Here is a 109,944-nt window from a genome sequence, read left to right as displayed (position 1 = left end):
GGGCCTGAAGGCTTTGGGCAATGTGCGCGACGACGTCGTCAAGCGCCAGACCAATGTGATCGAGAGCCTGCTCGGCATGGGCAAGGCGCCCAGTCTCGACACTTTCGGCATCCGCAAGTTCGAGGACGTGTTCGACCAGCGCGTCGCGACCGCACTGGAACGGCTGGGCATGCCGAGTGCACAGGAAATCCAGGAACTGCGCGAGCAGATGCGGCAGGTGCTCGAACACCTCGAGCGGGCCGAATCCGCCCGACGCAAGCGCTGAGGCCCATCGGACCGAGCCCTCACCAGCCCGTGGCCAGCTCCAACACGCGAGAACGCATCCTGCAGGCCAGCCTGGCGCTCTTCAATGCGCAGGGACTCGCGGCGGTGTCGACGCACCGCATCGCGGCGGAGCTGGAGATCAGCCCGGGCAATCTGCACTACCACTTCAAGGCCAAGCAGCTCATCGTCGACCGCCTTTTCAGGCGTTTCGAGGATCGGCTTGAATCGCTCAATGCCTCGTCGGACACTGTCCGGGCGATCGACGACCTCTGGTTGGCGCTGCACCTGCGCTTCGAGGCCATCGACGCCTACCGCTTCGTGTACCGCGACATGGCCTATCTTTCCAGTGAATATCCCGCGCTCGGCGAGCGTGCGCAGGCGCTGACCGCGCAGAACCTTCTGGCGGCGCAGGCGCTGTGCGAGACGCTGGTCGCCGCCGGCGTGATCGAGGCCACTGCAGAGGAGGCGCAGATGCTGGCGCTGCAGATGGTCTTCACGACCACCTGCTGGCTCTCCTTCGAACGTCTGGTGCCGGGGCGCGACGCGCTGCAGCAGGCCGATCCGGGGTTTGCGGCTTTCTACACGCTCACATTGATTGCACCGTATGTATCGCGCGAATCGAGGGCTTACCTCGATTACCTGCGGGGCAAATACCTCGGATAAATGGCTTGCCGTCCGACGGGTTTTTCGACATCGCGACCGCAAATTGCCAAAGAACGACAAGGAGAATTCGATGATGACTGCCGCACACGAACCGATCGCCCCGCCATCGCGGCTCCTGCTGCTGGCCGAGACGCGTGCCATCTGGGAGGCCGGCGCCGCCGTGGCCTTGTGGCCGCTGTTGCAGCTTGCGCCGCGTGGCGATGGCCATTCGGTGCTGGTGTTGCCGGGACTGGTGGCGAGCGATCTTTCGACCAAGCTGCTGCGCCGCTATCTGCAAAGCCGCGGCTACGACGCGCACGGCTGGGGCTTGGGACGCAACCTCGGGCCCCGCAAGGGCGTGGAGGATGGCATGTTGCAAAAGCTCGAGGCGTTGCATGCGAAGAGCGGTCGCAAGGTGAGCATCGTGGGATGGAGCCTCGGCGGCGTCTACGCGCGCCTTCTGGCATCGACCCGGCCGGAGCTGGTGCGCAGCGTGGTCACGCTGGGCAGTCCGTTCACCGGCAACGCGCGCTCCACGAACGCATGGCGCGTCTATGAAGGCGTGAGCGGCCAGAGCGCCGAAGACCCACGTCGCATGAAGCATGTGCGGCCGACGCCTTCCGTGCCGACAACGTCGATCTTCAGCCGCAGCGATGGCGTCGTGGCGTGGCGCTGCAGTGTGGAAGAGGCCGGGCCGCAGTCGGAAAACATCGAAGTGGTGGCGAGTCACCTGGGGCTTGGGGCGCATCCGGCAGTGCTGTATGCGCTGGCGGATCGGCTGGCTCAGGCTGAGGGGCAGTGGAAGCCCTTTGATCGAGGTACTTTTGGGCCGTTGGTTTATCCGGATCCTGCTCGGTCGCACTGAAAACGGCTTTTCGAGCGTGAGGGTGGCGTCGTCGGGCGGTGTGCCCTGGGCCGGCCGACGTCACCGGCCGCTTCGCGGCTGCCCTGCGCTGCTCGGCGGTGCCTCAACGGCCGGCCCAGGGCACACCGCCCGACGACGCTGAGACGTTGGGGTTGAACTGTCCTCTTCACCGGTTGTGATGGCGCGCAGGCGGAGCACGTTGGAGGCGCGCATATCCGTTGCACACCCCCAGAGCCCGGCCCGCACCGCCTACCGGGCGCCCCCTCCAAAGGGCACTCCGCTAGGCCCCCGCCCAGACATCAAGCACATACCGCTTCTCCGAAATCATCTTGTCGAGCCAGGCGCTGCCATCCTGCCCATGCTCCCGCGCAATGTCCGACAGCGCACGCCGCACATCAGGCTCCATGCGCGACCCATCCCCGCACACGTAGACGATGGCGCCGTCATCGAGAAGGCGCCAGACATGCGCTGCCTGCTCGCGAATCAGGTCCTGCACATAGACCTTGCGCTCGCCCGCGCGTGAGAACGCCGTGTGGAGTCGCGTCACGCCGCTCCCCGCCCAGCCCTTGAGTTCGTCGGCGTAGATGAAATCCTGGTCCGGATGCCGGCATCCGAAGAAGAGCATGGCCTCGCCCGGCGGCGTGCCGTTGGCGATCATCGCGGCGCGTTCCTGGAGAAAGCCGCGGAAGGGCGCGAGGCCCGTGCCCGGTCCCACCATGATGACGGGCCGCGCCGGGTCGTCCGGCAGGCGGAAGCCCTCTGCCGTGGTCTCCCGCACCACGCCGTGCACCGTCTCGCCGGCCTGAGCGCGCGAGAGGAAGTTGGAGCAGACCCCCTCGAACCGGCCGAGGCCCGAACGCGCTGGACCCGCGACAACGCCCACCGTCACGCTGCAACGTCCCCCGTCGACGATCGGTGACGAAGAGATCGAGTAGTAGCGCGGCGTGAGCGGCGACAGCATTTCGAGGAACTGCGCGAACGGCACCTGGCAGGCCGGGCACTCCTCCAGCAGATCGAGCACCGACTTGCGCTTCTGCAGCACCTCGCTCTTGTAGAGCTGTGCCGAACTCTCGTCCGCGCCCGAGAGCGCCACGAGCTTCGGCTTGGTGAAGGGGCACTCCGTGTGCGCTGCAAGCTGGGCGATCTGCTTGCGGGTCGCAACGTCCTGCAGCTCCACATAGTCACCCAGCAGCCGATCGACCGCGATCACCTCATCCACCGGCAACGCCGCCTTGCGTCCCGACGCCGCATGCAGCCGCACATGCGCATTGCGATCGAAGCCGAATCGCGCCATCGCACGTTCCACCTGTGCCGGCCCGTTGCGCGGCACCACGCTCAGATGGTCTCCGGCGCGGTAGTTCACGCCTTCGGGCAACTGCAACTCGACGTGGCGCGTCGATCGCGCTTCGCCGGCGTCGCTGGCGGCGCTCTGCAACTCGCGGTTCTCTATCACTCGCATCGGCACGGCGCCGAGCGCGTCGACGATGGCATTCTTCTGTGGCGGCGGGAGCTCTTCCAGCGTGTAGAGCGGCTCGCTTTGCGCAGGCGTGTCCGCACCCACCTTGAGGTCGAAGGTGGAAACCAGTGTCGGCCACAGCGCGTCGCTCCAGTCCTGGAAGGCACCGTCCATGTCCTCGCGCGCATCGCCCTCGCCGCGCGGATGCACGCGTGCCGCCCCGAGTGCGGCCAGACGCTCGTCGATGCGGCGCGGCACCGCTTGATACGTCGACGCCCAATCGGTATTGCCGCAGCCGAAGACCGTGAAGCGCACGCCGTTGAGCGAATCGTCGGCCTTGTCGAGCCAGCGATGGAACTCGGCTGCGTTGTCCGGCGCCGCGCCGTTGTACGACGCGCAGACGATCGCGACCGCGCCGTTGGCAGGCAGGCGCTCGGCGTAGTCGTCGAGCGAGGCGAGCTGGGTCGAGAAGCCACGCATCTCGCCGGCCTCGGCCAATTGGCGTGCCAGGTCCTCGGCGGTGCCGAGATTGGAGCCCTGGAGCACGAGCAGCGAAGTGCCATGGCGCGTCGCATGCGGCCGGGCCGCCGTCGGCTTCTCCGTGGTGGCTTGCGCAGGCTGCGCCGTGGTGTCGCTGCGCGCCCGCGTCGCCGGGTCGCGCAGCACCGCCTTGATCCTGAATCCCTCCGGCTTGATCGTGAGCGCTTCCTTGATCTTGAGCTGGTAGTCCGTGTGATCGACCAGTGTGAAGCGCTGCAGGATCATCCCCAGCGTGAGCACCGCCTCCTGCAGCGCGAACTGGCGTCCGATGCAGGCCCGCTGGCCGTTGCCGAAGGGCTTGAAGGCGTTGACCGGCCGCTCGCGCTCGGCGTCGCGGCTGAAGTGGTCGGGGTTGAACCGGTCGGCATCCTCGCCCCACACCGCCTTGTCGCGGTGCAATGCGAGCGCATGCAGGATCACCATGTTGCGCCGCTTGATCGTGTACTGCCCGCCGATCGTCGTGTCTTCCTTCGCGGCCATCGCGATCGCCGGCGCGGTCGGGAACATGCGCAGCGATTCCTTCAGCACCTGCAGCACATAGGTCAGGCGGTTGACCTGCGCATAGGTCGGCTTCACCGACGGGTCCGGCCCGAACACGTTGTCGACCTCGGCCTGCGCCTTGGCCATGGCGTCCGGATTGTTCAGCAGGAAGTAGATGGCGAACGAGAGCAGGCCGCTGGTCGTCTCATGCCCCGCGATCAGGAATTCGATGCACTCGTCGCGGATCTGCCGGTCGTCCAGCTGCTCGCCGGTCTTCTTGTCGACGCCGGCGATCATGTAGCTCAGCAGGTCGGGCTTGGTCGCGATGTCGGCGCCGCTCTCGCGCCGCTCGCGCACGATGTCCTCCACCATCTTGTGCATGTAGCGCACGTCCTTTCGTTGCTGGGCCAGCTCCTTCTTGAGCATCAGTTCTTCCAGCGGAATGCCGCGCCGGTTCTGCACCGTTTCCAATGTGCGCACCATCGCATCGACGAAGGGATGGAAGCCCTCGCGGTAGAAGGAGTTGAAGCGGTAGCCGAAGCCGCACAGGCCGATGGTGTCGAGCGTGAGCGCGGTCATGTCGCGAACCACGTCGATCTCCTCGTCGAAGTTGAGGCGTTCCCACTTCGTCACCAGCTGCTCGGCGATGTCCAGCATCATCGGGTGGTAGGCCTGCATCGCGCGCTGGCTGAAATTGGCCAGCAGGATGTTGTGCGGCTTCGACCAGGTCGACTCGTGCGTGTCCGAGGTGAAGAGCCCATGCGACAGCGCGCGCAGGCGGCGCAGCGTGCCCTTGGTGCTCTTGTCGAAGCGCTTCTCGTCGCAGAGCTCGTCGGCCAGCGCGGCGGACGACACCACGATCACCGGCATGCCCGGCATGTCGAGCCAGTAGATGGCGCCGAGCTCCTGCGCGATCCGCCACATGTCCAGCACGGGCGATTCAGACCCGATCGACAGGATGTTGCCGACGAAGGGCTTCTTCGCCGGATGCGGAATCGGGTACAGCGCGTTCTTGCCTGCCATGGTCATGCCCCTTGCTCGTGCCGATTGCGGACCGCGGGTGCGGGTCCCGCAGTATCTCGACGGCGAAGGGGGGCGGCAGGCCGGGGTATTCCCTTATCAGGGACGAGGCATCTTGCAGTCCGTGCCTTGGGCGAGTTCGTTGCCGCTGTAGATCGCGTCGGTGCGGAAGCCGTAGTTCGTGCCCTCCCAGCCGACCTTCACCGTCTTGCCGTCGACCGGCGCGATCGTGTTGACCACCTGCGGCAGCAGCAGTTGATGATCATCGGCGCGCATGCGTACCGGGCCGACCACGGAGTCGAAGTTCAGGTCCTCGAGGGCGAGGGCCACCTTGGGCGTGTCGGTGCCGCCGGCCTTGTTGATGGCGGCGGCCAGCAGGCGCGGCGTCATCTCGATGCGCGGCGCGAGGAAGTCCTTGCCCGTCTTGGCCTTGTAGCTCTTCGCGAGGGCGTCGACCTTCGGCGAATCAGCCTGGCCGGGGTGCCATTCGGCGACCCAGGTCAACTGGCCGAGCTTGGCCTGCGACACGGCGAGCACCGTGCCGGGCACCGAGCCCGCGCTGTGGTTGAAGTAGCGCAGGTTGTAGCCCGCATCGCCGGCGGCTTTCAGCAGCAAGCTCATGTCCTGGCCCCAGTTGCCGGTGATCACCGAGTCGGCGCCCGATTGCCTGACGTTCGCGAGATAGGGGGCGAAGTCCTTCACCTTGCCGATGGGATGCAGGGTCTCGCCGACGAACTGGATGTCGGGCCGCGCGAGGCCGACCAGTTGCCGGCCGTAGCTGGCCCACTGCTTGCCGTGGGCGTAGTCCTGGTTCAGCAGGTACATCTTCTTCACGTCCGGCGTCTTCTTGATGTAGTTGGCGATCGCCTTCATCTTCATCGCCGTGTTGGCATCGGTCTGGAAGTGCCAGAAGCTGCACGACTTGCCTGTGAGCTCGGGGTCGATGGACGAGTGGTTCAGCACCAGCAGTTCCTTGCCGGGGTTGCGCTGGTTCCAACGGTTCACTGCCTGCACCAGCGCACTCACCACCGACGAGCCCGAGCCGCCCGTGACGATGGCGCGCGCGCCCTGGTCGATGGCCGCCTGCAGCGCGCTCTGGCTCTCCTGTGCGGAGAGCTTGCTGTCGAACTGCAGCAACTGGAGCTTGGTTCCGCCGAGCACGCCGCCCTTGGCGTTGATGTCCTCGATGGCGTACTGCGTGTGCGTGAGCATCAGTTCGCCCACGTTCGCGAAGGGGCCGGAGAGCGGGTCGATGTAGGCGATCTTGTAGGTCTGCTGGGCGTGGGCGGCACCGGCCGTCAGGAGGGCGACGGCCGCGAAGGGCGCGAGCAGGCAGGGGAACTTCATGGACTGTCTCCGTAGGAGTAGAGGAAGGGTGACGACGGAAGGGCCGTGCTCAGCCGTTGCGTTCGCGCAGGCCCAGCACGCGCCACGCCAGGCGCGAAAGCTCGGCCACCACTTCGTCAGGCGAGAGGCGGCCATCGGGCCGGTACCAGCTGTAGAGGAAGCCGGGCAGGCTCAGCGCCGCGAACGCGGTGATCTTGGTTTCGCCGAAGTCCAGATCGCCATCGCGCCGGGCCTCTTCGAGCAGAGGAAAGAGCTGGTCGTAGAAGTGATGCGCGAGCTTCTTCTGCGCGGCGATGTACTCCGGCCGGTAGACCTGCGGCTCCTTGTAGGCGAAAAAGGCGCAGGGGTGGTGCGCGACCGTCGCGCGGATCAGCCGCTCGATGCCCTCCTTGACCTTCCCCACCGCAGGGCGCGTGTCGCCGGCGGCGAAGTCCATCGCGGTGAAGCAGTCGACCGCCGGCCGCCACGACAGGGTCTCGAAGATCTCCTGCTTGTCGCGGAAGTAGTAGTAGACGAAAGGCTTGGTCGCATCGAGCGCGCGCACGATCTGCGCCATCGTCGTGTTGGCATAGCCCTGCACCGCGAAGAGCTGGGCTGCCGCCTGGAGGATGCGTTCGCGCTGTACGTCGGTGCCCGCCGTGGCTGCGCGCTGGCGGCCCGTGCCTTGCGGCAGATCGGTTCTCGTGGAGTGCGCATCGCCGCGCCCAGAGGGTTTGTGCGGTGTCGCCGAAGTTATACCCATGGGTAGGATTGTTGGTGCACCATGAAGCGATGACAAGCGGCCAAGCCCTATCGATAACCCTGTGAGAGTGACACCATGGAGACAACCCAGCTTCCCGACCGCCCGCAGCAACCACTGCACGAGTACCTGCGCACGCATGCGCGCGAGCGTGGCGACCATCCGTCCTGCATCTGGTACGGACGATCCTTGAGCTACGCCGAACTGGATGCGGCGAGCGATGCCTTCGCGGCGAGGCTGCAGGCCATCGGCGTGCGCAAGGGCGATCCGGTGGTGCTCTTCCTCAACAACTGCCCGCAATACCTGGCGGCCCACTTCGGCATCCAGAAGATCGGTGCCATCGTGTGTCCGAGCGGACCGCTCAACAAGGAGCATGAACTGGCCTATCAGGTCAACGACCTGAAGGCACGCGTGATCGTCGCGGCCTCGTCGCAGATGCCGGTGGTCGACAAGGTCCGCGCCGCGAGTGCGCTCGAACACGTGTTCGTCGTTCACTACGCCGACCTGCTGCCGGCGACGACACCGATCGATGTGCCCGCCGACCTCGCTGCAGCAAGGCAAGAACCGCGGAGCGTGCCGCCGGGCTGCGAAGACTTCCTTGCCGTGATGAAGAGCGGCCAGTGTCCTGCGCCCGTGGAGATCTCCCTCGACGATGTGGCGCTGATGACCTACACCTCCGGCACCACGGGTCTGCCGAAGGGCGCCATGCTGAGCTACGGCAATGCGCTCTTCAAGACGCGCGCCGCCGCCGATTGCAATGGTGTGAACGGCAGTGACGTGCTGTTGTCGATCGCGCCGCTCTATCACATCGCCGGCATGCTGATGGGCGTCAATGTGCCTGTGCTCACGGGAGCGACCTCGGTGCTGCTGCACCGCTTCGAGCCGCGCGCCGCGCTGCAGGCGATCGACCGCTACCGGGTGAACTGGTGGTACAGCATCGCGCCGATGAACGTCGCCTGCATGCAGGTGGAAGGCGCCACAGGCTTCGATCTGTCGAGCCTGCGCATGAACCCCGTCACGAGCTTCGGCATCACCTTCACCGAGCCGCTCGCGCAGCAATGGCGCGGCTTTGCGAGCAACTGCAGTTCCTTCGAGGCGGCCTACGGCCTGAGCGAAACCCACACCTGCGACACCTACACGCCGCACCACGCGCCGCGCTGGGGCACGCAGGGCATCGCGGTGCCGGGCGTGACCATCCGCATCATCGACACCGACACGGGCGAGGACAAGCCGGTGGGCGAAATCGGCGAGATCGTGCTCACCAGCGCGGGATCCTTCAAGGGCTACTGGAACAAGCCCGAGGCCACTGCCGCGACGCTGCGCAACGGCTGGGTGCATACCGGCGACATGGGCAAGCTCGACGCCGACGGCTATCTCACCTTCATCGGCCGCTTCAAGCAAATGATCAAGGTGTCGGGCTACAGCGTGTTCCCCGAAGAGGTGGAGACCATCCTCATCAAGCATCCCTCGGTGGCGCAGGCCGCGGTCATCGCGCAGCCCGATGCGGACAAGGGCGAAGTGGTCAAGGCCTTCATCGTGAAGAAGCCGGGGGCCGAACTCGATGCCGATGCCTTGATCGCCTGGTCGCGCGAGAACATGGCGAGCTACAAGGCGCCGCGCTCGGTGCGCTTCATCGATGCACTGCCGACGACCGGCGCGGGCAAGGTGCTGCGCAGACTACTGAAAGACTGACCGGATGATGAAGAAAGTCCTGATTGCCAACCGCGGCGAGATCGCCGTGCGGCTGGTGCGCGCGTTGCGCGATCTCGGCATTGCGAGCGTTGCCGTCCATGCGGGCGACGATGCCGCCGCGCTGCACGTGCAGCTGGCCGACACGGCTGTGGCTTTGGGCGCTACCGGCCCTTCCGCCTACCTCGACACCGCCGCGCTGATCGCCATCGCGCGCGTACACGGGTGCGACGCGGTGCACCCCGGCTATGGATTCCTGAGCGAGCGTGCCGACTTCGCGCAGTCCTGCGCGCAGGCAGGCTTGCGCTTCATCGGTCCCACTCCCGAGCAACTCGCTCTGTTCGGCGACAAGGCCCGCGCGCGTGCGCTGGCCGAGCAATGCGGCGTGCCAGTGACGCCGGGCAGCGCCGGCGCCGTGACCTTGGCTGAGGCGCAGGCGTTCTTCGCCGCGCAGCAGGCTGAAGGCGCCGGCGTGATGGTCAAGGCCATCGGCGGCGGCGGCGGACGCGGCATGCGGGCCGTGTTGAACGCCTCCGACCTGACCGAAGCGCACGCGCGCTGCATGTCGGAAGCCAAGGCGGCCTTCGGTGTCGAAGGCGTCTATGTCGAGCGCCTGATGCGCAATGCGCGACACATCGAAGTGCAGGTGCTGGGTGACGGTCGCGCGGTGGCGAGCCTGGGCGAGCGCGAGTGCACGCTGCAGCGTCGTTTTCAGAAACTGGTCGAGATCGCACCGAGCCCTTCACTGCCCGAGCCGCTGCGCGATCAGGTCACGCAGGCTGCGTTGCGCATGGCGAAGGCCGTCGGCTACCAGAGCCTGGGCACCTTCGAATTCCTGGTCGACGAGCATTCGGCGACGCTGCCCTTCGTGTTCATCGAGGCCAATCCGCGCCTGCAGGTCGAGCACACGGTGACCGAGGCGGTCACGGGGCTCGACCTGGTCCAGTTGCAGATCGGCGTCGCGAACGGCCAGACGCTGGCGGACCTGGGCATCGATACCCAACGCACCGCACCACAGCGCGGCTTCGCGGTGCAATGGCGGATCAATGCCGAGACACTCGATGCGCAAGGCAATGCGCGGCCCTCCGGTGGCACGCTGGCACGTTTCGACTTGCCGGCCGGTCCGGGTGTGCGTGTCGACTCGCACGGCTACGCGGGCCTCGCGCCCTCGCCGCACTACGACACGCTGCTGGCCAAGCTGATCGTTCATTCTTCGTCGCCGCGCTTTGCGGACGTGGTGCGGCGTTCGCTGCGCGCGCTCGAGGAATGTCACATCGACGGGATCGCGACCAACCTGGCATTGCTGCGCGCGATCGCGACGCGGCCTGAGTTCGAGACGCAGGCGGTGCATACGCGCTTCGTTGAGGCCCATCTGGCCGATCTGCTGGCGGCTGCCGCGCACATCGACGATGCGGCTTCGAGAGTCGCCCGACCGGCCGCATCCCGAAGCGAGGCAGCGGCAGCTCCGCAGGAGGATGACGACGGCCTCATCGTCAAGGCGCCGATGCCTGCCAAGCTGGTTCAGCTCGAAGTGGATGTCGGCGACATCGTGCCGGCCGGGGCGCAACTCGGCGTGCTCGAAGCGATGAAGATGGAGCACCTGCTGCACGCGCCGTCCGCGGGCCGCGTGGTCGCCTTGCTGGCGCAGCCCGGCGACTACCTGGTCGAAGGACAGTCGCTGGTCAAGCTGGAGGCGGTGGACGCGCATGCGGTCGAAGCCGAAGCACATGCCGAGCGCGATCTCGATGAGATCCGCCCCGACCTCCAGAAGGTGATCGATCGCCACGCGCCGACGCTCGATGCCAACCGGGCCGCTGCAGTCGCAAAGCGTCACGCCCAAGGCGGCCGCACCGCGCGCGCCAACATCGCCGACCTGTGCGAGCTGGCCGACGATCCCGGCAACTTCACCGAATACGGCGCGCTCGCGATTGCGGCGCAGACGCGCCGCCGCACGCTGGAGGACCTGATCGCCAACACGCCGGCGGATGGCATGGTGACCGGCATCGGCAGCATCAACGCGAAGCAGTTCGGGCCCGAGAAGGCGCGCTGCGTGGTCATGTCCTACGACTACACCGTGCTCGCGGGCACGCAGGGCATGCGCAACCATCACAAGACCGACCGCATGCTGGGGATCGCGCACCAGCTGCAGTTGCCGGTGGTGCTCTTTGCCGAAGGCGGCGGCGGCCGGCCCGGCGACACCGACATGCCGATCGTCGCCGGCCTGAACAACCACACCTTCAGCCAGTTCGCGGCGCTCTCGGGCAAGGTGCCGGTGGTGGGCATCGTGCACGGGCGCTGCTTCGCGGGCAACGCGGCGCTGCTGGGTTGCGCGGACGTGATCATCGCCACCGAGGCCAGCAACATCGGCATGAGCGGCCCCGCGATGATCGAAGGCGGTGGCCTCGGCACCTTCGCGCCGGAGCAGATCGGGCCCAGCAGCGTGCAGTCGCGCAATGGCGTGATCGACATTCTCGTGAAGGACGAAGCGCACGCTGTCGCTGCCGCCAAGCAGTACATCTCGTATTTCCAGGGGCCGACGAGCGACTGGGAATGCGCCGACCAGCGTGCATTGCGCCATGCCGTGCCCGAGAACCGGCTGCGCGTCTATGACGTGCGCGCTGCGATGCAGGGTGTCGTCGACACGGGATCGATGCTCGAACTGCGCGCAGGCTTCGGCGCCGGCATCGTGACGGCGCTGGCGCGCATCGAGGGCAAGCCTGTCGGCCTGCTGGCGAACAACCCGCACCACCTCGGCGGTGCGATCGACGTGGAGGCCGCCGACAAGGCCGCGCGCTTCATGCAGCTTTGCAACGCGCACGGACTGCCGCTGGTGTCGCTGTGCGACACGCCGGGCTTCATGGTCGGCCCCGAGATCGAGGCGCAGGCGCAAGTGCGCCATGTGTGCCGCATGTTCATGGTGGCTTCGCACTTGCGCGTGCCCTTCTTCGCCGTGGTGCTGCGCAAGGGCTACGGGCTCGGCGCGCAGGCAATGACGGCGGGCGGCTTCGATGCACCGGTGTTCACCGTTGCGTGGCCCACCGGTGAGTTCGGTGCCATGGGGCTCGAAGGCGCGGTGCGTCTCGGCTTCCGCAAGGAACTCGAAGCCGCTGCAGAAGGTGCTGAACGCGATGCGCTGTTCAAAAAGCTGGTCGCGCAGCAGTACGCGAACGGCGAGGCGATCCACATGGCGCAGACGCTGGAGATCGATGCCGTGATCGATCCGGCCGACACGCGGGCATGGCTGGTGCGAGGGCTCGCTTCGTCCGCAGCCGCTCGGCGGCCGGCCACCGCGTACGTCGACACCTGGTAAAGCGCCGCAAGAAGGGCCGACACAGCTCTACACAACACTTCGCTCGCGGCTTACAAGCAGTTCACATGGGGCAGGGAGGATGAAGCTTCCAACAACTCAAAGGAGTACCCATGAAAAAACTCGCAGTCACTCTCGCGATGGGCGCCGCTTCCCTGCTGTCGCTCGGCGCCGTGATGGTGCCTACCGCGGCACAGGCGCAGGCCGTGGTCTCGGTCCGCGTGGCGCCGCCGCCTGCGCGCCATGAGCACGTTCCGCCGCCGCGTCCGGGCTATGTGTGGGCTCCCGGCCACTACGAGTGGAATCACGGTCGCTATGTCTGGAACCGTGGCAACTGGATGCGTGCAAGGGAAGGCTATGCCTACCGAGCGCCGCAATGGCGTGAGAAGGGCGGCCACTGGGAATACCAGGCGGGCCGCTGGGACAATGATGGCGATGGCGTGCCGAATCGGTACGACCGCAAGCCGAACAATCCGTCCCGAAGCTGAGGCTTCAGGCTGAGTGGAAAAGCCGGCCATGCGCAACGCATGGGCCGGCTTCTTTGTGTCTCAGAAGAGCTTGAACACCAGCGGCATCAGCAGCGCCGCAAGCACCACTTGCATCCCCAGCGCCAGACCTGCATAGGCGCCGGCATCCGCATCGACGTGGAGCGCCCGGGCCGCGCCGATGCCGTGAGCGGCCGTGCCCAGACCGAAGCCGCGCGCTGCATACCCTTGGGCGCTGGTGCTGATGCGGAGCGCGTCGAAAAGGTACTTGCCCGACAGCGCGCCGATCATGCCGGTGAGCACCGCGAACACGGCCGAGAGCGCGGGAATTCCGCCGATCTTCTCCGCAATGCCCATGGCCACCGGCGCCGTCACCGACTTGGGCGCGAGCGACAGCACGACGTCGTGCGGCAAGCCCATCGCCCAGCCGAGCGCCACTGCGGATCCGCCTGCGGCCGCGCCGCCGAGCAGCGATGCGAGCACCAGCCGGCCGAAGCGCGCGCGCAGCTCCGCGCGTCGCTGCCACAGCGGCCATGCCAATGCGACCACGGCCGGCCCGAGCAGGAAGTGAATGAACTGCGCGCCCGCGAAGTAAGTCTGATAGTCCACTCGCGTGAGCAGCAGCCCGCTCGCCAGCACGACCACCGACCACAGCACCGGATTGGCCCAGGGCGCCCCGCCAGCCCTCGTGTACGCCGCGTTGGCGAGCAAGTAAACGACCAAGGTCGCGGTCAACCCGAACAGCGGCGTGGCGGAAAGATAGATCCAGAGTTCGACGAAGCGTGGCATGCCGTCAGGCCTCCAGCTTGCGGTCGGGCCAGTAGAGCACCAGCGCGGTCACGGCCAGCCCGATCCACGTCGACAGCGCAATGATGACCAGCATGCGCCCGCCGTACTGGCCGAGCAGCGCGAGGTGCGTCATCACGCCCACGCCGACCGGCACGAAGAGCAGCGAGAGATGCGTGAGCAGAAAGCCAGCGCATTCGGCCACTGGTTTGCGCACCACCTCGAAGCGAAGGCCCGCCAGCATCAGCATCATGCCGAGCACCGGTCCGGGGAGAGGAAGTGAAAGGCCTCTCGAAAGGAGTTCGCCAATCGACTGGAACACCAGCAGCCAGGCCATGCCGCGCAAGCCATTCATCGAGTGAGACCTTTCAGAAGCGGGGGAGGTCGGCGAAAGGCTGCACCTGTCCGCCACGGAACACCTGCTTGCCGTACTCCGCGCAGCGTTGCAGCGTCGGGATGACCTTGCCGGGATTCAACAGGCCCGTTGCATCGAAGGCGCGCTTGACGCCGAACATCTGCTCGTTCTCGGCCGCGGTGAATTGCACGCACATGCTGTTGAGCTTCTCGACGCCCACGCCGTGCTCGCCCGACACCGTGCCGCCCATCGCGACGCTGGTCTCCAGGATGTCCGCTCCGAAGAGTTCGCAGCGGTGCAGTTCGTCCGGGTCGTTGGCATCGAAGAGCACCAGCGGATGGAGGTTGCCGTCGCCCGCATGAAAGACGTTGCAGCAGCGCAGGTTGTATTTCTTCTCCATCTGCTGGATGGCGAGCAGGATGTCGGCCAGGCGCTTGCGCGGAATGGTCGAGTCCAGGCACATGTAGTCGGGGCTGATCCGGCCGGAGGCAGGGAAGGCGTTCTTCCGGCCACTCCAGAATTTGAGGCGCTCGTCCTCGTTCTCGCTTACCGCGATGGCGGTCGCGCCGCAGCCGCGCAGCACGTCGGTCATGCGGCCGATCTCTTCCTCGACTTCCTCGGGCGTGCCGTCGGATTCGCACAGCAGGATCGCTGCGGCCTCGAGGTCGTAGCCCGCGCGCACGAAGTCCTCGACCGCGGCGGTCATCGGCTTGTCCATCATCTCCAGGCCGGCGGGGATGATGCCGGCGGCGATCACCGCGGCCACGGCGTCACCGGCTTTGCGCACGTCGTCGAAGCTGGCCATGATGCAGCGCGCCAGTTGCGGCTTGGGCACGAGCTTGACCGTGACTTCGGTCGTCACGGCCAGCATGCCTTCGCTGCCGATCACCAGCGCCAGCAGGTCGAGTCCGGCGCAGTCGAGCGCCTCGCTGCCGAACTCGATCGGGTCGCCCTCGGCCGTGAAGCCGCGCACGCGCAGCACGTTGTGCAGGGTCAAGCCGTACTTGAGGCAGTGCACGCCGCCGGAGTTCTCCGCCACATTGCCGCCGATGGTGCAGGCGATCTGGCTCGAAGGATCGGGCGCGTAGTAGAGGCCGAAGGGCGCGGCCGCCTCGCTGATCGCGAGATTGCGCACGCCGCATTGAACGACCGCCGTGCGGCTGACCGGGTCGACCTTGAGGATGCGGTTGAACTTGGCAAGCGACAGTGTCACGCCCACCGCATTCGGCATCGCGCCGCCGGAGAGGCCGGTGCCGGCACCGCGCGCCACGACCGGCACGCCGAGCGCATGGCAGGCCTTGAGCACGGCCTGTACCTGGGCCTCGTCTTCGGGCAGTGCGACCACCAGGGGCCTTTGCCGGTAGGCGGTGAGGCCGTCGCATTCGTAGGGCGTGGTGTCTTCGTCGTTGGACAGGACTGCGTGCGACGGCAGCTTCGCGCGCAAGGCACTCACGACCTTGGCCTGAAGCTCCCTGCGGGAGGACGAAGCGACCGGGGGTTCGACTGTCTCGGTGTTCATGCCGCCATTGTGTACGTCCTGGTCGATGCAGGCGCCGATCCGAAGCTGAAAACACCGGCCGCAGCGAGCTTGCCCGCTTCGGCCCGCACCACGTCGGCCACAACAGCGATGGCGGAGTTCTGCGCCCGCTCGATGCGTGTGGCCAACATCAGCATGCGGTGCAATTGCACGCCGGAGACTTCCGACAGGCGCACGGTGTCCATGCGCTGTTCCTTGAAGACCGACACCGGCATGACGGTCGCCCACCGCCCCTGCAGCACCAATTCGCGGATGGCATCGACCGAGTCGATCTCGGCCTGGATGTTCAGGCGCGTCCCGAGCGGCGCAAGGGTGCGTTCGACGATGCCGCGATGCAGCCGCGTCATCAGCAGCGGGACCTTGGCCAGCGCGGCCAGCGGCACCACCGGCGGCATGTTGCGGTCCGAGGGCGTGATGAGCGCGAATGGCTCGGCCAGCAGCGGTTGGTGGGCGAGGGCGCGGTTGGGCTCGGGGTTGGTGACCACGGCCATGTCGATCAGCCCTCGCTCGAGGCTTTCGAGCAGTTGCGGCGTGAAAGCTTCACGCACGACCAGCCGGATGCCGGCCAGGCCGTGGTGGCAGCGCTCGAACACGCCGGGCAGCAGGACGCGCGTGAGCGTGGGCGATACACCGAGCACGACAGTGGACTCGGCGGTCGCATCGCCGTTTGTCAGCAGTTGCCGCACGCGCGCCGATTCGGCCAGCATGCGCTGGGCCGACTCATAGAGCGTGGCGCCTTCCTGCGTCAGCCGCACGCCTCGCGGGCCGCGCTGCAGCAACTGCACGCCCAGTTCCGACTCCAGGTCCCGCAGCTGGCGCGTCAGCGCGGACTGGGCGATCGACAGTGCAGCGGCAGCCGCCGTGAAGCCGCCGGCATCCGCGATGGCGACGAAATAGCGCAGAGTGCGAAGGTTCATGGGATCTCGCCGGTGGTTCGAGCAATCGCAGAATGATATGGCTGCGAACCGATTCGGCATTGGACGCTGGTGCGCCTCTTACCTAGACTGCGTCCGAAATCAGCAGCACGGAGACAAGACCGGGGCGCGGCGCGCGCAGCAGCTCCGTCGCGACGAATGACGACCGATAGCAAAAGCATATGGATTCCCAGTGAGCGCCTCGAGCGTTTCACCGCCGCCGCGCTGGTGCGTGTCGGCCTGCCAGCCGCCGACGCCGACTGCGTCGCCGGGCTCATGGCCGAGGCCGACCTGCAGGGCTCGGACGGCCACGGCATCATTCGCCTCCCGCAGTACGTGCAGCGCATCGAGGCGGGCGGCATCAATGTCCGACCGGATATTCGCGTGGTCGAGGAGCGTGCCGCCATGGCGGTGGTGGACGGCGACAACGGCATGGGGCATCTGGTGGTGTCGCGGGCGGTCCGCATCGCGATCGAGAAGGCGCGCAACGCGGGCGTCGCCTGGGTAGGCACGCGCCACAGCAATCATGCAGGGCCGGCCTCGCTCTACGCGCGCATGCCGGTGGCGCACGACATGATCGGGCTGTACTTCGCCGTCGGCAACGCCAACCACCTGCCGCCGTGGGGCGGCATGGAGATGCTGCTGTCGACCAATCCGATAGCCGCCGGCATCCCCGCCGGCGAAGAGCCGGCCGTGGTGCTGGACATGGCGACCACTGTCGCCGCCTACGGCAAGGTCAAGGCCAAGGCCAAGCGCGGCGAGCCGATGCCCGAGGGCTGGATGATCGACCGCGAAGGGCGCCCGCTGACCGACCCTCGCCGCGCGCACGAGGGCTTCCTGATGCCCATCGGCGGCCACAAGGGGTATGGCCTGGCGCTCATCGTCGGGCTGCTGGCGGGCACGCTGCAAGGCGCTGCGATGGGGCGCGACCTCGTCGACTTCAACGCCGACCACGTCACACCTACCAACACCGGCCAGGCGATCCTGGTGATCGATCTCGCGGCTTTCGGCGGCGCGGGTCCGTTCAAGGCGGCCGTCGACGCGCTGGTGCGCGACATACGCAACAGCGAACGCCTGCCCGGTGTCGAGCGCATCTGGCTGCCCGGCGAGCAAAGCCATGGCCGGCGTGCGGCATACGAGAAGAGCGGCGTGCCGGTCGCGGCCGCGCTGGTCGACGACCTCGACCAACTGGCCGCGAGCCTCGGCATCCCCGGGTTACGCTGAACCGCGTCAGGTATTCAAAGAAGAAAGAACGGAGACACCCATGACATTCCTGCAACGCCTCCTGGCCGCCGTGTGGATCTGCACCGCGGCGGTGGCTGCTTCGGCGCAGCCGGCCTATCCGACCAAGCCGATCCGCATGGTGATCCCGCTCGCGGCGGGCAGCGCGGTGGACAATGGCGCGCGCGTGCTGACCCAGAAGATGGGTGTCGAACTGGGGCAGCCCTTCGTCCTGGAGAACATCCCCGGCTCCTCGGGCCTGATCGGCGCCGACCGCGTCGCGCACGCCGCGCCGGATGGGTACACCATCGGCGGCTTCAACGACAGCGTGCTGACAATGATCCCGCACATCTACCCCAAGGCGGGCTGGGATGCGCTGACCGATTTCGCGCCGATCTCGCTGGTCGGCACGATCGAGTGGGGCCTGGTGGTTCCGCCGGATTCGCCGCTGCGCACGGTGGAGGACTTCATCAAGGCCGCGAAGGCATCGCCTGGCAAGCTCAACTACGGCTCGGGCGGTAGCGGCAGCCCGCAGCACATCGCGATGGCGATGTTCGCCTCGCGTGCCGGCATCAACGTGACGCACGTTCCGTACAAGGGCGCGACGCCGGCGGCAGTCGCGGTGGCGGGCGGCGAAGTCGATGCGGCATTCCAGGGGTTGGGAACCGTGACCTCGCTGATCCAGGGCGGCAAGCTGCGCCTGCTGGCGGTGTCGACGCCGAAGCGCCTGCCCCAGTACCCGAACGTGCCGACGGTGGCCGAATCCGGATTGCCGGACTTTTACTTCAACTCGTGGTTCGCGATGGTCGCGCCCAAGGGCACGCCCAACGAGATCATCGATCGGCTGCATGCTGCCATGCGCAGTGCGTTGGACGATCCGGACACCAACGCCAAGCTCGTCGGCCTGGGCATCACCGTGCGCGGCACCTCGCCGGAGGATTTCGGCCGCGCGATCGGCGAGCAGTACGCGCTCTACCGCAAGGTGATCCAGGCGAACAACATCAAGGCCGACTGAGCGGGCAGGCTCAGCGGAAAACCACCGTCCGGTGGCCGTTCAGCAGCACGCGATGCTCGCTGTGCCACTTGACGGCGCGCGCCAGCACCTGGCTCTCGGTGTCGCGGCCGCGTGCGGTCAGGTCTTCGACCGTGTCGGTGTGGTCGGCGCGCTCCACGTCCTGCTCGATGATCGGGCCCTCGTCGAGGTCGGCCGTCACGTAGTGGGCGGTGGCGCCGATCAACTTCACTCCGCGGTCATGCGCCTGGTAATAGGGCTTGGCGCCCTTGAAGCTGGGCAGGAAGGAGTGGTGGATGTTGATGGCCCGGCCCGCCAGCTGGGTGCAGAGATCGTTGCTCAGGATCTGCATGTAGCGCGCCAGCACCACCAGTTCGGCGCCTTCGGCCTCGATGATTTCCAACTGCTTCGCTTCACCCTGCGCCTTGGTCGCGGCCGTCACCGGGATGTGGTGGAAGGGCACGTTGTAGCTGGCCGCGAGTTGATAGAAGTCGCGGTGGTTCGAGATGATGGCGCGCACGTCGATGGCCAGCAGGCCGCTCTTCCATCGGAACAGCAGGTCGTTGAGGCAGTGGCCTTCCTTGCTGACCAGGATGACGGTCTTCATCGGTTCGGCGGCCGCATGCAGCTTCCAGCGCATGCCGAATTTCGAGGCGAGGTCGGCGATCTGCTCGCGCAGCGCGGCTTCGCTCTGGTCGCATGCAAAGCGCACGCGCATGAAGAACAGGCCCGTGCCGTGGTCGTTGTACTGCGCCGCTTCTTCGATATTGCCGCCGCGCTCGAGCAGGAAGCCGGAAACGGCATGGACGATGCCGGTGCGGTCGGGGCAGGAAAGGGTGAGGATGTACGCGGGATTCATAAGGGCGGCCATTGTCGCAGGCCCATCGTCGGGCGTCGCCGGTGCCAAAATGCCCTTTCCCAGCAAGAACGAACCCGCAGGAGCGATTCATGGCCTTCAACGACTTCAGCATGGACAACCAGTGGTTGCCCTTCACCCCCAATCGCCACTTCAAGAAGGACCCGCGGGTCTTCGTGGCCGCCGACGGGATGGAGTTCACCACGCACGACGGTCGCAAGGTGATCGATGGAATCTCTTCGCTGTGGTGCGTGGGTGCGGGCCATAACCGCAAGCCGATCAACGAGGCGATCAAGAAGCAGCTCGACACGCTCGACTACGCAACGGCCTTCCAGGTCAGCAACGACCGCGCCTTCCAGGCCGCCGAAATGATCGCCGCGATGGCGCCGGGCGACCTCAACAAGGTGCTGTTCTGCAATTCGGGCAGCGAGGCGGCGGATACCTCGCTGAAGGTCGCGCTGGCCTACCACCGCGCGCGCGGCGAAGGCCATCGCAATCTCTTCATCGGCCGCGAGAAGGGCTACCACGGCGTTGGGTTCGGCGGCATGTCGGTGGGCGGCATTCCGGGCAACCGCAAGGTGTTCGGCTCGGCCTTCCTGCCGCGCGTGGACCACATGCGTTTCATCCACGACCCGGCGAACCACGCCTACATCCACAACCAGGAGCCGGTGTGGGCCGAGGACCCGCTGGCCGACCTGGAGCAGCGCATCCTGCCGCTGCACGACCCGAGCAACGTCGCGGCGATCATCGTCGAGCCCATCGCGGGCTCGGCCGGCTGGTACGTGCCGCCCAAGGGCTACCTGCAGAAGCTGCGCGAGATCTGCGACAAGCACGGCATCCTGCTGATCTTCGACGAGGTCATCACCGGCTTCGGGCGCATGGGCACCAACTTCGCGTCGGACTACTACGGCGTGGTGCCGGACATGCTGAACTTCGCCAAGTGCGTCACCAACGGCGTGATTCCGCTGGGCGGCGTGATCTGCCGCGACAAGCTCTACGACGAAATGATGAACACCTCGGCGCCGGAGCACGTCGTCGAGTTCTTCCACGGGTACACCTACTCGGGCCATCCGGTCGCGTGCGCGGCCGCCATCGCGACGCTGGAGCTGTTCCAGAAGGAGCAGCTCTTCTCGCGCGCCGGCGAGATGGGCAAGGTGCTGGGCGATGCCTTCCACAGCACCTTCAAGGGGCTTCCGAACGTCATCGGCATTCGCAGCCTGGGGCTGGCGGCGGCGGTCGAACTCGCGCCGATCGCGGGCTCACCGGGCAAGCGCGCCTACGACGTCTTCCTGGATTGCTACCACAAGGGCGCGCTGGTGCGGCCGGCCGGCGACGTGCTGGTGATCGCGCCGCCGTACATCGTCGAGAAGTCGCACATCGACACGCTGGTCAATACGCTGGCCGATTCGATCAAGAAGTTCGCTTGACGCCGGCGCAGTAGTCCTTTTCAGGGAGCGCCGGGGTCGCCCAGACGGCGTCGAAGGCGCCGTCGGTGGCGTCGCCCAGCCCGGCCCGCATCCAAACCACCTTCACCGACACATCGGTCGGCACGTGCTGCGGCACGCCCAGCCGCTTGTTGCTGTGGCCGGCGCCACTTATCAGCAGCACCGTCTTGCCGGGCTGCTTCGCCTTGACAACGGCCTGAGCCATCGCTCGGTCGCGCGCGATCTGGATACGGGTCATCGGGACGATTTGCGATTCGGGCAGGAGGTTGCAGTGGCCACTGCGCACGGCCTCGCGCTGGGCAGCGCGGGCGTCGTCGTTCAACTGCGCGTCGAGCGACACGTCGGCCATCGCGTCCTTCATGTGGGCGCGCTGCAGGTTGGCGCCGACCACGGGCACGCCCGCGCGCACCGCGGCCATCACCGCAGGGCCATAGGCGGCCCAGGACCAGCCCTTGTCGTTCCAGCTGAGCGCGGCCTGGACCTGCGCTTCGCTTGCATCTCTCGGCAGATGCGCGGTGCTGTTTCCTTCCTCCGCCATCTCGATCGCCAGCGCCGCCAGGCGTCCGCGTTCGGCCAGCGCCTCGACCGCTTCGCGTTCGATCACCTGGTGTTCGGAGGCGTCGTGCTGTTCGCCCAGCAGCAGTGCGTCGACCGGCAGCAGTACGGCGACGCGGCGGTCGGTCGGGGCATTTGCGGCGGGCGCGAAACCCGTGCAGCCGGAAAGCATTGCGATGCCGAGCAGCGGCGCCATGCAGGACAGCGTGAAAGAGCGTCGAAAAAGCATGCGGCCATACTAATGCCCCGGCCTGAGCGCTCCGCCGCCGTTCCCTTCCGATTCTTCCTGTCCGTGTCCCTCCGATTCCCGATTCGTGTTCTTGCCACGCTCCTGCTCGCATTGGTGGCGGCCGGCGCGTGCGTGGCGCTGCATACGCCGCTGCCATGGATGATCGGTCCGCTGCTGGCGGTGTCCATCGCCTCGATCCTCGGGGTGCCGACTGCGAGCCATACCCCCTTGCGCAATGCGGGGCAGTGGGTCATCGGCGTCGCGCTGGGGCTCTATTTCACGCCGCAGGTGGTCTCGTTGGTCGCGGGCGTCTGGTGGGCGATTGCGCTGGCCATCGTGTGGGCGTTGGCGATGGGCTGGGTGTTCGGGCTCTGGTTGCATCGCCTGCATGTGAAGCGAATGCCGCACGTACCGGTGCACTCCATGAGAGCCACGACTTACTTCTCAGGCGCGATCGGCGGCGCATCGGAAATGACCTTGCTGGCGGAACGCGCAGGGGCCCGGACGGATCTGGTGGCCGCCGCGCACAGCCTGCGGGTGGTGTTGGTAACGATCCTGGTCCCGTTCGGGATGCAGTGGAGCGGGATGCACGGGCTCGAGATCAATGCGTCGAGCACCCGCGTGGTGCATGCGGGCGGGTTGGCCTTGCTTGCCATGGCGACCGGGCTGGGCGGTCTCGCCATGGGGGCGGCCGGTCGCACCAACCCCTGGTTCATGGGGCCCTTGCTGGTGGCGATGGGTCTGACCGTCGCCGGGCAGCAGCTGTCGGGAATACCGACCTGGCTGTCGAACGCGGCGCAGCTGGTGATCGCCGTGAGCCTCGGGGCTCGATTCAGCCGGGAGTTTCTGCACACGGCGCCACGCTGGTTGGCAACGGTGGCGATCGGGACGCTGGGGTTGATCGCGCTGTGCGGCGCGTTCGCGTGGGGCTTGTCGCGGGTGACCGGACTGCATCCGGCCACGATGATCCTGGGGACTTCACCGGGCGGGATCGCCGAGATGTCGATCACCGCGAAGGTGCTTCAACTCGGCGTGCCGGTCGTGACGGCGTTCCAGGTGTGCCGCCTGGTGGCGGTGCTGCTGATCGTCGGCCCGATGTACGGGTGGCTGGTCCGCAGGGAGCGTCGGCGCGCTCAGTGAACCAGCACGGGGGTGTGCGCCAGTTCGGCGTAGCCCTCGAGGGTGTCTTCCACTTCTTCCTGTGTAGGCGTATTGAGTTGCCAGGCCGCAATCTGCTGCTGGAAGAGCTCGGCCCACGAGCCGTCGAGGTAAACCTCTTTGCCCGAGCGCTTGTCGACGATCTCGAAGCCATGACGCGCCAGGACGGGCAGGTGCGGCGCCACCGGCGCTTCGCCTTCGGTCGGCTGCACGTGCACGACGACGAACGAGTCGGAGTCGTAGAGCATTTGCATTTCGGGTCCTGTGAGGATGTCGATGGCATTCATGGTGGTTAGATAGCAATCAACGCGCCAGTTTCAATATCGATCGTTGCGTTGTAGGCACTCGCCTGTATCTTTTTGTTTCTCCGATGCTAATGGCTAGTTCGAGGGCCGCATCGGTACTTGTTCACGCAGTTGCATTTCGACAAAGTCGCCTCCGGCCTGGGTCAGCCTGAGGCGCACCGGGAGGTAGGCCAGCTCGGGCGACAGCCACACTTCCACCTTGTCGTCGAAGGGCAGGCGAGGGTTGCGGGTGAGCTTTCGCACCGTGAAATTGCCGGCGGGCACGCTCAGTTGCTCCTCTTCGCCGACGTTGAAGGTCCAGATCTCGGCATCGCGCGGGCCGACAGTCTGGACGGCGATCACCGACCCGGGCGGATAGCGGAGCGGATCCCCGGCGAGCAGGGCGCCGAGTTGCAGCAGCACGCTCAGCCGGTCCTGCGCGCCCGCCAGGAGCATCACGCTCGGCGTGTTGTTGCTGAAGATCACCAGGCCCTGGTCGCGGGCGAAGTGCGAGGCGACTTCGGTCTTGCGCGTGTCCGAAAAGCGCAGCGGCTCGATGCCCGTCTTGCCGATCGCGCCGGTGCTGGTCCAGCGGCGGAGGGTCTTGAATAGAAAAGTGAGGGACAGGCGGGCGTCGTAGTGCTCGGCGTCCTGCATCCAGACCAGTTCGCCGAAGACGCCGGACATGGGAGTCGTTCCCACCTGGGCGGTCGCTGCGAAAGCCAGCCGCACGGAACCCGGAATGTGCAGGGGCACCGCGCCCGGCATGTTGGCCGCGGACGCTTCGTTGGCCGCAGCGGCTTCTGCTGCGGCGCTGTCGCCGGTACCCTTACCCGTGGCCGATGTCCCGGCATCGGAAGCGTCGGGCGACGCAGGTGCTTCGGCTTCGCCTGCGTCGATGGCGTTCTGCGCCAGCAAATTCTGGGGTGCGTGTTCGTGCGTGGGTTCCGGCGCCGTTGCCGCCGGGCGGGGAGGACGGGGCGCCGGCCTTGGAGGCGCCGGCAGGGGCTGCGGCTTGGCCTCCCCCATCGGCGCCGGCGGGGCTGCTGCGGGCGGCGGTGCGATGACGATGGTCCGCGTGGTGAACTTGGTGTCGAGGGGCGTCTGCCGGGTCCCCACCGAGACTGGCGTGACACCCAGCAAGGCCAGGTGCGCGGCGATCACGGCCAAGGTCAGCAACGCCAGCGCCCGCCACGGCGGGCGCGGAACGTCGGATGCAGCAGGGGAAGCAAGCGTGGGCATGAGGTGTGGATCAGGCGCCGCCCGCGAGGTTCATCTCGGTACACTGCCGCCCGTCCAACCAGTTTAGTAGCGATGCCGCGCCGGCATCCGCAGCCACCATGAAACTCGCCACCCTCAAAGACGGTTCGCGCGACGGCCAGCTCGTCGTCGTCTCGCGCGATCTCGCCAGCGCGCACTACGCCACCGGCATCGCCAGCCGCATGCAGCAGGTGCTCGACGACTGGGGCTTCATGAGCCCGCAGCTGCAGGATCTGTACGACTCGCTCAACGGGGGACGTGCCCGGCACGCCTTTCCGTTCGACCCCGTGCAATGCATGGCACCGCTGCCGCGCGCCTACCAGTGGGCCGATGGTTCGGCATACATCAACCACGTCGAACTGGTGCGCAAGGCACGCAACGCCGAAGTGCCCGACAGCTTCTATATCGACCCGCTGATGTACCAGGGCGGGAGCGACGACTTCGTCGGCCCCTGCGACCCGGTCGTGGTCGCCAGCGAAGCCTTCGGCATCGATTTCGAGGCCGAGATCGCCGTCATCACCGGCGACGTGAAGATGGGCGCCACCCCCGCACAGGGGCTGGACGGTATCCGCCTCGTGATGCTCGCCAACGACGTGAGCCTGCGCAACCTGATCCCGGCCGAACTCGCCAAGGGCTTCGGCTTCTTCCAGAGCAAGCCCGCCACCGCGTTCAGCCCGGTCGCCGTCACGCTCGATGAACTGGGCGATGCCTGGCAGGGCGGCCGCGTGCACCTCACGCTGCAAAGCACCTGGAACGGCCGGAAGGTCGGCATGTGCGATGCGGGCGACGAGATGACCTTCCACTTCGGCCAACTCGTGGCGCACATCGCCAAGACGCGCAACGTGCGCGCCGGCAGCATCGTCGGCAGCGGCACGGTGAGCAACAAGGGCTTCGAACAGAAGGGCGGACGCATGGAATGGCCCAAGGGCTACAGCTGCATCGCCGAGAAGCGCTGCATCGAGACCATCCAGGACGGCCAGCCCAGCACCGAATTCATGAAGTACGGCGACACCATCCGGATCGAGATGAAGGGGAAGGACGGGCAGACGATCTTCGGGGCGATCGATCAGGAAGTGGTGGCGCCTGAGGCAGGCAAGTAGCGCGCTACACGCGGACGCCGCGCAGCAGATCCTTCAGGCTGCCGATCCCCAGCCTCCGAAACGCCCGGTACTGATGCGTCCGCACTGTGGTGACTTCGACGCCGATCGCCCGCGCCGCTTCCTTGGCGGTCTTGCCTGCTAGCAGGTGGCCGATCAACTCACGTTCGCGCAGGCTCAGGCCGAGCAGGCGTGACGCCAAGGAGGGCTCCACCGCTTCGCGCGCCGCGACGGCGATGCGGCCGTGTGCCGCGGTAGCGTCCGCCAGCAGCGCAGCATGCGTTTCCAGCAACCTGAAATCCGTCGAGTCGAAGTCGGGCTGCGCCAAGCTGCGATAGAAGCTCACCGCCGCGCGCTGCCCGGTCGGCAGCAGAACCAGCACGGAAGCGCGCTCACGGATGCCGACGTCGCCGTAGCAGGCTGCGCGGTAGGCGGGGTCGGCCACCTCCTCGGCGTGCTGGTGGCCGAGCCACAACTGTGCGCGCTTCGGCAGCTTGCGGGCGGCGAGCCAGGCCATGTTGGGGTCGAGCAGGTCGAAGCGCTGCGCGACGTAGCGTTCGGCCGTGCGCTCCGCGGTATTTCCGTAGGCGCTGGCGGCTGACACGGTTTCGATGCGGCCCGTCGCGCTCACTGCGAACACGGTGCAGAAGGTCACCGGCAGCACGCAGTGCATGGCGGCGAGATAGCTGGCCGCCAGGTGCGATGTGCCGATGCCGGCGAGCACGCCGCTGACGACGGGCGTAGCCACGGCGTGTTCTGCGCCACGTATTGGCCATCGCTTCATCGCAAATTCCGGTTCCTAGGGTTAGTACTTCGTATGAAGTTACGACATCGGCCACCAGCCCGCATCGGGACAATCCTGCCCATGACTACCGCTGTGACCCCACCCGCCGCACGCTCCGGCGACGCCGCGACAGGCCCGCTGCCGCCGGTTGCCGGCGACCTGCCGCCTTCTGTCGGTGAATTCCACTACACGCAGTTCAAGCCCTGGCTCCCGCCGCTGGAAGAGGGCGTCGAGCCCGGCCGCCATCCGGTCGTGATCGCGGGCGGCGGCCCTGTCGGCATGTCGCTGGCGCTCGGACTCGCGAACCACGGTGTTCGCTGCGTGATCCTCGAAGCCGACGACACGGTCTGTGTCGGCAGCCGCGCTGCATGCATTTCGCGCCGGAGCCTGGAGATCGTCGAGCGCCTCGGCGCGCTGCCGGCCTTCCTGGCGAAGGGCCTGCCCTGGACGGGCGGGCGCAGCTTCTACAAGACCAACGAGGTGTTTCGCTTCGAGATGCCGCACGACGCGCAGCAGAAGTTGCCGCCGATGATCAACCTCGAGCAGTACTACATCGAGCAATACCTGCTGGACGAAATCTTCCGCCGCAACGAAGCGACGCCAGGCTTGATCGACATTCGCTGGGGCACCGAACTCACCGGCTTCGCCGAAGACGCCGACGGCCTCACGCTGGAGGCCCGCAATCCGCTGGGTGCCTACGCGTTGCGCACGCAATGGCTCGTCGGCTGCGATGGCGGACAGAGCTTCGTGCGCAAGTCGCTCGGCCTCAATCTCGAAGGCACCGGCTACGAAGGCCGCTACGTGATCATCGACATCGAGTTGCACAGCAAGCATCCGACCGAGCGGCGCGCCTGGTTCGATCCACCGTGGAACCCGGGCTCGACGGTGCTGATGCACCGCCAGCCCGACGACATCTGGCGCATCGACTACCAGTTGCGCGCCGGGCAGAGCACCGAGGAAGCGCTCCAGCCCGCCGCGGTGCAGGAGTTCGTGCAGCGGCACCTGGAGGCGATCGGCGAAGGCCACCTGCCGTGGAAGACGGTGTGGACCTCGGTCTACCGGGCCGGCGCGATGACGCTGGAGAGCTATCGCCACGGCCGTGTGCTGTTTGCCGGCAACGCGGCGCACGCGATGCCGATCTTCGGTGTGCGCGGCCTGAACTCCGGCTTCGACGATGCGGACAACCTGGCATGGAAGCTGGCGCTCGTGGTGCGCGGCGTGTCCGCCGACACGCTGCTCGACAGCTATTCGCAGGAGCGCATCGCGGCCTTTCACATCAACGCCGAGAACGCGATGCGCAGCACCGAGTTCATGTCGCCGCCCTCGCGAGGGTTCGACCTGCTGCGCGAAGCGGCGCTGTCGCTGTCGGGCGCGCACCGCGAGATCGCGAACCTGATCAATCCGCGCCAGACGCAGGCCGTGTGCTACGACGCCTCGCCGCTGTCCAGCGAAGGCGACGATCTTGCGTCGGGCCCCCGGCCCGGCGAGGTGATGCCCGACCAGCCCCTGGCGCTCGACCTGCATCTCACCGACTGGCTGCGGCCGAACTTCACCGTGCTCGTGCTGAACATGGCAGGCAGCGACGCTACGCTGGCCGCCGACATCGCCACGGCGCAGGCCGGGCCGGTGCCGGTCGTCGTGTGCGAACTGCCGCCGGGCAGCGCCGGCGAGTCCGTCTTCGAAACCCTGGGCGCCGGGCAGGGCGCTGTCTATCTGCTGCGCCCCGACGGGCATGTTGCCGCGCGCTGGCGCCGCTTGCCGCAAGGCGCGCTGTTGCGCGCGCTGGCACGTGCCGCCGCGCTCGCCAGAAAGGAGTTGGCATGACCGCCTTGACCCATGACGCACGCGACCGCATCTACGCCGAATGCGCTCGCGCCATCAGCGAGGCTGGCGCGGAGCGAGAATCGCTCTTCCTCGCGCGGCTTGCCCTGCTGCTGTTTGAGCAGGTCGGCGACGAGACCCGTTGCCGCGCCGCGCTGGCGCATGCGCTCGATGGCTTGCCCCTGCCGTCCTTGTCCGCGGCGCCGGCCGATGCATCGCCGGCCTGAACTTTCATTTCGACTCGCAAAAAACCAGGAGACTTTCAGATGGATCGCAGAACCCTGCTCACCACCCTCGCTGCGACCGCGGCCGCCAGTGCCGCGCCCTGGGCGCGCGCCCAGGGATTCCCGGAGCAACTCATCAAGTGGGTGGTGCCGTACCCGGCAGGAGGCGGGACGGACGTGATCGCGCGCACGCTGGCCGAAGCGATGCGACAGCCGCTGGGTCAGCAGATCATCATCGACAACCGCCCTGGCGCGTCGACCAACATCGGAGCGGAACTGGTCGCCAAGGCGAAGCCGGACGGCTACACCATCCTGTCGGCCGACAACGCGGTGCTGGCTTTCAACGAGCACCTGTTCAGCAAGCTGCCATTCAATCCCGAAAAGGACTTCACCTACATCGGCGCCATCGGCAAGTTCCCGCTTGCACTGGTGGTGCATCCGGACTTTCCGGCTCAGGACTTCAAGGCCTTCCTCGCCTACGTGAAGGCCAATCCCGGCAAGGTCAACTACGCATCGCCCGGCAACGGTTCGCCGCACCATCTCGCGATGGAAATGTTCAAGAACCGCACCGGCACCTTCATCACGCACATCCCGTACCGCGGCGCGGCGCCGGCGATGGCCGACGTGATGGGCGGGCAGGTGCCGTGCATGTTCCTCGACCTGGCCTCGGGCCTGTCGATCATCCAGGGCAAGAAGGTGCGCGTGCTCGCCATCGGGACTGGCGCACGCTCGAAGCTCCTGCCCGACGTGCCGACGCTGGCCGAAGTGGGCGTGCCCAACTCGGAGGTCTTCGCGTTCCAGGGCATCCTCGGCCCGGCGGGCATGCCGCCTGCCGTGGTCACCCGGCTGAACACCGAACTCAACCGCGCGTTCAGCACGCCCGCGGTGATGAAGCGCTTCAGCGACTTCGGCATGGAAGCGATGCCCGGCACGCCGCAGCAATTTGCCGCGCTGTCGCGTGCGGAGTCCAAGCGCTGGGGCCCCATCATCAAGGCCGCCGGCATCAAACTCGACTGAAGAAGCAAGCCCCCACGCTCCGTCACTGCGTGTACTCGCTGCCCCCCCGAGGGGGCCGCGGGCCGCCTTGGGGCGGCCCGGCGTCGGCCTGGTCGTTCCGGTTCGCCTCTACCTACTTCGCGTAGGCCTTGCGCGAACCGTCCTCGAACACCTCGTCGTCGCGCTCCAGCTTGCCACTGGCATCCCAGGCGCGCTCGCGGGTGATGCGGCCCTTGTCGTCGTAGATCGATTCGACGATCAGCATTCCGGTGTCGCTGAAGCGCTGGTGCGTGCCGATGGCGGTCTGGCGGAAGCGGTCGGTCGCCACGTAGCGTCCGACGGCGGCGCGCTGGCCGTTGTCGTGGAACTCGGTGATCTCGATCTGGCGCGGATCGCCGCCCACGCCATGGACCGCCTTGCTGAGCGGCTGGCCGTTCAGGTAGAAGCTTTCGTCGCTGACGGGTTCGCCGGCCGGGTTCCAGCGCTGGTCGCGCACGAGCGTGCCTTTCTCGGAGAACTCCTGCTCCCGCTGCTTGGTCGCGCCGCGCTCGCCGAGCAGCGAGACCACTTCGCGTCGCTTGATGCCTTCGGACGAATAGCGCCGCTCGGTGCGCTGGTTGCCCACGATCTCGTCGAGCGCAGCGGGCTTGCCGTTGTCGTACAGCTCCTCGCTGCGCACGCGCTTGCCGGCCACATAGGAGAGCCGCGAGCGCAGCGTTCCCTTGCTGTCGAACAACTCGACTTGCGATGGCCCGATACCGAAGCCGCACAGCTTGACGTCATCGGCCGCCGGCGCGAGCACCGGCTTGTCGCCGCAGCGCAATGCCGACAACTGGCCGCGCTCGGTGAACTCGACCGAGGCGCGCTCGACCACCGCATCGGCGAAATAGGTGACCCGGCGCAACTGGCCGGACGGATAGAAGCTCCGCACGAGGCCCATCTCGTGCCCGTCGTCGTAGGTCGCGTCTCGCAGCACCTGGCCGCCCGGCGAGAACTCGCGGGCGCGGCCTTCCATGTTGCCGCGCGCGTTGACGCTGTATTCCTTCACGAGCTTGCCGTTCTCATAGACGCGCACCGGGCCCTGGAAGGTGCCGCTCTGGATCTGCTGCTCGCGCAGCAGCGCGCGGGTCTCGCGATCCCTGCAGCGCATCAGGCCTGTCTTGCCGGCGGTCGTGTTGCCGTTGGCCGGGTTCACGGCGATGCCGTTGATCTCGCAGTCCTGCACGGCATGCGCGGCGGAGTGGAAGAAGGCCGGAAACAGCACGGCCAGCCCGGCCATGCGCCAGGACATTGACTTCACGCCAGGGACCGAAGGGAAGTTCATGCGTTGTAGACGGTGTCCAGGGACCGGAACCCCTTGGCCTCGATCGGATTGCCGAAAGGGTCGCAGAAGAACATGGTCCATTGCTCCCCGGGCTGTCCTTCGAAGCGGACCTGGGGCTTGAGCACGAAGTCGATGTCGGCGGCTTCCAGGCGCTCGGCCATCGTGCGCCAGGCTGGCAGTTCGAGAACGATGCCGAAGTGCGGCATCGGCACCATGACGTCCCCCACGCGGCCGGTGCGCGAGGTGGCGAAGGGCTCGCCGAGGTGCAGGGAAATCTGGTGGCCGAAGAAATCGAAATCGACCCATGTGTCGGTGCTGCGCCCTTCGGCGCAGCCGAGTACGCCGCCGTAGAAGCGCCGGGCTACGTCGAGATCGCGGACGTGGAAAGCGAGGTGAAAGATGGACATGTGACTTTTGTGTCGAATTGCACATTTTCCACAAGCGGGGGCCGGATGGCGAGTCGGTTGATCGCGCGGGTTGATAATCGCGGCCATGTCCGCCCTGCGTCACGCCCACCGACTCACCAGCTTCGTGCTGATGTGGTTCGTGCTGTCGCTGGGCGTGGCGGTGGCTTCGCCGGTGGTCCATCCGCAGGCCGTGGAACTGGTCTGTTCCGCCAGCGGAGCGGTCAAGGCGGTCGTGCAGACCGACGACGGCGCCCAGGAGATGGGCGCTTCCCATCTCGACTGCCCGCTGTGCGTGCTGACCGGCGCGCCGCCACCGACGCCTGTCGTGGCCTTGCCCGCGGTCCAGCCCCTGGCGCTTGCCGTCCAATCCATCCCCGCCGCGCGCATCGCCGCGGCCACCGCTGCGCCGCTGCCGGCGCGCGGGCCTCCGCGCTTCCTCTGAGCTGCATCCGCTGATCTCGCTGTGCGCCCGCCGTGCGCACGCGCGTTGATCGCCCCCAGCCATGCACCGGTGCCCCGAAAGGGCCGAGGAGCGCTTTTCCAGTGAACAAGAAGACCCTGCTGTCGCTCGCCATGGGCGCAACTTTTCCGTGGCTGGCCGGCCCTGCGGCCGCCCAAGCCCCATCGCCAGAGGCCTCGACGGTGGCGGACGACGGCCCCGAGCGCGTCAAGTCGCTCGGCGTCGTGACCGTCACCGGCGGGCAGCCGACCTCGCTGCCCACCCAGATCCCGACGACCATCGAGAGCGTGACGCGCGAGGAGATCGAGACGCGCATCAACGCCACCGACAGCGAGGATGCGCTGAAGTACCTGCCCAGCCTGCTGGTGCGCAAGCGCTACATCGGCGACTACAACCACGCCATCCTGTCCACCCGGGCCTCCGGCACCGGCAACAGCGCGCGCTCGGCGGTGTATGCCGACGGCATTCTGCTGTCGAACTACTTGGGCAACGGTATCGCCAACGGCACCAACTATGCGCCGCGCTGGGGCCTGGTGACACCGGAGGAAATCGAGCGCGTGGACGTGATGTACGGCCCCTTCTCGGCGGCGTACCCCGGCAATTCGGCCGGGGCGGTGGTGGACTACGTCACCCGGATGCCGACGAAGCTCGAGGCGCACGTCAAGGCGGGCTATTCGTCGCAACCTTTCGACCTGTATCACACGCACCAGACGTTCAACAGCTGGCAGACCAGTGCTTCGCTCGGGAGCAGGAGCGGCGACTGGTCCTGGTGGATCGACGTCTCGCGCACCGACAGCCAAGGGCAGCCGCTCACGTTCACGACCGCCACCTTGGCATCGGGCACTGCCAGCCGCAACGGCACGCCGGTGTCAGGCTTCGTGCCGGGCCTGAACACCACCAACATGCCCTGGTACATCCTCGGCACCGGCACCCAGTACCACACGGTGCAGGACCATGCCAAGCTCAAGCTGGCCTACGATTTCTCGCCCACGGTGCGTGCGACCTACACGCTGGGCTGGTGGCAGAACGCGGCCGAAGGCCGCCCCGAAACCTACCTGAGCAACGCCGCCGGGCAACCCGTCTACACAGGGGCCATCAACATCCTGGGCCGCAGCTTCACGCTGGCGCCCACCGCCTTTCCACTGACCAACGACAACCAGACGCACGCCATGCACGGCCTGTCGGTCAAGAGCAATACCAAGGGCGAATGGGACTGGGAAGTGGCGGCGAGCCTGTACGACTACGCGACCGACCAGCAGCGTCAGCCGACCATCGCCTTGCCCCTGGCGAGCATCGGCGGCGCCGGGACGCTGCAGGACCAGGGCGGCACGACTGGCTGGAATACGCTGGCGGCCAAGGGTACCTGGCGGCCGCAGGGCCTCGGCGGCGCGCACGTCGTCGACTTCGGCATCGGCCGCGATGCCTACAAGCTGGGGATCCTGAAGACGAACGTTCTCGGCAACTGGATGGACGGTCCGCCGACCGCGCTCGTGAGCAACGTCGGGGGCGACAGCGAGACCTTCAGCGCCTGGGCGCAGGACGCGTGGTCCTTCGCCCCCCGGTGGAAGGCAGTGCTCGGCCTTCGCTACGAGGACTGGATGGCCGACAACGGCTTCACCCAGATCGCGGCCAGCGCCATCGCCTACGCCCCGCGCAGTCAGTCCGACGTGTCGCCCAAGGCGGCGCTGGCCTACCAGTGGTCCGACGACACGGTGCTGAAGGGCTCGGTGGGGCGCGCCGTGCGCTTTCCGACCGTGGGCGAGCTGTACGGCGCCACGACGGGTGGGGCGCTGTCGTTCATCAACGATCCCTTCCTGAGGCCGGAGAAGTCCTGGACCAGCGAACTCTCGGCCGAGAAGGACCTGGGCACCGGCCTGGCCCGCGCCACGGTGTTTCACGAGACCACGGACGACGCGATCTTCAACCAGCTCATTCCCGGCTCGACGACCGTGTCGCGCGTGCAGAACATCGCCAAGGTCCGGACGACCGGCTTCGAGCTGGCGTACACCGGGCAGAACGTGTTCATGCGCGGACTCGACCTGGGCGGCAGCCTGACTTTCGCGGACTCCAAGACCGTGGAGAACCCGGGCAATCCGGCCAGCGTCGGCAAGTGGCAGCCGCGCGTGCCGCGCTGGCGCTCCACCGTGTTCGCCACGTACAAGCCCGACGATCGCTGGGCTTTCACAGTGGCCGCGCGCTACAGCGGCAAGCAGTATTCGACCCTCGACAACAGCGACGTCAACGGCTACGCCTACACGGGGGTGAGCCCTTATTTCACCGTCGACCTGCGCGTGCGCTACCAGATCGCGAGGCAGTGGTCGGCGGCCTTCGGCATCGACAACGCCAACAACTACCAGTACTGGAACTTCCATCCGTATCCGCAGCGCACCTACACCGCTGAACTCCGTTTCGACCTCTGACTCCACCTCTCACAAAGGAATCGCCATGAACGCCCCATCCCCTCTCCGGCACCTCGCGGCCTGCATCCTCCTGGCCGGCGCCGGCAGCGCCTTCGCCCACGTGACCCTGCCGCCCGGCGGGGCCAGCGCCGGTAGCGAGTACGAAGCCGCATTCCGCGTCGGCCATGCCTGCAAGGACGCCAAGAGCACCACCGGCATCACCGTGCGCCTGCCCAAGGGCTTTGCCTTCAGCGACGCGCAGGCGCGCAAAGGCTGGAAGCTCGATGTGCAGAAGGCGGCGGGGGACAGCGCCGGCGAAGTGCGCTGGACGGCCGAGTCCGCCCAGACGGCGCTCCCCGGCAATGAGCGCGCCGAGTTCGTGGTGCGCGGCAAGCTGCCGACGACGCCGGGCGCGTTGTGGTTCAAGGTGCTGCAGACCTGCGACACCGGCAGCGCCGACTGGGCACAGATCCCCGCCAGTGGCAGTTCGACCGAAGGCCTCGAAAGCCCCGCGGCGCGTCTCGACGTGCTGGCGCCCGGCGTGGCGGCGGTCGACGTGCGCGACGCGTGGATCCGCGCTTCGGTGCCGGGCCAGAGCGGCACCGGCGCTTTCATGAAGCTCAACGCGCCATCGGGCACGCGGCTGGTCGGCGCAACGACGCCGGCCGCCGGCGTGGCCGAAGTGCACGAGATGAAGATGGAAGGCGACACCATGCGCATGCGTGCTGCCGGTGCCATCGAGCTGCCGGCGCGGCAAACCGTCGAACTCAAGCCGGGCGGTTACCACTTGATGCTGATGGACCTGAAGAAGGCGCTCGCCAACGGCAGCACCGTGCCGCTCACGCTTCAGTTCGAGGACGCGAAAGGGCAGAAGAGCACGAAGGAGCTCGACGTTCCGGTCCTCGCCGGAGCGGCCGCGACGGCCGGCGGCGAACACAAGCACTGACGAGCCCAAACCGAGCCCAAACCCAGCCGCTTGGAGTAAGCTGCCCGGACAAGAACCACACTACCGGAGACCGCCCATGAGCGACGCGAGCAAGCCTTTCGCCTTCAGCCAGTTCGTCCCGGGCTTCGACTTTCTCCGGAACCTGGCGAGCGGCAGCGCGTCGGCCGGCGCGAGCGCGGTGCCCGGCATGCCCAGCCTCTCGAGTTGGGTGGCGCCGACGCTCAGCGTCGAGGAAGTCGACAAGCGCATCCAGGAACTCAAGACCGTGCAGTACTGGCTCGAGCAGAACGGCCACGCGCTCAAGGCGACCATCCAGGCGCTCGAAGTGCAGAAGATGACGCTCTCGACGCTGCGCGGCATGAACGTACGGATGGAAGACCTGGCCAGTGTCTTCACGCGGCCGCCGAGCGCTCCGGCACCGGCGCCCGCGCCTTCGTTCCGTGCCGCGCCGCCGGCCCCCGAGCCGGAAGTCGAAGAGGAAGAGGAAGAAGAAGAGCAAGAAGAGGAAGAAGTCGAGGAGGAGCCCACTGCAAAGGCGAAGCCTACGAAGGCGTCCGCGGATGCGGCGGCGGATGCCGCTGGCGTCATCGACCCGATGCAATGGTGGGGCGCACTCACGCAGCAGTTCCAGCAGATCGCCAGTTCGGCGATGCAGGACGCCTCGCAGCTGAAGGTACCTGCCATGGCCCAGCCGCTGGCGGATGCGGTCGGCAAGGCAATGAGCCCGACGCCGGCCAGGTCGGCACGCAAGTCTGCTACCGCTGCCGCCAAAAAGACGGCACAGAAGGCACCTGCCACCGGTCGCAGCGTTGCTGCCGCCGGCAAATCATCGGCTCCTGCACGCAAGCGCGCGCGCGGACGCTGACCATCCGAAACGAACCCAGACAGAAAGCCGCGCGCATGAAGCTGTTTCCCTCCGGTCACGCCACCCATCCGCAATGGCGCATGGCGGCCGGGCTCGTGCTCGCCCAACTTCGGGCGCAGATGGCGCTGCCCGACTACGCCCGTTCGCCCTCCCTGGGCCTGCTCTACATCACCGACCACTACGGCGCCGACGCGCAGGAAATCCTCGACCACCTCGGCGCCGAGCTGCCCGAGATCACCGACTGGTCTGGCACGGTGGGGGTGGGCGTGGCAGCCAACAATGCCGAGTATTTCGACGAGCCGGCGCTCAGCGTGATGCTGTGCGAACTGCCGAGCGACCAGTACCGCGTGTTCTCGGGCGTGGCGCCGCTGGCCAGCTCGGAGATGAGCGGTTTTGCCGCCCACACGGCACTCGTGCACGCCGATCCGCGGACGCCCGAGCTGGGCGAACTGATCGCCGAGATGGCCGACCGGACCGACACCGGCTACCTGTTCGGCGGGCTCTCTTCCGGGCGAGCCGGTTCGCTGCAGTTCGCCATCGGCGGCAACGGCAACATCCGGGGCCATGGCGCCGTCGGCGGCGTTTTCTCGGGTGGCTTGTCGGGCGTGGTGTTCGGCGAAGGCGTGCGCCTGGTGTCGCGCGTCACCCAAGGTTGCCAGCCGGTATCGCGCGAACGCGAGATCACCGAGGCCGATGGCAACCTACTCCTCAAGCTCGATGGCGAGCCCGCGCTCGACGTGCTGCTGGACGACCTGCAGGTATCGCTCGATGCGCCGGAGCAGGCGGTCGAAGCCGTGCGCGCCACGCTCGTCGGTTTGTCCGAAGCCGGCAGCGATGGGCTCCGGCGCACCCGCGATCTCGGCGCCGACGTGCGGGTGCGGCACATCATCGGACTCGACCCGACGCGTCGCGGCGTGGCGATTGCGGACGTTGCCGAAGCTGGCATGCGCATGAGTTTCTGCCGGCGCAACGCGCAGGCCGCACGCTCGGACCTCATGCGCGTGTGCGCCGAAATCCGTGAGGAGCTGGAGCCGGAAGAGCAGACGCTGGCCACCGCTCGCGCGGTGGCCGCTGGTGAGGCCGAAGCGGCGCCGCATCCGGCCCGGCGCATCGCTGGAGCCGTGTATGTGAGCTGCTCCGGTCGAGGCGGGCCGCATTTCGGTTCGCCGGGCGCCGAATTGCAGATCGTGCGCCACGCGCTGGGTGACGTGCCGCTGGTCGGCTTCTTCGCCGCCGGCGAGATCGCACGGAACCACCTGTACGGCTACACCGGCGTCCTGACGGTCTTCACCAGCAACGACTAGCCGCGGCAGTCTCAGGCCGGCTGAAGGGTCGGCGAAGCGTTCGCGCGCAAGCCGGTGAAGGCGAAGTCCACCTCCGGCGCGAGCCCGCTCACGATGCGGGCAATCGACTTGCCCGATCCGCATGCGTGCGTCCAGCCGAGCGTGCCGTGCCCGGTGTTGAGGAACAGGTTTTGCAGCTTCGTCGCTCCGATCAGCGGCACGTTGCTCGGCGTCGCCGGGCGAAGGCCGGTCCAGAACTGGGCCTGTTCGGTGTCGCCGGCGCCGGGGAACAGCTCCTCGACGCGACGCACGATCGCCTCGCAGCGCACGCGGTTCAGGTCGCGGTCATAGCCGTTCAGTTCGGCCGTGCCGGCAATGCGGAGACGGTCGCCGGAAGCCGATGTGTAGCGCGAGAACACGAGCTTGAACTCGTCATCCGTCAGCGAGACCTGGTGCGCCTTGGAGGCGTCCTTGACAGGCAGGGTGACCGAGTAGCCCTTGGCCGGATAGATGGGCAGGCGGATGCCCAGTGGCGCAGCATAGAGCGGGCTCAGCGAGCCCATCGCGAGCACGAAGGCATCGCCGCGAATGCGCTGGAAGCGGCCTTCGTTGTCGGTGGCCTCGACGTGGTCGATGCTGCCACCGGCATCGCGCAACGCGGTCACCGTGTGGCTCATCAGGAACTTGACGCCGGCCGCCGTTGCCAGGTTCACGAGTTCGCGCGCGAAGCGGTTGGCGTCACCGGACTCGTCCTCGGCCGTATAGGTGGCGCCGGCCAGTTGGGGACGGATGTGCGCCAGTGCGGGCTCGATCTTCACGGCTTCGTCGGCCGAAATCACCTGGCGGTCGCAGCCCAGTGCGCGCATCTGCTCGGCGGGCTCGAGCGCGGCGTCGAACTCCTTCTGCGTCGTATAGAAGTGCAGGATGCCCTGCGTGCGCTGGTCGTAGCCGATGCCGGTGTCGCGGCGCAGTTGCTGCAGCGTGTCGCGGCTGTACGTGCCGAGCCGCACGATCTGCTCGATGTTGTGGCGGGTGCGCGCCGGCGTGCATTCGCGCAGGAACTGCAGGCCCCAGAGCCATTGGCGCATGTCGGCGCGAATGCGAAAGAGCAGGGGGGCATCTTCCTTGCCGAGCCATTGCAGCACCTTCAGCGGTGCGCCCGGATTGGCCCAGGGTTCGGCATGGCTCACCGAGATCTGGCCGCCGTTGGCAAAGCTGGTTTCGGCGGCCGGCGTGGCCTGCCGGTCGATGACGGTCACTTCGTGGCCGAGTTGCTGGAGGTAGTAAGCCGAGGTCACGCCGAGCAGGCCGGCGCCAAGAACGATCACGCGCATATCAAGACCCTTGAAGGTTGCAGCGCTTGAACGAAACGGAAACGGAAGCTGAAAAAAGAAAAAGCAACCGGACCGTGCGTCCAAGTTGCCGCTCCCCCTGTCCTCGGTACCTGAGAGATTCACCCGTTGCGCCCGCAACGGGTTTGCTCCTTCGGTGCATCACGCTCACATGCAAGTGGCGTGATGGCTCTCCAGACGGCTATGACAGTTGGTGCAGTACAGGCTCGTCTTGCGAGCCGACCTGAGCGTTTATGGGAGTTTGCGCCTTCGGTGGAGCCGCTTGCGCGGCCCGCTCTCCTGCAGTGGGGCGATTGTAGGGGCCCGGCGCCCTTTGCGCTACAGGCTTCGGAAGGCGAACTGGAGTTCGGGCCGCAGGCCGCTGACGATGCGGGCGATCGACTTGCCTGCGCCGAGTGCCGTGATCCAACTGGGGGTGCCGGGGGCAGTATTGAGGAAGAGGTTGGGCAGGCGCGTCTTCCCGATCATCGGCAGGCGATTCGTGCTCACTGCGTGCATCTCGGTGGCGAGAGAAGCTCGTGCCGTGTCCGCCGCACCGGGGAGCAGCTTTTCCACGCGTCTCAGGATGGCATCGAAGCGATCCGAATCCGGTTCGCGATCTTCCTCGAGGCCGGCGCGTACGGTGGCGGTGACGCGCAATTGGTCGCCTTCGGGGGTTTCGATGCGGGTGATGCGCAGCTTGCCTTGCACGTCGCGCAACGCGACGCGCGGGGCACGGGACGCATCCTTGACCGGTATCGTGACGATGTACTCGCGCACGAAGCGCAGCGGCATGTCGACGCCGAGGTATTCCGCATGCGGCACGCTGGATGCGCCCAGCGCCAGCACGTAGGCTTGCGCGCGCAGCGTCATGGGCTGGCCCGCGGGGTCGAGCAACTCGACGCGGTCGATGCGGCCGTCGCGGTCCTTCAGCGAAACCACGGTGTGCTTCGTCAGGAAGCGCACACCCGCAGCGCGGCACATGAAGACGAGACTTGCGGCGAACTGCGCAGGATCACGGGCCGGGTCTTCGACCGAATAGGTGGCTCCGGCGAGCTTCGCACGCATGGCCAGCAGCGCGGGTTCCATGCGGATCGCGTCGTCGGCCGAGAACAGTTGTTCCTCGCAGCCCAGTTCGGACCAGTGCGGCGCGCGCGCCAGGCGGGCGCCGAAGGCTTCCGCGCAGGTGAAGACATTCAGCAGACCGCCTACACGCGAGCCCTGGGGCAAGCCGCCCTCCTCCCGAAGCACGCGAGCGCTCTTGCGGCTGTAGGCGGCAAGACGCACGAGGTGTTCGCGGGGATCGCGCTGGGGGCGCGCGCCGATGGCCCTGTCGACCAGCCTGGAGACGTGCCGGCGCATGCCTGCGCGCAGCTTGGCCCATCTGCCCAGTGTGCTTCCCGTGCCCGTGGAATCGGCCCCGGAACACTGCGGCGTCGGTGCGCCGCCCTGCGGCGCCACACGGCCACGGGCCTTGGCCGCGGGCGTCGCATGCCGGTCGACCACGGTCACTTCGTGACCGAGCTGTTGAAGGTAATAGGCCGATGTGACGCCGAGCAAGCCGGCGCCGAGCACAACCACGCGCATGTCCAGATCCTTGTGGGATGACATGAACGGCGGGTGTTGGTGCTCACTGTGCGGAGCGGCCGTGACCCGAGGTTCAAACTGCCGCTCCCCCTGTCTCTGTTACCTGAGAGATTCATCCGGTGCGACCTGCAGCGGACTTGCTCCTTCGGTGCGCCACATGGCGTGGCGTCTCTCCAGTCGGCGATGTTTCAATCGGAAGCAGTGACCGAACCGCGAATGCGGTTCACCTGAGCGTTCATGGGAGTTTGCGCCATCGGTGGGACGGCAGTGCGTCCACTTTTCTGCAGCCCAAGATTTTATAGAGGAAACCGGTTTCTGTGTGTTTCAGGCTCGGCGCAGGCGCGTGAAGAGCTCGAACTCCCAGTTGCGCATGCCCAGCAGCAGGGTGTAGCCCTCGCGCTCCTTGGGCGAAAGCTTCTGGTCGGTCTGGTGCTGCTGTGCGAAGTCCTGCGCGACGCGCTGAAGACGGTCCAGGAAGGCGGGCGCGAGCGACTTGCTGATCGATCCGTGCACCAGCAGAAGCCCCTCGGCGGGGCCGTCGAAGCCGCCGCGGTAGTAGTCGAGCACGACGTTCTCGCGAAAGAAATCCATGACCGGGCCGTGGGGCCGCCAGCGGAAGGTCTTCGCCAGCTTCAGCCGGTAGCGGTTCAGCGGGCGCAGTTCGATGATGCCGATGCGGTCGAGCTGCGCCAGGTAGCCGATGCATTCGGCTTCGGTGATCCGGTAGGCGCCGACGATCTGCTCCAGCGTCCATTGGCTCAGCACGCAGATGGCCAGCAGCAGGAGCTTCTTGTCCTTGACCACCGCCTTTTCCTGCTCCAGCGTCAGTTCCTTGAGCAGCGGCTGCGCGTCGGCCACGCGCCGTGCGAGTTCGGCGAAATCGATCTTGAGGGCCCGGCAGATGGCATCGACCCGGGTGAGCGGCATGTCGCCCTTGGCAAGCATTCGCTTGACGCTGGATTCGGCCATGTCCAGCGACTTGGCGAGATCCGCGTAGGTCATATGGGCGTTCTTGAGTTCGTTCTTGAGGGCCTGGACCAGGTCGACGGTGGTGCTCATGAGGGGGGGCGGGTATTGCCGGCTGATACCGGGAGTGGTGGAAAAGTACGCCGTATCGATTTTCGATGCCGAACGGTGGGTTGACAACCTAGATTCCACCCCAAGCCAACCACCGGAGCCCGCCATGTCCCTGTCGTCCCTCTCCCACCGCGAACGCTGCCTGCTGTCGTTGTTCGCCCTGCTCGTGCTGGCAGCGGTCGTGGGGCCGGCGGTTCCCTCGTCCGGGCTCGGTGCGGCGCCCTTTGCCGATGGCCACGCCTGGCGCGGCCTGCCGAACGCCATGGACGTGCTGAGTAATCTGCCTTTTGCCGCGATCGGCATCTGGGGCCTGCGCTGGCTGCATTGGCTCGATCGCGCGCACGAACAAGCCCAGGATGCGGCGCCGCTGCCCCAGGCCGCATTCCAGCCGCCCGTCAATTCGCTGGATTGCGCGTGGATGTTCTTCGCGGGCCTGATCCTCACGGCCGTGGGATCGGCCTTCTATCACCTGGAGCCCGACAGCATGCGCCTGGCGGCCGACCGCGCCGGCATGGCCGTGGCCTTCGCCGGGCTGGTGGGCTTCGCAGTGTGCGAGCGGGTGAGTGCGCGCGCCGGCTGGCCCGCCGCCTGGTTCACGCTGGCAGGCGGGCTGCTGGCGGCGGCCATCTGCCACACCACCGGGAACGCGCTGCCCTGGGCGCTGGTTCAGTTCGGCGGCATGGCGCTGGTTGCGGCGCTGGCGCTGACCAAGCCGTTGAACGGCGCGATCGGCCTCAAGCTCGGCTGGGTGATCTTCTTCTACCTGCTCGCCAAGATGTTCGAGCTGGCGGACCATGCGATCTTCGAAGCGACGCATCAGTTCGTGTCGGGGCACAGCCTCAAGCACCTGACCGCGGCGCTGGCGGCGCTGCCGGTTCTGCATGCCTTGCAGGCCATCGAACGGCAAGCCCTGCGGCACAATCCGGGCGCCGCCACCGTGACGGCGTGAGGGATCCTGCCAGCAAGGCTTTACGAATGACAACATCCGCCGACGCGTCTCCCCCCAGCCTGCCCGATTCGCACGGGCACGCCAACCAGTTTGCCCTCCTGGGCCAGCGGCGCTTTGCACCCTTCTTCTGGACGCAGTTCGCAGGCGCGGCCAACGACAACCTCTTCAAGTTCGCCTTTACGGTGATGGTCACGTACCAGCTGCAGATCAGCTGGATGCCACCCGCCATGGCGGGGCTGGCGATCGGCGCGTTGTTCATCCTGCCCTTCCTGCTGTTTTCCGCCACGGCGGGGCAGCTCACGGACAAGTACGACAAGACGAAGATGATCCGCTTCGTCAAGAACCTCGAGATCGCCATCATGCTGGTGGCCGCGTGGGGATTCTTCCGGGGGGATGCCGCGGTGCTGCTGGGCTGCGTCTTCCTGATGGGGCTGCACTCGACCTTGTTCGGCCCGGTCAAGTTCGCATACCTCCCGCAGGTGCTGGATTCCCGCGAACTCACGGGCGGCAACGGCATGGTCGAGATGGGGACCTTCGTCGCCATCCTGCTCGGGCAGGTCGCCGGCGGCCTGCTGGTGGCGCTGCCGGAGGTCGGTCATGCGACGGTGGCTTTCGCCTGCGTGCTGCTGGCCCTGGTCGGGCGAGGCGTGGCACAGGCGATTCCGTCTGCACCGGCCACCGATCCGGGCCTCACGATCAACTGGAACCCGATCAGCGAGACCTGGCGCAACCTCAGGCTGGCCCACGGCAACCTCGTCGTGTTCCGATCGCTGCTGGGCATCTCCTGGATGTGGTTCTTCGGCGCGGTATTCCTGAGCCAGTTCCCGAGCTTCGCAAAGGAAGTGCTGCACGGCAACGAACAAGTCGCCTCGCTCCTGCTCGTGGTCTTCTCGGTCGGTATCGGCATCGGCTCGCTGCTGTGCGAGACGCTCAGCCGCCGTCAGGTCGAAATCGGCCTGGTGCCGCTCGGCGCCATCGGCATGAGCGTGTTCGCCATCGACCTGTACTTTGCATCGCGTGCGCTTCCAGCGCCGGGCGACATGGGTCTGGGCAGCTTTGTGCGCGAGCCGGCCCATTGGCGCGTGATGGCCGACCTGGGCTTGCTGTCGCTTTTCGCGGGCCTCTACAGCGTGCCGATGTACGCACTGATCCAACTGCGCAGCCAGCCCACGCACCGGGCGCGGATCATTGCGGCCAACAACATCCTCAATGCGCTGTTCATGATCGGCAGCTCGATCATCGCGGGCGCCTTGCTCAAGGCCGGCTTCACGATCCCGCAGATATTCCTGTTCACGGGTATCGCCAACGCGGTCGTGGCCTTCTATATCTTCATGCTGGTGCCGGAGTACCTGCTGCGCTTCGTGGCCTGGATGCTCTCCCGCTTCGTCTATCGCTTCGACGTGAAGGGTGACGAGCACATTCCAACCGAAGGTGCCGCGGTACTGGTCTGCAACCACGTGAGCTTCATCGATGCGGTGCTGCTGATGGCCGCGAGCCCGCGTCCGATCCGCTTCATCATGGACCACCGCATCTTCCGCGTGCCGGTGCTCGGATGGCTGTTCAGGCTGGCCAAGGCGATCCCCATCGCACCGCAGAAAGAGGATCCGGCGGCCTACGAAGAAGCATTCGCGCAGGCTGTGCAGGTGCTGCGCGAGGGCGACCTGCTCGCGATCTTCCCGGAGGGCGCGATCACGCGCGACGGCAGCCTGCAACCGTTCAAGGGCGGCGTGATGAAGATCCTGGAGTCCGCGCGTGCCGAAGGAATCGACGCGCCGGTCATCCCCATGGCGCTGACCAATCTCTGGGGCTCGTATTTCAGCCGGGTCGAGGTGCGCGACGGACAGAACGTCGCAATGGTGCGTCCTTTCCGGCGCGGGTTCTTCAGCCGGGTCGGGCTCAACGTCGGCGATGCGATGGCCCAGGCGGACGTGCAGCCCGAGGCCTTGCAGCGGCGCGTGAGCGGCTTGCTGAGCGCGTGACGGCTGTCTGATGGTCCTGCCCCTTTCGGAGGTGTTCTGGCACTCGCTCACCTGGTTCGGTGACAGCGGGTTTCTGTTGCCCGCCGCGCTGTGGATCGCGGTCTGGCTCGGCATCCGCAGCGCCACGCGGCCGTCCGCGTTGCTGTGGGTGGTGCTCTTCGGTGTCGGCGGCAGCCTGATCGCTGCGTCGAAGATTGCCTTCCTGGGCTGGGGCATCGGGAGTGCCACCCTCAACTTCACCGGCTTCAGCGGCCACACGGCGATTTCGGCCAGCGTTTGGCCGGTCGCGTGCTGGTTGACGGTCTCGCGCTATGAACATCGCGTGCGGGTTGCCGCTGCCTCGTTCGGCCTGGTGTTCGCCGCGCTCATCGGCGCATCGCGGCTGGCGATCTACGCACATTCCAAGTCGGAGGTCGCGGCCGGCTTCGCCCTCGGCGTGGCGGTCAGCGGCATCTTTCTCTGGCAGCAGCATCGCTTGCCGCATCCCCGTGTGAACTGGACGCTGGTGCTGCTCAGCCTTGCCACACCCATCTTCTTTCTTCGGCCGGGCAACCCGGCGCCGACGCAGGGCGCGCTCGAGGTGATCGCGATGCGCCTGGCGGGTACCGACCGGCCCTACACGCGCGCCGACCTGCTCGCGCGTCGCCAGAAGGCGTCCGGTATCGAATAAAGATACCGGTGGCGCAGGAAGTCGCCACCGGTGCATTAGTTCACGCTTTGCGGCGGAAGTGCGAAACATGATTCGCGCACTTTCACTTCGCCGCGAGGCTTCCATGCATCCCTTCTCTTCCAACGTCTCCATCCAGCGCGACACGCGCGCCTGGCAAGTGCAGGTCTGGGTCTCGTTCGGGTTGGCCGTGTTCCTGTGCGCCACCGGCTTGACCTGGCTGCCGGGACAGGCGCTGGACCGCGCTTTCATGGTGATGGGCTACGTGTTCTGCCTCTCGGCGGCATTCGTGCTCGCGAAGTTCGTGCGCGACAACCAGAGCGGCGCGGTCCTGAGCGCCGGCGACACGCCGATGTGGAAGCTGGTCGTCTGGGGCGGCTTCTTCACCGCGATGGGGCTGACGGGCTGGGGCCTGCTGCGGATGGACATCAGCGAGACCTACAAGGCCTTCCTCGGCGTGAGCTGGCTGTTCCTGATCAGTTCGGCCTTCACGCTGGCCAAGACGCTGCGCGACCGCCATGAAGCCGATCTCGCCGAAGCGCGCCTGCAAGGACGCCGTGAAGCCCGTGCCGAAGCAGGCGCCGCCCAATGACCAAGCAACCCGTTCACGACCTCTCTCAAGGAGTGCCCATCATGAAGCAGTACCTCACCACTGTTCTCGTCGCCGTCTGCGCGGCCCTGGCCAACGTGCTCGTTCCCGCGGAGGCTCACGCCCAGAGCGAAGCCTCCGCCGCCCTGTCGGTGTTGCCGGTGGCCTCCGTCGTCGGGGCGGCCTCGGCCACCGGTGCAGCGGCGAGCGCGGTGGTGGCCGTGCCGGCGGCCCTGTCGGTGGGCGGTGCCGTGCTGACCGTGGTCGCCATCGAGGCATCGGTCGACGGCACGGTCTTCCTGCTCGAAAGGGCGTCCGACGGTGCCCGGGCCAGCGTGAAGGTCCTGGGCAGGGTCGCCCATGGCGCTTCGATCGTCGTCGGCTCGACCGTCACCGTCAGCGTGATCGCCAGCGGCGTCATCCTGTCGGCGGCGGGTGAAGTGCTGGCCTTCGTACCCAATGCCCTTGGCCGCGCGCTGCTCTACAACGAGAGGCTGTCATGAAGCGCTCGTCCACCAACTTCGGGCCTTACGAACGCGAGTACCAGGCCCGCCTGTCGCGATCGCGGCGCCTGCTGAGGACCGCGTTGCACATGGTCCTGACGGCTGCTGCCGTCGCACTGGCGAGCGTGTTCCTGTTCCCGCTGGAGGCGCATGCGGGCCGGTCGTGCGAGCAGTCGAAGCCGAACGCCGCGGCAGTCATCAAGGGCATGCAACTCGCGGAACGCACGGCCAGGGAACTCGACGCGAGCGGCGAGCGCGTCGTGCTGCTCGCCCGTGCAGGGCAGGATCTGGGCAAGTACGGCCTGCGCTACTCGCACCTCGGGCTGGCCTACAAGACCGAAGCAGGCAACTGGCGTGTCGTGCACAAGCTCAACCAGTGCGGCACGGCGGTCGCCACTGTGTACCGGCAGGGTCTGGGCGAATTCTTCCTGGACGATCTGTGGCGCTACGAAGCGGCCTGGGTCGTGCCGACCCCGGCCGTCCAGGCGCAGTTGCTGGCGGCGCTCAACGAGTCGCCCGCGCGCGTCATCCGACTGCACACGGCGCCCTACAGCATCGTGAGCTATGCGTGGGGCCACAAGTACCAGCAATCGAACCAGTGGGCCGTCGAGACGCTGGCCGGCGCGATGGAACCGACGGCCATCCGGACCCGCGACCAGGCCCAGGCCTGGCTGCACTTCAAGGGCTATGAGCCGACGACGCTCAGGCTCGGCGCGCTCACCCGGCTCGGCGGCCGCGTGGGTTCGGCCAACGTGGCTTTCGACGACCATCCCAACGAGAAGCGCTTCAGCGACCGCATCGAGACGGTGACCGTGGACTCGGTCTTCGCCTGGCTGCCTCGCGCGGGGCTCGGCGCCGCGCCGGTGGTGCTCAAGCTCTAGACCAGAATCGTGCGATTCACGACCAGAACCTCCAACACGAAAAAGGAATGCGATGAGCAAATCCCTGCGCCTGTCCGAAAAGTGGTTTCGCCGCGGCCTCTGGCTGGTGGCGGTGGTTTTTGCGAGCTTCCTGATCGGACTGGGCAGCACGATCGTCGGCGACCTGCCGCGGGTCGAACACAAGCTCGAACTGGACGACTTCATCGACCGGGCCGCCGCGGAGCCGCTGCGCAACACGATCCGCGAAGGCAACCTCACGGAGCAGCAGGCGACGCGTGAACGCGAGCAAGCGGATCTCAAGCTCCTCACCGCCCAGCAGGCAAGCCGCGCGGCCCGCGAGACCTTCGCGAACTGGATCGCAACCCGACGCGCCACGGCGCAACCGGATCAGGACATCGAACTCGTCGCCCGCACCAAGGCGCTGGATGCGTTGAAGGTGAAGGAGGACGAAGCGCAGCGCGCGGTCGGTGTGCAGCGCCAGGTTGCGCTGGACGCCCGGCAGTCACGCCAGCGCGCGCAGCAGCAACTCGCGGCTCTGGAGAACGATGCGCGCACCAAGCTGGACGCGGAGTACCGACGGGTGGAGTTGCGCGTGTTCGGCTACCGGCTCGCCCTCACGCTGCCGCTACTGGCGATCGCGGGCTGGCTGTTCGTCAAGAAGCGCAAGAGCACGTGGTGGCCTTTCGTCTGGGGCTTCATCTACTTTGCGCTGTTCGCATTCTTCGTCGAACTCGTGCCCTACCTGCCGAGCTACGGCGGCTACGTGCGCTACGCGGTAGGCATTGTGGTGACCGTGCTGGTCGGGCGCTACGCGATCATTGCGCTCAATCGCTATCTGGCGCGCCAGAAGCTCGCCGAGGCGCAGCCGGACACGGTGCGCCGCAACGAATTGAGCTACGACACGGCGCTGGCGCGGCTCGCGAAGAGCGTGTGCCCGGGATGCGAACGGCCGGTGGACCTGAAGAACGCCGAGATCGATTTCTGCCCGCACTGCGGCATCGGCCTGTTCGACCATTGCCACGTGTGCGAGGCGCGCAAGAGCGCGTTCGCCAAGTTCTGCCACGCCTGCGGTGCGGGAGCCGCAGCGGCAAGCTCGCCGGGTCCGGCAGGCTTGCCGGGTCAGGTCCAGCCGGCGTCGACCACGTAGTTCTGTGCGGTGCACATCTTCGAGTCGTCCGCGGCGAGGAAGAGCGCCATGCTGGCGATGTCCTCGGCCATCACGCGGCCGGGGAGGCACTGGGCGGCGTCGATCTCGGCGCCCGACTCGGGCTTGACCCAGAGTCGCAACTGGCGCTCGGTCATCACCCAGCCCGGCACGATCGTATTGACGCGAATGTTCTGCTTGCCGAGGTCGCGCGCCAGCGAGCGCGTGAGTCCTTGGATGGCCGACTTGCAAGCCTGGTAGACCGGATATCCGGCACCCTTGATCATCCAACTGACCGAACCGAAATTGATGATCGAACCGCTGCCGAGTGCGCGCATGTCGTCCGCCACCGCCTGCGCGGCAAAGAACTGGTGCTTGAAGTTGATCGCCATCAACCGGTCGAAGTCCTCGCTGGTGACATCGGCCATGTCATGGCGGCGGTCGTTGGCTGCATTGTTGACGAGCACCTGGATGGGCCCGAAGCGCGCACGCACGGCGGCAATCGTCGCACGCAGCGCATCCACGTCGGTGACGTCGCATCCGGTGAATAGCACCTCGTTGTCGTTGCCCAGTTGAGCCGCCAGCGCCTGGCCGGCCTTGACGTCGAGATCGCAGAAGCCGACGTGGGCGCCCTGTGCATGGAAGGCGCGAACCAGCGCCTCGCCGATGCCGGTGGCGCCACCGGAAATGAAGACGGTGCGGCCGGCGAGCGATGGGTAGCGGGCCGATGGGGCAGGGGAGGTCGATTCGGTCATGAATGGATCCGTACGGGAGGAGGGTGACCGGGCGATTGCGCGGCCGGCGCGATTTTGATCCTCAACCGTGTCGCGTGCCACCCGTGTGAACGAGAATGCCGCGACCGCAATGATCCGTGGCGCATCGAATGAACGAGACCCAACCTTTCTCAGCGTCCGAAGCCCTCGTGCAGCTTTCCGCTAGCCCTCTGCGCCTGTTGCTCGCGCCGGAGGTCGGGGGCGCCGTGGCAGCGTTCTACGACGAACGGGCCGATGGGCGCTTCGACTGGCTGCGCCCTGCGACCGACGATGCCTTGCGCCGGCGTGATCTGTTCGCGATGGCAAGCTTTCCTCTCTTGCCCTGGTGCAACCGCATCCGCGATGGTCGGGCGCAATTCGGCGGCCGGGACATCGCGATCGCGCCCGGTCACCCGGCGGGACCTTCCGGCAAGCACCCGCTTCACGGAACCGGATGGCTGCGGCCGTGGCAGGTGGCGCAAGCCTCGCCCGCGCAGGCCACGCTGGTGCTGACATTCGAGGCCGATGCACAGTGGCCCTGGCGCTTCGAGGCTTCGCAACGGTTCGAACTCGACCCGACGGGGCTCCGCTGCACCGTCGCGTTGACCAATCGCGACACGGCGCCGATGCCGGCAGGCATCGGCCATCACCCTTACTTCCCGCATCACGAGGGCACCCGCCTGCAGACGTCCACGGCGGCCATGTGGCGCGGCGATGCGCAGGTGATGCCGGTCGCGCTGGAACCGACGGCGGAAGTGGCGCAATTGCACAAAGGCGAGCTTCTGGCCGAACTGGATCTGGACAACAACTTCACCGGCTGGCAACGCCAGGCCCGCATCGAGTGGCCGGCGTCATCCCGCACGCTGGTGATGGCGGCCGAGTCTCCGCTCGATTTCTTCGTGCTGTACTGCCCGCGCGGCGCCGATCATTTCTGCGCGGAGCCGGTGAGCCAGTGCACGGATGCGATCAACCTGTCGGGTCGCCACGGCCCCGAAGAAGTGGGCGGCGCGGTGCTCGCGCCGGGCGAAACGCTGACGGGGTGCTGGACACTCCGGTCGACGTAAGCGCGTCAGACGCCGCGCGCGCGATCGGCCTTGAAGCTGGTGCGGAACTCCGTGAAGCGCCCGGCTTCGAGCGCCTCGCGGATCTCGCGCATCAGGTTCAGGTAGTAGTGGAGGTTGTGAATGGTCGTGAGCATCGGCCCCAGCATTTCGCCGCACCGGTCGAGATGGTGCAGGTAGGCGCGGCTGAAGCCGTCGCGGCCGCCGTCGTTCCATGCCACGCCCGAAGCGCCCGCGCAGGCGTGGCAGGTGCAGCTCGGGTCGATCGGCTGCGGGTCGCTCTTGTGGCGCGCGTTGCGCATCTTGAGGTCGCCGTAGCGCGAGAAGAGCGTGCCGTTGCGCGCATTGCGGGTCGGCATCACGCAGTCGAACATGTCGACGCCCTGCGCCACGCCTTCGACCAGGTCTTCGGGCGTGCCGACACCCATCAGGTAGCGCGGCTTGTGCGCCGGCAGCTTGTGCGGTGTGTGCGCCATGATGCGCAGCATCTCGTCCTTGGGCTCGCCCACGCTCACGCCGCCGATCGCGTAGCCTGGGAAGTCCATCTCGACCAACTGAGCCAGGGATTCCTCGCGCAGGTTCTCGAACATGCCGCCCTGCACGATGCCGAAGAGAGCGTTCGGGTTCTCGAGCCGAGCGAACTCGCTCTGGCAGCGGCGCGCCCAGCGCAGGCTGAGTTCCATCGACTTGCGCGCTTCGGTCTCGGTCGTCACGTGGCCCTGCGTGTCGTAGGGCGTGCACTCGTCGAACTGCATGACGATGTCGCTGTTGAGGATGGTCTGGATCTGCATCGAGACCTCCGGCGTGAGGAAGAGCTTGTCGCCATTGACCGGCGAGGCGAACTTCACGCCTTCCTCGCTGATCTTGCGCATCGCGCCCAGCGACCAGACCTGGAAGCCGCCCGAGTCGGTCAGGATGGGCTTGTCCCACTTCTCGAACTGGTGCAGGCCGCCGAAGCTCGCCATGACGTCGAGGCCCGGACGCATCCACAGGTGGAATGTGTTGCCCAGGATGATCTGCGCGCCCATCTCTTCGAGGCTGCGCGGCATCACGCCCTTGACCGTGCCGTAGGTGCCCACCGGCATGAAGATCGGGGTCTGCACCACGCCGTGGTTCAGCATGAGCGTGCCGCGCCGTGCGTGGCTTGCCGGGTCGGTGGCGAGGAGTTCGAAATTCAGCATGGTGTTCAGTTCTTTCGGGCCAAGAGCATCGCGTCGCCGTAGCTGAAGAAGCGGTAGCGCTCGCGGATCGCGTGGGCGTACAGCGCCATCACTCTTTCGTGGCCCGCGAACGCGCTGACCAGCATCATGAGCGTGCTCTTGGGCAGATGGAAGTTGGTGACGAGCAGGTCGACGTGCTCGAAGGCGAAGCCTGGCGTGATGAAGATGCGCGTATCGCCCGTTGCCTCGCCACTCTTGGCCCAGGATTCGAGCGTGCGGACGGTGGTGGTGCCGACGGCGACGATGCGGCCGCCACGCGCTTTCGTTTCGGCGATGGCGCGTTGCGTTGACTGCGGAACCTCGTAGCGTTCGGCATGCATCGTGTGCTCGGCGATGTTCTCGGTCTTGACAGGCTGGAAGGTGCCGGCTCCGACATGCAGCGTGACATTGGCGCGCTGCACGCCGCGCGCTTCGAGTTCGCCCAGCAACGCGTCATCGAAGTGCAGTGCCGCCGTCGGTGCGGCGACCGCGCCCGGCACGCGGGCGAACACGGTCTGATAGCGGCTCTCGTCGTCCGTCGAATCGGTGTGCGTGATGTACGGCGGCAACGGAACGTGGCCGCAGCGCGCCATCAGCGCGTAGGGGTCTTCACCGAACGGGCTTTCGAAGCGGAAGCGGAAGAGGGCGCCGTCTTCCTCGGGCCATCGGCCGAGCAGCGTCGCGCTGAAGCCGCCGACCATCGCGAGCGTGGTGCCGACCGGCGGCTTCTTGCTGACCTTCATGTGCGCGACGACTTCGTCGCCTTGCAGCACACGCTCGACCAGCAATTCGAGCTTTCCGCCGGTGGGCTTTTCGCCGAATAGGCGCGCCTTGACGACGCGCGTGTCGTTGAAGACGAGCAGGTCGCCGGCGCGCAGCAGAGAGGGCAGCTCCCTGAATATCCGATCGACGGTCGGTTCGGCGGAGCCATCGAGCAATCGGGAAGCGCTGCGTTCGGTGGCGGGATGTTGGGCCACCAGTTCGGGTGGCAGGTCGAAATCGAAATCGGAAAGCGTGAAGGCGCGCATGGTGCTTGAGGGCCGGACGGGCCCGTGCCAAGGAGGCGTGAGTGATGAGGGTCGAAGAGGCGGGCAGAATTGTCCCATGCCCGCCGCCGCCAAGTCCCCGCCACTGCAAAAGCCCGTACCCGAGGCCGAACCCGCACGGGCGCCCGGCACGGGCCTGAGCGTGGTGCAGCGTGCGCTGCGCAAGCTCGGCCTGCTTCGGGATATCGACTTCGCGCTCTACCTGCCGATGCGCTACGAGGACGAAACGCGCGTCGTGCGACTGGCGGATGTGCGCGACGGCGAGATGGCGCAGATCGAAGCCGTCGTAACCGACAACGAGGTGGTCTTTCGCCCCCGACGCCAGCTGATCGTGACGGTGGACGACGGCAGCGACACCTGCCAGTTGCGCTTCTTCAATTTCTATCCGTCGCAGCAGAAGCAGCTGGCGGTCGGTGCGCGCGTGCGCGTGCGTGGCGAGGTGCGGGGCGGATTCCTGGGCCGGCAGATGATGCACCCCGCCGTCAAGGCCGCGGGCACAGCGTTGCCGGAAGCGTTGACGCCGGTCTATTCGACGATCGCGGGCCTGGCCCAGCCGGTGTTGCGGCGCGAAGTGCGTTCCGGCCTCGCGCGGGCCGCGCTCGACGAGACCTTGCCCGCGGGCGCTGCGCCGCACGGCGCATGGGACTTGCGGCGTGCGCTCTCGTTTCTTCACTACCCCGCGCCCGACGTTGCGATAGCCACGCTGGAAGACCACAGTCATCCCGCCTGGCAACGCCTCAAGGCGGACGAACTTCTGGCGCAGCAGCTGTCGCAATTGCAGGCGCGCCGTGCGCGCGCCGCGCAACGCGCACCCGTGCTCGACACGGCCGCGTCAGGCGGCCCCTTGCACGCGGAACTGCTGACCGCGCTGCCGTTCGCTCTGACCGGCGCGCAGCAACGGGTGGGCGTCGAGATCACCCGCGACCTGGCGCGCGACATTCCGATGCATCGCCTGCTGCAGGGCGACGTGGGATCGGGCAAGACCGTGGTGGCAGCGCTCGCGGCCGCGCGCTGCATCGATGCGGGCTTTCAGTGCGCGCTGATGGCGCCTACCGAAATCCTCGCGGCGCAGCACTTCGGCAAGCTGGTCGGCTGGCTCGATCCCTTGCTGGCCGAGCGCGGCTTGCGGGTCGCCTGGCTCACCGGCAGCCAGAAGAAGAAGGAGCGCGATGCAATGTCTGCGGCGGCCGAGAGCGGCGAGGCCGCGCTCGTGATCGGGACGCATGCCGTCATCTCGGAGAAGGTGCGGTTCAAGAACCTGGCGCTGGCGATCATCGATGAGCAGCACCGCTTCGGCGTGGCGCAGCGGCTCGCCTTGCGCGGCAAGGCCGGCGGGGAACTGGAGCCGCATCTTCTGATGATGAGCGCCACGCCGATCCCGCGCACGCTGGCGATGAGCTATTACGCCGACCTCGATGTGTCGACGCTCGACGAGTTGCCGCCGGGACGCACGCCCATCGTCACCAAGCTCGTGGCGGAGCATCGGCGCGACGAAGTCATCGACCGTATCCGCTTCCAGGTCGAGCAGGGGCGGCAGGTCTATTGGGTGTGTCCGCTGATCGAGGAAAGCGAGGCGGTCGATTTGCGCAACGCCACCGCGACGCGCGACGAATTGGCCGATGCGCTGGGCGAGAAGGTCAGCGTCGGGCTGCTGCATTCGCGCATGCCGACGGCCGAGAAGCAGGCGGTGATGGAAAGCTTCACCGCCAACCAGCTTCAGGTGCTGGTGAGCACGACCGTGATCGAGGTCGGCGTCGACGTGCCCAACGCTTCGTTGATGGTCATCGAGCATGCGGAGCGATTCGGGCTCTCGCAGTTGCACCAGTTGCGCGGCCGTGTCGGACGCGGCGCCGCGGCATCGGCCTGCGTTCTGCTGTACGCGCCCAATGAAGGCGGACGGGTCGGTGAGGCCGCCCGCGCCCGCCTCAAGGCCATGGCGGAAACCAGCGACGGCTTCGAGATCGCGCGCCGCGACCTGGAGATTCGCGGCCCCGGCGAATTCCTCGGCGCGCGCCAGTCCGGCGCGCCCTTGCTGCGCTTCGCGGACCTGAGCACCGACGTCATGCTGCTCGACTGGGCGAGAGAACTGGCCCCCCGCATGCTCGACCGGCACCCGGCGCTGGCCGAAAAGCATGTCGATCGCTGGCTTGGCAGCAAGGCCGAATACCTCAAGGCCTGACCTCGGCCGGCGAAGCCAGGCCTCCTCGCGAAACACCGCGGACCGGCTCTGCCGGCCCGCCGGAGTTGCCCCCGGCAGGGGGTAGGCGGCTACACGAAGTGAGCAAGCCTGGGGGCGAGCAATAATTGACGAAAACTATGACGCTCACGGAACTCAAATACATCGTCGCCGTTGCTCGCGAGCGGCATTTCGGCAAGGCTGCGGAAGCTTGTTACGTCTCGCAGCCGACCTTGTCTGTCGCGATCAAGAAACTCGAGGACGAACTCGAGGTCAAGCTCTTCGAACGCAGTGCCGGCGAAGTGACGGTCACGCCGCTGGGCGAGCAGATCGTGCAGCAGGCGCAAAGCGTGCTGGACCAGGCTGCCAGCATCAAGGAAATCGCCAAGCGCGGGAAGGACCCCTTGTCCGGGCCGCTCAACCTGGGCGTGATCTACACCATCGGTCCCTACCTCCTGCCTGACCTGGTGCGCCAGAACATCGCGCGGACGCCGCAGATGCCGCTGGTGCTGCAGGAAAATTTCACCGCCAAGCTGCTCGAGATGCTGCGCGCCGGCGAGATCGATTGCGCGATCATGGCCGAGCCCTTTCCCGACACGGGACTGGCCTTGGCCTCGCTCTACGATGAACCTTTCGTGGCGGCCTTGCCGGCCCATCACCCGCTGGCCGACCGCGAGTCCGTGACCTCTGACGAGCTCAAGAAAGAGACGATGCTCCTGTTGGGCACCGGTCACTGCTTTCGCGATCACGTGCTGGAGGTGTGTCCGGAGTTCGCCCGTTTTTCGAGCAACGCTGAAGGCATCCGCAAGAGCTTCGAAGGCTCGTCGCTGGAAACCATCAAGCACATGGTTGCATCAGGCATGGGCGTGACGCTGGTGCCACGCCTCTCGGTGCCAGCCGATGCGCTCAAGCCCAAGAGCAAGAGCCGCAAGGATCCCGAGCAGATCGTCCGCTACCTGCCTGTGCGCGACACGCAGGGCGGCGAGCCGCCGACGCGGCGCGTGGTCCTGGCATGGCGACGCAGCTTCACGCGCTACGAAGCCATCGCAGCGCTGCGCAACGCGGTCTACGCGTGTGAACTCCCGGGCGTCAAGCGTCTCTCGTAGCAAATTGCGCAATCGGCCTACGAGCCCTACGCGTCCCTGCCGCGGCAGCTGCGATAGAGTGCGGCTGTTGCGGAGCCCGCCTCCGGCTTTCCTGCGTTTTTTGCCGTCAATCAACTGAAGAAAGAGTTCATCACCATGGCCAAAGTCGTGAAGAAACCCAAGTCCGCCGCCACCGCTGCGCCGTCCGCATCCGCTGGCAAGGTGCCCAAGAAGGGCGGCTTGGTGGTCGCGGAGGAGTCCGGCAGCCGAAATGCCCCGATCATCAACATCGGCATCGATCGCCAGGATCGCGCAGCCATCGCCGAAGGCTTGAGCCGTGTGCTGGCGGACACCTACACGCTGTACCTGACCACGCACAACTTCCACTGGAACGTGACGGGTCCGCACTTCAACTCGCTGCATGCGATGTTCATGAACCAGTACACCGAGCTGTGGGGCTCCACGGACGTCCTCGCGGAACGCATTCGCGCTCTGGGCCACTACGCACCGGGTTCGTATGCCGAGTTCAGCAAGATCGCGACCGTGCCCGATGTGCCGCAGAACCCGCCCAAGGCGATGGAGATGGTGCGCATCCTCGTCAAGGGACACGAAACCGTCTCGCGCATCGCGCGCGAATTCATTCCCGTGGCCGAAGAAGCGGGTGACGACCCGACCGCCGACATGCTGACCGCGCGCTGCACCGTGCACGACCAGACGGCCTGGATGCTGCGTTCGCTGCTTGAAGACTGATCCCGCCACCGACCCCGCCACGAGCGCGGCACAGCCTGCGCCCGCGCCTCATCGCGGGCGTTTTGCGTTGTACCTCGACCTGATCCGCTGGAATCGCCCGGCGGGCTGGCTGCTGCTGCTCTGGCCGACGCTGGGCGCGCTCTGGTTCGCGGCCGACGGATGGCCGGGCTGGCACCTGCTCATCGTATTCGTGCTCGGCACCATCCTCATGCGCAGCGCGGGCTGCTGCGTCAATGATGTGGCCGACCGCGATTTCGACCGACACGTCAAGCGCACGGCACAACGGCCCGTGACCAGCGGTGCGATCTCGGTGACTGAGGCGCTGGTCGTCGGCGCCGTGCTTGCGCTCGCTGCGTTCGGGCTGGTGCTCACGACCAATCGCGTCACGGTGCTGTGGTCCTTTGCGGCGTTGGCCGTGACGTTGGTTTACCCGTTTGCGAAGCGCTTCGTGTCGATTCCGCAGGCGGTGCTGGGCATTGCCTTCAGCTTCGGCATTCCGATGGCCTTTGCGGCGGTGCAAGGCAACGTGCCCCCGCTGGCCTGGTGGCTGCTCGCGGGCAATCTGTTCTGGGTGCTGGCCTACGACACCGAGTACGCGATGGTGGACCGCGACGATGACCTCAAGATCGGCATGAAGACTTCGGCCATCACCTTCGGGCGGCTCGACGTCGCGATCGTCATGGCGAGCTACGCAATCTTCCTGGTCACCTGGACTGGGGCGGGTGCGGGCAAGTCGCTGGCCGCGCTCTTCTTCGTCGCCATCGGGATTGCGGCAGCGCAGGCGCTATGGCACTGGCGACTGATTCACGACCGGACACGCGACGGCTGCTTCAAGGCCTTCCGGCTCAACCATTGGCTCGGCTTCACCGTGTTTGCCGGCGTCGTGGCCGGCTACGCGTTGCGTTGAGCGCGGCAATTTTCCTTCAACCGCGCCCGAATTCCTGACCCAGCTCGGCGGCGCGCTGGTGCGCGGCGCGGATGGCGGCCTTGAATTTCGCCTTGATGTCGGCACTCTCCATGGCCGTGATGGCGGCATAGGTGGTGCCGCCCTTCGATGTCACGCGTTCGCGCAGGAACGCCGGCGGTTCAGTCGCACTGCTGGCCAGGGCGGAGGCGCCGGTGAATGTACCCACGGCGAGCTGGTGCGCCTGTTCCGGCGTCAGGCCGAGGTCGACGCCGGCTTCTGTCATCGCCTCGATGAAATAGAACACGTAGGCCGGACCGGAGCCTGAAATCGCCGTGACGGCGTCGAGTGCCGCTTCGGCGTCGACCCAGATCAGGTCTCCGGTGGGGGCGAGCACCTGTTCGACCAGCTTTCGACCACCGCTGTCCACGGTCTCTCGCGCAAAGAGGCCGGTCATGCCCTGCCCGACGAGCGCCGGCGTATTGGGCATGGCGCGAACCACACGCTCCGTGCCGAGCCAGCGGACGATGCTGTCGGATGGGATTCCGGCGGCGACCGAGAGATGGAGGGCGTTGGGGGCCAACCCACGCACTGGCTTTGCCGCTTCGGCGAAGCTCTGCGGCTTGACGGCCCAGACCACGACCTCGCAGCGCTCCAGGGCGCTGCCGGCTTCGGCCTGCGCCGTGATGCCGAAATCGTGGGCCAGCTTGGCGCGGGCTTCGGCGAAAGGCTCGACGGCCTCGATGGATTCCGCGGGAACGTCCTGCTTGATGAGCCCGCCGATGATGGCACTGGCCATGTTGCCGCCCCCGATGAACGCGATGGGTGGCAAGGGTGTCGGCTCCCGGCGGGGCAGGAAAGTGACTGCGATGTTCATGACTTATCCGGTGAATTCGAATGCTGCGAACTGAGTGATCTGCAGCGGATTGAAATTGTCGTCGCTCACCGCGACCAGCAGGCGGCTGCCGTTCGGCAGATCGGGGCCCCAGCAAAGGCCCTCGCTGTTGTCCAGGCGGGACAGGCCAAGCGCGGCGAAGTCGGCGACCAGCTTCTTGGGCGCCGGAGTGTGATTGTCCGGGCTCAGCGCTTCCAGGGCCAGGGTATCGGTGGCGGCGCGGGTATCGATCTCGTAGAGCCTCAGCGAATTCCCGACCCCGGTGGCGTAGGCGCGCTCCAGGACCAGCATGCGGTGGGCGTCGATCATCAGCACCTCGCTGACGCCGTTGTCGGCGGGCATGCCCGGCACCAAAGGGCGCAGCGGGATCGCATCCGGGACGTAGGCGATCTGGCGGCTGGCCTTGCCGGTTTCCAGATCGATCCGGGTGAATCGGCAAGGTCCGCCTGGCGCCGCCAGGGTGGGGATTGGGCCGTCCTGGACCAGCGCGTTTTCCATGGCCAGCCAGGCGTGGCGCGCATCCGGCGTCAGCGCCAGTCCCTCCAGGCCGAGGTTGTCCCTCGTGCCGCGGCGGCCTGCGGCGTCGGGTTGAAACACGTGGGGAAGCGGCATTTCGCGGATCAGCGTGCCGTCGCGTCTTGATTCGCAGAGCGTCGGGCCGAAGCCGCGTGGCACATCCCCCTCGCTGGCCCAGAGCAGCGTGTCGGTGTCCGGGCGCAACCGCAGCGCTTCAGGATCGGGGACCGGCATGTCCTTCGGCGCGCGCCGGCGCGATGGCCATGGCGTACCGTCGCGTCGCCGGAATACAACGATGTCGACGAGACGAGGCGCCTCGGCTCCGGGGGCGGCTGTCCACTGCGCACTGTAGAAGCGTGCCGGTGCCAGATCTGATCGGTCATCACTCAGGAGCAGGTACTCACGTCTTTGCGGGTCGTAGTCGATGCCGGACAATCCTCCGACGGTTGTCCCTTGAAAATCCGCGCGATGCGGCCAACGTGCTTCGGCAACAAGCCGCAGCCGTTGTGGCCCCGGTGCCACAACGGCCCCGCTCTTGCATCCCGCGATCCCGCTTGCGATGGGAATCGCCGCTGCAACCAGCATTTGTCGACGGGAAACCAGTGTTGAAAGTGTGGGTGGACGCTCTTGCACGGCCCGAAGTCTACGATTTCACAAAATTGCGCAAGGCAGGTTGTTGACGAAGCCGGCGGACTATGTGACAATCGCAGGCTTCGCTTGAAAAGGCGAATGCTTCTGCCCAGCGGAAGCGCACTGAAGTGGTTTCGGTGCGTGGACGACGGGCCCAAGACTGACCGCAGATCTGTTCCGGAGTGTCCGGGGCGGCAAAACGGTACAAGTTGGGAATATCACAAAATGATCCAAACTGAATCCCGGCTCGATGTGGCCGACAACACGGGCGCGAAATCCGTCCTGTGTATCAAGGTGCTCGGTGGCTCCAAGCGGCGCTATGCCAGCGTCGGTGACGTCATCAAAGTCTCCATCAAGGAGGCTGCTCCGCGTGGTCGCGTCAAGAAGGGCGAGATCTACAGCGCAGTGGTGGTCCGCACCGCCAAGGGCATCCGTCGCGCCGACGGTTCGCTCGTCAAGTTCGACGGCAACGCAGCTGTGTTGCTCAACGCCAAGCTGGAGCCCATCGGCACCCGCATCTTCGGACCGGTCACGCGCGAACTGCGCACCGAGAAGTTCATGAAGATCGTGTCGCTGGCTCCCGAAGTTCTGTAAGGACAACAACGCCATGAACAAGATTCGCAAAGGCGACCAGGTCATCGTGTTGGCCGGGCGCGACAAGGGTAAGCGCGGCACTGTGTCGCTGCGCAAGGACGATTCCTACCTGATCGTCGACGGCATCAACATGGTCAAGAAGCACACCAAGCCGAACCCGCTCAAGGGCACGACTGGTGGCATCGTCGAAAAGACCATGCCCATTCATCAATCCAACGTGGCGATCTTCAATGCCGCGACCGGCAAGGCTGATCGCGTGGGCATCAAGGTCTCGGACGGCAAGCGCGTGCGCGTCTTCAAGTCCAGCGGCGACGAAATCAAGCTCGCCTAAGGGGTACTCACATGGCACGTCTCCAACAACACTATCGCGAAAAGGTCGCGAAAGATCTGACCGAAAAGTTCGGCTACACCTCGCCGATGCAGGTTCCGCGCCTGACCAAGATCACGCTCAACATGGGCGTGGGTGAAGCGGTTGCCGACAAGAAGGTTCTCGACAACGCCGTCGCCGATCTGACCAAGATCGCCGGCCAGAAGCCTGTCGTGACCAAGTCGAAGAAGGCTATCGCCGGCTTCAAGATTCGCGAGAACCAGCCGATCGGCTGCATGGTCACGCTGCGCGGTGTGCAGATGTATGAATTCCTGGATCGCTTCGTGACCGTGGCGCTGCCGCGCGTTCGCGACTTCCGCGGGATCTCCGGCCGCGCCTTCGACGGCCGCGGCAACTACAACATCGGCGTCAAAGAGCAGATCATTTTCCCCGAGATCGAATACGACAAGGTCGATGCCCTGCGCGGTCTCAATATCAGCATCACGACGACGGCCAAGACCGACGAAGAAGCCAAGGCGCTTCTCGCTGGCTTCCGTTTTCCGTTCAAGAACTGAGGCGACCTGTGGCTAAAGCATCTTTGATCCAGCGCGAACTCAAGCGCGACAACCTGGTTGCCAAGTACGCGGCGAAGCACGCGGAACTCAAGGCGATCGCCAACGACGCCAAGAAGAGCGACGAAGAGCGCGCAGCTGCCCGCCTGGGCCTGCAGAAGCTCCCGCGTAACGCCAACCCGACGCGCCAACGCAACCGTTGCGAAATCACCGGTCGTCCGCGTGGCACCTTCCGTCAATTCGGTCTGGCCCGCGCCAAGATCCGCGAACTGGCTTTCAACGGCGACATCCCCGGTGTCACCAAGGCCAGCTGGTAAGCCAGGCAGGAGCAAACAACATGAGCATGAGTGATCCCATTGCCGACCTGCTGACGCGTATCCGTAACGCGCAGATGGTGGCGAAGCCCACCGTGTCGGTCCCGTCTTCCAAGGTGAAGATCGCGATCGCACAGGTGTTGAAGGACGAGGGCTACATCGACGGCTTCAAGGTCAAGACCGAAGCTGGCAAGAGCGAACTCGAAATCTCGCTGAAGTACTACGCTGGCCGTCCGGTCATCGAGCGCATCGAGCGCGTGAGCCGTCCTGGCCTGCGTGTCTACAAGGGCAGCACTGCCATTCCGCAAGTCCAGAACGGACTCGGCGTTGCCATCGTCACGACCCCCAAGGGCGTGATGACCGACCGCAAGGCGCGCGCTACCGGTGTCGGTGGTGAAGTGCTGTGCTACGTCGCCTAACCGAGACATCGAGGAGTAACTGAAATGTCCCGAGTAGGAAAAATGCCGGTCGCCATCCCCGCAGGCGTGGATGTGTCGATCAAGGAAGACCAGATCAGCGTCAAGGGCACGGGCGGCACGCTCAGCCTGCAGCGCAATGCGCTGGTCAAGGTCGTCAGCAATGACGGCAAGCTGAACTTCGAACCCGCCAACGAGTCGCGTGAAGCGAATGCCATGAGCGGCACGATCCGTCAGCTGGTGAACAACATGGTTGTCGGCGTGACCAAGGGCTTCGAGAAAAAGCTCAACCTCGTCGGCGTGGGCTACAAGGCCGCCGCTCAAGGCGCCAAGCTCAACCTGCAAGTCGGTTATTCGCATCCGGTCAACATCGACATGCCGCAGGGCATCACGGTGTCAACCCCGACGCCGACCGAAATCCTGATCAAGGGTGCCGATCGCCAACGCGTCGGCCAGATCGCCGCCGAGATCCGCGCTGTTCGTCCGCCTGAGCCTTACAAGGGCAAGGGCATCAAGTACTCGGACGAGAAGATCGTGATCAAAGAGACCAAGAAGAAATAAGGGGCAGCAAAATGATGTTGACCAAAAAAGCACAGCGTCTTCGCCGCTCGCGCCAGACCCGTATCCGCATTGCGACGCAAGGCGTGGCGCGTCTGACGGTGAATCGCACCAATCTGCACATCTACGCCACCGTCATTTCCGACGACGGCTCCAAGGTGATTGCCACCGCATCGACGGCCGAAGCCGAAGTGCGCTCCGCGCTGGGTGGTTCCGGCAAGGGCGGCAACACCGCTGCGGCAACCGCCATCGGCAAGCGCATCGCTGAAAAGGCGAAGGCTGCCGGCGTCGAGAAGGTCGCTTTCGATCGCGCAGGTTTCGCATACCACGGTCGCGTCAAGGCGCTGGCCGATGCCGCTCGCGAAGCTGGCCTGCAGTTCTAACCGGACACGAGATTCAAAATGGCAAAGATTCAGGCAAGAACGCAGAACGAAGGCCCCGAAGACGGTTTGCGCGAGAAGATGATCGCGATCAACCGCGTCACCAAGGTGGTGAAGGGTGGTCGTATCCTCGGTTTCGCAGCACTCACCGTGGTGGGTGACGGCGACGGTCGCGTCGGCATGGGCAAGGGCAAGTCGAAGGAAGTGCCCGCCGCAGTGCAGAAGGCGATGGAAGAAGCACGTCGCAACCTGGCGAAGATTTCGATCAAGAACGGTACGCTGCATCACCGCGTGACGGGCCATCACGGCGCCGCCTCGGTGGTCATGATCCCGGCCCCGAAGGGGACCGGCATCATCGCCGGCGGCCCGATGCGCGCCGTGTTCGAAGTGATGGGCATCACCGACATCGTGGCCAAGAGCCATGGTTCGTCGAACCCGTACAACATGGTTCGCGCCACGCTCGACGGGTTGAAGAACTCGACGACGGCATCCGAAGTGGCTGCCAAGCGTGGTCTGACCGTCGAAGAACTCTTCGCCTAAACCGGGAGTATCGAGATGACGACGCAACAACAAACCCTCAAGGTGCAACTGGTCAAGAGCCCGATCGGCACCAAGGAATCGCATCGCGCCACCGTGCGTGGCCTGGGTCTGCGCAAGCTCAATAGCGTGAGCGAGCTGCAGGATACGCCCGCGGTGCGCGGCATGATCAACAAGATCAGTTATCTGGTCAAAGTGCTCTAAACAGAGTCGCTGAGAGAGACGTATATGGAACTCAATGGCATCAAGCCGGCAGCCGGCGCCAAGCACGCCAAGCGCCGCGTCGGCCGTGGTATCGGCTCCGGCCTCGGCAAGACCGCGGGTCGCGGTCACAAGGGTCAGAAGTCGCGTGCAGGCGGTTTCCACAAGGTCGGCTTCGAAGGTGGTCAAATGCCGCTGCAGCGTCGCCTGCCGAAGCGTGGCTTCAAGTCGCACCTGCTCAAGTACAACGCCGAAGTGACGCTCGCTTCGCTCGAACAGCTCGGCCTGGCCGAAGTCGATGTGCTGGCGCTCAAGCAAGCTGGCCTGGTAGGCCAGATCGCCAAGGTGGTGAAGGTCATCAAGTCGGGTGAGCTCACCAAGGCCGTCAAGCTGACGGGCATCGGCGCGACCGCCGGTGCCAAGGCTGCGATCGAGGCCGCTGGCGGCAGCGTCGCCTGAACAAGCACACGGACTGAAAGAAGTACTTCGTGGCAACCAACGCGGCAACGCTCGCAAAAACAGGCAAGTTCGGTGACCTGCGTCGCCGGCTCGTCTTTTTGCTGCTCGCGCTCGTGGTCTATCGCATCGGGGCTCACATTCCGGTGCCGGGCATCAATCCGGACCAACTCGCGCAGCTGTTTCAAGGCCAGCAAGGCGGCATCCTGAGCCTGTTCAACATGTTCTCGGGCGGCGCCCTGTCGCGCTTCACCGTGTTCGCGTTGGGCATCATGCCGTACATCTCCGCGTCGATCATCATGCAACTGATGACCTACGTGGTTCCGACCTTCGAGCAATTGAAGAAGGAAGGCGAGGCGGGTCGTCGCAAGATCACGCAGTACACCCGCTACGGCACGCTGGCGCTGGCCCTGTTCCAGTCGTTCAGCATCGCAGTGGCGCTCGAGTCGTCGGCTGGCTTGGTGATTTCGCCCGGTTTCGGCTTCCGCATCACGGCCATGGTCAGCCTCACCGCTGGCTCGATGTTCCTGATGTGGCTCGGCGAGCAGATCACCGAGCGTGGTCTTGGCAACGGCATCTCGATCCTGATCTTCGCGGGTATCGCTGCCGGCTTGCCGGGTGCGATCGGTGGCTTGCTGGAACTGGTGCGCACCGGTGCCATGAATGTGCTCGTCGCTCTGTTCATCGTTGCCGTGGTGGTGCTGGTGACCTACTTCGTGGTGTTCGTCGAACGCGGACAGCGCAAGATTCTCGTGAACTATGCGCGGCGTCAGGTAGGCAACAAGGTCTATGGTGGCCAGTCCTCGCACCTGCCGCTGAAGCTGAACATGGCTGGGGTGATCCCGCCGATCTTTGCGTCGTCGATCATCCTGCTGCCGACCACCGTCGTGGGCTGGTTCAGCACCGGCGAGAGCATGCGCTGGATCAGGGACGTCGCGAGCGCGCTACGCCCAGGTCAGCCGATCTACGTGCTGCTGTACGCCGCTGCGATCGTGTTCTTCTGCTTCTTCTACACGGCGCTCGTGTTCAACAGTCGCGAAACGGCCGACAACCTGAAGAAGAGCGGTGCGTTCATTCCGGGCATTCGCCCAGGTGACCAGACCGCGCGCTATATCGACAAGATCCTGGTTCGCCTGACGTTGGCCGGCGCGGTGTACATCACCTTCGTTTGCCTGCTGCCGGAGTTCCTGATCCTCAAATACAACGTGCCGTTCTATTTCGGCGGCACCTCCCTGTTGATCATCGTGGTTGTCACGATGGACTTCATGGCCCAGGTACAGAACTACATGATGTCTCAGCAGTACGAGTCGCTGCTAAAGAAAGCCAATTTCAAGACTTCGTAGGTGTAGATGTCGAAAGACGATGTCATCCAGATGCTGGGTGAGGTTCTCGAAAACCTTCCCAACGCAACGTTCCGGGTGAAGCTGGAAAATGGCCACATCGTCCTTGGACATATTTCTGGAAAGATGCGGATGCACTACATCCGGATCCTTCCTGGTGACAAAGTCACCGTTGAGTTGACGCCCTACGACTTGAGCCGGGCGCGCATTGTGTTTCGGGCGAAATGAGTCGCCGGGTTGAAAGAGTTTTAGGAGAATGAAATGAGAGTTTCGGCTTCGGTCAAAACCATTTGCCGTAATTGCAAGATCATCCGCCGCAAGGGTGTGGTGCGTGTGATCTGTACCGACCCGCGCCACAAGCAGCGCCAGGGTTGATTGAACGAGTATTAGAGGACGCACATGGCACGTATTGCTGGCATCAACATTCCGCCGCACAAGCACGCTGAAATCGGCCTGACCGCCATTTTCGGCATCGGTCGCACCCGCGCCCGCAAGATCTGCGAAGCGAGCGGCATCGAGTATTCGAAGAAGATCAAAGATCTGACCGACGCCGATCTGGAGAAGATCCGCGACCAGATCGCGCTCTTCACCATCGAAGGTGACCTGCGTCGCGAAACGACGATGAACATCAAGCGCTTGATGGACATCGGTTGCTATCGCGGCTTCCGTCACCGTCGCGGCCTGCCGATGCGCGGCCAGCGTACGCGCACCAATGCTCGCACTCGCAAGGGTCCGCGCAAGGCAGCGCAGTCCCTGAAGAAATAAGGATAGACCAGCATGGCTAAAGCTCCTGCCAACAACGCGGCACAACGCGTTCGCAAGAAGGTTCGCAAGAACGTTGCGGACGGCATTGCACACGTGCACGCTTCGTTCAACAACACGATCATCACGATCACCGACCGCCAGGGCAATGCCTTGTCGTGGGCGTCTTCGGGTGGTCAGGGCTTCAAGGGCTCGCGCAAGTCGACGCCGTTCGCTGCGCAGGTCGCCTCTGAAGTCGCCGGTCGCGCTGCGGTCGAGCAAGGCATCAAGAACCTCGACGTCGAGATCAAGGGCCCCGGTCCTGGTCGCGAATCGTCGGTGCGCGCTCTGGCCGCGCTCGGCATCCGGATCAACTCCATTGCCGACGTGACCCCGGTGCCGCACAACGGCTGCCGTCCGCAAAAGCGTCGTCGCATCTAAGTCGAAGACGCTCGGCGCAGCCCGCTTCACAGCGGCTGCGCATTTTGTTTTCTCAACAAGCCCACCGCTGTCGGCACGCCGCTGACGGCTCCCGCACCCAAGTGCGGTAGATGACACAAAGGAAGATCAAGTGGCACGCTATCTCGGCCCTAAGGCCAAACTCTCCCGCCGCGAAGGCACCGACTTGTTCCTGAAGAGCGCCCGTCGTTCGATCCAGGACAAGGCCAAGTTCGACTCCAAGCCCGGCCAGCACGGCCGCACCTCGGGTCAGCGCACGTCTGACTTCGGCCTGCAGTTGCGTGAAAAGCAGAAGGTCAAGCGCATGTACGGCGTGCTCGAGAAGCAGTTCCGCCGTTACTTCGAGGAAGCTGATCGCCGCCGTGGCAATACCGGCGCGAACCTGCTGTTCATCCTCGAATCGCGCCTGGACAACGTCGTCTATCGCATGGGATTCGGTTCGACTCGCGCTGAAGCACGCCAGCTGGTGTCTCACAAGGCCATCACGGTGAACGGTCAGTCGGTCAACATCCCGTCGTACCTGGTGAAGACCGGCGACGTGATCGCCGTGCGCGACAAGTCGAAAAAGCAGACCCGCATCGCCGAGGCGCTTCAACTGGCCCAGCAAGTCGGCATCCCGGCTTGGGTCGAAGTGAATGCCGACAAGGCCGAAGGCACCTTCAAGAAGGTTCCTGATCGCGACGAATTCGCAGCCGACATCAACGAATCGCTGATCGTCGAACTCTATTCGCGTTGATTTTTCAGCTCGCGCTTCCGGGCGCGGGCCGATATTTTTGTTCACGTTCCTGCTCCGCACCTTGCTGCGGGTCAGGTGCTTCACCAGCCTTACCGGTGTAACGAGCCGGGGGTATTGAGAGGAAGTCTGCATGCAAACCACCCTGCTGAAACCCAAGACCATCCAGGTCGAGCAACTCGCGGCCAACAAGGCCAAGGTGACGCTCGAGCCGTTCGAGCGCGGCTACGGCCACACGCTCGGCAATGCACTGCGTCGCGTCCTGCTGTCGTCGATGGTCGGCTATTCGGCCACCGAAGTCACGATCGCCGGCGTGCTGCACGAGTACTCGTCGATCGATGGTGTGCAGGAAGATGTCGTCAACATTCTGCTGAATCTCAAGGGCGTGGTGTTCAAGCTCCACAACCGCGATGAAGTCACGCTGAGCCTGCGCAAGGACGGCGAAGGCGCCGTCACGGCATCGGACATCCAGACGCCGCACGACGTCGAGATCATCAATCCCGACCACGTGATTGCCCACCTGTCGCAAGGCGGCAAGCTGGACATGCAGATCAAGGTCGAAAAAGGTCGCGGCTACGTCCCCGGCACGATGCGGCGCTATGCGGACGAGCCGACGAAGTCGATCGGCCGTATCGTGCTGGATGCTTCGTTCTCGCCCGTCAAGCGCGTGAGCTACACGGTCGAAAGCGCTCGCGTCGAGCAGCGCACCGACCTGGACAAGCTGCTGGTGGAAATCGAAACCAACGGCGCGATCACGGCTGAAGACGCGGTGCGCGCATCGGCTAAAATCCTGGTCGAGCAACTGGCTGTGTTCGCGCAGCTCGAAGGTGGCGAACTTGCAGCGTTCGACGCACCGGCACCGCGCAGCGCCCAACAGTTCGATCCGATCCTGCTGCGCCCGGTCGACGAACTCGAACTCACGGTCCGTTCGGCGAACTGCCTGAAGGCCGAGAACATCTACTACATCGGTGACCTGATCCAGCGCACCGAAAATGAGCTGCTCAAGACTCCGAACCTGGGTCGCAAGTCGCTCAACGAAATCAAGGAAGTGCTTGCTTCGCGCGGCCTGACCTTGGGCATGAAGCTTGAAAGCTGGCCACCGGCCGGCCTCGACAAGCGTTGATTTTTTAGCGGCTCACGAGGGCCGCAGTGCAACGGGCAGTACCTGACACGGCTGCCTGTTTTTATAAAGTAAAGGAAAGCACCATGCGTCACGGACACGGACTCCGCAAACTCAACCGCACCAGCTCGCACCGCCTCGCGATGCTGCAGAACATGATGAACTCGCTCATCGAGCACGAAGTCATCAAGACCACGGTCCCCAAGGCCAAGGAACTGCGCCGCGTCATCGAACCGATGATCACGCTGGCCAAGAAGCCCACGGTCGCCAACAAGCGCCTCGCATTCGACCGCCTGCGCGACCGCGACAGCGTCGTGAAGCTCTTCGGCGAACTCGGCCCGCGCTACCAGGCACGTCCTGGCGGCTACACGCGCATCCTGAAAATGGGTTTCCGCGTGGGCGACAACGCGCCGATGGCTCTGGTCGAACTGGTCGATCGTCCTGAAGTGACTGAAATTTCTGCCGACGAGCAGAACGCCGCAGAATAAGCTATAATTCCATCTTGCCGCGCGATGGAGCAGCCTGGTAGCTCGTTGGGCTCATAACCCAAAGGTCGCAAGTTCAAATCTTGCTCGCGCAACCAAATTGAAAGGCCCTGTTTTCGAACAGGGCCTTTTTCTTTGTGAGTTTCAAATCGTCAGTGTGACGAGGTTTGTGACGAGGCTTGTGTCGTCACAGTTGCTTGACGACCGGACGCGCCAAGTGGCGCGACCATTGGGCCCGTGTCACGGTGTCAGCGCCTTTGACCAGGGAGTCGGGGCCACTTGCTCGGACACTTGCCCCGCGACATCACAGTTGACGTCACCCACGCGCAGGGCGTGCCTTAGGATTCATTCACCGCCGTAGTCCTCAAGATCCTCGCAAGTTTGCTCGAAGGGCTCGCAGTGCCGGATCCTGATGTCGGTTGATCCCGGCATGTTGGCGGCCTCTTGAATGGCGCGACCTCTGCGCAATTTCTCAAGATGCTCGTTGTCAGCTCAATCGGGCACATGCTCAACGAGTTCCTCGACTCGGCAGCCGAAGTAGATGCACAGCCTGTCAAGGATGTCCGTGCCAGTGCTGTAGCCCTTGTGATTGAGGATCTTCGACAGCGTCATGCGGTTCACGCCGGTGGCCTCCGCCACCTCTTGCACGGTGATGCGGCGCGACTCCTGGAACTGCTTTTTCTCGATCTGCTCAGCGAGCTTGAATCGAATCACAAGATGCCTTAGGACGACGTTTGATAAGTAAAAACGTCAAACGCTCTTGTAATTCATCGAGCGATGACTATGATCTACATCAAGCGAAACAAAGCAGTGGCGTTTGATGAGTTTAGTAATCAACTGCGGCGGAGAATAGCATGGAGCAGACCTATCTGACGACCGACGAGCTGGCGGCAAGGATCAAGTATGACGTTCGCACCATTCGCGAGCGGTTGAAGGACAGTGTGTTGCTCGAAGGCACGCACTATGTCCGACCATTCGGCGGCAGGAAGATTCTGTACCTGTGGGAAAACATTGAGCGCGACATGCACCGCGCGGCTGGCATCGACCGACTGGCGATCCCGATGGCCAACGGCGCGGTGGCACATGGCTAAGGTCACCGCGCGAAAGGAGACGGGCAAGCTCGTCATTGATTTCACCTATCGCGGCGTCCGGTGCCGGGAGCAGACGGCATTCGCGGATACGCCGCAGAACCGAAAGAGAGCGGAGGCTGTTGTTGCGCGGATCAAAGCGGCGCTGTCCGCCGGCACGTTTGCGTACGCGGAGTTCTTCCCGGGTAGTTCGTTGGCAGGCAGGTTTGCGCCCCTAGCTTCGCCTCCTTCGAGTGCAGCGAACGCGCACAAGGCGACGGCCAGTACCGAGACTATCGCGCCCGGGAGCGTCGGCTTGACCACCCCGACCTTCCGCGACCTCGCTGCTCAGTGGCTCGCCGATCACCAGGTCGAATGGCGTCGGTCGCACATCAAGGTCTTGCGCTCCACCCTCGATGGCCATCTGCTGCCTCACTTCGGCCACAAGCCCGTAGGGAGCATCGTCAAGGCCGATGTTCTCGCCTTCCGAGCCAAGGTCGCTGAACTGCCTGGCCGCAGCCGCGAAAAAATGAGCAGCAAGCGGATCAACGGCATCCTCGCGCCTCTGCGCCAGATCCTCAACGACGCCGCTGACCGATTCGGCTTTGTCTCCCCCACGATGAACCTCAAGCCGCTCAAGGTCCGCAAGGCCGATGTCGAGCCCTTCACTCTCGACGAGGTTCGACGATTGCTCGCCACCGTGCGTGCAGATTACAGCGACTACTTCACGGTGCGCTTCTTCACTGGCATGCGCACTGGCGAGGTTCACGGCCTGAAGTGGAAGTACATCGACTTCACAAGCCGCGTGATCCTCATCCGCGAGACCTTTGTGCTCGGCGAGGATGAATACACCAAGACCGATTCAAGTCAGCGCGACATCCAGATGACCCAGGTCGTGTTCCACGCGCTCCAGCGCCAGCGTGGGGCCACTGGCAAGTTGTCTGAGTACGTCTTTTGCAACCGCGAAGGCAAGCCCCTCGACAACAAGAACTTCACCGACCGGGTTTGGAGCCCCCTGCTGAGACACCTGGGGCTCAAGTTGCGGCGGCCATACCAGATGCGTCACACCGCAGCGACGCTCTGGCTGGCCTCCGGGGAGGCCCCTGAATGGATTGCTCGGCAACTCGGCCATAGCAGCACCGAGATGCTCTTCCGCGTCTACAGCCGCTACGTGCCGAATCTGACCCGACGCGACGGCTCCGCGATCGATCGACTACTCACCAGCCGCCTGATCGGCGATGGGGCGGAGTCCGACGAGGCCCTTCCCGACCGCTGCGCGGCCACCTCCTCCTGAACGTCGACGGCGCCGTCACGCAGACCGCTCCGCGCCATTCGGACCGGCGACGGCGATGAAGCCGGCGCGGACGACGATTTCGGATTCAGGCCCCAGCGCATCGTCGAGACGCAGGAAGGCGCCGCCCGCAGCGCCGAGGCCGCCATTCGGCGCAACGACGGCTTGCCCAGCGCCGACGGTCGTTGAGCGCGCAGCGGTGGATCGTCGCTTGGGTCTGCGCCTGCAGATGGTGAACCAGCTGCCGGCAACGCCGATTCGCCGCCGGCCGCCGGGACGATGCCGTCGGGCCGATACCCGGCGTCGCCGAAGGCCACCTTCTCCGCGCCGCGAAGCAGGGCACCCGCCTGGGTCTCGTCGTGGGCATTGGCCGACCACCGTGTGCACGATAGCCGATCCGGCAGGCTGTTGTACGTCAGCAATGGGACAGGGGAGGTAGTCACCATCGGAAATCGGCTCCCGACACCTGGTAGGTGTCATTCGGTGACATGCAACGAGAACTCTTGTTTCACTTCCCCGCCATCCACCATCTTCTCGCTGACGTCGAGCACGAACTGCTGACGCATGCGTCGGCGGGCGAGCCCAAACAACTCTCCGATTCGCTTGTCGCTCTCGACAGCAAAGATGAAGACGCGCTGTGCGCCTGCGAGCGAGCTCGGAGCAGCATCCGCCTCGTCGGAAGCATGCACGACGCACTCGCGCGTAGACCAGCAAACACTGTCGATCACTCCGGTCACGGTGATGGTGCGCTTCACTTTCGCGGGCGTGTCGGGCACGTTCGCCATCTCCAGCGCGCGCGCCGCGCGCCCCGCTAGCTGCAGGTAGATCTCGTGCCGGCGACCGAGCCGGACCAAAGGAACAATCGCTGAGTTCACGACGTCGCCGTCCGTCAGCCACTCGGGTCGCCTGGAGACCAGCCCTGGCTCATCGATGAAAAGGTCGCCGTCCGGGCACAACTCATACGAGAGGCGGCGCAGCGTCAACTTCGCGCACTCGATCTCCTCGCCGATCTCCTTCAACATCCCCTTTGTAATGCGCGCCCCTGCCGGTGGGACCACGTACAGGGCAACACCAAGCCTGTCGACCTTGTCGCCGGGCTCGATTTCTCCCAGGACGTAGGCGATGCCCTGGGCCGACAGATTCGCCGCCTCCCAATAGCTCTGGACGAGACTGCGTAGTGCCTTTAGCAGGTGCTCAAGCGCGCTCGCGGAGCGTTTTAGGTTTCCGACGACGTCACCCTCGACTCGAAGTGCTTGTCGGGCGACTAGCAACATCAGCGCGAGTTTCGTGCCAGGCGCGCCCAGCGCCAGAAATTCCTTCTCGGTCATGAACAGGTCCTCCCTGCTGTGTGAACGGAAAAGCAACGTTGCCGAGTTCTCTGCCTGGTGGCATTCGGAAATGACCTCCGAAACGGACTGTTTCGGGCCCGAGTCGACCCCAGCATGCGATCAAGGGCGCAATCACAGAGACGAGTTTGGTTCGTGCAGATTTCGTCCGCAAGGGGGTGCTTGCCAAATGGCCGCAATCCGCTTGTGGAGCGAGTGCAGGCTGAAGCTACAGGGACGACCACGCGGACAGTACATGCATTACGCGGTGAAACTGGTTCATCTGCGTGAGCGCTGCCCGGGTGTTCTCACGCAGAATGAAACCGATACGCTGCCGACCCTGGCCACGGTACTGCGCGCGAGCCAGAGGCACCCTCCCGGCAACGATGACGACCGAACCCAGGCCCTGCTTGTCGCGCAGATGTCGGCGGACGGCGGCCGTGTCCATCGCCAATTCGAATTCGTCCTTCGGAACGCGTAGTTCAAGGCAGTCCGCCGGCATGGCGACGGCCAGGCACCATTCCAGCAGCACCGACACTTCCTCCAACCTGCCGAGGACGAGTGGCGTGCGATCTGCGCGGTACCGCACCTGCCACACCCGGCAAACGTTCCGCGTAAGCTGCATGAATCGTTCCTCATCGAACCGAGACGTGAGTCCGCGTAGGAAGCGCTGGACGCGTTCAGTTTCCGCCGGGCTGCGCGAGCCCGCACGTTTGTGCAGCAAGGCGAGTGACGCGTCGGTCGGTTGCCAGCCCGAATTCTTGATGTCGTACCCAGCGCTTTGCCGAACCCCGAACTCGCTGACAAAGAGCGCTTGGATTTGGGCGGCCGGCATCAGCAGCGTTTGCTCGACGCCGTCGAGCCGGCGCCTCCGGTGTGCGAGATCGAGCGCGCGGTCGGCCAGCGCCGGGTCCAGACGTGGCTCTGGCGGCACGGGGCGCGGTGGCAATGCCGGCGTCCAAGTCCCCGCCCATGCTCGCTTGCCAATGTCGTCGAGCCGGTCGCGATGGAGACAACGAACGATCGCCTCATCGATGCCGATGCGCCGCCCAAGACCAAACGCCGGACGTTCTGGCAGCGGCAAGCCTGCTGCATAGGTCAGCGTTGCGCGGTCCAGCGAGACCGGAGACCGCGAAAACACCCGACCGAGCGGCTCGGCGCTCAGCACGTCGTCCAGGTGGTAATAGTAGCGCTGGCCGGTAGCGGGCGACGCATGACCGAGCAACTGTGCAGCCGCCCAAAACCCGCGCTTGCTTCGTTGGGGGCGGTCGAGCAGCAGGCTGCGAGCCTCTCGCGGATCGCACGGCCCGAGGATTCGCTGGAAAATCTTCCGCGCATGCTTCTCACGGGGCAACGACTCCAAGCTCATCAGGCACTCGAGGCGACTGGCGAAACTGTGGCGCCCGTGGTGGATTCGCATCCGCGCCTCGCCGGTCACCGCGCGCAGCGTCTGCGCGATGCGCGAGCAGATACCAGTGCGGTCCATCAGCGTGCGCGGCCGATCGCGATCGCCGAAGAGGGCGGCCAGCCGGTCGCAACTTGCCATCTCATCAATGTGCTTGGTCCACCCGTCGACGATAAGTCGCTCCCTCTTCGACAGAGGCCCGATCAAGGGCACCTGCCGGATGCCGGAGTCGGTCTTGATCTCCCGGTAGTCGTTAGGCCGCAGGAGGACGATCAACTGGTCGCCGCGCCAGACAATGTCCTTGCGGCGCAGCCCCATCCCCTCGGACACTCGCACGCCGAATCGAAAGACGAGCATCCAGACAAACGCTTGCTGCAGCCGCGTGCGCTGGTCTGCGCCTTCGTCGTCCATCAACAGCGCGAGCGCCGTCTCGTACTCACCCCACGTCAGGAAGCCGGCGTCGATGCTGGTCGCGCGCGGCAAACCCAGCGGCACCACCTCTGCCCCTTCCACGGGTGGCAATCCCTGCTGAATCATCAGATGGGAGTGGAACTCCTGCAGCCGCGCAAGTGCGTAGTGCTGCCCGATCTCCGGCACGGTGTCGAGGAACTCGCCGTAGGCACAGGCGAGCGCGTCGTCGTTGAGCTCGGTGACCTGGAGAGCCGCCAGCGCGTCGATCATGCGTGGCGCTAGCGCGTAGTAGTAGCGCACGCAACTGACGGCACGCAGCTCCTGGCCGGCCGCGCCATGCTGCATCAGGTGGAGCAGCCACTGCACCAGCGTCCGCGCGATGTCGGGGGCCTGGGTATCTCGCTCGAGTAGGGCAAGCAGGTCGGGGATCAAAAGTTCCTTCTGGTTGCGCGAGCGGTTGGCGGACTCGGTGTCGGTGGCTGTGCCGAGCCGGCGGACTCGCGCATGGATCAACTTGTTGACGTTGCGGTGCAGCGCCAGGCCGCGGGCACGCGCCTGCGCAAGGGTGGCGTCATCCGGACTGCGGGGCAGGGAGGGCAAGGGCCGCTCCGGCGCCGACTCGCTGGACGCTTTGCTAGCAGCAGAAGACTCGCTGCGCAATAGCTGCACTGCCTCGCGAGCCGGCTTGCCCGTCAAGAGGCGGATCCAGTCCTGCGGAGGTAGGCAGACGCCGCCTGTGCTGCCCTCAAGATGTCCGGCCAGGTGACCAGGTAGCGCCAGACGAGCCCGCGCACTGACGCACTGGCCGAGCCAGCGAAGGGCAGTTCGTTCGTCCGTGAATGGGTCAACATGGTCCCCTTCGAGGCGCGCGCGAAGCGTCTGGATCAGGTCCCGAGTTTCGCCGAGCCGGTTTGGGGCTGAGCGATACTCGTCGACACGGGCAGACAGGCGGGACAGCAAGGCGCAGACAGCGGATGCAGCCGGTAGCGGCGGTACATCGGCGTCTCACCGTTGCCCGGTTCGGCAAGCTGCGCGAGTAAACCTAGGCTGCCCGCGTCGAGCAGAGTGAACTCGGACTTGCGACACATCGCCAGCAGCGTCGACACATCACTGACGAGGCTGTGGACGGCCAGGCTCACGACCGCCTCGGCGACTGTCCGGCCCGCAGATGCCGCCAGGTGCCGAAGGCTCCGGGCCCGATCGAACAGGATGTCGGCGAACGCGGCCTGGAGTTCCTGGCCGCGCCGTGCGTTGTTGAGTGCCTCGATGCCGAAGGCCGGGGCGGGCATTGGCAGCCGTACAAAGCTCGCCGGCAACTTGAGCGTGAGCGAGTAGCGGCGGCGCGCCCAGGCCAACACCCGGTGCGCGCGCCGGCATGCATCGAGCTCGACCAGCGTCGTAGGGCGGTTCTTGCCAGCGAGGATCGTGGCAAAGACTGCGTCGACATCCTTCTGTTCGAGCTTCGCCAGCGGCTTGCGTCGCAGCTGCTTCTTCAGCGCCTCGTAAATGCGCTGGCGAATCGCCGTGGTCGATTGCTCGATGCTCCTACTGCGCCGCTGCGTCCCGAGTTCGATCGCCTGTGGCACCGAGGGCATGCCGTTTGTGGGACCCCTTCGGACGGCGGCCAGGGCGCTTGGAAGGGCTTGCCAGCCGTGATCGCGCAGGTGGGCCTCAAGCACTACACGCAGCGGCTCGAAGTCGACTGGGCTGAGCGGCGACTGCGGGCCAAGTGCCGGCTGCGAATGCTCGATGTGGCCCAGCATTTCGCGCAGCAGTTCGGCCGGAGCGCCGGACGCCGCTTCAAGGGATGACAGCACATGCCGGTTGAAGTTGGCTTGCAGCCCGTCGAGCGGCCCGAGTGACTTGGTCAAAGCTTCACCCGAGATCCGCTTCTCCTGCAGGTTGTCGTCGAGCAGGAAGAACAGCGGAAGTGCTCGTTGCCTCCGTTCGGCGACGGCGGTGCGGATACGCGCAGCGAGTGATGGCGCAGTGCCATCAACAGCAAGGGCCAGTGAGCGAAGGTGTTCCAGGTAGAGTTCCAGCACCTCGACAGCCAAACTCGGCAGCGGGATAAGCCGCGCTTCGTCGTGGCCACGCACCCGCTTGTCCGCGGCGATGAACCAGCCGTCCCGCAGATCGAACAGGTCACACGATTCGAACGGATCGAGCACCGGCCGATGACCGGTCGCCGACATCAGCAGCCACAGGCAGTACATGGCGTATGCATTGTGGGCGGCAGTGATGTGATGCGGCTGCGTATCCGTCACGCCCTGTGCAAGATGTTCGGCAAACGCTCGAAGCCGCTCGGATTGGACCGACATTTGCGAACCGACGAACCGAGTTTGCCTGTCGAGCGGCGATGGTGCCCGCTCGCCGCCGTCCAGTCTGAACAACTTTGCGACAGCTGCGGCGTAGACATCCTCGAGACGGGCCGTACTGGCGGCGGTGTAGTAGCTCGCCATCGGCGCAATGTCCTCGTGTGTGGCGACGAGGAAATGCACGGCCGCATCGTTGCTTGCCAAGGCAGCGACCTCAACCCGAAGTGCGCGGGCTAGACGACCGTGCGTCAAGCGCGCTGCCGGATGGACCTCGCGCAAGCTGTTTAACCAGCTCGACAAAGTGTCAATGGCGCGATCCGGCGCGATATCGAGGATGGCGCCGATCGTTTCGGCACCTGGCCGGCCCTGGGCGAGTGAAGCCAATGCAAGCTGGAGCGACGGTGGAAGCGTCAAGGCGAGCGAGCTGGCGTGATCCTGCACCAGTCGCCGGCCCGCGTCGGGGACGCTCCAGGACTTTGCTGGACGGTAGACCGGCCGCACCCAGCGTCCATGGGAATCGATTCCGTGCATGCCCGCGCGGTTCGCGAGTGGCAGTCGGGGCACCTCGGGCGCGGGCAGGCCCAGCGCCAGCACTAGTGCCGCCAGTGTCGCACCCGCCAGGCGCGAGCCTTTCAGATCCAGGTCCTGACGAATCGCCTCGGCAAGCAGGTCGAGCTCGAATGAATTGAGATGGTCCCAGGACCAGCGCAGCGTCTGCTCGATTTCCAGCAATCTAAAGCTCGCGAGCCTTGCGGATTGCGAAGCGACCGCCTCTGGCGCGGGCATTTCCGCTTCCCCAGTCGCAGCCTCATGGTGAACTTCGACGACAGCCGGCTCCTGCCCACTCGGGAACGGCCCCTCGTCGAGGCGCAACTGGGCACGGTCGTGACGGCCACGTTCATCCAAGTCCTCACGATGTTCACGAGCTGCCCGCGGCGTGCGCGCCCGGGCCGACGGGATCACCTGCAACTCGCCGCTCAATCCCTCATCGGGCACCAGCGATTGTTGAGGAGTGCGTCGGAGCCGAGACTGAGTGATCAGCTCGATCAGCGATCCAACGGCCGCGTAGAAGTCGCGAATTGCCGGCGCGATCTTGTATGTCGATTCGCCGCCATGCACGAAGGTGGCCATTGCCACAAGCCATTGCTCCCCGCTGGAGTGCGGGTCGGGCAGCTTGATGACGATCGTGCGCCATGTCTCGTTGTTCCGGGCTTTGCGTGCCGCGTCGGCCACCACGATCGCTGCGAGGCCGACCTCCCTACGCAACGTGAGCGCGGCGAGGACCATGAAGTGAAGCCCGGCGACGCGCGACTCAACCTCCTCGAAAGGTGGGGTCGTGAAGCTCGCAAGCAGCGGAAAGTCGCTTACCAAGCCGGCGTGGAAGCCGACCCCGTTGCGTTGGTTCCCGAGTTCGCGCCGCAGCCCCGATGTACGGAGGAAGCGCTCATGATTGGCGACCAGGGCGGCCGCCGTGCTCACGGCAAGTGGAAGCTCGGGACAACCGCCTTTGCCGATGGTGCATGCCCGGTTTAGGGCAGCCATGAGTTCGAAGACGGCGCCCGGGTCGTCGGGGAGGCGAAGCAGCGTCGCAAAGCGCTGCCAGAGGGCTGCCGCGCCCACGGCTGCAGCTTGCTCCGACAACTGCTGGAGCAGCTCGACTCGACGCTGCGCAATGCTGCCCAAGGGTCAGGTTCCTATCGACAATCCGGCCCGCGACGCGTTGTGAAGCTGAGTGGCGAATGGCAGGCCCTCCGCTCGAGATCGGCACTGGTAGGCGTCCGGCGCGGTTCTTATGGTGATTGGAAACTGAAGTAAAAACAACAGCTTGCCGTAACAGGGAACCGGTTAACGCCGATCATGATGATTCAATGTAGGCTAGCAACATTGAATCGTCTTGTTCTCATAACCGTCGCAAGTTCAAATCTTGCTCGCGCAACCAAATTCACGGCGATAAAAAGTCGTCGATAAGAAAAAGCCCACTTCGGTGGGCTTTTTCTTTTTCCGGACCAGATTGCGGCGATCGGGCTTTTAGACCAGAAATGCCACGGATCCGGCTCTGCCGGTCCGCAGGAGTTGCCCCCTGCAAGGGGGGCGCAGCGACACGAAGTGCGCGAAGCCTGGGGGTTAGGGGATGACCGCCGTGACCTCGATCTCGACCTTGGCGCGCGATTCCACCAGCGCCGCCACCTGCACACAGGTCATGGCTGGGAAGTTCTTTCCCATGGCCTCACGGTAGACCGGGCCGAGTTCGCGGAGGCGGCGGTTGTATTCGTCGCGATCCACGACGTACCACGTCATGCGGACCATGTGCTCGGGCCCGGCGCCGGCTTCATGCAGCACTTCGACGATGTTGCGCAGGGCCTGGCCCGTCTGTTCGATGAAATCATCGGATTCGAACTGCTGCTGCCCATTCCAACCGATCTGTCCTCCGACGAACACCATCGTGCCGCGAGCTGCAACGCCGTTTGCATAGCCCTTCGGGGGCATCCAGCCAGGGGGCTGCAAGAATTTCATCATGTCAATTGCCTCAGTTTGAATCGTTGGAGTTTCCCGGTCTCGGTGCGCGGCAGGGTCGCCACGAATGCAACTTCCCGAGGGTATTTGAACGGGGCGATGGTCGCCTTGACGTGGTCCTGCAGGGCCTTGACCATCGCGGCGTCGCCTGTATGGCCGGGCTTGAGCACGCAGAACGCCTTGACGATCATTCCGCGGTCTTCATCTGGCTTGCCGATCACGCCGCATTCGGCGACAGCCGGGTGCTTCAGGAGCGCATCCTCGACCTCCGGGCCGCCGACGTTGTAGCCCGCCGTGACGATCATGTCGTCGGCTCGCGACTGGTAGAAGAAATAGCCGTCCTCGTCCTCGACGAACGCATCGCCGGGGTAGTTCCACCCGTTCCGAACGTAGTCGGCCTGCCTGGGATCGTCGAGGTAGCGGCAACCGACGGGCCCGATGATGGCCAGCCTGCCGACCGTGCCACGGGGCACCTCGTTGCCCTCGTCGTCCACGATCTTCGCGGTAAAGCCTGGCACGGCCTTGCCGACCGCGCCGCGCCGGACGTCTTCGCCGGCCGCCGAAATGTAGATATGGAACACCTCGGTCCCGCCAATGCCATCCAGCATTTCGATCCCGGTGGCCTGCTTCCAGAGCTGCCGTGTCGCATCAGGCAAGGCTTCGCCGGCGCTCACGCTGATGCGCAGGCCCGGCACGCCAGCCGCCTTGGCGAACGCGGCCATCTGCCGGTAGAACGTGGGCGCGGTGTAGCAGATGGTGGCGCCGATATCGCGAATCACGTCCACCATGGTCTCCGGCGTGTACGGGGCGTTGTGAAAGTACACCGAGGCACCGGCCCACATCGGAAAGATCAGCAGGCCGCCGAGCCCGAAGGTGAACGCCAGCGGTGGCGAACCGATCACGATGTCGTCGCTGCGTGCCTGCAGGACATGGCGCGGCCAGGTCTGGCACATCGCGAGCACGTCGCGGTGCGTCGTCACCGGCGCCTTGGGCTTGCCAGTGGTGCCGGAGGTAAAGGCCAGCAGTGCGATGTCGTCGGCCGCCGTCAGGCAGGCCTTGAAGGCGCCGCTCTTGGTGGCCGCGCGTGCCTCCAGTGTGTCGGACGCATCGGGGCGGTTGAACGCCAGGATCGTCGCGAGCACTGGATGCGCCTGTTGCGCCGTCTGCAACTCGTCGAGCAGCTTGCCCTCGCACAGTGCAACGACCGGCTGCGACTTCTCGATGATGTCGCCCAACTCCTTGGCGCGCAGCAGCGGCATCGTGGCGACCGCGATCAGGCCGGCTTTGACCACCGCGAGCCACGCCAGCGCCATCGCGACCGAGTTGCCGCCGCGCAGCAGCACCCGGTTGCCGGGAACGAGACCCAGGTCTTCGGTCAGCACCTGGGCGATGCGGTCGACTTCCACCGCGGCCTCGGCGTAGGTGAGCGTTCGACTCGGCGAGCGCAGCATCGGCTTGTCGGCGAAGCCCTTCGACAGGGCCTTGTCGAGCAATTCCTCCACCAGGTTCAACTGGTCCGGTAGCTGGAGCTCAGGCAGGTCGTACCGGAAGATCGGTAGCTGATCCGCCGGCGGCAGCCGGTCATGCACGAAGCGATCGATCTGCGCACTTGGGGTCATTTGTTCCTCAGGACGGCCTTGCCAATGATCAGTTGCTGGACCTCCGTTGCGCCTTCGTAGATGCGCAACGAACGGATGTCGCGGTAGAGGCTCTCGACCTTCGTGCCCACTTTCACGCCGAGGCCGCCGTGCATCTGCAGCGCCATGTCGATCACGCGGCTTGCGTTCTCTGTGGCGCACATCTTGGCCATGGCGGCGGCTGCCGTGAGGTCGCCGACGGCAGGCTCGCCGCGTCGTTCGCTGTCGTCGCGCATCCAGGCCGCGCGGTAGGTGAGCAGCGCGGCGCTATCGATCAGTGCGGCCATCTCGCCGAGCTTGGCTTGCGTGAGCTGGAAGTCCGCCAGCGTCTGGCCGAACATCTTGCGCTTCTGGGCGTGCTGGATGGCTTCGGACAACGCCCGCCGGGCCATGCCGAGCGCAGCGCCGGCGACGGAGGCTCGGAAGATGTCGAGCGTACGCATCGCCAGCTTGAAGCCGCCGTTCAACTCGCCCAGCTGTGCGCTGCGCGGCACGGTGCAGCCGTCGAAGCGCAAGGTGGCCAGGGGGTGCGGCGCCATCACCTCGATGTGGCCCGAGGTGTCGAGTCCCGGTGTCTTCGCGTCGACGATGAACGCGGTGATCCCGCGCGACCCGGCCGTCGGATCGGTCTTGGCGAAGACGCAGTAGAAGTCGGCGATGCCGCCATTGCTGATCCAGGTCTTCTCGCCCGTCAGGCGCCAACCGTCGGCAGTGGCTTCGGCGCGCATCGCCATCGCACCGACGTCCGAGCCCGCATCGGGTTCGCTGAGCGCGAAAGCGGCGATCTTCTCGCCGCGGCCCACCGGCGCGAGGTAGTCGGCATGCTGTGCGGAGGTGCCGGCCAGCGTGATGGCTCCGCTGCCCAGGCCCTGCATCGCAAACGCGAAGTCCGCCAGCGGCGAGTGAAACGCGAGCGTCTCGCGCAGGAGCACCAGGGCGCGCGAATCAAGCCGGTCCAGCGCACCGCCGGATGCGGCCGGCACGCAATAACGCAGCCAGCCGCCCTGGCCGAGCCGCCGGACCCAGTCGCGGCAAGCGGCACGATCGTCGCGCTCGTCCACGGACTGCGCGGCGGCCCAGGGCAGCAGGTCGCGTGCGAGCGCGCGATGCTCGTCGTCGAAGAAGGGCAGCGCAAGATGCGCCGTGGAGGGGTCGACAGCAGATGCGGCCATGGATCAGTCCCCCTCGAACACGGGCTTGCGCTTGGCAGCGAAGGCTTCGTAGGCGCGCTTGAAGTCCTCGGTCTGCATGCAAATGGCCTGCGCTTGCGCTTCGGCCTCGATGGCCTGGTCGATGGTCATCGACCATTCCTGCGACAGCATGGTCTTGGTCATGCCGTGCGCAAAGCTCGGGCCTTCCGCGAGATCGCGCGCGGTCGCGGTGGCGGCGGCCAGCAGCGCATCGCTCTCGTGCAGCGCGTTGAAGAAGCCCCAGGCGTGGCCTTCCTGGGCCGTCATGGCGCGGCCGGTGAAGAGCAGCTCGGACGCGCGGCCCTGGCCGATCATGCGGGGCAGGAGCGCACAGGCGCCCATGTCGGCCCCCGCGAGCCCGACACGCGTGAACAGGAATGCGGTGCGCGTCGCAGGCGTTCCGTAGCGAATGTCGCAGGCCAGCGCGATCATCGCGCCGGCACCGGCGCAGACGCCGTCGATCGCGCCCACGATGGGCTGCGGGCAATGACGGATCGCCTTCACCAGGTCGCCCGTCATGCGCGTGAATTCCAGCAACTCGGGCATGCGCATGCGGGTGAGGGGGCCGATGATTTCATGCACGTCGCCGCCCGAGCAGAAGTTGCCGCCCGCGCCCGTGACGACGATCGCCTTCACGTCGGTGGCGAAGCTCAGCGCGCGAAACAGGTCGCGCAGCTCGGCGTACGAATCGAAGGTCAGCGGGTTCTTGCGCTCGGGCCGATTCAGCGTGATGGTGCCGACGCCATCGTCGAAGGACCACGAGAAATGTTCGGCCACATATGCGGCCTTGGGTTCGAACTGCGCGCGCATGGGGCTGTCCGCGCCGATGTAGTGCTTCATAGAGTCTCCGCCGTTTGATGTGAGTGTTGTTTGACCTTGCCGAGCAGCTTGTGCAACTGGGCGATTTCCTTCGGGTTCAGCGCCGAGAACGCATCGCAGATCCACGCCTCGTGCTGCTGCGCCATCTCGTTGAAAAGCTTGCGGCCGCGCGCCGTGAGGCGCACCCGCCAAGCGCGACGGTCGCCTGCGACATCCACTCGCTCCACGAGACCTTCCGTCACCAGTTGGTCGGTGATGCCGGTGACGTTGCCGCCGGTGACCATCATCCGCCGCGACAACTCGTTCATCTTCATTCCGTCGGGAGAGCGCTCCAGCTGCGACATGAGGTCGAAGCGGGGCAGGGTGGTGGCGAATTGCTCGCGCAATTCGTTTCGGACCTGTTTCTCGATCAACTGGGTGCAGGTCAGGAGGCGCAGCCAGAGCCGGAGTTCGTCAGGGTGTTCGCTGTGGGCCCGTGCTTCGAGGTCCATGCTATTGCTCCTCTTCGGGGACGCGCGGCGCCGCTGCCAGGGCCGCCGCGAGTTGCTGCTGCTTGGCGATCTCGCGGTACATCTGGTCGCGGCCGCTCAGGTATTGCTTGGGCCAGTCGACGTCGCGGTTCTGCAGCTTGGCAGCCTCGTGCAGCGTCCACGCCGGGTCGGCCAGGTGCGGGCGCGCGATGGCGCAGAGGTCGGCGCGCCCGGCCGCGATGATGCTGTTGGCCTGGTCGGCATCAGTGATGGCGCCGACCGCGATCGTGGAGATGCCGACCTCGTTGCGGATGCGATCCGCAAACGGTGTCTGGTACATGCGCCCGTAGACCGGCTTCGCTGCGCGAGTGGTCTGGCCGGACGACACGTCGATGAAGTCGCAGCCTGCGTCCTTGAAGGCGCGCGCCACCACCACCGCATCGGCATCGGTATTGCCGCCCGGTGCCCAGTCGTGAGCCGAGATGCGCACGCTCATCGGCCGGTCCGCAGGCCACACCGCACGCATCGCGCGGAAGACTTCGAGCGGATAGCGGCAGCGGTTCTCGATGTCGCCGCCGTATTCGTCGGTGCGCAGGTTGGTCAGCGGGCTGATGAAGGACGACAGCAGATAGCCGTGTGCGCAGTGCAGTTCGAGCCAGTCGAAACCGGCCTCCGCGGCGCGCCGGGTGGATTCGACGAACTGCTCGCGCATGCGGTCCATGTCGGCGCGCGTCATCTGTGCGGGCAGCTGGTTCTGCTCGCCGTAGGCGAGAGCGCTGGCGGCCAGCAGCGGCCAGTTGCCTTCCGGCAACGGCTCGTCCGTGCCTTCCCAGCCCACCTGGGTGGAGCCCTTCGGCCCACTGTGGCCGAGCTGCATGCCGATCTTCGCGCTCGACTGGGTGTGCACGAAATCGACGATGCGCCTGAAGGCTGCGGACTGTGCGTCGTTGTAGAGCCCGGTGCAAGCCGGCGTGATGCGGCCTTCGGGCGTCGGGCTGGTCATTTCCACGAAGACCATGCCCGCGCCGCCGAGAGCGCGTGCACCGAGGTGCACGAGCAGGAAGTCCTGCGGAATGCCGTCGACCGCACTGTAGGTCGCCATCGGTGACACCATGATGCGGTTCTTGAGCGTCAGACCGCGCACGGTGAGCGGCATCAGCATTGGTGGCAGCGCCTTGCCGCCCGACAGCCACTGCTCGTAGCCGCCCAGCCATTCGGTATCGCGCAAGCGCAGGTTCTCGTGGCTGATGCGCTGCGAGCGGGTGAGCAGCGAGTAGGCGAACTGCTCGATCTCCATGCCGGTGTAGCGCGGCACGTTCTCGAACCACTCGGTCGAGTTGCGCGCGGCGTTCTGGATCTTCAGCACCTCGACGCTGCGGCGTGCCTCGTAGGCCTCCAGTACGTGGTCGATGTCACCGCCGGTGGCGAATTCGTTGGCCAGGTCGATCGCATCCTCGAGCGCGAGCTTGGTGCCCGAGCCGATCGAGAAATGCGCGGTGTGCGCCGCGTCGCCCATCAGCACGACCGGCACGGTCTTGCCGTTGACGCTGACTCGGTGCGTCCAGTGCTTGCAGACCACGCGCGGAAAGCGGATCCAGTTGGCCGAGCCGCGCAGGTGCGTGGCGTTGCTGATGAGCGAATGGCCGTCCAGGTATTTCGCGAAGAGCTTTTCACAGAAGGCGATGGCTTCCGGCTGCTCCATCTTGTCGAGGCCGTGCGCCTGCCAGACTTCTTCAGGCGTTTCGACGATGAAGGTCGACGTCTTGTCGTCGAACTGGTAGGCGTGGGCCTGGAACCAGCCGTGCTCGGTCTTCTCGAAGGCGAAGGTGAAGGCGTCGAAGGTCTGGTTCGTGCCGAGCCAGACGAAGCGGCATTGCCGCAGGTCGACGTCGGGCTCGAACACCTCCGCGTAGCGTTGGCGGATGCGGCTGTTGAGGCCGTCGCTGGCGATCACGAGATCAGCGTTGTACTGCTCTGCCAGCGCCTGGTCGTCCGTGGCGTCGGTTTCGAACACCAGCTTGACGCCGAGCGCCAGGCACCGCTCCTGCAGGATGTTCAGCAGCCGTTTGCGCCCGATGCCGCAGAAGCCGTGGCCGCCGGAGCGTACCTGCCGGCCCTTGAAGAACACCTGGATGTCGTCCCAGTGGTGGAACTCCCGGCCGATCAGGGCGGCAGTGTCGGGGTCGGCCGCGGCCAGGTTGGCCAGCGTCTGGTCGCTGAGCACCACGCCCCAGCCGAAGGTGTCGAAGGGGCGGTTGCGCTCGATCACCGTGATTTCGAGGCCCGGCTGGCGGGCTTTCATCAGCAGACTGAAGTACAGGCCCGCGGGGCCTCCGCCGATGCACAGGACACGCTGAAGGTTCGGGGTGAAGCTATTCATGGATAAATAGTTTAGACATAAACGATCTGATGTCAACCCGGGCGACTCCCTGGGTACTCGTAGAGGCACCCCAGTTGACGGGGGCTCTCCACGGTGGCAAAAATGAACCCATGCAAAGCCTGATCCCGAAGATCGAGTCCCAGCTTTCCACACTGTCCGTGCCCATCACGCTGCAATTGCCCGACGGCCGGCAGGTTGCAAAGCCCGGATCTCGCGTCACTCTTGCTTTCAATGAATGGTCGGGTCTCGCCAAGCTGGCGGGGCGGCAAATCGGCGCCATCGGCGAGGCCTATGTCGAAGGGCGCGTCCAGATCGAGGGCGCGATGCGCGACCTCTTCGACGCGGCGGCCGGCCTGCTGCCCGGCAATCCCGCCGAGACCAACACCGGCTGGTGGAGCCGCATGCAGCGCCGCGCCAAGTCGCGCGGGTCGCACTCGCTGGGCAAGGACGAGGCGCAGGTCCAGTTCCACTATGACGTCTCCGACGACTTCTATGCGCTGTGGCTCGATCCGCGGCGCGTGTATTCGTGCGGCTACTTCCGCGACGAGGCCATGACACTCGCGCAGGCCCAGGAGGCCAAGCTCGATCACATCTGCCGAAAGCTCATGCTGAAGCCGGGCGAGCGCTATCTCGACATCGGTTCAGGCTGGGGCGCGCTGCTGATGTGGGCCGCCGAGCACTACGGCGTGGATGCGACCGGCATCACGCTGTCGAAGAACCAGCACGCTCATGTGCAGGGCCTGATCGAGGAGAAGGGCCTGCAGGGGCGCGTGCGCGTCGAACTGCGTGACTACCGCAAGCTCGAGACCGACAGGCCCTACGACAAGATCTCGTCGGTCGGCATGTTCGAGCACGTCGGCAGCGCCAACATGCCGACCTATTTCCGCAAGATCCATGCGCTGCTGGCGCCCGGCGGCCTCGTGATGAACCACGGAATCACCTCGGGCCAGCTCAACTACCATCAACTGGGCGCCGGGATGGGGGATTTCATCGAGAAGTACATCTTCCCGGGCGGCGAACTCCTGCACGTGACCCACGTCTTGCGGGAGACCGCCGCGGCGGGCCTCGAAATGGTCGATACCGAGAACCTGCGGCCGCACTATGCGCGCACGCTGTGGGCCTGGTCCGACGCGCTCGAATCGCATCTCGATGCGGCGCGCGAGGTGCTCGAGCGCAGTGGTGGCAAGCAGGGCGAGAACGCCGAACGCATCCTGCGCGCGTACCGCCTCTACCTGGCCGGCTCGGCCATGAGCTTCGAGCAGGGCTGGATCTCGCTGCACCAGATGCTGTCCATCAGGCCGGACGGCGCGGTCGAGGCCCATCCGCTGCGTGGCTCACAATCGACGTACCCTTTTGTTCGCGACCACATCTACAAGTGAGTGAGGCACCATGCTGTATCGATTCCAATCTCGGGCGACTCCCCCCTTCGTGATGCTCGAGGTGCATGCGCGCCAGCTGTTCGGCATCATCGGGAAGGCACCGGCGCCGAAGGGTGTCATCACCGGCGAGCAAATGCCGGCAGCCATCGCGGCGCTGGAGGCGGCGATGGCAAACGAGGGCCGCAACGCCCACAACGCGGATTCCTACGCGGTCGAAGGCCATGACGAGGATGCGGAGAAGCAGCACATCGGCCTGCGCCAGCGTGCCGCTCCGCTGCTGCACATGCTCAAGGACTCCCTCGCGGACGGCAAGGATGTCGTCTGGGAGGTTTAGCAAGGCTCACCCCCAGGCTTCGCGCACTTCGTGTCGCTACGCCTACCCCCTTGCAGGGGCCGCCGCATGCGGCCCGGCGAAGCCGTTTCCCCCGCGGCTCCCGTATCGGCGCGCTGCGCGCGCCCTCGGCCTAGTCGACTTTTGCTCCTGAGGCTTTGACGACCTTCGCCCATTTGGCGTGTTCGCTGTCGATCAGCTTGGCGAATTCGGCGGGGGTGTTGCCGCTCGGGATGGCGCCTTGGGCGACCATCTTTTCCTTGATCGCTGGCGTACCTAGCGACTTCGCGACTTCCTGCTGGATGCGGTTGATGATGTCCGGCGGGGTGCCGGCGGGGGCCAGGAGGCCGAACCACGAGCTGGCTTCGTAGCCCTTGAGCGATGGGCCGCCGGCTTCTTCCACCGTCGGGACATCGGGCAGTGCAGGCGAGCGCTGCGAACTGGTCACCGCCAGCGCCTTCAGCTTGCCGCCCTTGATCTGCTGCATCGACGACGGCAGGTTGTCGAACATCACGTCGGCATTGCCGCCCACCAGGTCCAGCAGCGCCGGGCCCGATCCGCGGTAGGGGATGTGCGTCATGTAGCTGCCGGTCATGGTCTTGAAGAGCTCGCCGGCCAGGTGGATGGAGGTGCCGCTGCCGCTCGATGCCATGTTGAGCTTGCCGGGGTTGGCCTTGGCGTACTTCACGAAGTCGGCGACGTTGTTGATGTTGAGCGCCTTGGCCTTGTCGACGTTCATTTCCATCACGTTCGGGACTGCGGCGACCAGGGTGATCGGCGCGAAGTCCTTGATGGGGTCGAAGGGCAGCTTGGGGTACAGCGCGCGGTTGATACCGTGCGTGCCGACGGTGCCCATGAGCAGCGTGTAGCCGTCGTTGGGCGATTTCGCCACGATCTCGGCGCCCACGTTGCCGCCGGCGCCGGCACGGTTGTCGACGATGAACTGCTGGCCAAAGGCCTTGGACAGTTCGGGTGCGACGGCGCGCGCCAGGATGTCGGTCGTGCCACCCGGCGCGAACGGCACCACGATGCGCACGGGCTTGGTCGGCCAGGTGGACTGCGCCGCGGCCGGTCCTGCGGCAAAGCCCAGTGCCGCCATTGCGGCGAGGGTCAGCGCGGTACGGCGACGGAATGGAGGAGAGTGGGTCATGCTGGAATTCCTGTGGATGGGGAGCGGTCAGGCGCCGTCTCGGTGCACTTGTTTTTACAGGTGAAGCGTACCCCGCGGCGCGGGTGAAAACCCCGGGCGCGCTCCTGGCTCAGGCGGGTGAGTCCGACTCGACGTTCCCGGCCACCGACGCGATCAGCTTGTCCAGCGTGTTGTTCATCTCGCGCAGTTCTGCCGGGTCCACGCCGGCGAACAGTTCCGCCTCGCGTTCGCGCGCCTGCGAGCTGGCCGTCGCGTACAACGCCTTGCCGATGCTGCTCAGGTAGAGCCTGCTGCGCCGCATATCGGTCGGGTCCTCATGGCGGTGCAGCCGCTTGTGGCGCTGCAATCCGGCCAGCGCGCGGCTGACCGCCATCTTGTCCAGCCCCGTGAGATCCGCGACCTGCGTGGCTGTGAGCCCGGGCCGCGCGCCCAGCACCGCCATCGCACGCCACTCGTTCAGCGTGAGCTGGTGCTGACGGCCGACGCGCTGCTGGAAGGGGCGTGCCGTCAGGTTGACGACGCGGACCAGCTTGAAGAAGACCGAGTCTTCCAGCCCCGTGTTCATCCCCGCAACGCCTTGGCGCCCTTCACGATCTGTTCGATGCTCACGCGCGATTGCGCCTCCAGCACCGGCGCGTAGCCGACGGGAATGCGCGGCGCTCCCAGCCGCGCCACGCGGCAACCGGTCGCTTCGGCGGCGGTCGCGGCGATCTCCGCGCCGAAGCCTGCTGCCTGCACCGCCTCATGGACCACCAGCAGGCGCCCGGTGCGGCTGCAGGAGGAGAGCACTGTCTCGCGGTCCCAGGGCCAGAGCGAGCGCAGGTCGATCAGGTCGACCGCAATGCCTTCGGCCGCCAGCGCCTCGCAGGCGGCGATGCATGTGTGCATCTGCTTGCCCCAACTCACCAGCGTGAGCGCGTCGCCTTGGCGAACATGGGCCGCCTTGCCCAGCGGAACCACGGCGCCTTCATCGACCACGCCGCGCATCCCCCAGAGCGTCTTGTGCTCGATGTAGACCACCGGATCGCCGCACTGCATGGCCGCGCGCAGCAGCGAGTAGTTGTCCTGCGGCGTCGACGGACACACCACCACCACGCCCGGCAGGTGCGCAAACCAGGCTTCGAGGGATTGCGAATGCTGCGCCGCCGAGGCATCCCAGATGCCTCCAGGCATGCGGGCCACCAGCGGAACGCGGCCCTGGCCGCCGAACATGAAGCGGTTCTTCGCGGCCTGGTTCACCAGTTCGTCCATGCCGCACAGCGCGAAGTCGACCACCCGCATCTCGACCACCGGACGCAAGCCCGCGAGCGCCATGCCGACGCCGGCACCCATGATCGCGGCCTCGGAGATCGGCGTGTCGATCACGCGCTCCGCGCCGAAGCTTTCCTGCAGGCCCTTGTACTGACCGAAGATGCCGCCCCGGCCGACGTCCTCGCCGAGCACGACCACATTCGGGTCGGCTTCCATCTCGCGCCGCACCGCCAGCACGGCAGCCTCGGCGTAGCTGAGTTCCTGCGCAGTGGTGGGTGCGGGCGCCGTGCGGCCTCGGGCCATGTCGCTCGTCATATCCATTGGCCGGCTCCGGTGGTCTGCACGTCGGTGAATGCGGCGCTGGCTTCGGGCCAGGGCGCGGCGTCCGCGGCGGCGAGGGCGGCTTCGACTTCCGCATGCGCCTCGTTCTCGATCGCCGCGAGCGCGGCGGCGGTGATGCCGTCGGCCATCAGCCGGGCGCGGGCATGCGCGATCGGATCGGTTTCGAGCGCCGCGGCCAGCTCGGCCGGATCGCGGTATGCCGCCGGATCGACAGACACGTGCCCCTTCACGCGGTAGGTGAGGGCGTGCAGCAGCCGCGGCCCGCTGCCGGCGCGCACTTCGGCGACGAGCTTGCCGGCAGCCTCATGCACTGCGAACACATCGTTGCCGTCGACCTGGGTTGCCGCGATGTCCATGGCCTCGGCGCGGGCGGAGGCGCCATCGCCGGCCGTCATCGGGCCGCTCGCGGTGGTGGCACTCCAGCGGTTGTCCTCGCAGACGAACAGCACCGGCAGTTCGTGCACCCGGGCCCAGTTGAGCGCTTCGAGGAAAGGCCCGCGGTTGATCGCCCCGTCGCCGAAGAAGCAGACCGTGATCGCGTCCTTCTTCTGGAGCTTCTGCGCATGCGCCGCGCCCACGGCGATCGGCAGCCCGGCCGCGACCACGCCGTTGGCGCCCAGCATGCCGACCGAGAAGTCGGCTATGTGCATCGAGCCGCCCTTGCCGCCGTTGAAGCCCGTCGCCTTGCCGAACAGCTCGCACATCATCCGGCCGAGGTCGGCGCCCTTGGCCAGCGTGTGGCCGTGGCCGCGATGGGTCGAGGTGAGGTAGTCGGGCGGCGCCAGGTGGGCGCAGACGCCGGCCGGTACCGCCTCCTGGCCGGTGGAAAGATGCAGCGGGCCGCGCACCTTCGCGGCGCCGGCGGCCTGCTGGCCATACGCGCTGACGCCGCCCTGGCTTGCCGTCTCGGCGGCGTTCTCGAAGGCGCGGACGCGCACCATCGTGCGGTAGAGCGCCGTGCGCGCCGTCGCTGAATTCGCAAAGTCCATGTTGTCTCCAGCACTTGTACAGCGTGCGTTCCGAGGGAAATCGTATCGCTTGTGACCAATCCCGATGTAGCGCATTTACCCGCAGGGAATGTCCCGATGCCGCCGCCCTTAGGCCGCTGCGATAGTTAGTTCGTTTCTCGAACTAATTCGAGCAAACGATTCATCATCAGCCTGGAGACCCGCCCATGAAGCTCGCACGCACCCTCACCACCCTGGCCTTCGGGCTGACCGCCATCGGCGCCTGCGCGCAAACCGTGGTGGGCGTGAGCTGGTCCAATTTCCAGGAAGAGCGCTGGAAGACTGACGAGGCCGCGATCAAGGCGCAGCTCGAAAAGCTGGGCGCCAAGTACATCAGCGCCGACGCCGGAGGCTCGCCCGAAAAGCAGCTGGGGGACATCGAGGGGCTGATGTCCAAGGGCGCCAAGGCGCTGATCGTGCTGGCCATGGACAAGGACGCCATCCTGCCCGCCGTCAACAAGGCCATGAAGCAGAAGGTGCCGGTGGTGGCTTATGACCGGCTGATCGAAACGCCGGGCGTCTTCTACATCACCTTCGACAACGTCGAGGTCGGCCGCATGCAGGCGCGCGCGGTCTACAAGGTCCAGCCCAAGGGCAACTACGTGATGATCAAGGGCTCGCCCACCGACCCCAACGCCAACTTCCTGCGCGCAGGCCAGCAGGAGGTGATCGCCGATGCGGTGAAGAAGGGCGACATCAAGATCGTCGGCGACGAATACACCGACGGCTGGAAGCCCGAGGTCGCGCAGAAGAACATGGAGCAGATCCTCACCAAGGCCGGTAACAAGGTCGATGCGGTGGTGGCGGCGAACGACGGCACGGCCGGCGGCGCGGTCGCTGCACTCACGGCCAAAGGCATCCGTGGCATCCCGGTGTCGGGACAGGATGCCGACTTCGCCGCGCTCAACCGCGTCGCGCTCGGCACGCAGACCGTCACGGTGTGGAAGGACTCGCGCGAACTCGGCCGCGAAGCCGCTTCCGCCGCCGTCGCGCTGGCGCAAGGCAAGCCGGCGGAGAAAGCGGCCGACTGGAGCGGCGGCGAGAAGAAGCTCGCGATCTCCTCGCGCTTCCTGACGCCGGTGCCGATCACGCGCGACAACCTCGATGTGGTCGTGAAGGCTGGCTGGATCAAGAAGGATGAACTCTGCAAGGGGGTCACCGGCGACAAGTCCCCTGCGGCATGTAAATGAAGCACACCCCCAGGCTTGCCCACTTCGTGTGGCCGCCAACCCCCTTGCAGGGGGCAACACCCTGCGGCCCGGCGAAGCCGGCTCCGCGGTGTTTCCAGAATGGAGTTGTGAGATGAGCTCATCGCCAGGGCTTTGGCGCCGCAGCGGCGTCGACCTCCGGCTGCTGCTCATGAGCGTGCTGCTGGTGGTGATGGCGATCGTGTTCCACGTGATGTCGGGCGGCGTGTTCCTGTCGCCCGAAAACCTCTACAACATCGCCCAACAGACTGCAGTGGTCGGCATCGTCTCGACCGTGATGGTGCTGATCATCGTCGCGCGACACATCGACCTGTCGGTGGGCTCGGTGATGGGCTTCGTCGGCGTGCTGGTCGCGTACCTGCAATACACCTCCGGCTGGTCGTGGCCGGCGGCGAGCCTCGCCGGGCTCGCCGTGGCGCTGCTGGTGTCGCTCTACCAGGGCGGGCTCACCGCGGTGCTGGGCGTGCCTTCGTTCGTGGTCACGCTGGGCGGTCTCATGTCGTTCCGGGGCGCTGCATTTCTTGTGGCCGACGGCAAGACGCAGCCCGTCAACGACGAGTTCTTCCAGCGCCTGGGCGGCGGCTATGACGGTGGCATCGGTACCACGGCGACCTGGGTGCTGGCGGCGCTCGTCAGCATCGTGCTGTTCGCCCGCATGCTGCAGAAGCGGCGCGCGCGGCAGCGGCATGAGATGCCGGTCGAGCCCCTGTGGATGGACCTGCTCCTGGCGGCCGTGCCCGTCGTCATCGTCTTCGCCTTCGCGGCGACCATGAACAGCTACCAGATCTCGTCGAAGACCGAAGCGCAGGGCATACCGATCCCGGTGCTGATCTGGGCCGTGGTGGCGGTGGTTCTGTCGTTCATCGTGCATCGCACGCGCTTCGGCCGCTATGTGTTCGCCATGGGCGGCAATCCCGACGCCGCCGCGCTGGTCGGCATCCCGGTCAAGCGTGTGACGCTGATGCTGTTCGCACTGCTCGCGGTGCTGGTGACCATTGCCGCGATCGTTTCCATCGCTCGGCTCAACGCCGGCACCAACTCGCTGGGCAGCGGCATGGAGCTCTATGTGATCGCCGCCGCGGTGATCGGCGGGACGGCGCTGGCTGGCGGGAGCGGATCGATCTTCGGCTCGGTGCTCGGCGCGCTGATCATGCAGTCGCTCGACAGCGGCATGCTGCTGCTCGATGTGCCGATCGGCAAGCGGATGGTGATCATTGGGCAGGTGCTGATCATCGCGGTCGTCTTCGACGTGCTCTATCGCAAGCGTTTCGGGGAGAACTGATGACGACCAACCCACCCCTGGTCGAACTGCGCGACATCCACAAGGCTTTCGGCGGCGTGAAGGCGGTCGATGGCGTCAGCGTCAACCTCTATCCCGGCGAAGTGGTTGCGCTGCTCGGTCACAACGGTGCAGGCAAGTCGACGCTGATGAAGATGCTCGCGGGCGCCTACCCGATCGACTCCGGCGAGACGCTCATCGCGGGCGAAAAGGTCCACATCCGCACGCCCTCCGAGGCGCAGGCGCGAGGCATCGAGACCATCTACCAGACGCTCGCGCTGGCCGACAACCTCGATTCGGTCGCCAACCTGTTCCTCGGCCGCGAAAAGCTCACGCCCTGGCGCACGCTCGACGACCACTTCATGGAAGGCCAGGCGCGCAAGGTGTTCCAGCGCCTCAACAAGAACTTCACCAACATCCGCGTGCCGGTGCGGCGCCTGTCAGGTGGGCAGCGGCAGGTGGTGGCGATCTCGCGGGCGCTGTACTTCAACGCCCGCATCCTGATCATGGACGAGCCCTGCGCGGCGCTGGGCCCGGAAGAGACGGCGATGGTCGGCGCGCTGGTGAGGCAGCTCAAGGCCGATGGCGTCGGCATCTTCCTGATCACGCACGACATGCCCGACGTGTTCGGCCTGAGCGATCGGCTGGCCGTGATGAAGAACGGCCGTCTCGTCGGCACCTATCGCACGGACGATGTGACCGAGGACGAGGTGCTGGGAATGATCATCGCCGGCAAGCGGCCCGAGGGAAAGCAGCAGGCCCACCGGTGATCGTGCGAGCCTGGGGGTGGATTCATGATCGGTGACCAGCAATTGGTCCGGCGCATCAATCGCAGTGTGTTGCTGCGGCTGCTGCGAGCGCGGCCAGGTCTTTCGCGCGCGCGGCTGGCGGCGGAAAGCGGCCTCACGAAATCGACTGTGAGCCTGCTGGTGCGCGAGCTGCTCGACGACGGCTGGCTCGACGAAGCCGGTGCGCCGGTCGTCGACGGGCTCGGGAGACCCTCGACACCGCTGCGCATCAACGTCGGCGTGCGCGCGCTGATCGGCGTGGAAATCGCCATCGAGGTCGTGCGCGTCGTGTGCGTCTCGCTGCAGGGCGATGTGCTCTATTCCGATGCGCAACCGCTCGGCGACCACGCGCCTTCGGTGGTGTGTGCGCAGGTCGCGCGCATGGTGGCGCCTGCGCATCGGCATCTGCTGGCGTCGGGGCTGAGTCTGTCGGGCATCGGCGTGGGCGTTCCGGGTGCCGTGCACGACGCGACCGGCGTGGTGCGCTTTGCGCCCAACCTCGGCTGGCGCAACGTCAGCCTGCTGCCGGGACTGACGGAAGCGCTCGCACGTGAGGGTGTGTCGGGCATTGCCGTGCAACTGCAGAACGACGCAGACACAGGCGCGCTCGGCGAATTCGAGTTCTCCGACGGCGAGGGCGAAGATCCGTTGGTCTTCGTGAGCTGCGACGTCGGCGTCGGCGCCGGCATCGTGCTGAACGACCGGCTCTTCATCGGCGCGCAGGGCATGGCGGGCGAGATCGGCCACACGGTGCTGCAGATCGACGGGCCGCGATGCTTGTGCGGGCGACAGGGTTGCGCCGAAGTCTTCCTCAGCTCGCGCGTGCTCGACCGCGAGGCAGGCGATCTGCGCCGTGCCGCCGCCTTCCTCGGCGTGCTTCTCCAGAACCTGTGGGTGACCTTCGAGCCGCGCGCGATCGTCGTGGGTGGCAAGTCGTGCGAAGCGCATCCGGAATTGCTGCGACTTGCCATCGACACCGTCGGCCGCTACGCCGAAAGCGCCGGCATGCCGCCGCCGGTGGTGCGCCCGGCGCGCTACGGCGAATGGGCGCCGGCGGTCGGCGCGGCGGCACTGGCGCTGCACGAGTACTTGCGGCCGCTGCATCCGAATTCGGAAGCGCGGCGCGAGCGTGCGGCAGCGGCCGAATCGGGCGTGTAGCGCCTCACTCGGCGTCGTTGATCCGCCAGCTCTTGAGGTGGCGATACAGCGTGCCGCGCGACACCCGCAACTGGCGCGCGGCATGCGAGATGTTCCCGCCGTGCGCGGCCAGCGTTTCTTCGATCAACTTCCGGCCGTGGCCGCGCAAGGTGCCGTCGCCTTCGGGGAGTGATCGCGATTCGGCTGCTGACGGCTGTGCCGATTCCGATTCCGCGGACTCCGCATTCACCTCGGGCACGATGGGCTGCATCGCCGGCGCCATGCTCACCGCATGCCCGAAATCCACCCCGTCGCGCGCTTGCAGCCGGGCCTGCAACCACACGCCGAGCCCACTCGCGAGCCGCACGGGCTGCGCCGCTTCGCCGCGGCCCATGCGCAGCAGGCCCGCGAGGTCGAGACCGAACAGCATCTCGACATCGCACGGCCCGGCGTCCGGCACACCGCCGATGAGCCGTGAGCCGGCCGCGTTCAGCCAGGCGACCGTGCCGTCCGGCGCAATACCCGCCAGCGCCTCCAGCGGCGTGCCGAGCAGCGTCGGGCTGGCCTGGAAGCGCAGTACCAGCCGGTCCTGCGACTGGGCCAGGAGCAGGCGGTTCTCGATCGTGGTGGCATAGAGCGCGACCATCGACGCCGCATCGAAGCCGAAGCGCCGCGATTCCACCGTGAGATCGAGCACGCCCGCCAGCCGCCCGTGCACGTCGCGGATCGGCGCTGCCGCACACTGCATCTCGCGCAGGTACTCGAAGTAGTGCTCGGCGCCGTCCACCGTGCAGGCCTTGCCGGTCGTCGCGACGATCCCCGGCGCCGTCGTGCCGACCACGCTCTCGGCAATGTTGACGCCCAGTCGCGCCGTCTTCTGCAGGATCGGCTGCTGCGCGGTCGACGGATGCTGCGTCACATGGACGATCACCCCGTGCGCATCGGTCAGCAGCACGCGGCAATCGGTGCCGGCCAGCGAGCTTTCCATGCCCACCAGCTCCTGGCGCGCGGCTTCGAGCAGTTCACGATTGCGGCCCAGCGTCGCATGCAGCCGACTCGGCGTGACCGCATCGAAGCCCACGACGCGCCGCCGGTCGCCGTGCGTCCGCGTGCAGCGCATCCACGACTGGATCACCGCTTCGCCGATCAGGCCCGAAGGGCGAACGCCTTCCTCGAAGAACTGCTGCCGGGCCAGCGCGACGCGATCGGCGGACGTCTTCGTGAACAACTGTCGAGGACCACCCGCCGGATTGCGTGTTGACAGGGGCATGCCGTCTCCAGAGTGGGGAAAGACGTCGAATCTGTTCCGCAATGGAACAGTCCGGGTCTAGGGAAATCCCGAAGATGAACAAAGCGCCTGCCGGGGCGATCCTTCGCCTCACAACGACAGGAGACGACACGATGACCAAGACCCACGCCGCGCTGACGATCGGCGCGTTGCTGTGCCTGGCTGCCGCGACCGCATCGGCCCAACCCGCCAAAGGCTCTCCCGAGCACATCAAGGCCGCCACGCAGCGCGTGGATGGTTCCTTCATTCGCGCCAACGCCGCGAAGACACCGGACTGGCCCAGCTACGGGCTGGACTACGCGGAGACCCGCTTCAGCAAGCTCGACCAAGTCAACGCGGGCAACGTGAAGGATCTCGGCCTCGTGTGGTTCTACGACCTGCAGTCCACGCGAGGCGTCGAGGCGACGCCGCTGGTCGTCGACGGCATCATGTACGTCACCGCCTCGTGGAGCGTGGTGCACGCGATCGACGCGCGCACCGGCAAGAAGATCTGGACCTACGACCCGAAGGTCGACCGTTCCAAGGGCTACCGGGGCTGCTGCGACGTGGTCAATCGTGGCGTCGCGCTCTACCAGGGCAAGGTGTTCGTCGCCTCGTACGACGGCCGCCTGATCGCGCTCGACGCCGCCACGGGCCAGCCGGTCTGGGAGAAGGACACGATCATCGACCACGCGAGGTCGTACACCATCACCGGCGCACCGCGCGTATTCAAGGGCAAGGTGATCATCGGCAACGGCGGCGCGGAGTACGGCGTGCGCGGCTACGTCACGGCCTATGACGCCGCCACGGGCGACCAGAAGTGGCGCTGGTTCACCGTGCCGGGCGATCCGTCCAAGCCCTTCGAGGACGCATCGATGGCCAAGGCCGCGAAGACCTGGGACCCGAGCGGCAAGTACTGGGAAGCGGGCGGCGGTGGCACGGCGTGGGACACGCTGACCTTCGACCCGGAGCTCAACCTCATGTATGTGGGTACCGGCAATGGCTCGCCGTGGGCGCACGGCAAGCGCAGCCCGAAGGGCGGCGACAACCTCTACCTTGCGTCGATCGTCGCGCTCAACCCCGACACCGGCAAGTACGTCTGGCACTACCAGGAGACGCCCGGCGACAACTGGGACTACACATCGACCCAGCCGATGATCCTGGCCGACATCAAGATCGACAACAAGCCGCGCAAGGTGATCCTGCATGCGCCGAAGAATGGCTTCTTCTTCGTCATCGACCGGACCAATGGCAAGTTCATCTCGGCGAAGAATTTCGTCGAGGTGAACTGGGCCAGCGGCTTCGACAAGAACGGCCGGCCGATCGAAATCGCCGCCGCGCGGCAGAACACGAAGCCCGGCGACAGCATCCCCGGCCCCTTCGGCGCGCACAACTGGCATCCGATGTCCTTCAATCCGCAGACAGGGTTGGCTTATCTGCCGGCGCAGAACGTGCCGCTCAACCTGATGGACGACAAGGACTGGAAGTTCAACGAGAACTCTCCCGGCCGGCCTCATGCGGCGCTGGGCTGGAACACCGCGATGTTTGCCAATGCGCAGCCGCCCGCGAGCAAGCCGATGGGCCGCCTGATTGCGTGGGATCCGGTCGCGCAGAAGGAAGCCTGGGGTGTCGAGCACGCGTCGCCCTGGAACGGCGGCACGCTCACCACCGCCGGCAACCTGGTGTTCCAGGGCACGGCCGACGGTCGCCTGGTCGCCTACAACGCCAAGACCGGCGAGAAGCTCTGGGAAACGCCGACCGGCACCGGGGTGGTCGCCGCGCCGGCCACCTTCATCGTGGACGGCAAGCAGTACGTGTCGGTGGCGGTCGGCTGGGGCGGAGTCTACGGCCTCGCCCAACGCGCGACCGATCGGCAGGGGCCGGGCACCGTCTACACCTTCGCCGTCGGCGGCAATGCGCCCAAGCCGGAATTCGTGCAGTACCGCATGGACAAGTTGCTGCAGGGCGTGAAGTACGACCCGGCCAAGGTCGAGGCCGGCACCATGCTCTACGTCAGCAACTGCGTCTTCTGCCACGGCGTGCCGGGCGTGGACCGCGGCGGCAACATCCCGAACCTGGGCTACATGAACTCGTCCTACATCGAGAACCTCGACAAGTCCGTCTTCAAGGGCCCGGCGATGGATCGGGGCATGCCCGACTTCAGCGGCAAGCTGACGCCCGAGGACGTCGAGAAAATCAAGGCCTTCATCCAAGGCACCGCAGACGCAATAAGACCAAAATAGCGCGGCAAGAATAGAAAAAGCCCCTCGTTGAGGGGCTTTTGAGTAGGTGGAACACCGCGGAACCGGCTCCGCCGGTCCGCTGGTGTTGCCCCCGGCAGGGGGTAGGCGGCTACACGAAGTGAGCAAGCCTGGGGGGCGAGCCCATTTAATCAGCGTAGACGCCCGCGGCCTTGATGATGGGGCTCCACTTGGCGATCTCGGCGTTGACGAACTTCTTGTGTCCATCGGGCTCGATCCGGCCGTCACTCGCCACCACGGCACCCAGGCCTTCCTGCTTCTTGATGAAGTCCGGATCCTTCAGTGCCACCTTCAGCGCGTCGTTCAGCTTCTTGGTGACAGCCGCCGGCGTGCCCTTCGGCGCATACAGGCCGTGCCAGATCGTGACCTGGAAGTCCTTCAGGCCCGATTCCTGGAGCGTCGGCAGGTCTTTCAGCAGCGGCGTCGTCAGCCGCTTGTTGGTGGTGACCGCGAAGGCCTTGACCTTCTTGGCTTCGATCTGCGGCGAGGTGTTGGTCGTCTGGTCGCACAGCAGGTCGATCTGCCCGCCGATCAGATCCGTGATGGCAGGCGCCGTGCCCTTGTAAGGCACTGGCGTCATCTCGGTCTTCGTGGCGGTCTGGAAGAGCAGGCCGCAGAGGTGCGAGGCCGAACCGACGCCGGCATTGCCGAGGTTGATCTTGCCTTTGTTGGCCGCGATCCAGGCGCTCAACTCCTTGTAGTTGTTCGCTTGCATGCTGGGCTTGGAGATCAGCGTCATCGGCACGTCGTTGACGATGCCGAGGTATTCGAAGTCGGTCTCGACCTTGAAGGGCACATTGCGCACCAGTGTAGGAATGGTCGACATCCCAATGTGGTTGAGCAGCAGCGTATAGCCGTCCGGATTGGCGCGCGCCACCTTGGCCGCGCCGATCGAGCTGCCGGCGCCCGGCACGTTGTCGACCACGATGCTGACGCCGCCCAGTGGCTTGCGCAGAGCCTCGGCCAGATCACGCGCGACGCGGTCGGTCGGGCCGCCGGCGGCGAAAGGCACCACGATGTTGATGGGCTTGCTTGGGAAGTCCTGGGCATGGGCGCCCACTACCGCTGCGGCGATGGCCGTCAAGGCGAGCAGTTTCTTCATGATCTCTCCGAATTGAAAATTGGCCGCGATCTTATCGGCTGACCGCACCCTGACCACAGCTGATTTTCCCGAAGTCCTTGATCGAGGCCAAGGAATGCGCATGCGTGGTGGTTTTAGGGCGCGGCCGATGTAGGCAGTCGCCATCACGGGTATCGTGCCGTCCTCTATCCACGGAGTGCGAGACATGTTGAAACTGAAGGATTCAACCCTGCTGCGCCAGCAGGTTTTCATTGCCGGCGAATGGGTGGACGCGGATAACCGTGAAACCGTTCCGGTCATCAATCCGGCCAATGGAGAGCAGATCGGCACCGTGCCGATGTGCGGCACCGACGAGACCGTGCGCGCCATCGCCGCGGCCGAGGTTGCGCAACGCGCCTGGGCGCAACGGCCGGCCAAGGAACGCTCCGCCATCCTGCGCAAGCTCAATGACCTGATGCTCACCAATCAGGACGACCTCGCGCTGATCATGACCACGGAGCAGGGCAAGCCGCTTGCCGAGAGCAAGGGCGAGATCGCCTATGCGGCGTCCTTCATCGAATGGTTCGCCGAGGAGGCGCGCCGCGTGTACGGCGACACCATCCCGGCGCCGCAGGCCGACCGCCGCATCCTCGCGCTCAAGCAACCGGTCGGCGTCACGGCCGCGATCACGCCCTGGAACTTCCCGACCGCGATGCTCACTCGCAAGGCCGGGCCCGCGTTGGCGGCAGGCTGCTCCATGGTGGTCAAGCCCGCGACGCAGACGCCGTTCTCGGCGCTCGCCTTCGCCGAACTGGCCGATCGCGCCGGCCTGCCCAAGGGCCTGCTGTCGGTGCTGACCGGCTCGGCCTCGAAGATCGGCGGCGAGATGACGCGCAGCCCCATCGTGCGCAAGCTCAGCTTCACCGGCTCGACCGAAGTGGGCCGCACGCTGATGAAGCAATCCGCCGATACCATCAAGAAGCTGTCGCTCGAACTCGGCGGCAACGCGCCCTTCATCGTGTTCGACGATGCCGACGTCGATGCGGCCGTCGAAGGCGCGATGGTCTCCAAGTACCGCAACACCGGCCAGACCTGCGTGTGTGCCAACCGCATCTACGTGCAGCGGGGCGTGCTCGAGGCCTTCACGCAGAAGCTGGTCGCCAAGGTCAATGCTCTGAAGGTCGGCGACGGCACGGAGCCCGGCGTGAACCAGGGGCCGCTGATCGACGACAAGGCCGTGGCCAAGATCGAGCAGCACGTCGTCGACGCCATCGCCAAGGGCGGCAAGGTGCTCGCCGGCGGCCAGCGCCACGCGCTGGGCGGGCGCTTCTACCAGCCCACGGTGATCGGCGGCGCGACAGCGGACATGCTGGTTGCGCACGAGGAAACCTTCGGCCCGCTGGCGCCCATCTTCGCCTTCGATACCGAAGCCGAGGCGATCGCGCTGGCCAACGCCACCGAGTTCGGCCTCGCCTCTTACTTCTACAGCCGTGACATCGGCCGCATCATGCGCGTCGCCGAGGCGCTCGAATGCGGCATCGTGGGCGTCAACACGGGTCTCATCTCGACGGCCGAGGCGCCTTTCGGCGGCGTCAAGCAGTCGGGGCTGGGCCGCGAAGGCTCGAAGTACGGCCTCGACGACTTCCTGGAGATCAAGTACGTGTGCCTCGCGGGGCTCGACAAGTAGGGGCGGGCGGGTAGGACTCCGATCGATGACTGAAAGCAAGAAGCAGTTCGACACGGCCATCGAGCTGCTGCGCGATGCCAGGCGCATCGTCGTTTTCTCTGGCGCCGGCCTGTCCAAGGCCTCCGGCATCCCGACCTACCGCGATGCCGACGGCCTGTGGATGAACCAGAGCGCGGTCCGCTTCTCGCACGTCGACGACCTCGAGCGGGATCCGGCCGGCTTCTCTAAGTTCTGGGCGCGGCGCCTCGCCGTTGTCGAGGCCGCCAAGCCCAATCCCGGGCACCTCGCGTTGGCTCAACTGCAGCGCCTTCGGCCTTCGACGCGCCTCATCACGCAGAACGTGGACGGGCTCCTGACGCTGGCCGGCGGCATGGACGTTCTGGAACTGCACGGATCGCTGCGCCGCTGGCGTTGCGATTACTGCGGCAACCGTCGCGGCCCCTGGCTCTTTCATCGGTGTACGCGCTGTGGTTCTCGCGCGCGGCCGGACGTCGTGATGTTTGGCGAGATGCTGAACCAGGGCGTGCTGCTGGACGCCCAGACCGCGGCGCTGGAGGCGGACGTCTTCGTCGTGGTCGGCAGCACCGCCGTGGTCTATCCGGCCGCGGACCTGCCACTGCAGGCGCTTTCCAGGGGGGGCAGGCTCATCACGCTCAACATGGAGCCGCTGCATCTGGACACCTCGGCATCTGCCGTGCTCAGAGGCGCTTCGGAAGATCTGATGCCCCGCCTGCTGGCGAGCCTGAACTATTCCAGCACCACCCTCGGAAAGTAGAACGAGACCACCCAGTTCGGTACGTCGACGATCGAGCTGATGCGCAGGTCGGCGCATACGCTGCACAGCATGTAGGCATCGACCGGTTCGTAGCCGTAGCGCCGGCTCAGGAGTTCGATCATCTCGGAGACCGCCATGCGGGCGCCGGCCATCAGGTCGGGGCCGATGCCTGTCGTCACCTCGTAGCCTTTCGTGTCGAAATGGCGGCTGACGGGGCCGGGCGTGACATAGCGCGGCGAGCGCAGGCGGGCGTCCTTCACCAGTTCGAACTTGAGGGCCACGTCGATGGAGCTTTCGATGGCCGTCCCGCAGACTTCGCCGTCGCCCTGCGCCGCATGCGTGTCGCCGACCGAGAAGATCGCGCCGTCGACCTCGATCGGGAGATAGAGCTCCGTACCCTCCGCGATGTCGCGTGCATCCATGTTGCCGCCGACGTTGCGTGGCGGAATGATGCTGTGCAAGCCGGGCTCGGCCGGCGCGACGCCGATGGTCCCGGTGAAGGGCCTGAGCGGCACGCGTCCCCCGGGTCCGTACATCGCCGGCTTCAGTCCGGGGTCGTAATTCCAGTGATGAAGTCTCGCGTCTGGAAACTGATCGGTGAGCAACCCGAAGCCCGGAATGTTTCCGGTCCATCCCCAACCCGAGGGCCGCAGCGACAGCACGGTGACCTTGAGCGCGTCGCCCGGCTTCGCGCCGTCGACGTAGACCGGTCCCGTGACGGGATTCACGTGGGCGAGGTCGAGTTTCGCGAGATCTGCGGCGGTGGACGTCCGCGAGAGTTGGCCGGAGGACGCATCGACGGTCTCGAACTGCACGGTCTCGCCCGGTGCAATGGTCAGGCAGGGCGGAAATGCGTTGTTCCAGCCGTGGTGGATGTGATCCTTGTGGATCGTGTGATGGGTGGCGAGATCCTTCATGACGCAGGTCTCCTAGACCGCGACCGTGAGCGCGCCGTCGATCACCAGGTTGGTGCCGGAGATGCGGCTGGCCGCGGGACTCGAAATGAACACCACGCCGCGCGCCACCTCGCTCGGCGTGCCGAATTTGCCGGTGGGATTCACCTTGAGCGTCGAGGCGTACAGGTCGGGCATGTTCTTCTCGATCGTCTGCCAGATGCCGCCGTCGAAGTAGGTGTTGCCCGGCGAGACGCAGTTCACACGGATGCCCTTGCCGACGAGCTGCCGGCTCAGCCCCTTGGCATAGTGGATCAGCGCCGCCTTGATCGCACCGTAGGAGCCGGCGGCAAAGTCGACCTCGAATCCGGAGACGCTCGATATCAGCACGATCGAAGCGCTGTCGGACTTCTCCAGGAACGGAACTGCCGCGGCCACCGCGTTGACGGTGTGCATCATGTCGGTCCGGAACGATTTCTCCCAGGAGTCCGCCGTGTCTCCGACCGCGAGCGCGCTCACGTTGCACACCAGCACGTCGATGCCGCCCAGCACGCCGGCGCTCGAAGTGATCCACGCACTCAACGCGGATCCATCGGCCACATCCAGCGCGCGACCGAAGGATTTGACGCCCTTGGCCTGCAGTGCGGCCGCCGCCTCGCCCACCTCGTCCTCCTTGCGCGCACAGATCGAGACGTCCGCGCCTTCGTCGGCGAAACATTCGGCAATGGCTCTGCCGATACCCCGGCTGCCACCGGTGATGACAGCCCGCTTGCCCTTGAGTCCGAGATCCATGGCAACTCTCCTTTTTGGGGGACTGAATTCTGAGCGCCTGCGCAAGGGCTGTAAATGTCGGCACGCTCGTCGGTGCATCCGCTTGTGGCGCTCGTGCGGGCCGCGCAGAATGACAGGCACCGGCCCTTCCTGAAGGAACAACCCATGAAATCCGTGGCGGAAATTCTCAAGGCCAAAGGCGATTCGACGGTTTATTCCATCGAGCCCACGGCCTCGGTCTTCGATGCCGTCAAGCTGATGGCGCAGAAAAACGTCGGCGCGCTCCTCGTCATGGAGCGCGATCGCATCGTCGGCGTGGTGACCGAACGCGACTACGCGCGCAAAGTCGTGTTGATGGCGCGCTCTTCCAAGGACACGCCGCTGAGCGACGTCATGACCACAGCCGTGATCTATGTGCGGCCGAGCCAGACCAGCGAGGAATGCATGGCGCTGATGACGGAAAACCGCGTGCGGCATCTCCCCGTCATGGACGGCGGCAAGCTGGCGGGCCTGATCTCGATCGGCGACCTCGTGAAGGGGATCATCTCCGAACAGAACTTCATCATCGAACAGCTCCAGCACTACATCTCGGGAGAGCATCGCTGAGCCGTTGCACGCCAACATGCCACTGACGCCCGAGGATCTCGAACGCATCGCGGCGGTGACCCTGGCCCACTACGACCGGGGAGCGGAAGACTTCTGGCTCGCCACGCGCGACCACGACGTGAGCCAGAACATCGCGGCGCTGCTCCAGTTCATCGAGGCGACGACGCCCTTCCAGATCCTGGACTTCGGCTGCGGGCCCGGGCGCGATCTCCGGACGTTCACGCAACTCGGGCACGTCGCGACCGGACTCGAAGGCTCGGCGCAACTGGCGGAAATGGCCCGCTCGCACAGCGGCTGCGAGGTGCTCCAGCAGAACTTCCTCGCGCTGGACCTGCCGCCTGCCCGCTTCGACGGCGTGTTCGCGAATGCGGCGCTGTTCCATGTGCCGGCACAGGAACTGCCTCGGGTGCTGCGGGAACTGCATTCAACGCTGAAGCCGGGCGGGGTGTTGTTCAGCTCCAACCCGCGCGGTGAGGGACAGGAAGGCTGGCGCGGCGAGCGCTACGGCGCCTTCCATGACCTGGCGAGCTGGCGTGACAGCATGACGGGAGCCGGATTCGTGGAGCTGGCCCATTACTACCGTCCGACCGGTCTGCCCTTCGACCAGCAGCCGTGGCTGGCGAGCGTGTGGCGCAAGCCGGGGCCAGACCCGCCCTGAACTCAATCGGCCCCGTCGCCATCCCGGGCGCCGGCTTCCCCGGCCCCCCGCGCCAGCAGTTGGCGCAGGCGATCCCGCAGCGCTGGAATGGCCGCTGGTTGGCTCGCCGGGGCCTCCCACTGCCGATAGATCTCGCGCTCCCTCGTCAGGCAATAACCGAGCGCTGCGACATTCCGCTCGTTGTAGGCCCAGACCCCCTCCACCACGAAGTTGCCCGGCGTCTCGTGATCCGGCCGTGGCGTGATGGTGACGCCTTCGGCGCCGATGTCCTGCAGCAGCGCCGAGCGTGCCGAGGCGACCTTCATGCCGTCGCCATGCATCTCGATTTCCCGGCTGAGCGAGTAGCTGATGGTCTGCACGCCATGAAATTGCTCGGCAAGGTAGGCGGTGACCTCGAGCAGGACCAGAGGGCCGAAATTTCGCTTTTGCTCCTTCACGAACTGGGACGGCAGGAAGCGCTCGATGTGCACCTCCGTCCCGTCGCGGCTGACCCTGACGGGGTCGACCGTTCCGAGGTGGACATTCCCATCGTGCACGTGCATGGGCGTGCCGAGCTCATAGCGCTGGCCATTGCGTCCCGTGATTCGGAGGCTCTCGAAAGTCATCGGTCGAGAATGCCACGCGCATCCTGACGCGAGGCCCCAGGCGACGCGAGGCAATCCCCGTACACCACGAAGACCGCACAAAAAGGCGGGAAATCTGCGCCCGATCGGGCGTTCAGGCGGTCATGAGATCGTCAAGAAGCCGGTAGTCGGGCAGGGTGGTGTCGATCGCGCGGCCGGCGCGCAGCACCGTGCGGTCGAACTGCGTGCGCGCGAGCATCTCCGAATAGTTGCCCGCCTTGAGCACGATCAGGTCGGCGGGCGTTCCGGCTTTCAGCACCGCGCGCTCGATGCCCATGATGGCGGCCGGCGCCTCGGTGGCGGCGCGGATCCAGTCGCCGAGCGGGTGGTCCAGGTGCAGGATCTTCACCGCCTGCGTGAAGGTGTCGAGCATGTCGTGGTCGCCATATCGGCGGGCATGGCTCCCGCGGTGTCGATGGCGGCGATGCGGCCGTTGTCCACCAGCAGTCGATCGCGGCGAGGTCATCGTTGGCGTTGCCGGGCAGCCCGGCGGGGACGAGGCAGCGGGGAGCGCGCAGATTTCGCAGGGCGAAGCGGGATGCGGCGGGCGGCTGGAAGGAATGGGCCATTGCGGAAGAAGAAGCAGTTTTCGCGCCCGGCCGCTGCTCTCCTTCTCCGGGCAGCGCTATTTGTAGCTGCGCGCGTCCTCGATCACCTTGCCGTCGTTCGGCAGGCTTCCCGGCGCGACCAACTCCACCGTGCCGCGCAGCTTGGTCACGTCGCGGATCGCCTCGCCGATGCGCTCGGCCAGGCCCTCGGCCGCCGTGGGGCACTCGAGCCGCAGCGTCATGCGGTCGTCGGCCATCTCACCTTCAACCACCAGCCGTGCACGCCGCACTTCCGGAAAGCGGCGAGCGATCTCCGCGATCTGGCCCGGGTGAACGAACATGCCGCGCACCTTGGTCGTCTGGTCCGCGCGGCCGAGCCAGCCCTTGATGCGTGCATTGGTACGGCCCGTGGGGCATTGCCCCGGCAGCACGGCGGAGAGGTCGCCGGTGCCGAAACGGATCAGCGGGTAATCGGGGTTGAGCGTGGTGACGACGATCTCGCCGACCTCGCCTTCGGGTACCGGATCGCCGGTGCCGGGTCGCACGATCTCGACGATCACACCCTCATCGAGCACCAGCCCTTCGCGCGCTCTCGTCTCGTAGGCGATCAGGCCCAGGTCGGCCGTGGCATAGCATTGCACGCCGGTCACGCCGCGCCCGGCGATCCAGTCGCGCAGGCTCGGCGGAAAGGCTTCGCCCGACACCAGCGCCTTGGTGAGCGAGGGCAGCGGCACCTTCTTCTCCGCTGCCTTCTCGATGATGATCTTGAGGAAGCTCGGCGTGCCTGCGTAGCCCGCGGGCCGCAGGTCGGCAATGGCGTCCACCTGCTGCTCGGTCTGCCCCGTGCCGCCCGCGAAGACGGTGCAGCCCAGCGCACGCGCACCGCTCTCCATGATGGAACCGGCCGGCGTCATGTGATAGCTGAAGCAGTTGTGCACCAGCTCGCCGCCGCGAAAGCCGGCCGCGTAGAGCGCGCGTGCGGTGCGCCAGTAGTCGCGCGCCTCGCCCTCGGGCTCGTAGATGGTGCCGGGGCTCGCGAAGACGCGCGTCATCCTCGGTCCGAAGCGGATCGCCGAGAAGCCGCCGAACGGATCGCTCGCGCGGCGCTCCTGCTGCAGCGCCAGCAGCTCCGACTTGCGCGTGACCGGCAGCTTCGCCAGCGCCTCGCGGCTCGTGATGTCGGCCGGCTTGACGCCGTCGAGGATCTTCGCGAACGCCGACGCAGCAGTCTGCGCCTGCATGATCTGTCGAGGCAGCGCGGCCAGCAAATCCCGCTCGCGTTCCGCCGGCTCGCGAATCTCGAGCTCGTCGTAGTAGTCCTTCGTCATGCCAGCCACCGTTTCCGCCGCTTGTAGCTCTTCACGTCTCGGAAGCTCTTTCGGTCCGCGCCCCCCACACCCAGATAGAACTCCTTCACGTCCTCGTTCTCGCGCAGGCTCTTCGCCTCTCCGTCCATCACGATGCGGCCGTTCTCGAGGATGTAGCCGTAGTCGGCGAAGCGCAGCGCCATGTTGGTGTTCTGCTCGGCGAGCAGGAAGGTCACGCGCTCCTTCTCGTTCAGGTCCTTCACGATGCTGAACACTTCCTCGACGATCTGCGGTGCGAGCCCCATCGAGGGCTCGTCGAGGAGCACCATGTTCGGACTTGCCATCAATGCACGGCCGATCGCGCACATCTGCTGCTCGCCGCCGGAGGTGTAGGCGGCCTGTGAAGTGCGGCGTGTCTTCAGGCGCGGAAAGTAGGCGTAGACCTTTTCCAGCGTCTGGGCGACCGCCGCCTTGCCGTCGGTGCGCGTGTAGGCGCCCGTCATCAGGTTGTCTTCGATCGTGAGGTGCGCGAAGCAGTGGCGCCCCTCCATCACCTGGATGAGTCCGCGCTTGACCAGCTCGGCCGGCGTCAGCGCCTCGATGCGCTCGCCACGCAGTTCGATCGTGCCCTTGGTGACCGCTCCGCGTTCGCCGGCCAGCAGGTTCGAGACGGCGCGCAGCGTCGTCGTCTTGCCCGCGCCGTTGCCACCGAGCAGCGCCACGATGCCGCCTTCCGGCACCACGAGCGAGACGCCCTTCAGCACGAGGATCACATGGTTGTAGATGACCTCGATGCCGTTGACGTTGAGAAGGATCTTGGGCTCGCTCATGGTGTGTCGGAGTGCGTGCAACCTCGGTGAATCAGGAGCTGCAGTCAGCGACGTCGCGGCGCGTCAGCTTTTTCTCGCCTGCGTACTTCTCGCCCGCCACCTTCACCATCGGCTTGATGATCTGCTCGTCAGCCTCGTACCACTCGGGTGCGATGTTCCACTTGCTGCCATCCCAGGTCTCGATGCGGGCCCAGGTCGAGCCCATGTGGTCCTGGCACGAGGTGCTGATCGGGCGCATCACGCCGGAGAAGCCCAGCGCGTCGAGCTTCTTCTGGTCGAGCGCGAGGTTCTCCAGGCCCCAGCGCACTTGCTCGCCGGTCATGACCTTGCCCTTGCCGAAGCGCTCCTGCGCGCGACGGACGGCTTCGACGCCCAGCATCTGGATGATCACGCCGCGCGTGTAGAGCACCGAGCCGACCTCGTCCTTCGGACCCGTGCCCTGGCCCTTGTCGTGGACGTTCTTCAGGATTTCCTGGATCACCTTCGGCTGCGTGCCCGAGCCGTTCAGCGCCAGCGCGTTGTAGCCCTTGGCATTGGCGCCCACGTCTTTCACATCGGGTTCGGCGCCGGCCCACCACACGCCGTACATCTTCTCGCGCGGGTAGCCGGTGGCGACGGCTTCCTTGAGCGCAGTCGAATTCATCACGCCCCAGCCCCAGAGCAGCACGTAGTCGGGCCGCGACTGGCGCACCTGCAGCCAGGCGGACTTCTGCTCGATGCCGGGCGCGGCCACCGGGATCAGCGACAGCTCGAAGCCGTTCATCTTCGCGCGCTCCTGCAGCAGCGGAATCGGCTCCTTGCCAAAGGGCGAGTCGTGATAGACCAGCGCGATCTTCTTGCCCTTGAGCTTGTCGGCGCCGCCTTCCTTCTTCGCGATGTGCTGGATCAGGATGTCGGCGGCGGTCCAGTAGCTGCCCATCAGCGGGAAATTCCACTTGAACACGTTGCCATCCTGCGAGGCCGACAGGCCATAGCCCAGCGTGATCAGCGGGATCTTGTCGACCGGCGCCTTGTCGGTCAACGCGAAGGTGATGCCGGTCGCCTGCGGATCGATCAGCGTTGCGCCCTTGCCCTTCAGGCGCTCGTAGCATTCAACGCCCTTGTCGGTGGCGTAGCCGGTCTCGCATTCCTCGTAGCTGATCTTCACGCCGTTGATGCCACCGGTCGCGTTGATGAGCTTGATGTAGTCCTGCTTGCCGTTGGCCCAGGGAGTGCCATTGGGCGCATAGGGGCCGGTGCGGTACACCAGCAGCGGAAAGAACTGCTCCTTGGCCTGTGCCTGCACGAGCGATGGCGCGAGCATCGCGCCGAGGGTGCTGGCCGCCAGGGCGGCGGTCACAGCGAGCGATTTCAGTTTCATGCCAGTCTCCTTTGGGGCACCACGGTGCCGGTTTGCTAACGAATCAATGGGGGAAGGGCCAGAGGCGGAGCTTTTCCTTGGCTGTCGACCACAACCTTGCAAGGCCATGCGGCTCGACGATCAGGAAGAACACGATGAGCGCGCCGAAGATCATGAACTCCAGGTGCGACGCCAGCGCCGTCGAGATCGAGATGCCGAACCAGCCCGGAAGCTGGTTGAGCAGGATCGGCAGCAGCACGATGAAGGCCGCGCCGAAGAAGCTGCCCATGATCGAACCAAGCCCGCCGATGATCACCATGAAGAGCAGTTGGAACGAGCGGTCGATGTTGAAAGCCGCCGGCTCCCAAGTACCCAGGTGCACGAAGCCCCACAACGCACCCGCCACGCCGACGATGAACGAACTCACCGCGAAGGCCGAGAGCTTGGCGTAGATCGGCCGGATGCCGATCACCGCTGCGGCGACGTCCATGTCGCGCATCGCCATCCATTCGCGGCCGATCGCGCTGCGCACCAGGTTCTTCGCGAGCACGGCGAAGACCACCAGGAGCGTCAGGCACAGCAGGTACTTCTGCACCGCGGTCTCGATGGGAAGCCCGAACAGGCTGAGCCCCGA

108 protein-coding genes, 1 tRNA gene, 2 pseudogenes and 4 riboswitches (2 of these 115 only partly in view) are annotated in these 109,944 nt (G+C 66.0%); of the genes and pseudogenes, 64 read left to right on the top strand and 47 right to left on the bottom strand.

Features of this window, described 5'->3' with window-relative positions; genetic code table 11:
- The 3 genes from QTI04_RS20375 to QTI04_RS20365 form a co-directional block, all read left to right on the top strand.
- On the top strand, positions 1-265 hold the 3' portion of the coding sequence (locus tag QTI04_RS20375) for a phasin family protein (RefSeq protein WP_286601538.1). 191 nt of this gene lie to the left of the window's left edge; the window shows 265 of its 456 coding nt (coding positions 192-456); its start codon lies beyond the left edge, outside the window; the stop codon is at positions 263-265.
- 29 nt (positions 266-294) lie between these two features.
- Positions 295-927, top strand: coding sequence for a TetR/AcrR family transcriptional regulator (locus tag QTI04_RS20370; RefSeq protein WP_286617289.1), 633 nt, complete (start codon positions 295-297; stop codon positions 925-927).
- A 70-nt stretch (positions 928-997) separates the two neighbouring features.
- Entirely contained in the window at positions 998-1,771 is a 774-nt protein-coding gene (locus tag QTI04_RS20365) for a triacylglycerol lipase (RefSeq protein WP_286601540.1), read from the top strand.
- A 280-nt stretch (positions 1,772-2,051) separates the two neighbouring features.
- Here QTI04_RS20365 and QTI04_RS20360 read toward each other — a convergent pair whose 3' ends face one another.
- The 3 genes from QTI04_RS20360 to QTI04_RS20350 form a co-directional block, all read right to left on the bottom strand.
- The gene (locus QTI04_RS20360) at positions 2,052-5,276 is read right to left on the bottom strand and encodes a bifunctional cytochrome P450/NADPH--P450 reductase (RefSeq protein WP_286617287.1); all 3,225 of its coding nucleotides are present in this window, start codon (positions 5,274-5,276) and stop codon (positions 2,052-2,054) included.
- A gap of 90 nt (positions 5,277-5,366) precedes the next feature.
- A complete protein-coding gene (locus QTI04_RS20355) occupies positions 5,367-6,614 on the bottom strand; it encodes a branched-chain amino acid ABC transporter substrate-binding protein (RefSeq protein ID WP_286617285.1) in 1,248 nt (415 codons plus the stop codon).
- Positions 6,615-6,663: 49 nt separating this feature from the next.
- A complete protein-coding gene (locus QTI04_RS20350; RefSeq protein ID WP_286617283.1) occupies positions 6,664-7,356 on the bottom strand; it encodes a TetR/AcrR family transcriptional regulator in 693 nt (230 codons plus the stop codon).
- A gap of 75 nt (positions 7,357-7,431) precedes the next feature.
- Between QTI04_RS20350 and QTI04_RS20345 the strand changes: the two genes are divergently transcribed.
- The 3 genes from QTI04_RS20345 to QTI04_RS20335 all read left to right on the top strand — a co-directional run bounded on the left by QTI04_RS20345 (position 7,432) and on the right by QTI04_RS20335 (position 12,837).
- Entirely contained in the window at positions 7,432-9,045 is a 1,614-nt protein-coding gene (locus QTI04_RS20345) for an AMP-binding protein (protein ID WP_286617282.1), read from the top strand.
- A 4-nt stretch (positions 9,046-9,049) separates the two neighbouring features.
- Positions 9,050-12,352: a carboxyl transferase domain-containing protein gene (locus tag QTI04_RS20340; protein WP_286617280.1), complete on the top strand. Its 3,303-nt coding sequence runs from the start codon at positions 9,050-9,052 to the stop codon at positions 12,350-12,352.
- 110 nt (positions 12,353-12,462) lie between these two features.
- Complete coding sequence (locus QTI04_RS20335) at positions 12,463-12,837, top strand: YXWGXW repeat-containing protein (protein WP_286617279.1); 375 nt, start codon at positions 12,463-12,465, stop codon at positions 12,835-12,837.
- A gap of 60 nt (positions 12,838-12,897) precedes the next feature.
- Here QTI04_RS20335 and QTI04_RS20330 read toward each other — a convergent pair whose 3' ends face one another.
- From QTI04_RS20330 to QTI04_RS20315, 4 genes are read right to left on the bottom strand one after another with little or no spacing between them, the layout of a single operon-like run.
- Positions 12,898-13,623 (bottom strand): LrgB family protein, encoded by a 726-nt coding sequence (locus tag QTI04_RS20330; RefSeq protein WP_286617278.1) that lies wholly within the window; start codon positions 13,621-13,623, stop codon positions 12,898-12,900.
- A 4-nt stretch (positions 13,624-13,627) separates the two neighbouring features.
- Complete coding sequence (locus QTI04_RS20325; RefSeq protein ID WP_286601548.1) at positions 13,628-13,975, bottom strand: CidA/LrgA family protein; 348 nt, start codon at positions 13,973-13,975, stop codon at positions 13,628-13,630.
- 13 nt (positions 13,976-13,988) lie between these two features.
- The gene (locus QTI04_RS20320) at positions 13,989-15,494 is read right to left on the bottom strand and encodes an FAD-linked oxidase C-terminal domain-containing protein (RefSeq protein WP_286617276.1); all 1,506 of its coding nucleotides are present in this window, start codon (positions 15,492-15,494) and stop codon (positions 13,989-13,991) included.
- On the bottom strand, positions 15,491-16,429 hold the full coding sequence (locus tag QTI04_RS20315) for a LysR family transcriptional regulator (protein ID WP_286617274.1): 939 nt from the start codon (positions 16,427-16,429) through the stop codon (positions 15,491-15,493). Before QTI04_RS20315 ends, QTI04_RS20320 begins: the two co-directional genes overlap by 4 nt.
- A gap of 156 nt (positions 16,430-16,585) precedes the next feature.
- On the opposite strand from QTI04_RS20315, the gene QTI04_RS20310 reads away from it, so the two are divergent.
- On the top strand, positions 16,586-17,650 hold the full coding sequence (locus QTI04_RS20310; RefSeq protein WP_286617272.1) for an Ldh family oxidoreductase: 1,065 nt from the start codon (positions 16,586-16,588) through the stop codon (positions 17,648-17,650).
- Between the two features lie 40 nt (positions 17,651-17,690).
- The gene (locus tag QTI04_RS20305) at positions 17,691-18,662 is read left to right on the top strand and encodes a tripartite tricarboxylate transporter substrate binding protein (RefSeq protein WP_286617270.1); all 972 of its coding nucleotides are present in this window, start codon (positions 17,691-17,693) and stop codon (positions 18,660-18,662) included.
- Between the two features lie 10 nt (positions 18,663-18,672).
- Here QTI04_RS20305 and purU read toward each other — a convergent pair whose 3' ends face one another.
- Positions 18,673-19,518 (bottom strand): formyltetrahydrofolate deformylase, encoded by an 846-nt coding sequence (gene purU / locus QTI04_RS20300; RefSeq protein WP_286601555.1) that lies wholly within the window; start codon positions 19,516-19,518, stop codon positions 18,673-18,675.
- An 89-nt stretch (positions 19,519-19,607) separates the two neighbouring features.
- Here purU and QTI04_RS20295 point away from each other — a divergent pair, with 89 nt between their 5' ends.
- A complete protein-coding gene (locus QTI04_RS20295) occupies positions 19,608-20,942 on the top strand; it encodes an aminotransferase class III-fold pyridoxal phosphate-dependent enzyme (RefSeq protein ID WP_286601556.1) in 1,335 nt (444 codons plus the stop codon).
- On the opposite strand, the gene QTI04_RS20290 is transcribed toward QTI04_RS20295, so the two are convergent.
- Positions 20,926-21,711, bottom strand: coding sequence for a ChaN family lipoprotein (locus tag QTI04_RS20290; RefSeq protein ID WP_286617268.1), 786 nt, complete (start codon positions 21,709-21,711; stop codon positions 20,926-20,928). The two genes, QTI04_RS20295 and QTI04_RS20290, sit on opposite strands and share 17 nt — an antisense overlap.
- A gap of 96 nt (positions 21,712-21,807) precedes the next feature.
- Here QTI04_RS20290 and QTI04_RS20285 point away from each other — a divergent pair, with 96 nt between their 5' ends.
- Complete coding sequence (locus QTI04_RS20285; protein WP_286617266.1) at positions 21,808-22,884, top strand: AbrB family transcriptional regulator; 1,077 nt, start codon at positions 21,808-21,810, stop codon at positions 22,882-22,884.
- Here the strand turns inward: QTI04_RS20285 and QTI04_RS20280 are convergent.
- Together QTI04_RS20280 and QTI04_RS20275 are read right to left on the bottom strand one after the other, a co-directional pair.
- On the bottom strand, positions 22,878-23,156 hold the full coding sequence (locus QTI04_RS20280; RefSeq protein ID WP_028250861.1) for a DUF3567 domain-containing protein: 279 nt from the start codon (positions 23,154-23,156) through the stop codon (positions 22,878-22,880). The two genes, QTI04_RS20285 and QTI04_RS20280, sit on opposite strands and share 7 nt — an antisense overlap.
- 126 nt (positions 23,157-23,282) lie before the next feature.
- Positions 23,283-24,428, bottom strand: coding sequence for a DUF3108 domain-containing protein (locus QTI04_RS20275; protein WP_286617264.1), 1,146 nt, complete (start codon positions 24,426-24,428; stop codon positions 23,283-23,285).
- Positions 24,429-24,526: 98 nt separating this feature from the next.
- Between QTI04_RS20275 and QTI04_RS20270 the strand changes: the two genes are divergently transcribed.
- The gene (locus QTI04_RS20270) at positions 24,527-25,546 is read left to right on the top strand and encodes a fumarylacetoacetate hydrolase family protein (RefSeq protein ID WP_286617262.1); all 1,020 of its coding nucleotides are present in this window, start codon (positions 24,527-24,529) and stop codon (positions 25,544-25,546) included.
- A gap of 4 nt (positions 25,547-25,550) precedes the next feature.
- Here the strand turns inward: QTI04_RS20270 and QTI04_RS20265 are convergent, their stop codons facing one another.
- Positions 25,551-26,291: a helix-turn-helix transcriptional regulator gene (locus QTI04_RS20265; protein WP_286617260.1), complete on the bottom strand. Its 741-nt coding sequence runs from the start codon at positions 26,289-26,291 to the stop codon at positions 25,551-25,553.
- Positions 26,292-26,408: 117 nt separating this feature from the next.
- Between QTI04_RS20265 and QTI04_RS20260 the strand changes: the two genes are divergently transcribed.
- The 3 genes from QTI04_RS20260 to QTI04_RS20250 are packed head-to-tail and all read left to right on the top strand — an operon-like array spanning position 26,409 to position 29,389.
- The gene (locus tag QTI04_RS20260) at positions 26,409-28,151 is read left to right on the top strand and encodes an FAD-dependent monooxygenase (RefSeq protein WP_286617259.1); all 1,743 of its coding nucleotides are present in this window, start codon (positions 26,409-26,411) and stop codon (positions 28,149-28,151) included.
- Positions 28,148-28,375 carry a hypothetical protein gene (locus tag QTI04_RS20255; protein WP_286617257.1) on the top strand — a complete coding sequence of 76 codons (228 nt, stop codon included), beginning with the start codon at positions 28,148-28,150 and terminating at the stop codon, positions 28,373-28,375. Before QTI04_RS20260 ends, QTI04_RS20255 begins: the two co-directional genes overlap by 4 nt.
- Positions 28,376-28,414: 39 nt before the next feature.
- Complete coding sequence (locus tag QTI04_RS20250; protein ID WP_286601566.1) at positions 28,415-29,389, top strand: tripartite tricarboxylate transporter substrate binding protein; 975 nt, start codon at positions 28,415-28,417, stop codon at positions 29,387-29,389.
- A gap of 112 nt (positions 29,390-29,501) precedes the next feature.
- Here the strand turns inward: QTI04_RS20250 and QTI04_RS20245 are convergent, their stop codons facing one another.
- Together QTI04_RS20245 and QTI04_RS20240 are read right to left on the bottom strand one after the other, a co-directional pair.
- Entirely contained in the window at positions 29,502-30,692 is a 1,191-nt protein-coding gene (locus QTI04_RS20245) for a toxin-antitoxin system YwqK family antitoxin (RefSeq protein WP_286617256.1), read from the bottom strand.
- The gene (locus tag QTI04_RS20240; RefSeq protein ID WP_286601569.1) at positions 30,689-31,099 is read right to left on the bottom strand and encodes a VOC family protein; all 411 of its coding nucleotides are present in this window, start codon (positions 31,097-31,099) and stop codon (positions 30,689-30,691) included. The genes QTI04_RS20245 and QTI04_RS20240 overlap by 4 nt, the downstream gene beginning before the upstream one ends.
- A gap of 85 nt (positions 31,100-31,184) precedes the next feature.
- On the opposite strand from QTI04_RS20240, the gene QTI04_RS20235 reads away from it, so the two are divergent.
- The 5 genes from QTI04_RS20235 to QTI04_RS20210 all read left to right on the top strand — a co-directional run bounded on the left by QTI04_RS20235 (position 31,185) and on the right by QTI04_RS20210 (position 37,073).
- Positions 31,185-31,541 carry a DUF2946 family protein gene (locus tag QTI04_RS20235; protein WP_286601571.1) on the top strand — a complete coding sequence of 119 codons (357 nt, stop codon included), beginning with the start codon at positions 31,185-31,187 and terminating at the stop codon, positions 31,539-31,541.
- A gap of 131 nt (positions 31,542-31,672) precedes the next feature.
- On the top strand, positions 31,673-33,979 hold the full coding sequence (locus QTI04_RS20230; protein ID WP_286617419.1) for a TonB-dependent receptor: 2,307 nt from the start codon (positions 31,673-31,675) through the stop codon (positions 33,977-33,979).
- A 25-nt stretch (positions 33,980-34,004) separates the two neighbouring features.
- A complete protein-coding gene (locus QTI04_RS34205; RefSeq protein WP_336621897.1) occupies positions 34,005-34,904 on the top strand; it encodes a copper chaperone PCu(A)C in 900 nt (299 codons plus the stop codon).
- Between the two features lie 76 nt (positions 34,905-34,980).
- Positions 34,981-35,769, top strand: a complete 789-nt coding sequence (locus QTI04_RS20215; RefSeq protein ID WP_286617255.1) for a PhaM family polyhydroxyalkanoate granule multifunctional regulatory protein — start codon at positions 34,981-34,983, stop codon at positions 35,767-35,769.
- A gap of 35 nt (positions 35,770-35,804) precedes the next feature.
- Complete coding sequence (locus QTI04_RS20210; protein ID WP_286601574.1) at positions 35,805-37,073, top strand: FIST N-terminal domain-containing protein; 1,269 nt, start codon at positions 35,805-35,807, stop codon at positions 37,071-37,073.
- Between the two features lie 11 nt (positions 37,074-37,084).
- On the opposite strand, the gene QTI04_RS20205 is transcribed toward QTI04_RS20210, so the two are convergent.
- From QTI04_RS20205 to QTI04_RS20195, 3 genes are all read right to left on the bottom strand, one after another.
- Entirely contained in the window at positions 37,085-38,386 is a 1,302-nt protein-coding gene (locus QTI04_RS20205; protein WP_286617254.1) for a D-amino acid dehydrogenase, read from the bottom strand.
- Between the two features lie 87 nt (positions 38,387-38,473).
- Positions 38,474-38,591: riboswitch (glycine riboswitch) on the bottom strand.
- Between the two features lie 4 nt (positions 38,592-38,595).
- A riboswitch (glycine riboswitch) is annotated at positions 38,596-38,696 on the bottom strand.
- A 26-nt stretch (positions 38,697-38,722) separates the two neighbouring features.
- Positions 38,723-39,970, bottom strand: coding sequence for an FAD-dependent oxidoreductase (locus tag QTI04_RS20200; RefSeq protein WP_286617253.1), 1,248 nt, complete (start codon positions 39,968-39,970; stop codon positions 38,723-38,725).
- An 80-nt stretch (positions 39,971-40,050) separates the two neighbouring features.
- A riboswitch (glycine riboswitch) is annotated at positions 40,051-40,157 on the bottom strand.
- Between the two features lie 22 nt (positions 40,158-40,179).
- Positions 40,180-40,264, bottom strand: a riboswitch (glycine riboswitch).
- A 30-nt stretch (positions 40,265-40,294) separates the two neighbouring features.
- Positions 40,295-41,029, bottom strand: coding sequence for a helix-turn-helix transcriptional regulator (locus tag QTI04_RS20195; protein ID WP_286601578.1), 735 nt, complete (start codon positions 41,027-41,029; stop codon positions 40,295-40,297).
- 124 nt (positions 41,030-41,153) lie between these two features.
- Between QTI04_RS20195 and QTI04_RS20190 the strand changes: the two genes are divergently transcribed.
- The 7 genes from QTI04_RS20190 (at position 41,154) to QTI04_RS20160 (ending at position 47,762) form a co-directional block, all read left to right on the top strand.
- Positions 41,154-41,996, top strand: coding sequence for a hypothetical protein (locus QTI04_RS20190; RefSeq protein WP_286601579.1), 843 nt, complete (start codon positions 41,154-41,156; stop codon positions 41,994-41,996).
- Positions 41,997-42,022: 26 nt separating this feature from the next.
- The gene (locus tag QTI04_RS20185) at positions 42,023-43,975 is read left to right on the top strand and encodes an MFS transporter (protein ID WP_286617251.1); all 1,953 of its coding nucleotides are present in this window, start codon (positions 42,023-42,025) and stop codon (positions 43,973-43,975) included.
- A 10-nt stretch (positions 43,976-43,985) separates the two neighbouring features.
- Positions 43,986-44,645: a phosphatase PAP2 family protein gene (locus QTI04_RS20180; protein WP_286601582.1), complete on the top strand. Its 660-nt coding sequence runs from the start codon at positions 43,986-43,988 to the stop codon at positions 44,643-44,645.
- A 103-nt stretch (positions 44,646-44,748) separates the two neighbouring features.
- Positions 44,749-45,234, top strand: coding sequence for a YiaA/YiaB family inner membrane protein (locus QTI04_RS20175; protein WP_286617249.1), 486 nt, complete (start codon positions 44,749-44,751; stop codon positions 45,232-45,234).
- 41 nt (positions 45,235-45,275) lie between these two features.
- Positions 45,276-45,734 carry a hypothetical protein gene (locus QTI04_RS20170; protein WP_286601585.1) on the top strand — a complete coding sequence of 153 codons (459 nt, stop codon included), beginning with the start codon at positions 45,276-45,278 and terminating at the stop codon, positions 45,732-45,734.
- Positions 45,735-45,823: 89 nt separating this feature from the next.
- Positions 45,824-46,615 (top strand): DUF2145 domain-containing protein, encoded by a 792-nt coding sequence (locus QTI04_RS20165; RefSeq protein WP_286617418.1) that lies wholly within the window; start codon positions 45,824-45,826, stop codon positions 46,613-46,615.
- Positions 46,616-46,667: 52 nt separating this feature from the next.
- Positions 46,668-47,762, top strand: a complete 1,095-nt coding sequence (locus QTI04_RS20160) for a serine endopeptidase (RefSeq protein WP_286617248.1) — start codon at positions 46,668-46,670, stop codon at positions 47,760-47,762.
- Here QTI04_RS20160 and QTI04_RS20155 read toward each other — a convergent pair.
- Complete coding sequence (locus QTI04_RS20155; RefSeq protein WP_286617246.1) at positions 47,735-48,514, bottom strand: SDR family NAD(P)-dependent oxidoreductase; 780 nt, start codon at positions 48,512-48,514, stop codon at positions 47,735-47,737. The two genes, QTI04_RS20160 and QTI04_RS20155, sit on opposite strands and share 28 nt — an antisense overlap.
- Before the next feature lie 128 nt (positions 48,515-48,642).
- Between QTI04_RS20155 and QTI04_RS20150 the strand changes: the two genes are divergently transcribed.
- Positions 48,643-49,575: an aldose 1-epimerase gene (locus QTI04_RS20150; protein ID WP_286617244.1), complete on the top strand. Its 933-nt coding sequence runs from the start codon at positions 48,643-48,645 to the stop codon at positions 49,573-49,575.
- 5 nt (positions 49,576-49,580) lie between these two features.
- Here the strand turns inward: QTI04_RS20150 and tgt are convergent, their stop codons facing one another.
- Positions 49,581-50,753 (bottom strand): tRNA guanosine(34) transglycosylase Tgt, encoded by a 1,173-nt coding sequence (gene tgt, locus QTI04_RS20145; protein ID WP_286617242.1) that lies wholly within the window; start codon positions 50,751-50,753, stop codon positions 49,581-49,583.
- Between the two features lie 5 nt (positions 50,754-50,758).
- Positions 50,759-51,799: a tRNA preQ1(34) S-adenosylmethionine ribosyltransferase-isomerase QueA gene (gene queA / locus QTI04_RS20140; RefSeq protein WP_286617241.1), complete on the bottom strand. Its 1,041-nt coding sequence runs from the start codon at positions 51,797-51,799 to the stop codon at positions 50,759-50,761.
- Positions 51,800-51,875: 76 nt separating this feature from the next.
- Here queA and recG point away from each other — a divergent pair, with 76 nt between their 5' ends.
- The 4 genes from recG to ubiA all read left to right on the top strand — a co-directional run bounded on the left by recG (position 51,876) and on the right by ubiA (position 56,735).
- The gene (recG, locus tag QTI04_RS20135) at positions 51,876-53,996 is read left to right on the top strand and encodes an ATP-dependent DNA helicase RecG (RefSeq protein WP_286617239.1); all 2,121 of its coding nucleotides are present in this window, start codon (positions 51,876-51,878) and stop codon (positions 53,994-53,996) included.
- 137 nt (positions 53,997-54,133) lie between these two features.
- Positions 54,134-55,099, top strand: a complete 966-nt coding sequence (locus QTI04_RS20130; RefSeq protein WP_286601939.1) for a LysR substrate-binding domain-containing protein — start codon at positions 54,134-54,136, stop codon at positions 55,097-55,099.
- A gap of 135 nt (positions 55,100-55,234) precedes the next feature.
- The gene (locus QTI04_RS20125; RefSeq protein ID WP_286617238.1) at positions 55,235-55,828 is read left to right on the top strand and encodes a Dps family protein; all 594 of its coding nucleotides are present in this window, start codon (positions 55,235-55,237) and stop codon (positions 55,826-55,828) included.
- Positions 55,829-55,895: 67 nt separating this feature from the next.
- Complete coding sequence (ubiA, locus tag QTI04_RS20120) at positions 55,896-56,735, top strand: 4-hydroxybenzoate octaprenyltransferase (RefSeq protein WP_286617417.1); 840 nt, start codon at positions 55,896-55,898, stop codon at positions 56,733-56,735.
- Positions 56,736-56,751: 16 nt separating this feature from the next.
- Here ubiA and proC read toward each other — a convergent pair whose 3' ends face one another.
- Together proC and QTI04_RS20110 are read right to left on the bottom strand one after the other, a co-directional pair.
- A complete protein-coding gene (proC, locus tag QTI04_RS20115; protein WP_286617237.1) occupies positions 56,752-57,609 on the bottom strand; it encodes a pyrroline-5-carboxylate reductase in 858 nt (285 codons plus the stop codon).
- Positions 57,610-57,612: 3 nt separating this feature from the next.
- Positions 57,613-58,728 (bottom strand): esterase-like activity of phytase family protein, encoded by a 1,116-nt coding sequence (locus QTI04_RS20110; RefSeq protein WP_286617235.1) that lies wholly within the window; start codon positions 58,726-58,728, stop codon positions 57,613-57,615.
- 270 nt (positions 58,729-58,998) lie between these two features.
- Here QTI04_RS20110 and rplN point away from each other — a divergent pair, with 270 nt between their 5' ends.
- From rplN to QTI04_RS20015, 19 genes are all read left to right on the top strand, one after another.
- Positions 58,999-59,367: a 50S ribosomal protein L14 gene (gene rplN, locus QTI04_RS20105; RefSeq protein WP_068674584.1), complete on the top strand. Its 369-nt coding sequence runs from the start codon at positions 58,999-59,001 to the stop codon at positions 59,365-59,367.
- 13 nt (positions 59,368-59,380) lie between these two features.
- Positions 59,381-59,698: a 50S ribosomal protein L24 gene (gene rplX, locus QTI04_RS20100; protein ID WP_286601597.1), complete on the top strand. Its 318-nt coding sequence runs from the start codon at positions 59,381-59,383 to the stop codon at positions 59,696-59,698.
- An 11-nt stretch (positions 59,699-59,709) separates the two neighbouring features.
- Complete coding sequence (gene rplE, locus QTI04_RS20095; RefSeq protein ID WP_028250827.1) at positions 59,710-60,249, top strand: 50S ribosomal protein L5; 540 nt, start codon at positions 59,710-59,712, stop codon at positions 60,247-60,249.
- A gap of 8 nt (positions 60,250-60,257) precedes the next feature.
- Positions 60,258-60,563, top strand: a complete 306-nt coding sequence (gene rpsN, locus QTI04_RS20090) for a 30S ribosomal protein S14 (RefSeq protein WP_038118843.1) — start codon at positions 60,258-60,260, stop codon at positions 60,561-60,563.
- 20 nt (positions 60,564-60,583) lie between these two features.
- A complete protein-coding gene (gene rpsH / locus QTI04_RS20085; protein WP_286601600.1) occupies positions 60,584-60,979 on the top strand; it encodes a 30S ribosomal protein S8 in 396 nt (131 codons plus the stop codon).
- 24 nt (positions 60,980-61,003) lie between these two features.
- Positions 61,004-61,537 (top strand): 50S ribosomal protein L6, encoded by a 534-nt coding sequence (gene rplF / locus QTI04_RS20080; RefSeq protein WP_286601601.1) that lies wholly within the window; start codon positions 61,004-61,006, stop codon positions 61,535-61,537.
- 14 nt (positions 61,538-61,551) lie between these two features.
- The gene (rplR, locus tag QTI04_RS20075; protein ID WP_286569831.1) at positions 61,552-61,917 is read left to right on the top strand and encodes a 50S ribosomal protein L18; all 366 of its coding nucleotides are present in this window, start codon (positions 61,552-61,554) and stop codon (positions 61,915-61,917) included.
- A gap of 18 nt (positions 61,918-61,935) precedes the next feature.
- Positions 61,936-62,454: a 30S ribosomal protein S5 gene (gene rpsE / locus QTI04_RS20070; protein ID WP_028250822.1), complete on the top strand. Its 519-nt coding sequence runs from the start codon at positions 61,936-61,938 to the stop codon at positions 62,452-62,454.
- Positions 62,455-62,469: 15 nt separating this feature from the next.
- The gene (gene rpmD, locus QTI04_RS20065) at positions 62,470-62,655 is read left to right on the top strand and encodes a 50S ribosomal protein L30 (protein WP_009124818.1); all 186 of its coding nucleotides are present in this window, start codon (positions 62,470-62,472) and stop codon (positions 62,653-62,655) included.
- A 24-nt stretch (positions 62,656-62,679) separates the two neighbouring features.
- The gene (rplO, locus tag QTI04_RS20060; protein ID WP_286601602.1) at positions 62,680-63,111 is read left to right on the top strand and encodes a 50S ribosomal protein L15; all 432 of its coding nucleotides are present in this window, start codon (positions 62,680-62,682) and stop codon (positions 63,109-63,111) included.
- Between the two features lie 29 nt (positions 63,112-63,140).
- Positions 63,141-64,451: a preprotein translocase subunit SecY gene (gene secY / locus QTI04_RS20055; RefSeq protein WP_286601603.1), complete on the top strand. Its 1,311-nt coding sequence runs from the start codon at positions 63,141-63,143 to the stop codon at positions 64,449-64,451.
- Positions 64,452-64,457: 6 nt separating this feature from the next.
- The gene (infA, locus tag QTI04_RS20050) at positions 64,458-64,676 is read left to right on the top strand and encodes a translation initiation factor IF-1 (RefSeq protein WP_286601604.1); all 219 of its coding nucleotides are present in this window, start codon (positions 64,458-64,460) and stop codon (positions 64,674-64,676) included.
- A 33-nt stretch (positions 64,677-64,709) separates the two neighbouring features.
- Positions 64,710-64,823: a 50S ribosomal protein L36 gene (gene rpmJ / locus QTI04_RS20045; protein WP_038201958.1), complete on the top strand. Its 114-nt coding sequence runs from the start codon at positions 64,710-64,712 to the stop codon at positions 64,821-64,823.
- Positions 64,824-64,847: 24 nt separating this feature from the next.
- Positions 64,848-65,213: a 30S ribosomal protein S13 gene (gene rpsM / locus QTI04_RS20040; RefSeq protein WP_019653977.1), complete on the top strand. Its 366-nt coding sequence runs from the start codon at positions 64,848-64,850 to the stop codon at positions 65,211-65,213.
- Positions 65,214-65,225: 12 nt separating this feature from the next.
- Positions 65,226-65,630, top strand: coding sequence for a 30S ribosomal protein S11 (rpsK, locus tag QTI04_RS20035; protein ID WP_009124825.1), 405 nt, complete (start codon positions 65,226-65,228; stop codon positions 65,628-65,630).
- Between the two features lie 130 nt (positions 65,631-65,760).
- Complete coding sequence (rpsD, locus tag QTI04_RS20030; RefSeq protein WP_126838170.1) at positions 65,761-66,384, top strand: 30S ribosomal protein S4; 624 nt, start codon at positions 65,761-65,763, stop codon at positions 66,382-66,384.
- A gap of 130 nt (positions 66,385-66,514) precedes the next feature.
- Entirely contained in the window at positions 66,515-67,504 is a 990-nt protein-coding gene (gene rpoA, locus QTI04_RS20025) for a DNA-directed RNA polymerase subunit alpha (RefSeq protein WP_028250818.1), read from the top strand.
- Between the two features lie 83 nt (positions 67,505-67,587).
- Entirely contained in the window at positions 67,588-67,989 is a 402-nt protein-coding gene (gene rplQ / locus QTI04_RS20020) for a 50S ribosomal protein L17 (RefSeq protein ID WP_286601607.1), read from the top strand.
- An 18-nt stretch (positions 67,990-68,007) separates the two neighbouring features.
- Positions 68,008-68,084 (top strand) — tRNA-Met (locus QTI04_RS20015).
- A gap of 394 nt (positions 68,085-68,478) precedes the next feature.
- On the opposite strand, the gene QTI04_RS20010 is transcribed toward QTI04_RS20015, so the two are convergent.
- On the bottom strand, positions 68,479-68,700 hold the full coding sequence (locus QTI04_RS20010) for a helix-turn-helix transcriptional regulator (protein WP_286617233.1): 222 nt from the start codon (positions 68,698-68,700) through the stop codon (positions 68,479-68,481).
- Positions 68,701-68,840: 140 nt separating this feature from the next.
- On the opposite strand from QTI04_RS20010, the gene QTI04_RS20005 reads away from it, so the two are divergent.
- The 3 genes and pseudogenes from QTI04_RS20005 to QTI04_RS19995 all read left to right on the top strand — a co-directional run bounded on the left by QTI04_RS20005 (position 68,841) and on the right by QTI04_RS19995 (position 70,347).
- On the top strand, positions 68,841-69,077 hold the full coding sequence (locus QTI04_RS20005) for a hypothetical protein (protein WP_286617231.1): 237 nt from the start codon (positions 68,841-68,843) through the stop codon (positions 69,075-69,077).
- A pseudogene (locus QTI04_RS20000) lies at positions 69,070-69,207 on the top strand (DUF3596 domain-containing protein); the annotation flags it as partial. The gene QTI04_RS20005 and the pseudogene QTI04_RS20000, both read left to right, overlap by 8 nt.
- A 162-nt stretch (positions 69,208-69,369) precedes the next feature.
- Positions 69,370-70,347: a site-specific integrase gene (locus tag QTI04_RS19995; protein WP_286617416.1), complete on the top strand. Its 978-nt coding sequence runs from the start codon at positions 69,370-69,372 to the stop codon at positions 70,345-70,347.
- A 287-nt stretch (positions 70,348-70,634) separates the two neighbouring features.
- Here the strand turns inward: QTI04_RS19995 and QTI04_RS19990 are convergent.
- The 10 genes and pseudogenes from QTI04_RS19990 to QTI04_RS19945 all read right to left on the bottom strand — a co-directional run.
- Positions 70,635-70,746: pseudogene (locus tag QTI04_RS19990) on the bottom strand (IS5/IS1182 family transposase); the annotation flags it as partial.
- A 74-nt stretch (positions 70,747-70,820) separates the two neighbouring features.
- On the bottom strand, positions 70,821-71,672 hold the full coding sequence (locus QTI04_RS19985) for a hypothetical protein (RefSeq protein ID WP_286617229.1): 852 nt from the start codon (positions 71,670-71,672) through the stop codon (positions 70,821-70,823).
- 226 nt (positions 71,673-71,898) lie between these two features.
- Positions 71,899-74,085: a site-specific integrase gene (locus QTI04_RS19980; RefSeq protein ID WP_286617227.1), complete on the bottom strand. Its 2,187-nt coding sequence runs from the start codon at positions 74,083-74,085 to the stop codon at positions 71,899-71,901.
- 284 nt (positions 74,086-74,369) lie between these two features.
- On the bottom strand, positions 74,370-77,486 hold the full coding sequence (locus QTI04_RS19975) for a hypothetical protein (RefSeq protein WP_286617226.1): 3,117 nt from the start codon (positions 77,484-77,486) through the stop codon (positions 74,370-74,372).
- A 441-nt stretch (positions 77,487-77,927) separates the two neighbouring features.
- Entirely contained in the window at positions 77,928-78,320 is a 393-nt protein-coding gene (locus QTI04_RS19970) for a RidA family protein (protein ID WP_286617225.1), read from the bottom strand.
- The gene (locus QTI04_RS19965; RefSeq protein WP_286617224.1) at positions 78,317-79,936 is read right to left on the bottom strand and encodes an AMP-binding protein; all 1,620 of its coding nucleotides are present in this window, start codon (positions 79,934-79,936) and stop codon (positions 78,317-78,319) included. Before QTI04_RS19965 ends, QTI04_RS19970 begins: the two co-directional genes overlap by 4 nt.
- Positions 79,933-81,126 (bottom strand): acyl-CoA dehydrogenase family protein, encoded by a 1,194-nt coding sequence (locus QTI04_RS19960; protein ID WP_286617222.1) that lies wholly within the window; start codon positions 81,124-81,126, stop codon positions 79,933-79,935. The genes QTI04_RS19965 and QTI04_RS19960 overlap by 4 nt, the downstream gene beginning before the upstream one ends.
- Positions 81,127-81,129: 3 nt before the next feature.
- Positions 81,130-81,984, bottom strand: coding sequence for an enoyl-CoA hydratase family protein (locus tag QTI04_RS19955; protein ID WP_286617220.1), 855 nt, complete (start codon positions 81,982-81,984; stop codon positions 81,130-81,132).
- Positions 81,981-82,454 (bottom strand): MarR family winged helix-turn-helix transcriptional regulator, encoded by a 474-nt coding sequence (locus tag QTI04_RS19950; protein WP_286601614.1) that lies wholly within the window; start codon positions 82,452-82,454, stop codon positions 81,981-81,983. The genes QTI04_RS19955 and QTI04_RS19950 overlap by 4 nt, the downstream gene beginning before the upstream one ends.
- Before the next feature lies 1 nt (position 82,455).
- Complete coding sequence (locus tag QTI04_RS19945) at positions 82,456-84,813, bottom strand: bifunctional salicylyl-CoA 5-hydroxylase/oxidoreductase (RefSeq protein WP_286617218.1); 2,358 nt, start codon at positions 84,811-84,813, stop codon at positions 82,456-82,458.
- A 110-nt stretch (positions 84,814-84,923) separates the two neighbouring features.
- Here QTI04_RS19945 and QTI04_RS19940 point away from each other — a divergent pair, with 110 nt between their 5' ends.
- Complete coding sequence (locus tag QTI04_RS19940) at positions 84,924-86,192, top strand: cyclopropane-fatty-acyl-phospholipid synthase family protein (protein ID WP_286617217.1); 1,269 nt, start codon at positions 84,924-84,926, stop codon at positions 86,190-86,192.
- 10 nt (positions 86,193-86,202) lie between these two features.
- Positions 86,203-86,526 carry a DUF1840 domain-containing protein gene (locus QTI04_RS19935; protein WP_286601618.1) on the top strand — a complete coding sequence of 108 codons (324 nt, stop codon included), beginning with the start codon at positions 86,203-86,205 and terminating at the stop codon, positions 86,524-86,526.
- A gap of 130 nt (positions 86,527-86,656) precedes the next feature.
- Here QTI04_RS19935 and QTI04_RS19930 read toward each other — a convergent pair whose 3' ends face one another.
- The 4 genes from QTI04_RS19930 to QTI04_RS19915 all read right to left on the bottom strand — a co-directional run bounded on the left by QTI04_RS19930 (position 86,657) and on the right by QTI04_RS19915 (position 90,255).
- Positions 86,657-87,673 carry a tripartite tricarboxylate transporter substrate binding protein gene (locus QTI04_RS19930; protein WP_286617215.1) on the bottom strand — a complete coding sequence of 339 codons (1,017 nt, stop codon included), beginning with the start codon at positions 87,671-87,673 and terminating at the stop codon, positions 86,657-86,659.
- Positions 87,674-87,782: 109 nt separating this feature from the next.
- Complete coding sequence (locus tag QTI04_RS19925; RefSeq protein ID WP_286617213.1) at positions 87,783-88,238, bottom strand: MarR family winged helix-turn-helix transcriptional regulator; 456 nt, start codon at positions 88,236-88,238, stop codon at positions 87,783-87,785.
- Positions 88,235-89,239, bottom strand: coding sequence for an alpha-ketoacid dehydrogenase subunit beta (locus QTI04_RS19920; RefSeq protein ID WP_286617414.1), 1,005 nt, complete (start codon positions 89,237-89,239; stop codon positions 88,235-88,237). Before QTI04_RS19920 ends, QTI04_RS19925 begins: the two co-directional genes overlap by 4 nt.
- Complete coding sequence (locus tag QTI04_RS19915) at positions 89,236-90,255, bottom strand: thiamine pyrophosphate-dependent dehydrogenase E1 component subunit alpha (protein WP_286617210.1); 1,020 nt, start codon at positions 90,253-90,255, stop codon at positions 89,236-89,238. Before QTI04_RS19915 ends, QTI04_RS19920 begins: the two co-directional genes overlap by 4 nt.
- Before the next feature lie 185 nt (positions 90,256-90,440).
- Between QTI04_RS19915 and xylF the strand changes: the two genes are divergently transcribed.
- From xylF to QTI04_RS19895, 4 genes are all read left to right on the top strand, one after another.
- Positions 90,441-91,463 (top strand): D-xylose ABC transporter substrate-binding protein, encoded by a 1,023-nt coding sequence (xylF, locus tag QTI04_RS19910; protein ID WP_286617209.1) that lies wholly within the window; start codon positions 90,441-90,443, stop codon positions 91,461-91,463.
- A gap of 112 nt (positions 91,464-91,575) precedes the next feature.
- A complete protein-coding gene (locus QTI04_RS19905) occupies positions 91,576-92,763 on the top strand; it encodes a sugar ABC transporter permease (protein ID WP_286617207.1) in 1,188 nt (395 codons plus the stop codon).
- Positions 92,763-93,530 carry an ATP-binding cassette domain-containing protein gene (locus tag QTI04_RS19900; RefSeq protein WP_286617204.1) on the top strand — a complete coding sequence of 256 codons (768 nt, stop codon included), beginning with the start codon at positions 92,763-92,765 and terminating at the stop codon, positions 93,528-93,530. The genes QTI04_RS19905 and QTI04_RS19900 overlap by 1 nt, the downstream gene beginning before the upstream one ends.
- 24 nt (positions 93,531-93,554) lie before the next feature.
- On the top strand, positions 93,555-94,706 hold the full coding sequence (locus tag QTI04_RS19895) for an ROK family transcriptional regulator (protein ID WP_286617202.1): 1,152 nt from the start codon (positions 93,555-93,557) through the stop codon (positions 94,704-94,706).
- A 4-nt stretch (positions 94,707-94,710) separates the two neighbouring features.
- Here QTI04_RS19895 and QTI04_RS19890 read toward each other — a convergent pair whose 3' ends face one another.
- Positions 94,711-95,955: a helix-turn-helix domain-containing protein gene (locus QTI04_RS19890; RefSeq protein ID WP_286617201.1), complete on the bottom strand. Its 1,245-nt coding sequence runs from the start codon at positions 95,953-95,955 to the stop codon at positions 94,711-94,713.
- A 131-nt stretch (positions 95,956-96,086) separates the two neighbouring features.
- Between QTI04_RS19890 and QTI04_RS19885 the strand changes: the two genes are divergently transcribed.
- A complete protein-coding gene (locus QTI04_RS19885; RefSeq protein ID WP_286617199.1) occupies positions 96,087-98,195 on the top strand; it encodes a PQQ-dependent dehydrogenase, methanol/ethanol family in 2,109 nt (702 codons plus the stop codon).
- 145 nt (positions 98,196-98,340) lie between these two features.
- On the opposite strand, the gene QTI04_RS19880 is transcribed toward QTI04_RS19885, so the two are convergent.
- The gene (locus tag QTI04_RS19880; RefSeq protein WP_286617198.1) at positions 98,341-99,315 is read right to left on the bottom strand and encodes a tripartite tricarboxylate transporter substrate-binding protein; all 975 of its coding nucleotides are present in this window, start codon (positions 99,313-99,315) and stop codon (positions 98,341-98,343) included.
- Between the two features lie 184 nt (positions 99,316-99,499).
- Here QTI04_RS19880 and QTI04_RS19875 point away from each other — a divergent pair, with 184 nt between their 5' ends.
- Together QTI04_RS19875 and QTI04_RS19870 are read left to right on the top strand one after the other, a co-directional pair.
- Positions 99,500-100,960, top strand: coding sequence for an NAD-dependent succinate-semialdehyde dehydrogenase (locus QTI04_RS19875; protein WP_286601635.1), 1,461 nt, complete (start codon positions 99,500-99,502; stop codon positions 100,958-100,960).
- 25 nt (positions 100,961-100,985) lie between these two features.
- A complete protein-coding gene (locus QTI04_RS19870; protein ID WP_286617197.1) occupies positions 100,986-101,735 on the top strand; it encodes an NAD-dependent deacylase in 750 nt (249 codons plus the stop codon).
- On the opposite strand, the gene QTI04_RS19865 is transcribed toward QTI04_RS19870, so the two are convergent.
- The gene (locus QTI04_RS19865; protein WP_286617196.1) at positions 101,708-102,652 is read right to left on the bottom strand and encodes an acetamidase/formamidase family protein; all 945 of its coding nucleotides are present in this window, start codon (positions 102,650-102,652) and stop codon (positions 101,708-101,710) included. The genes QTI04_RS19870 and QTI04_RS19865 overlap by 28 nt on opposite strands.
- Positions 102,653-102,664: 12 nt before the next feature.
- Positions 102,665-103,420 (bottom strand): SDR family NAD(P)-dependent oxidoreductase, encoded by a 756-nt coding sequence (locus tag QTI04_RS19860; protein WP_286617194.1) that lies wholly within the window; start codon positions 103,418-103,420, stop codon positions 102,665-102,667.
- A gap of 144 nt (positions 103,421-103,564) precedes the next feature.
- Here QTI04_RS19860 and QTI04_RS19855 point away from each other — a divergent pair, with 144 nt between their 5' ends.
- Both QTI04_RS19855 and QTI04_RS19850 read left to right on the top strand, forming a co-directional pair.
- Positions 103,565-104,005, top strand: coding sequence for a CBS domain-containing protein (locus QTI04_RS19855; RefSeq protein ID WP_286601643.1), 441 nt, complete (start codon positions 103,565-103,567; stop codon positions 104,003-104,005).
- A 16-nt stretch (positions 104,006-104,021) separates the two neighbouring features.
- Entirely contained in the window at positions 104,022-104,663 is a 642-nt protein-coding gene (locus QTI04_RS19850) for a bifunctional 2-polyprenyl-6-hydroxyphenol methylase/3-demethylubiquinol 3-O-methyltransferase UbiG (RefSeq protein WP_286617192.1), read from the top strand.
- Positions 104,664-104,665: 2 nt separating this feature from the next.
- Here QTI04_RS19850 and QTI04_RS19845 read toward each other — a convergent pair whose 3' ends face one another.
- The 6 genes from QTI04_RS19845 to QTI04_RS19820 form a co-directional block, all read right to left on the bottom strand.
- Positions 104,666-105,268 (bottom strand): hypothetical protein, encoded by a 603-nt coding sequence (locus QTI04_RS19845; protein WP_286601645.1) that lies wholly within the window; start codon positions 105,266-105,268, stop codon positions 104,666-104,668.
- A 112-nt stretch (positions 105,269-105,380) separates the two neighbouring features.
- Positions 105,381-105,659: a hypothetical protein gene (locus tag QTI04_RS19840; RefSeq protein WP_286617190.1), complete on the bottom strand. Its 279-nt coding sequence runs from the start codon at positions 105,657-105,659 to the stop codon at positions 105,381-105,383.
- Between the two features lie 252 nt (positions 105,660-105,911).
- On the bottom strand, positions 105,912-107,162 hold the full coding sequence (locus tag QTI04_RS19835) for a phenylacetate--CoA ligase family protein (RefSeq protein ID WP_286617188.1): 1,251 nt from the start codon (positions 107,160-107,162) through the stop codon (positions 105,912-105,914).
- Entirely contained in the window at positions 107,159-107,971 is an 813-nt protein-coding gene (locus QTI04_RS19830) for an ABC transporter ATP-binding protein (RefSeq protein ID WP_286617186.1), read from the bottom strand. Before QTI04_RS19830 ends, QTI04_RS19835 begins: the two co-directional genes overlap by 4 nt.
- A 31-nt stretch (positions 107,972-108,002) precedes the next feature.
- Entirely contained in the window at positions 108,003-109,331 is a 1,329-nt protein-coding gene (locus QTI04_RS19825) for an ABC transporter substrate-binding protein (protein WP_286601649.1), read from the bottom strand.
- 43 nt (positions 109,332-109,374) lie between these two features.
- On the bottom strand, positions 109,375-109,944 hold the 3' portion of the coding sequence (locus tag QTI04_RS19820) for a branched-chain amino acid ABC transporter permease (protein ID WP_286601651.1). Its footprint extends 495 nt past the window's final position; only the last 570 of its 1,065 coding nucleotides appear in the window; the start codon falls outside the window, past its right edge — the gene reads right to left on this strand; it ends in the stop codon at positions 109,375-109,377.

The sequence above is a fragment of the Variovorax sp. J22R115 genome (assembly GCF_030317005.1).
In the GTDB taxonomy this organism is placed as follows: Bacteria; Pseudomonadota; Gammaproteobacteria; order Burkholderiales; family Burkholderiaceae_C; genus Variovorax.
Note: the sequence above shows the minus strand (reverse complement) of the source record. Positions and strands in the feature narration are given on the sequence as shown.

What these genes read in the sequence shown, in the direction of transcription:
- QTI04_RS20365 (WP_286601540.1), top strand. Translation starts at nt 998, where the DNA reads ATGATGACTGCCGCACACGAACCGATCGCCCCGCCATCGCGGCTCCTG.
- QTI04_RS20360 (WP_286617287.1), bottom strand. Translation starts at nt 5,276, where the DNA reads ATGACCATGGCAGGCAAGAACGCGCTGTACCCGATTCCGCATCCGGCG.
- QTI04_RS20355 (WP_286617285.1), bottom strand. Translation starts at nt 6,614, where the DNA reads ATGAAGTTCCCCTGCCTGCTCGCGCCCTTCGCGGCCGTCGCCCTCCTG.
- QTI04_RS20350 (WP_286617283.1), bottom strand. Translation starts at nt 7,356, where the DNA reads ATGGGTATAACTTCGGCGACACCGCACAAACCCTCTGGGCGCGGCGAT.
- QTI04_RS20345 (WP_286617282.1), top strand. Translation starts at nt 7,432, where the DNA reads ATGGAGACAACCCAGCTTCCCGACCGCCCGCAGCAACCACTGCACGAG.
- QTI04_RS20340 (WP_286617280.1), top strand. Translation starts at nt 9,050, where the DNA reads ATGATGAAGAAAGTCCTGATTGCCAACCGCGGCGAGATCGCCGTGCGG.
- QTI04_RS20335 (WP_286617279.1), top strand. Translation starts at nt 12,463, where the DNA reads ATGAAAAAACTCGCAGTCACTCTCGCGATGGGCGCCGCTTCCCTGCTG.
- QTI04_RS20330 (WP_286617278.1), bottom strand. Translation starts at nt 13,623, where the DNA reads ATGCCACGCTTCGTCGAACTCTGGATCTATCTTTCCGCCACGCCGCTG.
- QTI04_RS20325 (WP_286601548.1), bottom strand. Translation starts at nt 13,975, where the DNA reads ATGAATGGCTTGCGCGGCATGGCCTGGCTGCTGGTGTTCCAGTCGATT.
- QTI04_RS20320 (WP_286617276.1), bottom strand. Translation starts at nt 15,494, where the DNA reads ATGAACACCGAGACAGTCGAACCCCCGGTCGCTTCGTCCTCCCGCAGG.
- QTI04_RS20315 (WP_286617274.1), bottom strand. Translation starts at nt 16,429, where the DNA reads ATGAACCTTCGCACTCTGCGCTATTTCGTCGCCATCGCGGATGCCGGC.
- QTI04_RS20310 (WP_286617272.1), top strand. Translation starts at nt 16,586, where the DNA reads ATGACGACCGATAGCAAAAGCATATGGATTCCCAGTGAGCGCCTCGAG.
- QTI04_RS20305 (WP_286617270.1), top strand. Translation starts at nt 17,691, where the DNA reads ATGACATTCCTGCAACGCCTCCTGGCCGCCGTGTGGATCTGCACCGCG.
- purU (WP_286601555.1), bottom strand. Translation starts at nt 19,518, where the DNA reads ATGAATCCCGCGTACATCCTCACCCTTTCCTGCCCCGACCGCACCGGC.
- QTI04_RS20295 (WP_286601556.1), top strand. Translation starts at nt 19,608, where the DNA reads ATGGCCTTCAACGACTTCAGCATGGACAACCAGTGGTTGCCCTTCACC.
- QTI04_RS20290 (WP_286617268.1), bottom strand. Translation starts at nt 21,711, where the DNA reads ATGGCGCCGCTGCTCGGCATCGCAATGCTTTCCGGCTGCACGGGTTTC.
- QTI04_RS20280 (WP_028250861.1), bottom strand. Translation starts at nt 23,156, where the DNA reads ATGCAAATGCTCTACGACTCCGACTCGTTCGTCGTCGTGCACGTGCAG.
- QTI04_RS20275 (WP_286617264.1), bottom strand. Translation starts at nt 24,428, where the DNA reads ATGCCCACGCTTGCTTCCCCTGCTGCATCCGACGTTCCGCGCCCGCCG.
- QTI04_RS20270 (WP_286617262.1), top strand. Translation starts at nt 24,527, where the DNA reads ATGAAACTCGCCACCCTCAAAGACGGTTCGCGCGACGGCCAGCTCGTC.
- QTI04_RS20260 (WP_286617259.1), top strand. Translation starts at nt 26,409, where the DNA reads ATGACTACCGCTGTGACCCCACCCGCCGCACGCTCCGGCGACGCCGCG.
- QTI04_RS20255 (WP_286617257.1), top strand. Translation starts at nt 28,148, where the DNA reads ATGACCGCCTTGACCCATGACGCACGCGACCGCATCTACGCCGAATGC.
- QTI04_RS20250 (WP_286601566.1), top strand. Translation starts at nt 28,415, where the DNA reads ATGGATCGCAGAACCCTGCTCACCACCCTCGCTGCGACCGCGGCCGCC.
- QTI04_RS20245 (WP_286617256.1), bottom strand. Translation starts at nt 30,692, where the DNA reads ATGAACTTCCCTTCGGTCCCTGGCGTGAAGTCAATGTCCTGGCGCATG.
- QTI04_RS20240 (WP_286601569.1), bottom strand. Translation starts at nt 31,099, where the DNA reads ATGTCCATCTTTCACCTCGCTTTCCACGTCCGCGATCTCGACGTAGCC.
- QTI04_RS20235 (WP_286601571.1), top strand. Translation starts at nt 31,185, where the DNA reads ATGTCCGCCCTGCGTCACGCCCACCGACTCACCAGCTTCGTGCTGATG.
- QTI04_RS20230 (WP_286617419.1), top strand. Translation starts at nt 31,673, where the DNA reads ATGGGCGCAACTTTTCCGTGGCTGGCCGGCCCTGCGGCCGCCCAAGCC.
- QTI04_RS34205 (WP_336621897.1), top strand. Translation starts at nt 34,005, where the DNA reads ATGAACGCCCCATCCCCTCTCCGGCACCTCGCGGCCTGCATCCTCCTG.
- QTI04_RS20215 (WP_286617255.1), top strand. Translation starts at nt 34,981, where the DNA reads ATGAGCGACGCGAGCAAGCCTTTCGCCTTCAGCCAGTTCGTCCCGGGC.
- QTI04_RS20210 (WP_286601574.1), top strand. Translation starts at nt 35,805, where the DNA reads ATGAAGCTGTTTCCCTCCGGTCACGCCACCCATCCGCAATGGCGCATG.
- QTI04_RS20205 (WP_286617254.1), bottom strand. Translation starts at nt 38,386, where the DNA reads ATGCGCGTGATCGTTCTTGGCGCCGGCCTGCTCGGCGTGACCTCGGCT.
- QTI04_RS20200 (WP_286617253.1), bottom strand. Translation starts at nt 39,970, where the DNA reads ATGCGCGTGGTTGTGCTCGGCGCCGGCTTGCTCGGCGTCACATCGGCC.
- QTI04_RS20195 (WP_286601578.1), bottom strand. Translation starts at nt 41,029, where the DNA reads ATGAGCACCACCGTCGACCTGGTCCAGGCCCTCAAGAACGAACTCAAG.
- QTI04_RS20190 (WP_286601579.1), top strand. Translation starts at nt 41,154, where the DNA reads ATGTCCCTGTCGTCCCTCTCCCACCGCGAACGCTGCCTGCTGTCGTTG.
- QTI04_RS20185 (WP_286617251.1), top strand. Translation starts at nt 42,023, where the DNA reads ATGACAACATCCGCCGACGCGTCTCCCCCCAGCCTGCCCGATTCGCAC.
- QTI04_RS20180 (WP_286601582.1), top strand. Translation starts at nt 43,986, where the DNA reads ATGGTCCTGCCCCTTTCGGAGGTGTTCTGGCACTCGCTCACCTGGTTC.
- QTI04_RS20175 (WP_286617249.1), top strand. Translation starts at nt 44,749, where the DNA reads ATGCATCCCTTCTCTTCCAACGTCTCCATCCAGCGCGACACGCGCGCC.
- QTI04_RS20170 (WP_286601585.1), top strand. Translation starts at nt 45,276, where the DNA reads ATGAAGCAGTACCTCACCACTGTTCTCGTCGCCGTCTGCGCGGCCCTG.
- QTI04_RS20165 (WP_286617418.1), top strand. Translation starts at nt 45,824, where the DNA reads ATGGTCCTGACGGCTGCTGCCGTCGCACTGGCGAGCGTGTTCCTGTTC.
- QTI04_RS20160 (WP_286617248.1), top strand. Translation starts at nt 46,668, where the DNA reads ATGAGCAAATCCCTGCGCCTGTCCGAAAAGTGGTTTCGCCGCGGCCTC.
- QTI04_RS20155 (WP_286617246.1), bottom strand. Translation starts at nt 48,514, where the DNA reads ATGACCGAATCGACCTCCCCTGCCCCATCGGCCCGCTACCCATCGCTC.
- QTI04_RS20150 (WP_286617244.1), top strand. Translation starts at nt 48,643, where the DNA reads ATGAACGAGACCCAACCTTTCTCAGCGTCCGAAGCCCTCGTGCAGCTT.
- tgt (WP_286617242.1), bottom strand. Translation starts at nt 50,753, where the DNA reads ATGCTGAATTTCGAACTCCTCGCCACCGACCCGGCAAGCCACGCACGG.
- queA (WP_286617241.1), bottom strand. Translation starts at nt 51,799, where the DNA reads ATGCGCGCCTTCACGCTTTCCGATTTCGATTTCGACCTGCCACCCGAA.
- recG (WP_286617239.1), top strand. Translation starts at nt 51,876, where the DNA reads ATGCCCGCCGCCGCCAAGTCCCCGCCACTGCAAAAGCCCGTACCCGAG.
- QTI04_RS20130 (WP_286601939.1), top strand. Translation starts at nt 54,134, where the DNA reads ATGACGCTCACGGAACTCAAATACATCGTCGCCGTTGCTCGCGAGCGG.
- QTI04_RS20125 (WP_286617238.1), top strand. Translation starts at nt 55,235, where the DNA reads ATGGCCAAAGTCGTGAAGAAACCCAAGTCCGCCGCCACCGCTGCGCCG.
- proC (WP_286617237.1), bottom strand. Translation starts at nt 57,609, where the DNA reads ATGAACATCGCAGTCACTTTCCTGCCCCGCCGGGAGCCGACACCCTTG.
- QTI04_RS20110 (WP_286617235.1), bottom strand. Translation starts at nt 58,728, where the DNA reads ATGCTGGTTGCAGCGGCGATTCCCATCGCAAGCGGGATCGCGGGATGC.
- rplN (WP_068674584.1), top strand. Translation starts at nt 58,999, where the DNA reads ATGATCCAAACTGAATCCCGGCTCGATGTGGCCGACAACACGGGCGCG.
- rplX (WP_286601597.1), top strand. Translation starts at nt 59,381, where the DNA reads ATGAACAAGATTCGCAAAGGCGACCAGGTCATCGTGTTGGCCGGGCGC.
- rplE (WP_028250827.1), top strand. Translation starts at nt 59,710, where the DNA reads ATGGCACGTCTCCAACAACACTATCGCGAAAAGGTCGCGAAAGATCTG.
- rpsH (WP_286601600.1), top strand. Translation starts at nt 60,584, where the DNA reads ATGAGCATGAGTGATCCCATTGCCGACCTGCTGACGCGTATCCGTAAC.
- rplF (WP_286601601.1), top strand. Translation starts at nt 61,004, where the DNA reads ATGTCCCGAGTAGGAAAAATGCCGGTCGCCATCCCCGCAGGCGTGGAT.
- rplR (WP_286569831.1), top strand. Translation starts at nt 61,552, where the DNA reads ATGTTGACCAAAAAAGCACAGCGTCTTCGCCGCTCGCGCCAGACCCGT.
- rpsE (WP_028250822.1), top strand. Translation starts at nt 61,936, where the DNA reads ATGGCAAAGATTCAGGCAAGAACGCAGAACGAAGGCCCCGAAGACGGT.
- rpmD (WP_009124818.1), top strand. Translation starts at nt 62,470, where the DNA reads ATGACGACGCAACAACAAACCCTCAAGGTGCAACTGGTCAAGAGCCCG.
- rplO (WP_286601602.1), top strand. Translation starts at nt 62,680, where the DNA reads ATGGAACTCAATGGCATCAAGCCGGCAGCCGGCGCCAAGCACGCCAAG.
- infA (WP_286601604.1), top strand. Translation starts at nt 64,458, where the DNA reads ATGTCGAAAGACGATGTCATCCAGATGCTGGGTGAGGTTCTCGAAAAC.
- rpmJ (WP_038201958.1), top strand. Translation starts at nt 64,710, where the DNA reads ATGAGAGTTTCGGCTTCGGTCAAAACCATTTGCCGTAATTGCAAGATC.
- rpsM (WP_019653977.1), top strand. Translation starts at nt 64,848, where the DNA reads ATGGCACGTATTGCTGGCATCAACATTCCGCCGCACAAGCACGCTGAA.
- rpsK (WP_009124825.1), top strand. Translation starts at nt 65,226, where the DNA reads ATGGCTAAAGCTCCTGCCAACAACGCGGCACAACGCGTTCGCAAGAAG.
- rpoA (WP_028250818.1), top strand. Translation starts at nt 66,515, where the DNA reads ATGCAAACCACCCTGCTGAAACCCAAGACCATCCAGGTCGAGCAACTC.
- rplQ (WP_286601607.1), top strand. Translation starts at nt 67,588, where the DNA reads ATGCGTCACGGACACGGACTCCGCAAACTCAACCGCACCAGCTCGCAC.
- QTI04_RS20005 (WP_286617231.1), top strand. Translation starts at nt 68,841, where the DNA reads ATGGAGCAGACCTATCTGACGACCGACGAGCTGGCGGCAAGGATCAAG.
- QTI04_RS19985 (WP_286617229.1), bottom strand. Translation starts at nt 71,672, where the DNA reads ATGACCGAGAAGGAATTTCTGGCGCTGGGCGCGCCTGGCACGAAACTC.
- QTI04_RS19970 (WP_286617225.1), bottom strand. Translation starts at nt 78,320, where the DNA reads ATGATGAAATTCTTGCAGCCCCCTGGCTGGATGCCCCCGAAGGGCTAT.
- QTI04_RS19965 (WP_286617224.1), bottom strand. Translation starts at nt 79,936, where the DNA reads ATGACCCCAAGTGCGCAGATCGATCGCTTCGTGCATGACCGGCTGCCG.
- QTI04_RS19960 (WP_286617222.1), bottom strand. Translation starts at nt 81,126, where the DNA reads ATGGCCGCATCTGCTGTCGACCCCTCCACGGCGCATCTTGCGCTGCCC.
- QTI04_RS19955 (WP_286617220.1), bottom strand. Translation starts at nt 81,984, where the DNA reads ATGAAGCACTACATCGGCGCGGACAGCCCCATGCGCGCGCAGTTCGAA.
- QTI04_RS19950 (WP_286601614.1), bottom strand. Translation starts at nt 82,454, where the DNA reads ATGGACCTCGAAGCACGGGCCCACAGCGAACACCCTGACGAACTCCGG.
- QTI04_RS19945 (WP_286617218.1), bottom strand. Translation starts at nt 84,813, where the DNA reads ATGAATAGCTTCACCCCGAACCTTCAGCGTGTCCTGTGCATCGGCGGA.
- QTI04_RS19940 (WP_286617217.1), top strand. Translation starts at nt 84,924, where the DNA reads ATGCAAAGCCTGATCCCGAAGATCGAGTCCCAGCTTTCCACACTGTCC.
- QTI04_RS19935 (WP_286601618.1), top strand. Translation starts at nt 86,203, where the DNA reads ATGCTGTATCGATTCCAATCTCGGGCGACTCCCCCCTTCGTGATGCTC.
- QTI04_RS19930 (WP_286617215.1), bottom strand. Translation starts at nt 87,673, where the DNA reads ATGACCCACTCTCCTCCATTCCGTCGCCGTACCGCGCTGACCCTCGCC.
- QTI04_RS19925 (WP_286617213.1), bottom strand. Translation starts at nt 88,238, where the DNA reads ATGAACACGGGGCTGGAAGACTCGGTCTTCTTCAAGCTGGTCCGCGTC.
- QTI04_RS19920 (WP_286617414.1), bottom strand. Translation starts at nt 89,239, where the DNA reads ATGACGAGCGACATGGCCCGAGGCCGCACGGCGCCCGCACCCACCACT.
- QTI04_RS19915 (WP_286617210.1), bottom strand. Translation starts at nt 90,255, where the DNA reads ATGGACTTTGCGAATTCAGCGACGGCGCGCACGGCGCTCTACCGCACG.
- xylF (WP_286617209.1), top strand. Translation starts at nt 90,441, where the DNA reads ATGAAGCTCGCACGCACCCTCACCACCCTGGCCTTCGGGCTGACCGCC.
- QTI04_RS19905 (WP_286617207.1), top strand. Translation starts at nt 91,576, where the DNA reads ATGAGCTCATCGCCAGGGCTTTGGCGCCGCAGCGGCGTCGACCTCCGG.
- QTI04_RS19900 (WP_286617204.1), top strand. Translation starts at nt 92,763, where the DNA reads ATGACGACCAACCCACCCCTGGTCGAACTGCGCGACATCCACAAGGCT.
- QTI04_RS19895 (WP_286617202.1), top strand. Translation starts at nt 93,555, where the DNA reads ATGATCGGTGACCAGCAATTGGTCCGGCGCATCAATCGCAGTGTGTTG.
- QTI04_RS19890 (WP_286617201.1), bottom strand. Translation starts at nt 95,955, where the DNA reads ATGCCCCTGTCAACACGCAATCCGGCGGGTGGTCCTCGACAGTTGTTC.
- QTI04_RS19885 (WP_286617199.1), top strand. Translation starts at nt 96,087, where the DNA reads ATGACCAAGACCCACGCCGCGCTGACGATCGGCGCGTTGCTGTGCCTG.
- QTI04_RS19880 (WP_286617198.1), bottom strand. Translation starts at nt 99,315, where the DNA reads ATGAAGAAACTGCTCGCCTTGACGGCCATCGCCGCAGCGGTAGTGGGC.
- QTI04_RS19875 (WP_286601635.1), top strand. Translation starts at nt 99,500, where the DNA reads ATGTTGAAACTGAAGGATTCAACCCTGCTGCGCCAGCAGGTTTTCATT.
- QTI04_RS19870 (WP_286617197.1), top strand. Translation starts at nt 100,986, where the DNA reads ATGACTGAAAGCAAGAAGCAGTTCGACACGGCCATCGAGCTGCTGCGC.
- QTI04_RS19865 (WP_286617196.1), bottom strand. Translation starts at nt 102,652, where the DNA reads ATGAAGGATCTCGCCACCCATCACACGATCCACAAGGATCACATCCAC.
- QTI04_RS19860 (WP_286617194.1), bottom strand. Translation starts at nt 103,420, where the DNA reads ATGGATCTCGGACTCAAGGGCAAGCGGGCTGTCATCACCGGTGGCAGC.
- QTI04_RS19855 (WP_286601643.1), top strand. Translation starts at nt 103,565, where the DNA reads ATGAAATCCGTGGCGGAAATTCTCAAGGCCAAAGGCGATTCGACGGTT.
- QTI04_RS19850 (WP_286617192.1), top strand. Translation starts at nt 104,022, where the DNA reads ATGCCACTGACGCCCGAGGATCTCGAACGCATCGCGGCGGTGACCCTG.
- QTI04_RS19845 (WP_286601645.1), bottom strand. Translation starts at nt 105,268, where the DNA reads ATGACTTTCGAGAGCCTCCGAATCACGGGACGCAATGGCCAGCGCTAT.
- QTI04_RS19840 (WP_286617190.1), bottom strand. Translation starts at nt 105,659, where the DNA reads ATGCTCGACACCTTCACGCAGGCGGTGAAGATCCTGCACCTGGACCAC.
- QTI04_RS19835 (WP_286617188.1), bottom strand. Translation starts at nt 107,162, where the DNA reads ATGACGAAGGACTACTACGACGAGCTCGAGATTCGCGAGCCGGCGGAA.
- QTI04_RS19830 (WP_286617186.1), bottom strand. Translation starts at nt 107,971, where the DNA reads ATGAGCGAGCCCAAGATCCTTCTCAACGTCAACGGCATCGAGGTCATC.
- QTI04_RS19825 (WP_286601649.1), bottom strand. Translation starts at nt 109,331, where the DNA reads ATGAAACTGAAATCGCTCGCTGTGACCGCCGCCCTGGCGGCCAGCACC.